This window comes from Rhodococcus sp. NPDC060084 (assembly GCF_042730335.1).
Classification (GTDB): domain Bacteria; phylum Actinomycetota; class Actinomycetes; order Mycobacteriales; family Mycobacteriaceae; genus Rhodococcus.
Genome location: NZ_JBHWWX010000008.1, coordinates 56,496 through 159,976, shown reverse-complemented (window position 1 = coordinate 159,976; position 103,481 = coordinate 56,496). Strand labels below are relative to the sequence as shown.

Below are 103,481 nucleotides of genomic sequence, written 5' to 3'. Positions count from 1 at the left end.
GTCAACGTGAACGCGAACCCGGTCGTGGGGGGGGGTGGTTGCGCAGCCCCAACCCCACCCCGGCGGGTTGGGCCGGGGGCCCCCCCCCCCCCCCCCTCTTGGTTAGTGTCAGTGTCAGCAATCCACGATTGACGAGAAGGCAGGTACCCGTGACTCATCAGAATCCGGCGACATCCATCGGTCCGACGATGACCTCGGCCACCGCTGGGCTCAATCTCAGCGACTCGGTGTACGAACGCCTGCTCCGCGAGCGGATCATCTTCCTCGGCACCCAGGTCGACGACGACATCGCCAACAAGCTCTGCGCGCAGATCCTCCTGCTGTCCGCGGAGGACCCCAACCGCGACATCTCGCTGTACATCAACTCCCCGGGTGGTTCGGTCACCGCGGGTATGGCGATCTACGACACGATGAAGTTCGTCGAGTGCGACGTCGCGACGTTCGCGATGGGTCTGGCTGCGTCGATGGGCCAGTTCCTGTTGGCTGCCGGTACCAAGGGCAAGCGTTACGCGCTTCCGCACGCGCGGATCATGATGCACCAGCCGTCCGCAGGGATCGGTGGCACCGCGAGCGACATCGCGATCATGGCGGAGCAGTTCGCGCACACCAAGCGGGAGATGGCAGAGCTGATCGCCGAGCACACCGGGCAGAGCGTCGAGCAGATCACCGCGGACTCCGACCGCGACCGGTGGTTCACGGCCAAGGAAGCACTCGAGTACGGCTTCGTCGACCACGTCGTCGCACGGGCCCAGCAGGCCGGCGGCACCGGCAACTGATCCCCGGGATCCACCGACCCGCTCCACGCCCCACGAATTCTTGGAGAAGCGATGACCAACATGTTCGATCCGCGCCAGCTCGGCGGCCAAGCTCCGGCTTCCCCGGCGAGCCGCTACATCCTGCCCTCGTTCATCGAGCACTCGAGCTACGGCGTCAAGGAATCCAACCCGTACAACAAGCTGTTCGAGGAACGCATCATCTTCCTCGGCGTGCAGGTCGACGATGCGTCGGCCAATGACGTCATGGCGCAGCTGCTGGTGCTCGAGTCGCTCGACCCGGACCGCGACATCACGATGTACATCAACTCGCCCGGTGGCTCGTTCACCTCGCTGATGGCCATCTACGACACGATGCAGTACGTCCGCGCCGACATCACCACGGTGTGCCTCGGGCAGGCCGCGTCGGCAGCAGCGGTGCTCCTCGCTGCCGGCACCCCGGGTAAGCGCCTCGCGCTGCCCAACGCGCGTGTGCTCATCCACCAGCCCTCGACCGGCGGAATCCAGGGCCAGGTCTCGGACCTCGAGATCCAGGCCGCGGAGATCGAGCGGATGCGGCGCCTCATGGAGACGACGCTCGCGCGGCACACCGGCAAGGACGCGGATCAGATCCGCAAGGACACCGATCGTGACAAGATCCTGACCGCCGCGGAGGCCGTCGAATACGGATTGATCGACAACGTCCTGGAATACCGGAAGCTCTCCGCACAGAAGTAGCCGAACGGCCCGGCCCGACCGCGTGTCTCGCGGTCCGGGTCGGGCCGATGTGCAATTGTGATCGGCACCATGTGCAGGGCATATAAATATGGCCGGAAACGCCGAGAAGCGGTCGACCCGACTGCCGGACTCCGGGTACGGTCGAGCCAACGGCCCGTTCCCAGGGCCGGCGCGCAACGAGAATCGCGGCAGCAGTTGCACGCACACGAGGAAGTAGGGACCTGACAGATGGCACGTATCGGTGACGGCGGAGATCTGCTCAAGTGCTCGTTCTGCGGAAAGAGTCAGAAGCAGGTCAAGAAGCTCATTGCGGGTCCCGGTGTCTACATCTGCGACGAGTGCATCGACCTCTGCAACGAGATCATCGAGGAAGAACTCGCCGAAACCAGTGAGGTCAAGCTCGACGAGCTACCCAAGCCTGCCGAGATCCGGGACTTCCTCGACAACTACGTCATCGGCCAGGACTCCGCCAAGCGGACGCTCGCCGTCGCGGTCTACAACCACTACAAGCGCATCCAGGCCGGCGACAAGGCCCGCGACGCTCGTGGCGAGACCGTCGAACTGGCCAAGTCCAACATTCTGCTGCTGGGGCCCACCGGCTGCGGCAAGACGTACCTCGCCCAGACCCTCGCGAAGATGCTCAACGTGCCGTTCGCGATCGCCGACGCCACCGCTCTCACCGAGGCGGGATATGTCGGCGAGGATGTCGAGAACATCCTCCTCAAGCTGATCCAGGCAGCGGACTACGACGTCAAGCGCGCCGAGACCGGCATCATCTACATCGACGAGGTCGACAAGATCGCTCGCAAGAGCGAAAACCCGTCCATCACGCGCGACGTGTCGGGTGAGGGCGTGCAGCAAGCCCTGCTGAAGATTCTCGAAGGCACCCAGGCTTCGGTGCCCCCACAGGGCGGGCGCAAGCACCCCCACCAGGAATTCATCCAGATCGACACCACGAATGTGCTGTTCATCGTCGCGGGCGCGTTCGCGGGACTCGAGCGGATCGTCTCCGACCGGATCGGCAAGCGCGGCATCGGGTTCGGTGCAGAGGTGCGCTCGAAGGCCGAGATCGACACCACCGATCACTTCGCCGACGTCATGCCCGAAGACCTCATCAAGTTCGGTCTGATCCCGGAGTTCATCGGCCGTCTGCCGATCGTGGCATCGGTGACGAATCTCGACAAGGAATCGCTCGTCGAGATCCTGTCCGAGCCGAAGAACGCACTCGTCAAGCAGTACGTCCGCCTGTTCGAGATGGACGGCGTCGAACTCGAGTTCTCGCAGGACGGCCTCGAGGCGATAGCGGACCAGGCAATCCTGCGGGGCACGGGCGCTCGCGGTCTCCGCGCCATCATGGAGGAAGTCCTCCTGCCCGTCATGTACGACATCCCCAGCCGCGACGACGTCGAGAAGGTTGTGGTCACCGCCGAGACGGTCACCGACAACGTGCTTCCGACGATCGTCCCGCGCAAGACAGATCGTGACCGTCGCGAGAAGTCGGCCTGACCGCCTTCGGGCAACGGCTCTTCGAACGACTCGGCCCCGGCAGGATTCCTGCCGGGGCCGAGGTCTGTTCGGGTGAAGGTCGCGCCGTAGCTCGGGGCGTGATCAGTCGACCGCGAGGGCAGTCTTCTCCAGTTCCGCGATGCTGTAGGCGGCGTAGTTCTCGTACTTCCCGCGTCCGGTGAAGTACGACGACAGCTGTTCGTCGAGTTCCTCCACGGTGAATGCGGAGCCTGCTGCGTCGAAACGGTTCTCGACCTTCGGGGAGTCCATGAGCGCGACCATCTTGCCGTACACCACGAACACCTGGCCGTTGATCTCGTGCGAGGCGGGGGAGGCAAGGTACGTGACGAGGGTGCCGACGCGTTCGGGCGCGAGCGGGTCGAGACCGGTGTTCGCAGCGTCGGCCTCTCCGAACGCCTCGGCGGTCATGGCCGTCCGGGCGCGCGGGCAGATGGCGTTTGCAGTGACGCCGTAGCGGGAGAGTCCCTGTGCGGTGGACAAGGTCAGGGCAGTGATGCCTGCCTTGGCGGCCGAGTAGTTGGGCTGTCCGGCAGAGCCGAAGAGGAATGCCTCCGACGAGGTGTTGATGACCCGGCCGTACACGGGACCACCGGTTTCCTTGCTGGCGGCGCGCCAATGGACGGCGGCGGCGTGAGACGTCGCGGCGTGACCCTTGAGGTGCACGCGAATCACGTCGTCCCAATCGGATTCGGTGAGGTTGAAGATCATTTTGTCGCGGAGAATGCCGGCGTTGTTGACGAGGATGTCGAACGAACCGAATGCCTTGACGGACTCTTCGACGAGGCGTCCTCCGAGCGACCAGTCGGAGACGTCGCCGGTGACGGCGATTGCCTGCCCGCCCGATGCGACGATCTCTTCCGCGACCTGGTGTGCGGCGTCGCCCATGTCGTTGACGACGACGGCGGCACCGGCGGCGGCCAGTGCGAGAGCCTCGGCCCGGCCGAGCCCGGCTCCGGCGCCTGTTACTACTGCGGTGCGACCGGCCAAACCGACTGTTTCACCCATGCGTTCGTCTCCCGTGTTCGTTTCCGTGCCGAGCTGGAGCCCGCAGGAAAAGTGATATTCATTCTAGTTTGGTCCTCGGGTGGGTCCGGACGGGTCGTACGGTCTCACTGGGCGGGAGTGCCGCGACCGCCGCTACCGGGGTCTCCGTCGCCGGTGGTGCATTGTCGCGGCGGGGATGACCTCCGCTGATGCGCGTCGCCACCCGAGTGCGGACAACGAGCGAAAAGTGTTTGCGCCCAGTGTGTTCGAATCCCCGTTCCGGTCGCTTCGCAGGAGGCGACGAGGTGCGAGATCTCACTGACCGGTACCCGAACCGCCCGGGACGGTAGGGGTGAGGATCTACGCTCTGCTTTCGTCCGAGGTGAACGAAGGGGGATGCGAGATGCCCAGGATCGGGGCGGCACGCGACGCGGCGGAGCCCAGCTCGACGGAACAGCACGCGCGATACGACCGGATCCTGACGGCTGCGGCACGACTGGCGGGGGACAAAGAACTCGAGCGCGTACAAATGCAGGACGTCGCCAAGGCGGCAGGGGTCGCGATCGGCACGCTCTATCGCTATTTCCCGTCCAAGACCCACTTGTTCGTCGCGGTGATGGTCGACCAGATCGACCGCATGGGCATCCAGTTGTCCCGGCGTCCCTCTGCCCCGGCCTCGCCGTCCGATGCCGTCTACCAGGCATTACTGCAGGCGACGCGGGCGCTGGTGCGTACGCCGCTCCTGGCGAACGCCATGATCCGGTCCGCGTCGTCGTCGAATGCCGCCACCATTCCCGATGTCTCGAAAATCGATCAGCACTTCGATCGACTGCTCCTCGCGGCGGCGGGAATCTCCGAGCCCACGGTGCGAGACGCGACGGTGGTGCGGCTGGTGGTCGCCCTGTGGTTCGGTCTCGTCCAGGGGGCACTCAACGGCCGGACCTCCATCCCGGAAGTCGAGTCCGACCTGCGCGTCGCCTGCGACCTGCTCCTCGTCGATCTATCGGTGGGCCGGCCTCGATCGAACGGGTGAGCTGCGGCGGCACCCGAGGAAGCCTCCTCTCGCACTGCAAGTCCCGCTTGCCGGGACAAGTGCGGAACTCCGGCCGGCGACAGAAATAGAATAAATTTCAGAAACGCCGACACTTCAGGAGTGGCATGAGCAACGTCGTCATCGTCGAGGCCGCACGTACGCCGATCGGCCGCCGCCGCGGACAGCTGGCCGGAGTGCACCCCGCCGTGCTTCTGGGCACCGCCCAGAAAGCACTGCTGGACCGCACCGGACTCCCCGCCGGGCAGATCGGCCAACTGGTCGGTGGCGCGGTCACGCAGGCGGGGGAGCAGTCCAACAACGTCACCCGGCAGGCGTGGCTGCACGCCGGCCTCCCGTACACGGCTGCCGCCACCACCATCGACTGCGCGTGCGGTTCGTCGCAGCAGGCGGTGCACATGGTCGCGGGACTGATCGCGTCCGGGCAGATCGACGCCGGTATCGGCTGCGGCGTCGAAGTGATGAGCCGAGTTTTCCTCGGTCAGGCCAACGCACCCGGCACGGGTAACCCGTACCCGGCGGACTGGTCGATCGACATGGGTGACCAGTTCACCTCGGCGGAGCGGATTGCCGCCAACCGTGGCATCACGCGCGCCGATGTCGACGCCTTCGGGCTGGAGTCGCAGCGTCGCGCCGCGAATGCGTGGGCCGAGGGACGGTTCGACCGTGAAATCGTGCCCGTCGACGCGCCGGTCGTGACCAAGGACGGAGAACCCACCGGTGAGATCGCCACCGTGACGCGCGACGGTGGTCTCCGCGACACCTCCGCGGACGCCCTCGCGGGGTTGAAGCCCGTGATCGAGGGTGGTATCCACACCGCCGGCAACTCCTCACAGGTCAGCGACGGTGCCGCCGCAGTCCTGCTGATGAGCGAGGACAAAGCACGGGAGGCGGGGCTGCGGCCACGCGCCCGGATCCTTGCGTCCACCCTGGTGGGCTCGGACCCGTACTACCACCTCGACGGACCGATCGACTCCACTCGGGCGGTGCTCGACCGCACCGGAATGTCGTTGTCGGACATCGATCTCGTCGAGATCAACGAAGCGTTCGCCTCGGTCGTGCTGTCCTGGGCACAGGTGCACAAGGCCGACCTGAGCAAGGTCAACGTCAACGGCGGTGCCATCGCCCTCGGGCATCCGGTGGGCTCCACCGGAGCGCGACTGATCACCAGTGCTCTGCACGAGCTCGAGCGGTCGAATCGCTCGACCGCACTGATCACGATGTGCGCAGGCGGCGCACTGTCCACAGCCACCGTCATCGAGCGCATCTGACGCCGTGATCTTCTATCAAGGGACCCGTTCATGACTTTGGGATTGAGTGACGAGGACCGCGAGCTTCGTGATTCCGTACGCGGCTGGGCGGCACGACACGCGACGCCCGAGGTGATCCGCGCGGCTGTCGATGCCGAGGCGGAGACCCGGCCGTCGTTCTGGGGTTCGTTCGCCGACCTCGGCATGCTGGGACTGCATCTGCCGGAAGACGTCGGCGGCGCCGGCTTCGGTTATCTCGAAACCGCTGTTGTCGCCGAGGAACTGGGCCGAGCCATGGTGCCCGGACCGTTCCTCCCGACGGTGATCACGTCCGCGGTTCTGAACGAGGCGGGGCGTCGAGCGGAACTCGAGGGACTGGCGAACGGTGCACTGTACGGTGCGGTGTCGCTGCAGCCGGGCCGGCTGCGCATCGTTCGCGACGGAGCCTCGGTCAGCCTGTCCGGCACATCGGGAGTCGTGCTCGGTGGCCAGGTGGCCGACGTGTTCCTGCTCGCCGCCGACGACGGGGGCGAGCGCGCATTCGTGGTGGTCGCTCGTGACCGTATCGGCGTCACGGACCTGCCGAGTTACGACGTGGTGCGGCGCAACGCCGAGATCACCGCGGACGGGCTGGCCCTCTCCGATGATGACGTGCTGACCGTGGACCCCGGCCGGGTACTCGACATCGCCGCAACGTTCTTCGCAGCCGAGGCGGCCGGCCTCGCGGACTGGGCCACCACGACCGCCGCGGACTATGCGCGGGTGCGCCGGCAGTTCGGCCGTGTCATCGGCCAGTTCCAAGGCGTCAAGCACACCGTCGCACGAATGCTCTGTCACACCGAGCAAGCCCGCGTCACGACGTGGGATGCGACTCGCGCACTGGGCGAGGACATTTCCGCCGATGAGGCCTCGCTCGCCGTAGCCGTCGCTGCGTCCGTCGCCCCGGAAGCGGCATTCCAGGTCACCAAGAGCTGCATCCAGGTTCTCGGCGGTATCGGTTACACCTGGGATCACCCCGCCCACCTCTACATGCGGCGCGCTCAATCTCTGCGAATCCTGTTGGGCTCCACGGCGTCCTGGCGTCGCCGAGTGACTGCTCTCACGCGCGCCGGTGCCCGCCGGGTGCTCACGGTCGACCTTCCACCCGAGGCGGAGCAGATCCGAGCGGACGTCCGCGCCGAACTCGAGCCGGCCACCCTGCTCGACGATGTGAAGCAGAAGGCGTATCTGGCGGAGAAGGGCTACACCACACCGCACCTTCCCGAGCCGTGGGGCAAGGCTGCCGACGCCGTCACCCAACTCGTCATCGCCGAGGAGCTGCGCGCAGCAGAGCTCACACCACACGACATGATCATCGGCAACTGGGTGGTGCCGACGCTGATCGCGCACGGCAACGCCGAGCAGATCGAACGGTTCGTCCCGCAGTCGTTGCGCGGCGATCTCGTGTGGTGCCAGCTCTTCTCCGAGCCCGGTGCCGGCTCCGACCTCGCGGCCCTGTCCACCAAGGCCGTCAAGGTCGACGGCGGCTGGAAGCTCAACGGGCAGAAGGTGTGGACGTCGATGGCGCGGGTCGCGGACTGGGGCATCTGCCTCGCCCGTACCGACGTGGACGCACCCAAGCACAAGGGTCTGTCCTACTTCCTGATCGACATCAAGAACACCGAAGGTCTCGACATCCGGCCGTTGCGGGAGATCACCGGTGAAGCTCTGTTCAACGAAGTGTTCTTCGACGATGTGTTCGTGCCCGACGAATGCCTGGTCGGTGAGCCCGGCGACGGGTGGAAGCTCGCACGCACCACCCTCTCCAACGAGCGGGTGTCCCTGTCCCACGACTCCACGTTCGGGGCCGGCGGCGAGGCCTTGCTGGCACTGGTGGAGAACGCTCCCGGGGGACCGGACGACGAGCAGCTCAGCGTCCTCGGCAAGGTGCTGAGCGACGCGCAGTCCGGTGGCCTGATGGGGCTACGCGCCGCCATCCGCTCCTTGAGCGGTGGCCAACCGGGTGCCGAGTCGTCGGTCTCCAAGCTGATGGGTGTCGAACACATCCAGCAGGTCTGGGAACTCGCGATGGACTGGGCCGGTCCCGCCTCGCTGGTCGGTGAGCAGGATCGCTCGTCCGCAACGCACATGTTCCTCAACGTGCAGTGCATGTCCATTGCCGGCGGTACGACGAACGTCCAGCTCAACATCATCGGCGAGCGGATCCTCGGTCTGCCCCGCGATCCCGAACCCGGAAAGTGAACGCACCATGCCTATCGACGTGAACGCCGCACTCACGGCCGCTCCCACGGTCCGCGAGGCCGGATGGACCGAACGGGACGTGATCCTCTACCACCTCGGTCTGGGTGCGGGTGTCGACTCGCTGAACCCGGCCGAGCTGGAATGGGTCTACGAGAAGAACCTGAAGGTCCTTCCGACATTCGCCATGGTTGCGGGACAAGGCGTCTCGGCCGGCGCGGTCACAGCCGCCGGGCTGAACCTGCCGGGAATCGACATCGACCTGCGCAAGATTCTTCACGGCGGGCAGTCCCTCACCGTGCACGCCCCCATCCCGGTCTCGGGCGCCGCCACGATTTCGTCGCGTGTCGCCGACGTGTGGGACAAGGGCAAGGCGGCGGTGATCGTGCTCGAGCAGTCCGCGCAGGACTCCGGTGGAAAGCCGTTGTGGACCACGGCGATGCAGATCTGGGCCCGAGGGGAGGGCGGCTTCGGTGGCGATGCCGGGCCCGATGGGTCGCACGCAGTGCCGGAGCGGAGCCCGGACACAGTCCTCGCGTCTCCGACGAGTACGCAGCAGGCACTGGTGTACCGGCTCAGTGCCGATATGAACCCTCTGCACGCGGACCCGGCATTCGCGAAGATGGCAGGTTTCGACCGGCCGATCCTGCACGGTCTCGCCTCGTACGGCATCGTCTGCAAGGCGGTGGTCGACGGTGTGCTCGACGGAGACCCCACCGGTGTCCGGACGTTCTCGGTGCGGTTCGCCGGATCGTTGTACCCGGGAGAAACGATCGAGACCGCGGTGTGGCACGACGGCGACACCCTCACCGTGCTCGCGACTTGCCCCGAACGCGACGGGCAACCGGTGCTGACCCACGCCACGATGGAGATCCGATGAGAGTAGATCCGAACGTCCACCCCACCGTCGGGAATGCGCCCGACGGCACGATCCTGACGTCGGCTCCGCAGGACACCGCCGTCGACCGGGCCGCAGCCGCTGCTCGGCGCGTGGTGGACGCGCTTCTGCGCACCGACCGCGACAACGCGAACCTCGAGCGGGTTGCGGAAGAACTCGACAGTATCGCCGCCCACCTCGAGGAGCACGCTCCCGAGGTACAGGAACGGCTGGTCGATATGTGGCACGGAGAGGGCGTCACCCGGCACGATCCCGTCACCGGTCCGGAGAATGCGCTGGCGCCGCCGCTGGTGCTCGCCGGTCGTGAAGACGGATCGGTGGAAGGGGTTGTGACGCTGACCTTCCCGTATCAGGGTCCGCCCGGGCACGTGCACGGCGGTGTCGCGGCACTGCTCATCGACCACACCCTCGGTGTCGCGAATGCCTGGGCAGGACGCAGCGGGGCGACCGCACAACTCAACGTCAGGTACCACCGGCCCACCCCGTTGTTCGAACCGCTGACCGTGACCGGCCGGCTGGTTCGGCAGGACGGCCGCAAGATCGAGACGGTCGGCGAGATCAAGACCGCGGACGGCGCCGTCTGTGTCTCCGTGGAGGCACTGTTCATCGACAAAACGGTTCCCCGTCCCCGCTGACGGCAGCGACAGACCGACATCACAGATCTGGGAGGAAGCGGCATGGGAAAGCTGGACGGACGGGTGGCAGTCGTCACCGGAGCGGGCATGGGCATCGGCCGCGGTGTCGCCGGTGCACTCGCCCGCGACGGGGCGAACATCCTGGTCGCCGAGGTGGACGCGGAGGCCGGTGCCGACACCGCGCGGTGGCTCACCGACCGGTGGGGCGTGCGGGCGGAGTTCGTCCACACCGACGTGACCGATCGGGAGCAGGTGCACGCGATGGTGGACACTGCCGCCCGGGAGTTCGGCCGACTCGACATCCTCGTCAACAACGCCTGGCGGTCGCTGGGGTTCGCACGGATGGAGAAGACACCGGAGGACTCGATGCGGGCAGGCTTCGACATGGCCGTGATGGCCGCGTTCTGGGCGATGCAGCGCGCGTTCCCCGAGTTGGCGCGGCACGGAACCGGGCGGGTGATCAACATGTGCAGCCTCAACGGCGTCAACGCGCACATGTACTCGGTGTCGTACAACGCTGCGAAAGAAGCGTTGCGCAGCATGACCCGCACCGCGGCCCGCGAGTGGGCGCCGAAGCAGGTGTGCTGCAACGTGATCTGTCCCGGAGCGCAGAGCGCAGCCTATCGGCGGGTGGCGGAGGCCGATCCGGAAATGGCGGCAACGCAGGCCGCAGCGAACCCGATGGGCCGGATCGGTGACCCGCTCGACGACATCGGCACCGTCGCGGCATTCCTCGCGAGTGACGACTCCCGATATCTGACCGGCAACACGCTGTTCGTCGACGGCGGCAGTCACATCAACGGGGTGCAGTGGGCGCCGAACGTGGACTGACCGCGCCTGCTCAGCCGACCTTGACGCGCTCGGTCGCTGTGTAGACGTTCATCGTGTCGCCCCGCAGGAATCCCACGAGGGTCAGTCCCGACTCGGCGGCGAGGTCCACCGCGAGGGACGACGGCGCCGAGACCGCGGCGAGCACCGGCACCCCGGCCATGACCGCCTTCTGGACGAGTTCGAACGACGCGCGCCCGCTCACCATGAGCACGCTGTTCGAGAGCGGGACGCGGCCGTCGGTGAGCGCCCAGCCGAGCACCTTGTCGACCGCGTTGTGCCGTCCGACGTCTTCGCGCACTGCGAGTAGTTCGCCGTCCGGAGTGAACAGTGCCGCCGCGTGCAGGCCGCCGGTCGAGGCGAACACCTGCTGCTTGTCGCGCAGGGTGTCGGGCATCGTCGTGAGGGTTCCGGCCGCGAGCATGGGCGAGTCCGCGTCGGTGAGGGGAAAGCGGGTACGCGTGCGCACCTGATCGAGCGATTCCTTGCCGCACACGCCGCACGCCGACGTGGTGGTGAACGAGCGCCGGCCGACGCCTTCTCCGATCGTGACGCCGGGGGCCAGGGCGACGTCGAGGACGTTGTACGTGTTGGCCCCGTTCTCGTCGACTCCGTCGCAGTAGCGGACCGCCGCGACATCCTCACGGTCGCTGATCATGCCTTCGCTCAACAGGAAGCCGTGCACCAGATCGACATCGTGACCGGGCGTCCGCATCGTGATCGTCAGCGCGTCGCCGCCGAGTCGGATTTCGAGCGGTTCCTCGACGGCGAGGGTGTCCGGTCGCCGCGACACCCGGTCCGCCGTGATGCGCAGGACAGGTCGGCGGGCGGTCACGCGTCCCATCGTTCACCTCCGGTGTGTCGTCTTCCCACGATACGGAACTCGTCGCGTGATCGCTCCCGGGGTCGGGCAGATCCGGGTGGGTCGCCCTCGGGGGGCTACTCCGGCACTGTAACGAGATCTTCACGGGGTGGGCGCGTGCGGGTTTACATGCTCGGTCCACTCTCAGGGAACGGTGATGAACAAGGAAAGACTCTCGCCGATCGATGGGCCGAAAGGTCTTCCCTCAGGACTGGACAAGGTGACCCTATGGAACAGGCACTTGCTGCCGCGGATACCGCCTGGATACTGGCGGCGTTCACGGCCGTCGCACTGATGGTCCCGGGCCTCGCGCTGTTCTACGGCGGCATGCTCGGTGTCAAGAGTGCGCTCAACATGATCATGATGGTGTTCGGCGGGTTCGCCGTAGCGGGCGTGGTGTGGGTCTTCTTCGGTCCCGCGGCGGTGCTCGGCGACAGCGTCGGCGGACTCGGCCTCATCGGCAATCCGTTCACGGACGTCGGACTCGCCTCACTTCTCGAGGAAGACCCGGCCGGCGGGATTCCGGCCGCACTCACCGCGGCCTTCCACCTCCTCTTCGCAGGAATCACGGTGGCGATCATCGCGGGCGCGGTCGCCGACCGCATGAAGTTCTCCGCCTGGCTCGTGTTCTCCGGAATCTGGCTCGTGCTCGTCTACTTCCCGGTCGCGCACTGGGTGTTCGCATTCGACGACGAGGAGGCCGGCACCAAGGGTGGGTGGATCGCCAACACGCTCGGCGCCCACGACTTCGCCGGCGGCACCGCCGTCCACATGAACGCGGGAGTCGCCGCACTCGCGGTCGCGATCGCCCTCGGTGCCCGGCGCGGCTTCCCGCACGTGGCCCGGCCGCACAGCCTGCCGCTGGTCGTACTGGGCGGCGGCATCCTGATGTTCGGCTGGTTCGGATTCAACGGCGGATCGGCGGGCGGCGCTAACCACACCGCCGGTGTCGTCGTCCTCAACACGATGGCCGCCGCGGTAGCGGGCCTTCTCGGCTGGATCCTGGTGGAACGCATCACGGAGAAGCACGCCACCACCCTCGGAGCCGTATCCGGCATGATCGCCGCCCTGGTCGGCATCACGCCCGCCGCCAGCCTCGTCTCACCGCTCGGTGCTCTCGCGATCGGTGTCGTCTCCGGTGCGGTCAGCTGCTTCGCGGTGGGATGGAAGTTCAAGATGGGTTACGACGACTCGCTCGACGTCGTCGCGATCCACCTGATGGGCGGTGTCGTCGGCACGACCCTCATCGCGTTCATCGCAACGGCCGCTGCGCCCGCGGGTGTCGACGGCTTGTTCTTCGGCGGCGGCATCGATTTCCTCGGTCGCCAGATCGTCGCGATGGCTGCGGTCTTCGCGTATTCGTTCGCGGTGACCTTCCTGATCGCCAAGGTCCTCGACAAGACCATGGGTATCCGGGTCGATGCCGAGACCGAGAAGATCGGTATCGACGTGCCGGTGCACGGTGAAACCGCCTACGTCATGGATTCGTTCGCGGCCGGTGCGCCGTCGAAGATGCGTCCTTCCGATTTCGCGGAGGATCGTGACATCGTCGTTCCCACGACCTGACGGTCACCCCACGAGATCGTGCACGGATGATGCGCCCCCGCCGGTTCTCCCGGCGGGGGCGCGTCGTCATCCCTGGTGATTGTCGGGGTATGCCGTCACCGCGAGGAACCGGATCGGCAATGTGACGAGTTCGTTCGGCCCGTGGACGCCCTCGCCGTCGAGCAGCAGTGAATCGCCGGCCGTGAGGCGGTACTCGGAATCGCCGTGGCCGTAGACCATTTCGCCTTCGAGCATGTACAGCAATTCGGTTCCGGGGTGCTGGAAGAGAGGGAAGATGTCGCTCGCGTCGGTGAGGGTCACCAGGACCGGTTCGAGACGCTGGTGCTGACCGCGGAGCGCACCGAGCAATTCGTAATGATGGCCTGCGCGGGTACCGCGGCCGACGATCTCGGCGCCGTGGCCGCTCTTGGTGAACACCGCCTCGCGGTGTGCGTCGGCACCCCGGAACAGGGAGGTGACGGGCACGTCGAGACCCGCGGCGAGGCGTGCGAGGGTGGACAGGCTGCACGAGGTCTGCGCGTTCTCGATCTTCGAGAGCATCGCCTTGGAGATGCCCACCTTCGCAGCCATGTCGCCGACCGACAGTCCACTGGCCAGGCGCAGTGCCCGCACTTGGTGTGCGATGGCCCGTTCGAGATCGACGCCCGTGGGGGTGTCCCGAGGGACCTCGCGGCCGGAGGTGTCGTGGAGGACGGCGCGATCCGGTGTGGTCATATCAGCAGACTACAACCTGTTTCCCGGCAGTAGACAGCCCGCGGCACCTCCGGCCGGAGGCTCGGAGGTGCCGTGGGGACGCGGAGTCAGAACGCTCGTCCGGGAATCCACTCGGTGCCGGCGAGGGGCACGCGGGCCATCGCCGCGGATTCGATCGTCAGGGCCACCAGGTCCTGTGGTTCGAGATTGCGCAGGTGCGACTTGCCGCACGCGCGCGCGATGGTCTGAGCCTCCATGGTGAGGACGCGCAGGTAGTTCGCGAGCCGCCGTCCACCCTCGATCGGATCGAAATTGCGCTGCAGTTCCGGGTCCTGCGTCGTGATGCCCGCGGGGTCCTTGCCGTCCTGGAAGTCGTCGTAGAAGCCCGCGGCCGAGCCCAGTTTCGCGTACTCCGCCTCGTACTTCGGATCGTTGTCGCCGAGTGCGATCAGCGCGGCGGTCCCGATCGCCACGGCGTCGGCGCCGAGTGCCATCGCCTTCGCGACGTCGGCGCCCGACCGGATACCACCGGAGACGATGAGCTGTACACCACCCGGCGTGCGGTGCATTCCCATCTCCTGCAACGCCTGCACGGCCTGGGGGATGGCAGCGAGCGTGGGGATCCCGACGTGTTCGATGAAGACATCCTGGGTCGCGGCCGTGCCGCCCTGCATGCCGTCGACGACGATCACGTCCGCGCCGGCCTTCACGGCGAGCTTGACGTCGTAGTACGTGCGGGTGGCCCCGACCTTGACGTAGATCGGCTTTTCCCAGCCGGTGATCTCCCGCAGTTCGATGATTTTGATCGCGAGGTCGTCGGGTCCGGTCCAGTCGGGGTGCCGGCATGCGCTGCGCTGGTCGATACCCACGGGCAGTGTCCGCATTCCTGCCACCCGCTCGGTGATCTTCTGGCCGAGCAGCATTCCACCGCCGCCGGGCTTGGCGCCCTGACCGAGCACGATCTCGATGGCGTCGGCCTTGCGCAGGTCGTCGGGATTCATCCCGTACCGGGACGGAAGGTATTGGTAGACCAGATATTTGGATTGTCCGCGTTCCTCCGGTGTCATGCCGCCGTCTCCGGTGGTGGTGGAGGTGCCGACCTCACTCGCGCCGCGTCCGAGGGCATCTTTCGCGCCGCCCGAGAGGGCGCCGAAACTCATTCCGGCGATGGTGACGGGGATTTCCAGGTGAAGCGGGTACTTCGCATGACGATCTCCGAGGACGACATCGGTCTCGCACTTCTCCCGGTATCCCTCCAGGGGGTACCGCGACATCGACGAACCGAGGAACAGCAAGTCGTCGAAGTGTGGGACCTTGCGTTTGGCGCCCCAGCCACGAATGTCGTAGATGCCGGTGTCGGCGGCACGCTGGATCTCGTGAACGACGTTGCGGTCGAAGGTCGCCGATTCGCGCAGACCGGGCCGGAATGTCATGGAAGTCTCCTCGCTGTCGAGCGGGTCGGGATCAGTACGCGGACGCGTTGTCCACATGGAAGTGGTAGAGGCTGCGGGCGGAGCCGTACCGGGTGAAGTCGCTGGGATCGGCGTCGAAGCCGGCCGCGTCGAGCAGTTCCCGGAGTTCCGCGAGATGTTCGGGGCGCATCGGTTTGGCGATGCAGTCTGCGCCGAGGGAGGCGACAGTGCCCCGCACGTAGATGCGCGCCTCGTACAGCGAATCGCCGAGCGCCTCACCCGCGTCGCCCAGTACGACCAGTCGTCCGGCCTGCCCCATGAACGCGCTCATGTGGCCGATGTTGCCGCCGACGACGATGTCGACGCCCTTCATCGAGATCCCGCAGCGAGCGGCGGCGTTCCCTTCGATCACGAGTAAGCCGCCGTGGGCGGTGGCTCCGGCGGATTGGGACGCGTCCCCGGTTACCCGCACCGTGCCCGACATCATGTTCTCCCCGACGCCGACGCCTGCGTTGCCGTCGATCGTCACGCGGGCATGCTGGTTCATCCCGGCCGCGTAGTAGCCGACGTGTCCGGAGATGTGCACCTCGATGGGCCGGTTCAGTCCGCACGCCAGTGCGTGCTGCCCCTGTGGATCGGTGACGTGCACGGTGGCGGGTGCCTCGGTCGCCTGGAGCGCCGTGTTGAGTTCCCGGGTGGTGGTCACGTCGAGGTCGTATGCGGCGGTGGGCAGCGTGTCGGTGGTCATGAGTTTCTCCGGCGTCGAAGTGGCAGCGGCAATGCGGGTCCGGTCAGCGGTGCCATACGTAGACCCGTTCGGGTTCGGGTTCGAAGATGTCTGCGTCCGATATCCCGGGAAGATGTGCGAGAGCGCGGAATTCGGATGCCATCGCCACGTAGGAGTCCGTTTCCGCGACGACGGCAGGTTTGCATGCGATCGGATCGCGCACCACGGCGAACGCATCGTCCGTGGAGACGAGCAGCGTGTAGAAACCGTCGAACCGCTCACCGAGCAGGCGAAGCGCCTTGTCGAGGTCTGCTCCGTCGGCGAGGTGCTTGGCCACGAAGCGTGCACCTACTTCGGTGTCGTTGTCGCTGTCGAACACCACGCCCTCGTCTTCCAGTTCCCGTTTCACGGAAAGATGGTTCGAGAACGAGCCGTTGTGCACCAGGCACTGGTCCGGCCCCACGGCGAACGGGTGGGAGCCCGCTGCGGTCACCGCGGATTCGGTGGCCATGCGGGTGTGGCCGACGCCCTGACGACCCGACGCCCGGGGAAGTCCGAACTGCTCGGCCAGCAGCAACGGGTTGCCCATTCCCTTGAGGACCGTGACTTCGTCGCCGAAACCGATCACGGTCGCGCCCGGGTCCACTCTGCGAACGGCGTCGGCCAGTGCCGCGGCGGGAATCGGTGCGTGGACCACGGTGGTGGGGGAGCGGTCGATGCCGGTGACGGAGACGCCCAGCGCATTCCTCAGGGCGCCGGCAAGATTCGCCGACGCTCCCAGGACGGAGACCGAGGAGTGTCCCGCCGGGGAGAATGTCGGATCTCCGTAGATGGCGACGCCCGCCGAGTCCGGTCCACGGTCCACCATTCGGCCGAGCATGTCTGTCAGCAGGTGGCCCAGACGTGGTTCGAGTGAGGCGTCACGGAGGTGAAGCCCGACGATTCCGCACATGTCTTCTCCTGGTCGGTGTCAGAAAGCGGTCAGGTAGTTGTCGATCTCCCACGGCGTCACGGTGTTGTGCCACTGGAAGAATTCCTCGCGTTTGAGGGAGGTGAAGTACTCCGTGACCCCGGGTCCGGCAGCATCGAGTGCTGCGGTGACGACGGGATCGTCGGTGAGGGCGTCCATGGCGTGCAGGAGCGTCATCGGTAATGCGTCGGAGGCGACGCCCGCACCCGGCGTACCCGGATCGAGTCCGCGTTCGACACCGTCGAGTCCGGCGGCCACCGTCGCAGCGATCGCAAGATACGGATTGGTGGAGCCGTCACCGCCTCGTAGTTCGACGCGGTGGGAGTCCGGAACCCGGATGTAGTGGGTGCGGTCGTTGCCTCCGTAGGTCGCACGACGCGGCGACCAGGTGGCGCCGGAGGTGGTCGCGGTCGCACCCGTGCGCTTGTACGAGTTCACCGTGGGTGCCAGCACGCCCTGCAGGGCGCACGCGTGATCGAGAATTCCGCCGATGAACGAGTAGGCGAGGTCGGACAGGCCCAACCCCCGGAGGTCCCCGGCGTCGGGGAACGCGGCACGGTCGCCGTTCCACAGGGACATGTGCATGTGCATGCCGGTACCGGTTCGGTCGGCGAAGGGCTTGGGCATGAAAGTTGCGGTCATGCCGCGTTGCTCGGCGAGGACGGAGATCAGGTACCGCAGGGTCATCACGCGGTCGGCCGTGACGAGGGCCTCGTCGTAGCGGAAGTTCTGTTCGAACTGGCCGTTGCCGTCCTCGTGGTCGTTGGCGTAGTTGCCCCAGCCGAGAGTGTTCATCGCCGACGAGATGGAGGTCAGGTGCTCGTACATGCGGGTCACGTCGCGGGCGTCGTAACAGGGCTGGCGCGAGGTGTCGAGGAGATCGGCGGTGCGCAGGGTCCCCTTCTCGTCGCGCTGGACGAGGAAGTACTCGATCTCGGCGCCGACCTTGACCGTGAGTCCCTTTTCCGCCGCGGCGGCGAGCGCCTTCTGGAGGATGATTCGCGGGGCGAAGGGCCAGGGCTTGCCTTCCACGTGGGGATCGCAGTGGACGAGCGCGAGGCCGTCGCGGATGAAGGGGATGGGGGTGAACGAAGAGAGATCGGGGATCGCGACGAGGTCGGGATCTTTCGGCACCTGGCCGATGGAACCGGCTGCGTAGCCGGCGAATCCGACACCGTCGTTCTGGAGTTCGTCGGCCGACTCGACCGGAACCAGCTTGGCACAGGGCTTTCCGGACAAGGTCGTGAAGACGGCCAGGATGAAGCGGGTGCCGGTGGCGCGTGCGAGGGAAGCGAGATCTGTGGCCTGGTCCGCGATGGTGCCGGACGCAGTGCTCGGGTGCGGGTGACCGTTCGTCGACTGCGACCGCCGGGAGATGAGGTCGGTGGCTTCGAGCGTCATGGGAACTCCTGTGGTTCGGCGGCGGGGTTTCATGATGTGAATCGCTGTCGAATGTAATGAAACATAGCACGCATGACGACGGCGTTACGGAGCGGAGAAACGTCTGTGACACTCCGCCCCGTCCCAGGCCGATATCGACGCGCTAGCTGCCCCAGTGAGCCGGCGGTGAGAGGCGGTGCGGCAGCGTGGTGTCCGCACTACCCCGGGCGGCCGCGATCTGTGGCTGCGTCACATACAGTGCGGTCGAAAGGTCTGCGCCCTCGATCCGGGCATCCCGCAGGTCGGCGCCGAGGAGATCGACACCGGCCAGGGTGCTTCCCCGCAGATCTGCCGCGATCAGACACGCGCCTCTGAGGTCGGCGCCGCACAGGCTGTGCGCGCGCAGGTCTCTGCCCGCCAGGTCGGCACCCGGATATGCGTCGGGCACGGTCGCTCGTGCGTCTGCGCGATACCCGGCGCGCACCTCTTCGCTGACCTGCCGGAGTGCCAGGGCGACGCGGGCATGCAGTGCGTTCACCTCTGTCCTCACCAGCGCATCGAGCGTCCCGCTCGCCGTGCGTGCAACGAGTTCGGCGAGATGCAGCGCCGCTCGCGCTGCGTCGGGATCGAAGGTGCGTGCCCGCGCCTCCGCGAGGTGCCAGAGCATCTCGTGTAATTGCCGCACGACCGCGAACGCGGCAAACATCGTGCGGCGCTCCTGCGAGTCCCGATCCGGCTCGGTGCCGTGGAAGAGGCGTTGGGAGACCGCTTGGCCGGCGCCGAAGCAGTCGAAGGCCGCACAACCGCGGAACCCTCTGGCGTGCAACGTCCTGTGGATTCCACACGAATGGTCGGGCTCGAGGTTCGGGCACGGTACGCCGGCAGGTTTGTCGATGGGAAAGTCCGCCGATCTCGAGAATCCGAAAGCGTTACAGCACAGCGCGAAACAGTTCGAACAGTCGGCTTCTAGTTCCGAGGAGAGGGGGATGGTGACGGGCATGGGTGCTCCAGAAGGTGATGTGGGTGCGAATCGGGGAGCGGGGAACCAACGTCCGGTTCCCGGTCGAAACACACGGAATCACCACACCGCGGAGAGGCGACGAGAAGTCGTCGCGGTGGGTTCGGCTCACAGAGACAGCATGCGTATCACTTCCGACACCGTAACAAGCGCTGAGGCGGACCATCAAGACGCGCGAGGAGTCGGTCACGCGTTCTCACTCGCACACCTCTAGCGCATTTCACCGGCGCCCGCGTAGGGGTGCAGACTCGCCAAGGGCTTGCCCTCCTCGAATCGCGAAAACCGGAAGTCGTCGCCGTTCACCTCGGGCGTGCCGGAGATGCCGTCGAGCAGTAGATCGGCGGCCAATCGCCCGACGGCGGGAGAGATCTTGTAACCGTGGCCACTGAAGCCGACGAGCAGGAACAGGCCGGGAGCGGGGGACGGGCCGATGATCGGATTGTAGTCGGGTGTGACGTCGTAACAACCGGCGTAGGACGACGCCAGTCGCGGGTCGGGCATGTGGGGGAGCAGGCGATCCAGTTTGCCGATCGCGGCGGCGACGACGTGGTCGCCGGCGCGGTTGGAGTAGGTGTCCGGATCGGCCCACTCGGGGGTCGAGTGGTCGCTGTTGCCGACGAGCAGGTCGCCGTTCGGCTCGCGCCTGAGGTACTGCAGGTTCACCAGATCCGAGAATGTGGGCACATCCGGTGTGGGGGTTCCCTGGTCGACGAGCAGAATCGACTCGCGTTGCACGCGTACGGGGACCTCGATGCCGGCGGTGGCGCCGAGCGTCGGAGACCATGCTCCCGTCGCGAGCACCACTGTGTCCGCGTGGATTTCGGATCCGTCGGCGAGAACGACACCGTAGACTTCGCCGTTCCCGCGCTGCAGAAGGGCGGTGACCTCGGCCGCCTGCCGGATTCGGACCCCGAGGCGTCGTGCCTGCGCGGCGTAGGCCATACCCGTCATATACGCGTCGCCGTGCCCTCCGAGGGGTTCGTAGGCGAACGCCGCGAAATCGTCGAGGGCGATACCGGGCCATATGTGCGCGACCTCGTCGGCGTCGAGCGACTCCACGGGTATACCCAGATCGCGGTGCATCTCGGTGTTGGCGGTCATGGGTGCGACGTTGTTCGCGCCCACTCCCACGATGTACCCGGTCTGCCGGAAGCCGATGTCCGTACCGAAGATCTCCTCGGCAGCCGAGAAGACCTGAACCCCGTGCCAGGCCATCGCCGCGAGCGATCGCACACCGTAGTGGCAGCGGACGATCCCGCTCGATTTTCCGGTCATGCCGGAACACAGCGTGTGTCGCTCGAGAACGAGGACGTCGGATTCACCGCGTTCGGCAAGTGACCAGGCTGCGGCCAGTCCCTCGAGTCCGCCACCGACGATCACTACACGGGTGCTCTTTGTCATCGGTCCTCCACAATCGTGTTTCTTAATGAGAGACAGTGTTGCATGCTAAGAAACGTAACGACCCGTCGGCGTGTGACGTGAACGTAAAATATTGGCCCGGTAGCGTCGATGCTGTGAGCGTGACTGTGCGTCCGGCGACGAAGACCGATGTCCCTGCCGGCGCAACTGTGCTGGCGGATGCGTTCTTCGACGACCCGGTGATGGCGTGGATGTGGCCCGACGAAGGGCGTCGTGAGCACGGGCTACGACGGTATTTCGCTGCCGAAGCCCGATTTCATTCCGTGCCGGTCGGCGGTGCCGACATTGCGGAGAGGGACGAAATCGTGGGCGGTGCCGCATTGTGGGCCCCCCGGTGCATGGAAGCCGACGGTATGGCAGTCGCTTCGCATGTGGCCCCGGCTCGCGGTCGCACTCGGCAGTCACCCGCGCGCCGGAATCGCCGTCAGCGCAGCACTCGAGGCAGTTCATCCCGCCGAACCGCACTGGTACCTCTCGACGCTCGGTAGCGCGTCGCACTCGCGCGGAGGAGGATTCGGTGCCGCCCTACTCCGCTCCCGACTCGACCGCTGCGACGCGACGCACGCGCCGGCCTATCTCGAATCCAGCAAGGAAGTGAACATCGGCTACTACGAACGCTTCGGATTCGAGGTCACCCGCGAGATCGTGATTCCCCGCGGCGGGCCCACCCTCTGGGCCATGTGGCGGAATCCGCGCTGAGCGACAGGGGACTCGACCGCGCTGTCACAAGCTCCACTTCCGGAGGAACTCGTCGCGACCCGTGGAGCCCGGTACGAGACGGGGGACGGGAACCGGACGTCGCTGGGAGCGCCACCACGCTGTTGTGGCGTGCGACCGCAGGACTTCGACAGTGCGAGCGATGGCTTCGGGGTCGCGCAATTCGCGACGCGCGTCGGGGTTTTCCATGTAGTGCTCGACCGCTGCGTCGATGATCTCGGGAGAGATCCTGAAAGGTCGGCGGTCGACGTGCACGAAAAACGGCAGGTCGTCTGTGAGGGAGCCGTGTTTGATGACGGTGTTGTCGAATCTTTTCCACAGGGGGATCGGCGAGGAGAACGTGGCGCGGTGGCTGGGACCGACCCAGACAGCGAGGAATTTCCAGTGCCCGTTGGGTTGGACGAGAAAGAGGCTGTCCCAAGGTATCCACGCGTCGTGGGCGTAACCGCGGAGGTGGAGTCCGTCGTGCCGGATCGCGATGTGACCGGGGCGGACACGGCCGAGCACGATCAGCACGACGATGACTGCCTGATACCCGAACGTGAAGACCAGGAGGATTGCCAACCACCAGGGCTCGATCTCCTCCTCGACCGGGGAGACATCGGTGGTGGACACACCGATTTTCAGCAGGAACCCCATGAAGACAGTGAGTCCGGGAAGCACCGCGAACATGGTCAGGTTGTAGATCAACCGTGACTGACGGAGCAGGAGAGCCGGTATGCCCTCGTCGGTGCCGACGGCGATGTCGGAACGCCGGGTGCGAGGGCTGTGCATCAGCACGAGGAAGACGGGGAGAAGCCAGATGACCACCCCGAATCCGAGTGTGAACCAGAGCCAATCGGTCGCGTAGGTCGGACCGAACTGAAACCTGTCCGGGGTGATATCCACCGTGCCGTCCCGCCACTGTCCGAAGGCGTGAACAACCAGGCCGGTGCTGAGAGCAATAAGTAGGGCAGCGGTCACGCAATGTCCGTAGACCGTGAGGGTTCCGTATACCTTCCGACGGGTCCCGCTGTCCGCCTCCATCGGCGCATTGTCAGTTGCCATCGGTGAGTACCTCTCGGACGGCGTCGCCGAGGGCGAACAACGCATCTTTTGCTTCATCCAGTTCGCGGCCTCCGGCTTCGAGGGTGCTGAGAACTGTCGCGGACGAATCCTCGTAGAGGTGGTCGGCACCGCCGGAGGCGAAGATGCCGACCGCTGTTCCTACCGCTGCGCCGCCCAGAGTGCCTAAGAAGGGAAACGCTGACCCGGCAATAGCTCCCGCGGCTATCGACGCGGCGAGCCCGGTCGAATTGGAGACCACAGCCTGCTCGAGAGGCTCACCGCCGCCGAAATAGTCGAGTCCGACGCCGGCAACGAGGCCCACGGCCCCTGTCCCCACGGCCAACCTGGTCGGAACCGGCGCCAGATCGCCGCGCTTCGCGATCGTGGAGGCGAGATCGTCGGTGGATGCTTTCGCCTGTCCGAACATGCGCCGCACCTCGTCGTACGGGGTACCCGGCGCGAGGTCGAGCACCGCCTGCATCGACCGCGCCGAACGTTCGAGACACATGGTGGCTCTTCTCGCCAACCGTTCGACGCGTTCGCGCAGTTCGGCTGTCAGGTAGTCGAACCCGGTGGTGGTAGTGAACAATGCGGCCCAGGCGGGACTCGTCCACCGATGGGTGACTCCCGCGATATCGCGTGCCCACCGGCGGTGCACATCTGTCGCGGCATCCGCCAACTCGTCATAGATTCGGAGCAGAGACTCGTCCGAATATGGACCCGGATCGCCGATGGTGTTGCACACGACCGGGAGTCCGGCACTCGCTGCGCGGTCGCGAATATCCGACATATCCGCGAGAGCCGAAGCGAGCGCAACCGACAGCGTGTCGAAATCGTCCGCAGCGGAGAGCGTCCTCGCGTGAAACTCGTCGACGACCCGCACGATCCGCGATGCCTCGCGCAGGTACCGGTCGGACGCCTCTCCCTCCCATGCGTCATCGGCGATGCGGCGGGCTTCTTCGGCATTGTCCCCGGCCGCAGCGAGGGCGGCCGCGAGGTGGCAGCGGATCAAGTGCCCGACGCGCGAGATATCGGCGGGATCGCCGTCGATGTAGGTATCGATCGGCACGGCTCACTCGCCCTGATCGGGCCATGCAGTGACGATTCGCTCGGCGGTGCCGGCGTCACTGTCGCGGTACGCCTCGGCGCAGGAGCTGAGCATGCCCGCAGCGATACCGAGCGTGTGCACGAGACCTGCGACATCCCCGACGGCCCGCCCGAGTACGCCGACAAGCGCGCCGGTGGCCGCGCCCGCCTGCACTGTGTCGGGAAGCGGGTCGACTGCGGCCGCCACAACACGGGCGGAGTCTTCGTATCGCGCTGCGGCGCGGAGTAGTTCGTTCGGATCGACGTGCAGGCTCAACGTGTCGCCTGCCGGCGCGGCGTGCTCCCGTTATGCGGTCGTCGGCCTTCGCCGCCGTACAACGCTCGGCCACATGGACTTTGCAGAAGTGGTGACACTGCATGCGACGGTAAGGTCACGACGATCCCCCCTGATCGGTCGGCGACGCCGGACCCCCCGGTCGGCGACATCGGTGACAGGGTATCAAGATCGAATCGGTTGTGCGATGCGGGCGCAGCGACTACGCCCCGTGACTACGGCGGTCAGGCACCCTGCCACACGGTGTCGAACGGCGTGTGCCCCGACACCCGGCCCTTGATGCCCTTGGTGACGAAGTCCTTCGCATTCTGCACCGCGCGAGTGACGTCGGTGCCTTTCGCGATTTCCGCGGTGATCGCGGCGGCGAGAGTGCACCCGGCGCCGGAGACCCGCTCGCCGCCGATCTTGGGTGCCGACAGCAGCGTCACCTCCCGGCCGTCGAACAGCACGTCGACCGCGTCGTCACCGGCGAGTTCGACACCGCCCTTCGCGACGACGTACTGCGGTCCGAGGTCGTGGATGCGGCGCGCGGCTTCGACCAGGTCGTCGACCGAGTCGATGCTGTCCATGCCGGACAGGGTGCGGGCCTCGAAGAGGTTGGGGGTCACCACGGTGGCGTGGGGGAGTATCTGGGTGCGCAGCGCGTTGTCGGTGTCGAGTGCCGCGCCGGGTTCCTGCCCTTTGCAGATCAGGACCGGGTCGAGCACGACGTGCCGCCAGTTCTTCTTGCCCAGCGCGTCCGCGACCACGTCGATCGTCGCCGGAGTTCCGAGCATGCCGATCTTCACGACGTCGAGGTCGTGGGCCGCCGTCGCAGCCTGAATCTGGTCGGCGATGACCTGCGGGTCGATCGGTACGAATCGGTGACCCCAGTTGTTCTCGGGGTCGAACGACACGATGCAGGTGATGGCACCGACCCCGTACACGCCGAGTTGCTGGAACGTCTTGAGGTCCACCTGCAGCCCGGCACCGCCGGTGGCTTCCGATCCGGCAATGACGAAGGCGAGATCGACCACGATGAGTTCTCCGTTCGGCTGGGATGATCGCGGATGCATCAGCGATCGTGTAGCAGGCGTCCCAGCCTAACAACCGGGACTACGGAGCCCGCAGGGGTCATCGGGCGAAACGCCCGGTGTGTACGGTCCTCGTCCGGCAGCATGGAGGCATGTGACGGCGTAGGCGAGGGACGATGACACGCTTCTTCGGAGTGATGCTGGTACTGGTGGCAGTCGTCGCTGCCGGTTTCTATTTCGCCTTGCGCGGCCTCTCCGACTCGGATTCGACGAGGACCGTCGAAGACACCCGGGTGCTCCTCGACGGCACTCCCACCACGTGCGGCGAACTGCTCGGCGCACCGTGCAGCGTGGCGCTGCAAACCACGTACAACCGGATCGCGCCCCGACTCGACGGCTTCGTGCGCGGAGCCGATCTCGGTCCGTGGGCCGCAACGCTCGACTCCGACGAGACGGCCGCCCTCGTCGTCGAAGCGTGCAGCCTGATCGGTCAGCCGGGGCAGACGCAACTCGAATTCGTCGACCTTGCCCGCGTCCGGCACCCGGAGGCGGGGAGCCCGGAGCTGTTCCCCTTCTGGAATCGTGCGCGTGAGGGTCTGTGCCCACCTCCGGCCTGACACACCCGCAGGGCGCGTCCCCGACGTTAGGGTTTCGGGCATGACCGCCTTCGACGATCTCGACGACTACCTTGCGCTGCCGCGTGCCACGAGCCTCGTGATGTCGCCCGACGGCACCCGCCTGGTACTCGCGCAATCGGTGCTCGACGAGAAGGCCACGGCGTACACCGGGGCACTGTGGGAAATCGATCCCGCAGGCCACGAACCCGCTCGCCGGCTGACGCACGGCGTGACGGGCGAATCGAACCCGACGTTCACAGCCGACGGCGACCTGCTGTTCATCGCCTCCCGGGGGGACGGCGACCCGGCGTCACTGTGGAGCCTCCCCGCAGCCGGAGGCGAAGCCACACCCGTGGCCACACGCAAGGGCGGCGTCGCGACGGTCCACGCCGCGGCATCCGCAGATCGCATCGTCGCCACCGCGAGCGTGTTCGGGCACCGGGACAGCGACGACGAACGTATTCGCACCGCACGCGACGACGCGAAGGTGACCGCGACCCTGCACACCGGATATCCCGTCCGCTACTGGGATCACGATCTCGGACCCGACCGCCCGCATCTGCTGACCGTGCGGGAACGCGGAGACCTGGTCGACCTGACACCCGGCATCCGCGGTGCTCTGCGCGACGCGCAACTCGACGTGGCCGCCACCGGGTCGTTCGCCGTGTCGACCTGGGTCGTATCCGGCCCGCGCGCATCCCGGCGGACCACTCTCGTGCGGATCGACCTCGCTACCGGACTTCGCACGCCGCTCGTCGACGATCCCACCGGGGACGCGCTCCACCCCGTCGTGTCACCGGACGAAACCCGGCTCGCCTTCCTGCACGAGACGGCGGGCGATCCCGACACGCCCCTGAAGACGACGGTGCGCGTACTCGACCTCACGGACGGCACCACCACCGTCGCGGCACCCGGATGGGACCGGTGGCCCACCTCGATCGCATGGCTACCCGACGGGTCCGGACTCGTCCTCACCGCAGACGACCACGGACGCGCCCCCATCTTCGTACTCCGCTCGGGAGCCGACCGCCCCGACGCACTCACCGGCGGGGACGAGGCCTACACCGACGTGCGTGTCGCACCCGACGGCACTGCTCTGTACGCGCTGCGCGCCTCGTATCGCATGCCGCCGCACCCCGTCCGCATCGCTCTCACCGGACCCGACGCGGGCACCGTGACCCCGTTGCGAGCCCCCGCGGACCTACCGGAGCTTCCCGGTAGGCACACCGAGATCACCACGACCGCCGCGGACGGAACCCCGCTGCGTGGATGGCTCGTGCTGCCGCACGACGCGACGGAGGGCACGCCCGTCCCACTGCTGCTGTGGATTCACGGTGGACCGCTGGGAAGTTGGAACACCTGGTCGTGGCGATGGAATCCGTGGCTGATGGTCGCGCGCGGATACGCCGTGTTGCTCCCGGATCCCGCACTGTCCACCGGGTACGGCGAAGAGTTCGTCCTGCGAGGCTGGGGCCGGTGGGGAGCCGAACCGTACACCGACCTCATGGCGATCACCGACGAGGCCGTCGCGCGACCCGACATCGACGCCGACCGCACCGCGGCGATGGGCGGATCGTTCGGCGGCTACATGGCGAACTGGGTGGCCGGGCACACCGATCGGTTCCGCGCGATCGTCACCCACGCGGGTTTGTGGGCGCTCGACCAGTTCACGCCGACCACCGACGTCGCCTGGTACTGGCAGCGGGAGATGACTCCCGAGATGGCCGTGGAGAACTCTCCGCACCTGTTCGTCGCCGACATCGTCACTCCGATGCTGGTCATCCATGGTGACAAGGACTATCGCGTGCCCATCGGAGAGGCGCTACGGCTCTGGTACGAGTTGCTCGACGAGTCGGGGCTGCCCGCGGAGGACGACGGAACCACGGTGCACCGGTTCCTGTACTTCCCGTCCGAGAACCATTGGGTCCTCAGCCCCCAGCACGCCAAGCTCTGGTACCGGGTGGTCGAGGCGTTCCTGTCCGAGCACGTTCTGGGCCGGCCGGTCGAACTACCGGAGCTGCTGGGCTGAGGGCCGTTCCCGTGCGGGCACCGGCGGCGGTCCGGGATACCGGCAGCGGCCGACAGCCCGTGTCCAGGCGGTTTGTGCTCGACGCTTACGATTGCCTGGTGACCAGTGCGCCAGAGAACCCCCAGAATCCCGCAGATGCCCTCCCCAAGAGCTGGGACCCCAGCGCTGTCGAGGCCGAGCTCTATCAGGGGTGGGTGGACGCCGGTTACTTCGAGGCGGACCCGGGAAGCGACAAGCCCGGCTACTCCATCGTGCTCCCGCCCCCGAACGTCACGGGCAGCCTGCACATGGGTCACGCGCTCGACCACACCCTGATGGACGCGCTGACCCGCCGCAAGCGCATGCAGGGCTGTGAGGTGCTCTGGCTCCCCGGTATGGACCACGCGGGCATCGCGACCCAGACCGTGGTGGAGAAGCAACTCGCCGTCGACGGCAAGACGAAGGAAGACTTCGGCCGCGAACTGTTCATCGACAAGGTGTGGGAGTGGAAGCGCGAATCCGGCGGCACCATCCAGGGGCAGATGCGACGTATCGGCGACGGCGTCGACTGGTCGCGTGATCGCTTCACGATGGACGAGGGTCTTTCCCGTGCCGTGCAGACGATCTTCAAGCGCATGTACGACGACGGCCTGATCTACCGTGCCGAGCGCCTGGTCAACTGGTCACCGGTGCTGCAGACGGCGATCTCCGACATCGAGGTCAAGTTCGAGGAGGTCGAAGGCGAACTCGTGTCGCTGCGCTACGGCTCGCTCGACGACGCCGAGCCGCACGTCATCGTCGCCACCACCCGTGTCGAGACGATGCTCGGTGACACCGCGGTCGCGGTGCATCCCGAAGACGAGCGCTACAAGCACCTTGTGGGAACCACGATCTACCACCCGATCACGGGACGCCAGATCCCGGTGATCGCCGACGCGTACGTCGATCCCGAGTTCGGCACCGGCGCTGTGAAGATCACCCCCGCGCACGATCCCAACGACTTCGAGATGGGTCTGCGGCACAACCTGCCGATGCCCACCATCATGGACAAGACCGGCAAGATCGCAGACAGCGGAACACGTTTCGACGGGATGGACCGTTTCGAAGCACGTGTGAAGATCCGTGAGGAACTCGCCGAACAGGGCCGCGTCGTCGCCGAGAAGCGGCCGTACATCCACAGCGTCGGCCATTCCGAGCGGTCCGGTGAGACCATCGAGCCGCGCCTGTCGATGCAGTGGTGGGTCAAGGTCGACAAGCTTGCCGAAACCGCCGGCGACGCAGTGCGCAACGGCGACATGGTCATTCATCCCAAGAGCCAGGAACCGCGCTGGTTCGCCTGGGTCGACAACATGCACGACTGGTGCATCTCGCGGCAGTTGTGGTGGGGTCATCGCATCCCGATCTGGTACGGCCCCGACGGCGAAGTGCAATGCTTCGGCCCGGACGAAACCGCACCCGAAGGCTGGGAGCAGGATCCCGACGTCCTCGACACCTGGTTCTCCTCCGGACTGTGGCCGTTCTCGACGATGGGCTGGCCCGACAAGACGCCCGAACTCGAAAAGTTCTATCCCACCAGCGTTCTCGTCACCGGCTACGACATCCTGTTCTTCTGGGTCGCCCGCATGATGATGTTCGGTACCTACGTCGCCGACGACGACGCGGTGAACGGCGGCAAGGTGCCGTTCAAGGATTTGTTCCTGCACGGACTGGTCCGCGACCAGTTCGGCAAGAAGATGTCGAAGTCGCGTGGCAACGGCATCGACCCGCTGGACTGGGTGGACCGCTTCGGCGCCGACGCACTGCGCTTCACCCTCGCGCGCGGCGCGAACCCGGGTGCCGACCTCTCCGTCGGCGAGGACCACGCACAGTCCTCCCGGAACTTCGCCAACAAGCTGTTCAACGCCACCAAGTTCGCGCTCATGAACGGCGCCGTGGTGAGCGAGATCCCGGCCCGCGACGACCTCACCGACGCCGACCGGTGGATCCTCGACCGGCTCGACCAGGTGCGCGCCGAGGTCGACGAGGCCTTCGAGAAGTTCGAATTCTCCAAGGCGTGCGAGGCGCTGTACCACTTCGCGTGGGACGAAGTGTGCGACTGGTACCTCGAGCTCGCCAAGGTGCAGTTCGCGGACGGTGACGTCAGGAGCGCGCACACCAAGGCCGTGCTCGGAACCGTGCTCGACCAGTTGCTGCGGATGCTGCACCCGGTCATCCCGTTCGTCACCGAAACGCTCTGGAAGGTGCTCACCGGCGGCGAGTCGCTGGTGATCGCATCCTGGCCGGTCGCGAGTGGCGTGCCCGCCGATGCGGACGCCCTGCGCCGCGTCGAGGACATGCAGAAGCTCATCACGGAGATCCGCCGGTTCCGCAGCGACCAGGGCCTCAAGCCGTCGCAGAAGGTCGCGGCCCGGCTCGAGGGGATCGACGGTGCCGACCTCGTCGCCCAGGTTCCCGCGGTGCGGTCACTGGCGCGTCTCACCGATCCCGAGGACGGATTCGCAGCGACGGCGTCCATCGAGGTCCGTCTGTCCCGCGCGACCGTCACCGTCGAGCTCGACACCTCCGGCAGTATCGATATCGGAGCCGAAATCGCACGTCTGCGTAAGGATCTCGCCGCGGCGGAGAAGGATCTCGCGGCGACCTCCGGCAAGCTGTCCAACGATGCGTTCCTGGCGAAGGCGCCCGAACCGGTCGTTGCGAAGATCCGCGCGCGCAAGCAGGTCGCCGAGGAAGAGATCGCTCGCATCGACGCGCGACTGAAGGAGTTGGGCCAGGCGTGACCACCGATAATTCCGGGGGACCGTCCCCGGTCGACGTCGCCGAACTGGCGCTGGTCGAGGCGGAACTCGACCAGCGCTGGCCCGAGACCAAGATCGAACCGTCGCTGGCGCGTATCGCGGCGCTGATGGACATTCTCGGCTCGCCGCAGAACAACTATCCGTCCATCCACGTGGCGGGCACCAACGGCAAAACCTCCGTCGCCCGGATGATCGACGCCCTGCTGACCCGGATGCATCATCGCGTGGGCCGCACCACGAGTCCGCACCTGCAACTCGCGACGGAGCGCATCAGTATCGACGGCGCGCCGGTGTCACCGCGCACCTATGTCGACACCTACCGCGACATCGAACCGTATGTGCGCATGGTCGACGAGCAATCCGAGGCGGCCGGCGGACCGAAGATGAGCAAGTTCGAGGTGACCACCGCGATGGCGTTCGCGGCGTTCGCGGACGCACCGGTCGACGTCGCAGTCGTGGAGGTGGGCCTCGGGGGACGCTGGGACGCGACCAACGTGGTCACCGGTCAGGTCGCGGTGATCACCCCGATCGGAATCGACCACACCGGATACCTCGGTGAGACGCTCACCGAGATCGCGGGGGAGAAGGCCGGAATCATCAAGAAGGCCCGGGGCGACGACCTGGTCCCGCGCGACACGGTCGCCGTCATCGCGCAACAGGAGCCCGAAGCGATGGACGTCCTGCTCCGGCAGACCGTCGAAGCGGATGCGGCCGTTGCTCGTGAAGGCTCCGAGTTCGCGGTGGCGCGGCGTGCCGTGGCCGTCGGAGGTCAGCAACTCGACCTCCAGGGGCTCGGCGGTGTCTACACCGACATCTTCCTGCCGCTCCACGGCGAGCACCAGGCGCACAACGCCGTGGTGGCCTTGGCTGCCGTCGAAGCGTTCTTCGGCGCCGGCCCGCAGAAGCAACTCGACGTCGACGCGGTGCGCGAGGCCTTCGCCTCGGTCGTCAATCCCGGACGCCTCGAGCGCGTGCGCAACGCTCCGACCGTCTTCCTCGATGCAGCCCACAACCCGCACGGCGCGAAGGCGCTCGCGGCCGCGCTCGCCGACGAGTTCGACTTCCGCAAACTCGTCGGCGTGGTCAGCGTCATGGCCGACAAGGATGTGGCAGGTCTCATCGAGGCGCTCGAACCGGTCTTCGACGAAATCGTCGTCACCCATAACGGCTCGCCCCGGGCGATGGACGTCGAGGATCTCGCGAATATCGCTGTCGCGCGGTTCGGCGACGAACGGGTCGTCACCGCGGAGACACTGCCCGACGCGATCGAGACCGCGATCGCGATTGCCGAGGAAGTCGGCGAACCCGGTGAGGCAGTATCGGGTGCGGGCGTCGTGGTGACCGGCTCGGTGGTGACCGCAGGTGCTGCCCGCAGTCTGTTCGGAAAGGAACCCGCGTGACCAACCAGAACCCGGCGGAACCGGAGTTCGGACCGCCGACCAAGGACCCCTGGAAGGGTTTCCGGGGTGTGATGGCCGGGACCCTCGTTCTCGAAGCGATCGTCGTACTGCTGGTGCTGCCGGTGATCGCGACCCTCGGCGGCGGCCTGACCGCGCTGTCGGGCGGGTACGTCGTCGGACTCGCGGTGCTCATGATCCTCGGGGCAGGGGTGCAGGGACGCTCGTGGGCGATTCCGTTCAACCTCACGCTGCAGGCTCTCGTCCTGCTCGGATTCCTCATCGACCCCGCGCTCGGCGCGGTCGGCGTGCTCTTCGGTGTGGTCTGGGCATACCTGCTCTACCTGCGGAAAGACATCAAGGATCGTGAATCGAGGGGTCTGCTACCGGGCCAGCGAGGCTGACCTCTACGCTTGTCGCGTGACTGAGCGCACCCTTGTACTGATCAAGCCCGACGGCGTTGCCCGCCGTCACGTCGGAGAAATCCTGTCGCGCATCGAGCGCAAGGGGCTGGACATCGTGGCTCTCGAGCTCCGTGTCGCCCCTGTCGAGGTCGCGGCGGCCCACTATGCGGAGCACGAGGGCAAGCCCTTCTACGACTCGCTGATCGAGTTCATCACCGGTGGCCCCCTCGTGGCCGCGGTGCTCGAGGGCCCGCGCGCGATCGCGGCGTTCCGTCAGCTCGCCGGCGGAACCGATCCGGTGGAGAAGGCCGTTCCGGGCTCGATCCGGGGCGATCTCGGCCTCGATCCGGGTGAGAACCTCGTCCACGGATCCGACTCCGCCGAGTCGGCCGAACGCGAGATCGCACTGTGGTTCCCGGCCCTCGCCGGTAACTAGTCCACCCACGGTGGCGGCCGTTCTGCTGGCGCCCCGGTGTCGTGCGGAAACCGTCCGCGACGACACGAATCAACGTTCCCGATATCGACCGACGGCGCCCCGCGGGGCGCCGTTGGCGTATCCGCGCACGCCTGTGTGGGATACTGGGGAAGGTTGCACCGTGCGAAACCCGTCCGGGGCGACCGAACGACATCACGGATCGATGCCCGACATCGCTGTGGCCGAGGACGAAGGAACCACCTCGCTCCGCGACATGCTGGATGTTCCGGCGCTCGAACCGCGATCAAGCCAGGCATCGCTCGGCCGTGCAGTGATAACGGGCACCGGACGGCCGTGTGATGCGAGACCGGATGATCTCGCGCCCCCAGGCGCGGGCATACAAGCAGCGCCCTCGCGTGGCCGCTCACATCGCACGAGTCGGTGATGGACGCGCCCGGGGGCTTAGGAGACTTACGTGGCCGATCAAGAGCCGCCGGAGAACAATTCCATCGAATCCGCGGACGTCGTCGCCGACGGCACCGAGGTACCGAACCTGCCCGCGAAAATTCGCGTGCACGCGCTCGCCAAGATGCTGGGACTCACCAGCAAGCAGGTGATCGCAAAGGCCACCGAACTCGGGACTGCGCTCAGCAGTGCGCACGCCACGCTGCACCGCGACGCCGCCCGAGAGGTGTACGCCGCACTGAGCGGCGCTTCCGAGCCGGTCGCTCCTGACGGACGCACCGAGGCTCAGGCACCTGAGGCCCAGGCACCCGAGGATCCGGCCGCCGAGGCGCCGGGCGACACGACGCTCGCGCACATCGAAGAGCCGGTGCTCTCCCCGGAGCCGAAGGTCGCGGACAAGGACGAGCCCGTCCAGGAGACGTCGATCGGTGGACCCACCGGTCTGTTCACATCCCCGGAACAGCACACCCCGTTGTTCGCGCCGCCGGAGCCGGTAGCCGACACGGTCGCCGCACCGCTGTTCCTGCAACCGGTCGCGCCCGCGCCTGCGGACGAGGACGCCGACGACGAACCGGTTCGTCCGCGCCGCCGCCGCGCCCGCCGAGGCGCAGCGGCGAAGGACATCGACGAGCAGACCGTCGAGAAGAACGCAGAGAAGACCGCAGAGAAGACTTCCGGGAAAGCATCCGAGACCACGTCCGACAAGGTCGCCGGAGCCGAGGCGCCGGCCGAGCAGGTCGACGAGGCGCCCGCCCGCGATACGGGCTCCGACGGCGGCCGGGCCCAGGGCCCGGACGATGACGATCAGGACGAGCATCCCCGTCGCCGCCGCCGTGGACGTCGTGGCCGTGGCCGTGGACGCGGTGACAGCGGCGAGAACGATCAGCACGACGACACCTCCTCCGAACACGAGGAGAAGAGCGGCAAGGACGACGACCGGACCGAGACCGGTCCCGCGGCCGACTCGGGCGACGACCGGCACGGCAAGCCGGCTGCCGCAGACGAGGAACCGTCGGACCAGACCAAGACGGACCAGAACAAGTCGGACCACGCCGACTCGGACGACGACTCCGAGGACGACGAGCACAGCGACGGCACGTCGCGTCGCCGTCGCCGCCGTCGTCGCCGCCGCGGATCGGCCGATTCCGACACCGACACGTCGGGCGACGACGATGCAGTTCCCACCGTCGTGCACGAGCGGGAGCCGCGGCCCAAGGCGCGCGTCAAGGACGAGGTGCAGGGCATCAGCGGCTCGACGCGCCTCGAAGCCAAGCGACAGCGTCGCCGGGACGGTCGGGAAGCCGGCCGTCGCCGTCCCCCGATCCTCACCGAGTCGGAGTTCCTGGCACGCCGTGAGTCCGTGGACCGGGTCATGGTGGTCCGCGAGCGCACCTCCGGTGCCCATGCGGGAATGACGCAGGTCGCCGTGCTCGAAGACGGCATCCTCGTCGAGCACTTCGTCACGACCTCCGGGTCGGCGTCGATGGTCGGCAACATCTACCTCGGTCGCGTGCAGAACGTGCTGCCGTCCATGGAAGCCGCCTTCATCGACATCGGACGCGGCCGCAACGGCGTGCTCTACGCCGGTGAGGTCAACTGGGAGGCTGCCGGCCTGGGAGGAAACTCCCGCAAGATCGAGCAGGCGCTCAAGCCGGGCGACATGGTGGTGGTCCAGGTCAGCAAGGACCCCGTCGGCCACAAGGGCGCGCGTCTGACCACCCAGATCAGCCTGGCCGGCCGATTCCTCGTCTACGTCCCGGGTGGATCGTCGACCGGGATCAGCCGGAAGCTGCCGGACACCGAGCGCAAGCGGCTCAAGGACATCCTGCGGGAGATCGTTCCGGCAGAAGCCGGGGTCATCATCCGCACCGCTGCGGAAGGCGTCAGCGAGGACGAACTGGCGCACGACGTGACCCGTCTGCAGTCGCAGTGGGACACGATCAGCGCCCAGGCCGACAAGGTGCAGGCCGAGGCCTCCGGGCAGCCGAAGGCGCTGTACGAGGAGCCCGACCTTCTTGTGAAGGTCGTCCGCGACCTGTTCAACGAGGACTTCTCGAAGCTGGTCATCGAGGGCGACAACGCCTGGAACACGGTCGAGTCCTACATCCGCACGGTCGCACCCGACCTGCTGCCGCGCGTGGAGCGGTACCGCTCCAACAACTCGGTGGACGTGTTCGGTGCTCACCGCATCGACGAACAGCTGGCGAAGGCGCTCGATCGTAAGGTGTGGTTGCCCTCGGGCGGCACGCTCGTGATCGACCGCACCGAAGCAATGACCGTCGTCGACGTCAACACGGGCAAGTTCACCGGCTCGGGCGGCAACCTCGAGGAAACCGTCACCCGCAACAACATCGAAGCGGCGGAAGAGATCGTCCGTCAGATGCGGCTGCGCGACATCGGCGGCATGATCGTGGTCGACTTCATCGACATGGTGCTCGAGTCCAACCGCGACCTGGTGCTGCGCCGTCTCACCGAAGCCCTCGGACGGGACCGCACCCGCCATCAGGTGTCGGAAGTCACCTCACTGGGCTTGGTGCAGATGACGCGCAAGCGTCTCGGTACCGGTTTGGTCGAGGCGTTTTCCACCACTTGTGAGCACTGCAACGGACGCGGCATCATCGTGCACTCGGAGCCGATCGAGTCCAAGCCGCACGAGGAGTCGACGCGTTCGCAGAGCGGCGGTTCGCGGCGCAAGCGGGGGCGCGACAAGAGTGCTCCGGAACCCGTCGCCGAGGTGGTCGTGGAAGAGACCGTCGCCCCGGCACCCTCGCAGGAGGAGCTGGCCAGGCGCGCGGCTCATCCTGTGGCGCTCGCCATGGCCTCGCACCACCCGGAGCACAGCGATTCCGACTCCGCTGATGCTGCTGTGGCCGACTCCGCTGATGCTGCTGTGGCCGACTCCACCGACGCTCCTGTCGCCGAGTCCGCGCACGCGGGAGCAGACGCTCCGGCGGCGCAGACACCGGCCGGCCAGGAGGCCGACCCGGTGAAGATCTCCGAGCCGTTGCGGGCAGCCGATCCCGGCCGGATCGCCGACGCCGCCCGGAGCGAATCCGGCACCGGAGAGGACGCGACTACGGTCACGACCCCTGCGGACGAGCCGGAGGAGGTCGCGGAGGAGATCGCTGCCGCCGAGGCTGCGGTCGCGAAGGCGGCCCCGAAGAGTGTTGAGGCGGAGAAGGTTTCCGCGCCGGAATCCGACTCGGAGCCCGCTCCCCGTCGTCGTCGCGCGCGCCGTGTGGCACGCCCGGCAGCACCTGCCGGGGACGCGGACGCCGCTGCGACGGTGTTCGTCCTGCCGGCCCCGGCCGCCGACTCGACGCCGGTGACGCCTCCGGCCACCACGCCGGTGTCGACGCCCGAGGACGCGTCTCCGCGCGCCGACGAACCTGCCGTCAAGGTGGTCCGCAGGACACGTTCACGGCGGGCTGCGGGACGCCCCGCGGGTCCGCCCGTAGACGCCGAAGCATGACGGGTCTCCCCGGACCGGCAGAGACCGGTCCGGGGAGCTCGGCCCGGTTTGACCCTGGCCGCCACTTTCCCGTAATCTTGTTCAGTCGCTACTCGGCGATACTGCCCAGCCGCGCCTGGACTCAGGATGGCGGCGGGACCGAGTAAGCACCATACAGACCAGTCGCGACCGCAAGACTGTGGCGCGAGCACGTTCGAAGAAGCAAGGGGTAGCCGTCCGATGGCAACGTACGCGATCGTCAAGACCGGCGGTAAGCAGTACAAGGTCGCTGAAGGCGACCTCGTCAAGGTCGAGAAGATCGAGGGTGAGCCCGGCGCTGCTGTCTCGCTTGCTCCGGTCCTCGTCGTCGACGGATCCGAGCTGACCACCGACGCCGACAAACTGGCGAAGGTATCGGTCACCGCCGAGATCGTCGAGCAAACCAAGGGCCCGAAGATCCACATCCACAAGTTCAAGAACAAGACCGGGTACCACAAGCGCCAGGGTCACCGTCAGAAGCTGACGGTCGTCAAGGTCACCGGCATCAAGTAACTCGAGCTTCGAGCTTCAACCCCCAGGAGGGTTCGTCATGGCACACAAGAAGGGTGCATCAAGCTCCCGTAACGGTCGCGATTCGAACGCCCAGCGCCTCGGCGTCAAGCGTTTCGGCGGCCAGTCCGTCAGCGCCGGTGAGATCCTCGTGCGTCAGCGCGGCACCCACTTCCACCCCGGTGTGAACGTGGGACGCGGCGGCGACGACACGCTGTTCGCCCTCGAAGCGGGTGCTGTCGAGTTCGGCACCAAGCGTGGACGCAAGACGGTCAACATCGTCCCGGTCGCGGCAGACGCCTGATCTGCCGTCCGAACAGGACACTGCGAGGGTTTCCTCGCGACATACTCCCAATAGGGGCGGGCCAGGGTCGCACACACCCTGTCCCGCCCTTGTTGGTTTTCCACACAGCACGTTTCGCCAGTACATATCGGGAAGCTTCGCCAGTTCTCGCACGGAAAGAGGTCCATCCATGTCCCGCTTCATCGACCGGGTTGTGCTGCACGTCAGCGCCGGTAAGGGTGGCAACGGTTGCGCCTCCGTCCATCGCGAGAAGTTCAAGCCCCTCGGCGGCCCCGACGGCGGCAACGGAGGAAACGGCGGTGACGTCGTCCTCGAGGTGAGCGGCAACGTCCACACGCTGCTCGACTTCCACTTCCACCAGCACGCGAAGGCAACCAACGGCACGCAGGGTGCCGGTGGCAACCGCAGCGGTGCCAACGGCAACGACCTGGTGCTCGAGGTCCCGGACGGAACCGTCGTGCTCGACACCGACGGCAACGTCCTCGCCGACCTCGTCGGCGTCGGCAGCCGGTTCATCGCTGCGCAGGGCGGCCGAGGCGGCCTCGGCAACGCGTCCCTCGCCTCCAAGGCGCGCAAGGCCCCCGGCTTCGCGCTGCTCGGCGAGGAGGGCGAAGAACGTGAACTCGTCCTGGAACTGAAATCCGTCGCGGATGTCGGTCTGGTCGGGTTCCCGTCGGCCGGCAAGTCGTCGCTCGTGTCCGTGCTGTCCGCGGCCAAACCCAAGATCGCCGACTACCCGTTCACCACGCTCGTTCCGAACCTCGGTGTGGTCCAGTCCGGCGACACCACCTTCACCGTCGCCGATGTGCCCGGACTGATCCCGGGCGCAAGCCAGGGCCGCGGTCTCGGCCTCGATTTCCTGCGGCACATCGAGCGCTGCGCGGTGCTCGCGCACGTCGTGGACTGCGCGACCATGGACCCGGGTCGCGACCCGATCTCCGACGTCGACGCCCTCGAAGCCGAACTCGCGGCATACCAGCCCGCGCTGTCCGGCGACAACAGCCTCGGTGACCTCGCGGACCGGCCCCGCATCGTCGTCCTCAACAAGGCGGATGTTCCCGACGCCGCCGAACTCGCCGAGTTCGTCCTGCCCGAGTTCGAGAAGCGCGGCTGGCCGGTGTTCACCGTGTCCGCGGTGACCCACGAAGGTCTGCGGCCCCTCACGTTCGCGCTGGCGAAGATGGTCGAGGAGTACCGCGAGGCGCATCCGCCCGCGGAGCCCACCCGTCCGGTGATCCGCCCGATCGCGCGCAACGAGACCGGCTTCACCGTCGTTCCCGATCCCGAAGTTCCCGGTGGATTCATCGTGCGCGGCGAGCGCCCGGAGCGCTGGGTCCGCCAGACGGCGTTCGACAACGACGAAGCCGTCGGCTACCTCGCCGACCGGCTGGCACGGCTCGGCGTCGAGGCCAAGCTGGTCAAGATGGGCGCGCAGCCCGGCGCCTCGGTCACCATCGGCGACGTCAGCTTCGACTGGGAGCCGCAGACCGCAGCCGGCGTCGACGTCGTGCGCACCGGCCGAGGCACCGACGCCCGCCTGGACCAGGTCGATCGCGTCGGCGCCGAAGAACGCCGCCATGCCAAGAAGGTCCGTCGGGGGCTCGCTTCCGACGACGACGACTTCTGATCTTTTCGAGGAGAGTTGTGAGCGACACGCGAGAGGTCATCTCCGACGCACGCAGCGTGGTGGTCAAGATCGGCTCGTCGGCGATCACCAGTCTGGTGGGCGGCCTCGATCGTGGCAGGCTCGACCGGCTCGCAGACGCGATCGAGTCGCGGATGCGGTCGGGTTCGAGCGTCGTGGTGGTGTCGTCGGGCGCTGTCGGTGCCGGACTCGCGCCGCTGGGACTCACCACGCGGCCCCGCGATCTGGCCACGAAGCAGGCGGCGGCCAGCGTGGGGCAACTCGCCCTCGCTCACGCCTGGGGCACCTCGTTCGCCCGGTACGACCGGACCGTCGGGCAGGTGCTGCTCACCGCGGACGACATCGCCCGCCGCACCCAGCACCGGAACGCCCAGCGCACCCTCGATCGTCTGCGCGCCCTCGGGGCCGTGCCGATCGTGAACGAGAACGACACCGTCGCGACGGCGGAACTGCGGTTCGGTGACAACGACCGGCTCGCGGCTCTCGTCGCGCATCTCGTCGGTGCGGAGGCGCTGATCCTGCTGTCCGACGTCGACGGACTGTACGACGGTGATCCACGGAAGGGCGGGGCTCACTTCATTCCGGAGGTCACCAGTCCGGAAGACCTCGACGGTGTCGTCGCCGGGTCGGGCGGCGCACTCGGCACCGGGGGAATGGCCTCCAAGCTGTCCGCCGCGCGGCTCGCCGCGGACTCCGGTGTGCCGGTGCTGCTTGCCGCGGCGTCGGACGCCGCACGGGCACTGACCACCGCGGACGTCGGGACGGCGTTCTCGGCGCGTCCCGATCGTCTGTCTGCCCGGCTGTTCTGGGTGCGGCACGCCGCCGATACGCACGGCGCGCTGCATCTCGACGAGGGTGCCGTCCGCGCGGTCGTCGATCGCCGCCGGTCGTTGCTGCCCGCCGGAATCACCGGTACCAGTGGCAATTTCCACGCCGGCGATGTTGTTTCCCTTGTTGCTCCTGACGGCCGCATCGTGGCCCGCGGCGTGGTTGCCTACGACGTGGCCGAACTCGACTTCATGATCGGTTTCTCCACCCGGAACCTGCCGGCCGATCTGCATCGTCCCGTGGTGCACGCGGACGATCTGGTGCGAATCTAGCTGTTACGCAGTCGGTGTCGGCTCGGCGACGCGGGATGTCAACGCCGCGAGCGATTCCGACGTTCCTGCCTCGATCTTGAGTGCGGCGAGAGAGTCACCGCGCGTCGGTCCCCGATTGATGATCGCCACCGGAATGTCGCGTGCCACGGCGTGCCGCACGAACCGCAACCCGGACTGCACGGTCAGCGAACTCCCGGCGACGACGAGTGCGTCGGCCTCGTCTATCACCTGGAAGGCGTCGTCCACACGCGGCCGGGGCACGATCTCACCGAAGTACACGATGTCCGGTTTCAGCATCCCGCCACATCGTTCGCAGTCGACCACGACGAAGCCGTCGGTATCGGCCACGACCGCGTCCGCGTCGGGCGCCACCTCGAGTCCCGTGATCGCGCGGGCGCGTTCGGCAAACCCCGGGTTGGCGCCGGTGAGGCGTTCGTGGAGGGTGAATCGGGAGATCCTATGCTGACAGGCCAGGCAGCGAACCTGCGCGTACGTGCCGTGCAGATCGATGACGCGGCGACTGCCCGCCTTGGTGTGCAGGAGATCGACATTCTGGGTGATCACGCCGGTGACGCACCCGGCGCGCTCGAGCGCGGCCAGGGCGCGATGACCGACGTTGGGGCGGGCAGCGTCCATATGCCTCCAGCCCACGTGGTTGCGTGCCCAGTAGCGGCGCCGGAACACCGGGTCTCCGACGAACTGCTGGATCGTCATCGGGTTACGCGGCGGAGAATCCGGTCCGCGGTAGTCCGGAATGCCGGAGTCGGTGGAGACGCCGGCGCCGGTGAGCACGGCGACCCGTCTGCCGTCCACCAGGGACCACAGGGAGTCGAGGGAAGGTCGAACGTCGATCACCCCTTCTACGGTAGGCCGTCGTTGCCGACCGGCGAGCGGGGGAGCAGTGCGCGCACCGCGTCGATCGTGTCCGCCTCTGCCGGTGATTTGTCCGGGCGGTAGCGCAGTACCCGCGCGAATCTGAGCGCCACCCCGCCCGGATAGCGCGTGCTGACCTGGGCACCGTCGAGTTCGATCTCCACTACCAGGCGCGGTTCGAGATAGACGGTGTGCTCGTCCCGGTGCGACTCGTGTAGCGGGAATTCGGCTGTCTGCCACCGCAGCAACTCGTCGGTGAGGCCCTTGAACGTCTTTCCCACCATGATCGGCGGGCCGCCGTCGGGATCGCGCGCGCCCAGATGCAGGTTCGACAGATATCCGGTCCGGCGCCCATAACCCCACTCGGCGGCCAGCACCACCAGATCGAGTGTGTGCTCGGGTTTGACCTTCTGCCACGCGCGTCCGCGCCGACCCGCGTTGTAGGGGGACGTGAGGGATTTCACCATGACGCCTTCGTGCCCGTGATCGAGCGACGCCGCGAGGTGCGCCTGCGCACGCTCCGGGCCGGGCGCCGTCACCGCAGGTATCCGGTGTCGCGCGGCCACACGTTCGAGGGCGGCCAGTCGTTCGGACAGGGGAGCGTCGAGGAGGTCGTCTCCGTCGAGGTGCAGGCAGTCGAAGAAGTACGGATGCAGCAGCAGTTCGCGCTCGCTGCGTGCGCCGAATCGGCTCATGGTCTCCTGGAAGGGGCGGGGACGGCCGGAATCGGTCAAGGCGAGCGTCTCCCCGTCGAGCACCACACTGGTGCACGGCAGGCCGGCGACGAGGTCGACCAGTTCCGGTACGGACCCGGTGATGTCGCGCAACGTACGCGTGAAGATCCGTACCTCGTCTCCCGCACGATGAACCTGGATGCGTGCGCCGTCGAGTTTGTACTCCACACTCACCTCGCCGCCGAGTTCGGTGAGCGCGGAGGTGAGGGACTCGGCCGGCGAGGCAAGCATGGGCCGTACCGGCCGGCCCACCTCGATCCGGAACGCGGCCAGGGCGTCGAGCCCGCCCTCGAAGGCCGCCGCTGCCGTGCCGCTGAGCCGTCCGGAGAGCATGAAGGCGCGCCGCACCGCGTCGAGGGGAAGGTCTGCTGCCGCGGCCACGGCATCGGTCATCACCCCTTCGAGCGCCCCTTGACGTAGATCGCCGCCGAGCAGACGAACGAGGAAATGCTGTTCGCCGGCGGTTGCGCGTGAGAACAATTCGTCGAGCTGTGCTCGACGTGTCGCAGCAGAACCCGGGCCCGACGTCGTCGCGAGGGAGTCGAGGATCGAGGCCACCTCGGAGACCTCGAGCGTCGCCGTGCCGGCCGGCGACAGATCGAGGCCCGCGAGCGTGCGGAAACCGACTCCGATCCGTCCCTGGGCCAGCTCCCCGGACAGCCACGACACCACCGATTCGACTTCGGCCGGATCGGCGCGCACGAGCAATGCGCGCAACGCGTCGGTCTTCGCGCGCCGTGAGCGGGTCCCCGCCACCGCGTTCGACGTATCCACCACGCTCTCGAGCAACACAGCTCGACGGTAACGCGCGCCAGGGATCACGGCACCGGAAAGTGCTGCGGTGTGGTGTCCGGCGCGCGAGGATGGGTGCACGCCGGCGGGCCGCACGCGGTGGCCCGTGGGTACACGAGGAGGGACCGCATGGGGAAGGACTCGTCGGAGGCCGTCGAACTCGAAGCCGACGGCCGTACGGTTCGGCTGTCGCATCCCGAGCGTGTGTACTTCCCCGAAGTCGGTGTCACCAAGCTCGACATCGCGAACTATTACCTGGCCGTGGGCGACGGCATCGTCCGCGCCTTGCGGGAACGGCCGTGCATGCTGCACCGGTTTCCCTCCGGCATCGAGGGGGAAAAGGTGCACCAGAAGCGGCTTCCCCGTGGCGCGCCGGACTGGGTCGACACCGTCCGGGTCCACTTTCCGCGCTACAACCGCGACGCGGACGAGTTGTGCGTCACCCGCGTCGCCGACGTCGTGTGGGCCGTCCAGATGTCCACGGTCGAGTTCCATCCCTGGAACTCGCGCCGCGCCGACGTCGAACGTCCCGACGAGTGGCGCATCGACCTGGACCCGATGCCCGACTGCGGATTCGATCGCGTGGTGCGCGTGGCGGGAGTGGTACAGGAAGTCCTCGCCGAACTGGGCGCGGTCGGCTGGCCGAAGACGTCGGGTGGCCGGGGACTGCACGTCTACGTCCGGATCGAGCCCCGATGGGGGTTCGACGACGTACGCCGGGCCGCATGGGCATTCGCGCGGGAAGTCGAACGACGAGCGCCCCGGGATGTGACGACCACCTGGTGGCGTAAGGACCGCGACCAGTCGGCCGTGTTCGTCGACTACAACCAGAACGCGCGCGACCACACCCTCGCGAGCGCGTACTCGATTCGCGGGGTGGCCGACGCCCGTGTCTCGACGCCGGTCCGCTGGGAGGAAGTGCCCGATGTCGACCCGCGGGAATTCACCGTCGCGACCGTCCCGGACCGGTTCGCGAAATACGGGGACCTGCACGCGGGGATCGACGACGCCGTCTTCTCGCTCGACGCTCTTCTCGAATGGGCCGACCGGGACGAGGCGGAGAACGGGGATATCGGTCGCGCCGGTTCGTGACCCCCCGCACCAAGGCGCGCTCAGTACCCGGCGCTCGGGTCGATCACAGCGACGGGATCGAGCCCGGACCCGAACCGGGTGACGTTCTCCGTGACGTGCTCGAGGTAGGCGGGGATGCGTACCGCCGGGGGGTTGGAGTCGTGGGGTGTGATCATCGCATTCGGCATCGACCAGAGGGGGTGACCGTCGGGGAGAGGTTCCGGGTCGGTGACGTCCAGACCCACTCCCGCGATGGTGCCCTGTCGTAGCGCCTCCACCAGTGCCTCGGTATCGATGAGGCGTCCCCGGGCAACGTTGATCACCCACGCGGTGGGTTTCATGGCGGCAAGTTCCGGGGCGCCGACGAGTTGTTCGGTCTCGGTGGTCGAGGGTGCGGCGACGACGAAATGGTCTGCGAGGTGCCAGATCTCGTCGATCCTCTCGACGGGGTAGGTTTCGACAGCGCCGGGTACGGGACGGCCGCTGCGGGTCACGGCCAGGGCGCGTGCGCCCAGTGCCGCGAGCATGGGGATCAGTGCCCGGCCGATGCCACCGGCGCCGATGATGCCGATGGTGGATCCTCGCAACGTCCCGAGGGTGGGAAAGAAGGCCTCGGGCTCCCAGGAGGTTGCCTCGAGGTGGGCCGGCAGTGCCCGCACCCCGGCGAGCAGCAGCATGAGCGCGTGCTCGGCAACGGTCGCCGAGTACGCACCCGCGGCGGAGGTCCACATCACTTGCGGATGAGCCCGGACGATTCCTTCGGACAGCCAGCGCTCGACCCCGGCCGCCGGAAGCTGAACCCAGCGCACGGACCGGGGGAGCGACTCGGGAAACGAGTCGGGTCCGTCGGTCCAGACCAGCGCGTCGGGCGCGTCGTCGAGGTCGCACACCACCCCACCGCCACTGGTGACGGCTCGGACGAAGCGCTCGTCCGGCGCCGGACCGACAGCAATGCGGGGCGAGCGCTCGAAAGTCATGATTCGACTCTAAGCGCCCGCCCCGCAATTGGTCACGTGCTCGCGTCGCGCGCGGCGACCACCCGGGTGGGTATCAGGCAGGTTCTTCGACGAGCGGGTAGACACCGTTCTCGTCGTGGACCTCGCGACCCGTCACCGGAGGATTGAACACGCACATCATCCGCATCGTCGTGCGCGGCAGGACGCGGTGGCGTTCGTGGCCGTTGAGCAGGTACATCGAACCCGGACCCAGCTCGTACTCCACGTCGTTGTCCAGGTCCTGGAGGGTGCCCTCGCCTTCCACCAGCCACACCGCCTCGATGTGGTTCGCGTAGTGGAACTCGTTGACGGTGCCCGCCTTGATGGTCGTCTCGTGGAACGAGAAACCGACCTTGTCGCCGGCGAGCACGATCCGCTTGCTGGTCCAGTTGCCGTCTTCGGACGTGACGTCGCGATCGGTACCGGTGATCTCTTCAGTCGTACGAACGATCATGGGTGTCGAAAATCCTTAGGGGTGAGGGTTTCTCGGGAAAGGGGGAGCGGACTTCGCTCAGGCCTGCACCTTCGCGGTGGCCTCGGCGAGGATATTGAGTCCGAACTCCAGCTCGTCGTCACTGATGGTCAGCGGCGGAAGGAGCTTGACCACCTCGTCGGACGGCCCTGAGGTCTCCGCGAGAAGACCCTCCTCGAAGGCGAGCTCGCAGACCTTCTGTGCGTTCTCGTGCTTCTCGAACACCAGTCCCTGGACGAGACCGCGACCGCGCGTCGAGACGCCGTCGAACATGTCGGACAGGTTCATGAAGGTCTGGCGGATGCGCTCGCCCTTGCGCAGCGTTTCGCGCTCGAGCTTGTCGTCGGCCCAGTAGTGCTCGAGGGCGGCGGTAGCGGTGACGAACGCCGGATTGTTCCCACGGAAGGTGCCGTTGTGCTCGCCCGGACCCCAGACGTCGAGTTCGCGCTTGAACAGCGTCAGTGCCAACGGCAGACCGTAGCCACCGATCGACTTCGACAGCGTGACGATGTCGGGGGTGATCCCGGCGACCTCGAAGGAGAAGAACGGGCCGGTGCGGCCGCATCCCATCTGCACGTCGTCGACGATCAGCAGGATGTCGCGTTCCTGGCACAGATCCGCCAGCGCGCGAAGCCATTCGGGGCGGGCGATATTGACGCCGCCTTCACCCTGAACGGTCTCGACGATGACCGCGGCGGGGCGGTTGAGGCCGCTGCCGGCGTCGTCGAGCACGCGGGAGAACCACTGGAAGTCCTCTGTGACTCCGTTGAAGTAGTTGTCGAACGGCATCGGGGTCGCGTGCACCAGCGGGACGCCGGCACCCGCGCGCTTCATGGAGTTGCCCGTGACCGACAGAGCGCCGAGCGTCATACCGTGGAAGGCGTTGGTGAAGTTGATGACCGACTCGCGCCCGGTGACCTTGCGGGCAAGCTTGAGTGCGGCCTCGACCGAGTTCGTGCCGGTAGGACCGGGGAACTGGACCTTGTAATCGAGCCCGCGGGGCTTGAGCACGAGCTGTTCGAACGTCTCGAGCAGGCGCCGCTTCGCGACGGTGTTCATGTCGAGGCCGTGGGTGATGCCGTCGCTCATGATGTAGTCCACGAGCGCGGACTTGAGGATCGGGTTGTTGTGCCCGTAATTGAGGGCGCCGGCGCCCGCGAAGAAGTCGAGGTAGTCCTTGCCGCTCTCACTGCGGAGCCAGGATCCGGACGCTTTTTCGAATACGGTGGGCCAGCTGCGGCTGTAGCTGCGCACTTCCGACTCGAGATGCGTGAAGATATCCATGTCGCCCGTCGTGCCGGGCTTGTGTTCCAGGATGGTCATGTGGTGGTCCTCCTGCGATATTTAAGAAACTCGAAGTGATCGATATCCGAATCTCGGGTGATCACTCTCCGATCGTGTAAAGATCCTCAGCCAGATGAGAATCCGGAAAATCGTCGGGCGCGAACAAATCGCTCCGGGTGATATGGGTTCCGCGGCGGCGAGCCAATGCGGTGAACATCGCGATCGACGCTGCGTTGTCGGGACTCACCGTGGTCTCGAGGCGGGTGACGCCGAGGGGGGCGAGCCTGTCGAGCAGAGTGTCCAGCATGCGGCCTGCGACGCCACGACCGCGCTGGTCGGCGTCGACGGCGACCTGCCATACGAACAACGTCTGTGGCGACTCGGGTCGCAGGTATCCGGTCACGAAACCGACGGCGCGGTCGTGCTCGTCGGTGGCGACCACGGAAGACTCGGCGAAATCACGGCACCACAACACATACGCGTAACCGGAATTGACATCGAGTACCTGGGAGTCGCGGGCGATCTGCCACAGCCGTTTTCCGTCGGCGATGCGCGGACTCCGGAAACTCAATTCAGCCGGCTCTACAGATGGGGTACTACTTTCCGTAACGGGCTTCATAAGTCCTCGTAACTTAACAAGATTTGATGTCGAATTCACCCGTTTCGCCTGGCTCGGGTGCTAAAGTCCGCGCTTCGTGCAGGTAGGACATGTGGTGTGATACCGGTCACGAACATGTAGCGTCTGGTCTCCTCGTAGCGATTACTTCGGGCTCGCGAGCGCGAACGGCAGCACCGCGTCGGCTCCGGCGGCGACGAGAGTCCTCGCCGCCATCGTGAGCGTCCAGCCGGTGTCGGTCACCGCATCGACGAGAAGGATCGGACCGCGCACTCCGCTGAGATCGGGCGTCTCCCACGCATCGACGAGCGCGGCGATCCGGTATGCCGAATTCGCGGCCGTCGCAGGGGGATGCCCCGTTCGGCGACGTAATACACCTAAATCCTGAAGTCGGCCCAGTTGTGACAGACGCGACGCGAGCGAGGCGGTGAGCACCGGGTGGTCCGGGGACTCGACGGCCATCACCGCGGTGGGTCGTTGCGCCCAATCCCAGGACGCGAGCACTGCCACCGACGCCTGCACCACCGCGTCGGGAACGGGACCGTCCGGAGCGTCGAGAAGCGCACGCAGGCGGGGACCCCAGCCCAGATCCGACAGTCTTCCCAGAACGCGCCCGGGCTCGGGGCCGTCGGTGATGCGGCCCGAGAGCTTCACACCGAGCGTCGCCATGCCCGTCGGCCACTGCCGTCGCGGGGGGAGGTCGACGCCGGGGCGCTCGAGGCGAGCCTTCGTCCTGGCCACCTCCGCCTCGTCCACGACGTCGGACCATCGCGACCCCGTGCAGTTGTCGCACCGGCCGCATCCCGGGGTGTCCGCGGTGAGTTCCGGATCGTCGAGCTGGCGGCGAAGGAAGACCATGCGGCACTCGGTGGTGCGCTCGTACTCGATCATCGCGTTCTGTTCGGCGGTGCGGGCTTCTTCGAGGCGGGCATACCGCTCGGCGTCGTACACCCACGGTTGTCCCGTCGCGATCCAACCGCCCTTCACCCGGCGGACCGCTCCGTCCACGTCCAGCACCTTGAGCACCATCTCGAGCCGTGACCGGTTGAGGTCGACACGCGGCTCCAATGCCTGGGTCGACAGCGGCCGTTCCGGGTCGAGCGCCTCGATGACCCGGCGCACCAGCGACTCTTCCGGGAACGCCACGGAGGCGAACCACTGCCAGATCTGCCGGTCCTCGGGGCCGGGGAGAAGCACGACTTCCGCGCGGTCCGTCGAACGGCCGGCCCGGCCGACCTGCTGGTAATAGGAGATAGGAGAGGACGGCGCCCCGAGATGGACGACGAAGCCCAGATCGGGCTTGTCGAACCCCATGCCCAGCGCCGACGTGGCGACCAGCGCCTTGACGCGGTTGGCCAGAAGGTCCGACTCGAGCTGCTCCCGTTCGGCCGGGTCGGTCTGACCGGTGTACGCGGCGACGGCGTAGCCGTGGTCCGACAGCAGTGCCGCGAGATCGCGTGCGGCCGACACCGTCAGCGTGTACACGATGCCCGAACCCGGAAGCTCGTCCAGATGCTGGGCCAGCCAGGCCGCACGACGAGCCGGTTCGTCGATGCGGACCACCGACAGGTGCAGTGAGGGGCGGTCCAGTCCGCCGCGCAGAACGAGTGTTCCGTCGGACGACGACGCCGGCTCTCCGGGCACACCCGACCGGACCTGAGCGCCGACTCCCAGTTGCGCGGCGACGTCGGCGACCACCCGATCGTTGGCGGTCGCGGTGGTGGCCAGAACCGGCACTCCGTCGCCGAGGTCGGCGACGAGCGTGCGGATACGCCGGTAGTCGGGACGGAAATCGTGGCCCCAGTCCGATACACAGTGCGCTTCGTCCACGACGACGAGACCCGCGTCGCGTGCGAGAGCCGGGAGCACCTGATCGCGGAAGTCGGGGTTGTTGAGCCGTTCCGGACTGACGAGCAGGACGTCGACATCACCGGACCGGATCCGTTCGTGGATCTCGTCCCACTCCGTCATGTTGCCGGAGTTGATGGTCGCGGCCCGCACACCTGCTCGTTCGGCGGCGGCGACCTGGTTGCGCATCAGTGCCAGCAGTGGGGACACGATCACCGTCGGGCCGTGTCCGTGCGCCCGCAGCAGTTTGGCGGAGATGAAATAGACGGCGGATTTTCCCCAACCGGTGCGCTGGACCACGAGTGCCCGGCGGCGCTGGACGACGAGCGCCTCGATCGCGGTCCACTGGTCGTCGCGCAAGCGGGCGTCCGGTCCGGCAAGCTCTCGGAGGAGGTGTTCGGCGTCGTCGCGCAGACCGTCGGTGGGGATGCTCATTGCCCCATCGTGCCCGACATCACCGACTCGTACGGTGGCACTGCGAATCGGAGCGGCCCACCGTCGGCGGGTCGGGTACGCGTTTTTTCACGACGAGTGGCGCGTTCGTTCGGTGAGCGGTGCCGAGTGAGCGACGAACGCATCCAACGGTTGTCCTCCGTCCGCCTGCCCTGCGCCACCGTCCGCGCGACGCGCGGCGCCCGGGAACCTTGTGCGCAGAGCCGAAAGTATCTGTCACACAAGATGTTTGCCCGACAAGGTGGCGTATACGATACGACGCCGGACGCCGGCCGCAAGGTGATCGGGATCGCGCCCGTTCGGCGAGTGTGATCGGCGAGTCTCTCGGCCCCTCTATCCTCATCGCCATGCACGCACCCACCCTTTCCTCTGCGCCGTCGAAGGCGGAGACAGTCGCCGGAGTCACCTCCGCGGGCCGCATCCGCAACGAATCCTTCAGGCGCAAGATCGTTTCCGCAGAGGAGGCGGTGCGGCACATTCGCTCCGGCGACACCGTCGCGATCAGTGGCTTCGCGAGCGCGGGTACCCCCAAGCGGGTCACTCCGGCACTGGCCGAGCACATTCGCCGTGCTCGGGCGGGCGGTGACGACTTCACGATCAATCTTCTCACCGGAGCCTCGGTGTCGACGGAGACCGAACGGTTGCTCGCCGAGGCGGACGGCATCGCTCTGCGCATGCCGTACCAAGCCGAGCCGACCGCGCGCGGACGTATCAACGACGGCCGCATGGATTACGTCGACATCCACCTGTCGCACGTGGCGCAGCAGGTGTGGGAGGGCTACTACGGGCACGTCGACGTCGCGGTCGTCGAAGTCTCCGGCATCACCGAGTCCGGTGAACTGATCCCCGCCACCTCCGTGGGAAACAACAAGACGTGGCTCGATGTCGCCGAGAAGATCGTGCTCGAGGTCAATTCCTGGATCCCCGATGCCATGGCCGGTGTCCACGACATCTACTACGGCACCGCGCTCCCGCCGCACCGCACCCCGATCCACCTCACCGATGTCGAGGACCGGATCGGGCAGCAGACCTTCCGGGTCGACCCGGCGCGCGTGGTCGCGGTGGTCGAGACCGATGTGTCGGACAGCGCGAACCCGCTGACGGCGCCGGACGCGACCAGTCAGGCCATCGCCGGGCATGTGCTCGACTTCTTCGCGCACGAGGTGGCCGCCGGGCGCCTCCCCGCCGACACTCTGCTGCCGCTGCAGTCCGGTGTCGGCAACGTTGCCAACGCGGTGCTCGCCGGGCTCTCCAGCGGGCCGTACCGCGGGCTGACGTGCTACTCGGAGGTCATCCAGGACGGCATGCTGGAACTCATCGCGAACGGGACGGTGCGCTACGCGTCGTCCACCGCGCTCGCGCTGTCCGAGGCGGGCCTCGACGAGTTCGTGCGCAACATCGACTTCTACCGCAACCATATCGTGCTGCGCCCCCAGGAGATCAGCAACCATCCCGAGATCGTGCGCAGGCTCGGGATCATCGCCATGAACGGGATGCTCGAGGCCGACATCTACGGCAACGTCAATTCCACCCATGTCATGGGCACGCGCATCATGAACGGCATCGGTGGCTCGGGTGACTTCACCCGCAACGGTTACCTGTCGATGTTCCTCAGCCCGTCGACCGCGCGCAACGGCGCGATCTCCTCGATCGTGCCGATGGTGCCGCACGTCGACCACACGGAACACGACGTCCAGGTGATCGTCACCGAACAGGGCCTCGCCGACGTGCGCGGCCTGTCGCCGCGCCGGCGGTCCCGGGTGGTCATCGAGCGTTGTGCCCATCCCGATTTCCGGGCGGAACTACACGACTACGTCGATCGGGCCGAGGCGCTGCCCGGGGCCGGTCAGACGCCACACCTTCTCGACGAGGCGTTCTCGTTCCACAGCCGGTTCCAGCGCACCGGCACGATGCGCGCGGCCGCCGGGCAGTAACGGCACAGCCGCATCGGCAGCGGGTGACGGTTCAGGGCCCGCCGATCGGGGCGGGATCGATCTCCTGCTGGGGGAGCGTCTCGGCAATGGATGCCGAAACGTCCTGCAGCGGTGTCGGTCCCGACCCGTTGGGTACCGTCAGCGCGATGTAGACGGGACGGTCGACGGCGAACCACGTGCTCGCGTCGATGCCCTGCTGTGCGCCCGAGATCTCGAACCACTGGACCTGGTCGATGACCGTCAGCGCCGCGGCCTGATCGAATTCGGCGGGCCGCTCGAGTCCGCATCGCAACACGACCTCCCCGCCGTCTGCGGACTGCCACGCCGCGGCGCCGGCCGGTGCGGGATCGGCGAGTTCGGCGCGCGTGTAGTCGCCGAGATCCTCGGGCAGCGCGCCGACCAGTGAGGTGCAGGATTCCGACTCGGCGTCGGGGGCGGGCACCGGACCCAGCCCGACCGGAGAGTTGACCGGGGTGCGCGCGACGAACACGGCGGCAACCACCACGCCCACCAGCAGTGCCACCGGCAGCGCGATCGCAGTCGCGATCAGTGCGGGATGGCGACGCGGTTCGGAGGGTGTCGTCTGCTCGGACCCGGCGGTGTCAGCGGGTTCCTGCTCGTCAGGACCCTGGTCGCCGGGTTCCTGCTCGGAAGAATGTGTGTTGTTCATGGTGTCCAGCGTCGGAGGGATGATGTCGGCAACGGTAGCGTGGAACGAACGTAGCAGGGGGCGTACCGGCCCGTATCCGCTGCCGACCGAGAAAGAGGCGCCCATCACCGTGGCAGATCAGACCGGCCCCACCGTCTCCGACATCGGCGAGTTTCCCGCCATCGCCCGTGCGATCGCGGGACGACGGCAACCCCGCACGACCCTGGTAGGACCGGGGCACGACTCTGCGGTCGTCGCCGCGGCCGACGGGAGAATCGCGGTATCCACCGACATGCTGGTCGAGGGCCGGCACTTTCGCTTCGACTGGTCGAGCCCGCACGAGGTCGGACGCAAAGCCGTCGCGCAGAACGGTGCCGATGTCGCCGCGATCGGGGCCCGGCCGGTCGCGTTCGTCGTGGGACTCGGCTGCCCGCCGGAGACGCCCGCCGCCGTGCTCGACGAGATCTCCGCAGGCATCGGTGAAGCAGCCGAAGCGCTCGGAGCAGGAGTTGTCGGCGGCGATCTCGTCCAGGCGCGCGAGGTGATCGTGTCGGTCACGGTCCTCGGTGACCTGGAGGGTCGTGCGCCGCTGCTGCGCTCGGGTGCCCGCCCCGGGGACGTCGTGGCTCTCGCCGGGAATGTGGGGCGGTCGGCAGCAGGTCTCGCCGTGCTCGTCGCCGGCCTCGACGGTTATCGGGATCTCGTCGACGCGCACCGCGTGCCCTCACCCCCGTACGACGCCGGCCCCGCCGCCGCCGATGCCGGTGCCCGCGCCGGAACCGACATCTCCGACGGTCTCGTCGCCGACCTCGGGCACATCGCCACCGCGTCGGACGTTGCGATCGATGTGGATCGCGCCGCGATCACACCCGACGAGCGTCTCGTCGCCGCCGGGGCGGAGTTGGGCGCGGACCCGTGGGAATGGGTGCTCGCAGGCGGCGAGGATCACGCGCTGGCAGCGTGCTTCCCACCGGGCGTGATGCTGCCCAGCGGGTGGCGGCGCATCGGAACAGTGCGGCAGGGGCGCGGGGTGACCGTCGACGGCAGGCCTCCGGCCGGTCCCGGAGGGTGGCACAGCTTTTCGCCCGGTACCTCGAGATAGGTTGGGCGACATGGCTCTCTATGCACTCGGTGATCGCGTTCCCGATATCCACCCCGATGCCTGGATTCATCCCGATGCGGTCGTGATCGGAAACGTCACACTCGGTGCCCGCGCGTCGGTATGGCCCACGGCGGTCCTGCGCGCGGACTACGGGACGATCACCATCGGTGAGGAAACCAACATCCAGGACGGAACGATCGTCCACTGCACCGCGATCGAGCCCACCGTCATCGGCGCGCGGTGTGTGGTGGGGCACAACGTGCACATCGAGGGCGCGACGATCGGCGACGGCGCTCTCATCGGATCCGGATCGCTCGTCCTCAACGGATCGACCATCGGCGCCGGCGCCCAGGTTGCCGCCGGAGCGCTGATCCCGCCGCGATTCGAGTTGCCGGCCCGCCGGATGGCGATGGGCGTGCCCGCAAAGGTTCGCGACGGAGTCGAGGTCCCGGAAGGCCACTTCGACGCGAACGCGAAGATGTATGCGGCCAACGCCGAGTACTACCGCACCGCACTGCGTCGCCTCGACTGACCGGGCCACCATCGTGTCGGGGGAAACCAGTGCACGACCCGCGACAACAAGCACGAATCAGGAGCAGGAGAACGTGACAGAGCAGGCCGCCCGAGTGAGCAAGCCGTTGTCCGAGATCATCGAGCCCGGCTGGGCGCAGGCGCTCGCTCCGGTCGCCGACGACATCGCCTCGATGGGACAGTTCCTGCGGGCGGAACTGGCAGCGGGGCGTTCCTACCTTCCGGCCGGGGCCGATGTCTTGCGGGCATTCGCGCAACCCTTCGACGAGGTGCGGGTGCTCATCGTCGGACAGGATCCGTATCCGACTCCGGGACATGCTGTGGGGCTGAGCTTTTCGGTGGATCCGGCGGTACGGCCCATTCCCCGCAGCCTGACCAATATCTATCGCGAGTACACCGAGGATCTCGGATTGCCGCTGCCCCCGAACGGTGATCTCTCACCGTGGACCGAACGCGGCGTGCTGCTGCTCAACCGGGTTCTCACCGTAGCTCCGGGACAGGCCGCCTCACATCGGGGCAAGGGCTGGGAGAAAGTCACCGAGCAAGCGATCCGCGCGCTGGTTGCCCGTCGGGCACCGCTCGTCGCCATCCTGTGGGGTCGCGACGCCGGGACTCTCGTACCGATGCTCGGTGATGTGCCCACGGTGCAGTCGGCGCATCCGTCGCCGTTGTCGGCGTCGCGCGGATTCTTCGGGTCGCGGCCCTTCAGCCGGGCGAACGCGCTGCTCGTCGAACAGGGCGCGGAGCCGGTGGACTGGCGACTGGCCTGACCACCGGCACCGCACCGCACGTCGTCAGGAGCGAGCGCGCACAGCAGACCAGTCGGGGCGGCGCTTCTCGACGAACGAGTCGACGCCTTCGATGCCCGTGGGTGTGGTCGCGGCTGCCGAGATGGCAGCGGCTTCGGCGTCGAGATGATCGGAGAGCGACCGGGAATCGGACTCGGCGACGAGTTTCCGGATGGACGCGTACGACTGGGTCGGACCGTGAGCGAGCGTCCGGGCGATACGCAGCGCCTCGCTCCCGATCTCGTCGTCGGCCACCAACCTGCTGAGCAGTCCGAGCCGGACGCCTTCGTCGGCGTTGATCACCGCGTCGGTCATGATGATCTCCCGCGCGCGTGCAGGACCGACGATCCGGGGCAAGGTCCACGACATGCCGCCGTCGGGGGAAAATCCGATCGACGGGTAGGCGGCACGCATCTTGGTGCCGGGACCGGCGAGCGCGATGTCGGCATGCAGAACGATGCTCATGCCGGCGCCGGCGGCCCAGCCGTGCACAGCGGCGACGACCGGAACGCCGATCGCGTCGATCTCCCGGATGAAATCGTGGAACAGGTTCGCGATGTCGAACAGGTGCGCGCCCCGGTCCTCGGCACCCGCGAAGCCTCGGACGTTGCCGCCCGCGCAGAAATTGCTGCCCTCGCCGACGAGCAGGACCGCACCGATCTCGGGACCGGCGGCCCGGAGTGCCGCGGTGCCCTGTTCCATCCCCGCGGGGGACAGGGAAGTGCCGTGCTCGGCGGTGGCCACGGCGATCTGCAGCACGCCGTCCTCGATCTGCACGAGGGACTTATTGTTTTCGCTCATTCCGGCACACTATCCGGCACCCGACGCGAACGACGAAGGCCCCCTGCGCTTTCGCGCCGGGGGCCTTCGTCTGCAGCTCGACCTAGGTCAGCGCGTAACCTTGCCTGCCTTCAGGCAGGAGGTGCACACGTTGATCTTGCGGGTGTTGCCCGGGGCAACCTGAGCGCGGACGCTCTGGATGTTCGGGTTCCAGCGACGATTGGTACGCCGGTGCGAGTGCGAGACCGACTTCCCGAAGCCGGGGCCCTTGGCGCATACGTCGCAGACGGCAGCCATGTCGCGAACTCCTTGTGTGTCTAGTGGATAATGCATCTTCTCTGGTCTTGCTTCGCGTCCTACAAACACGGGGAACAGGGTCACCCGTGCGAGGCAACCCAATCAGCTTAGCGAACTCCACGGCGGATGACCAAACCGGACGTATGCACGACCCCCGGCTACTCTTTCGGGCAGAGGATGAACAGCGACGTAGAGGGGTGTGAGCTGGTGCTCGAGGTCGGGGACACGGTCGGCGGGCGCGCGCTGCGGCGATGGGCCGAGATCGCGCTCGAAGCCCTCGAAGAGCGCCGCCACGAGATCAACACCCTCAACGTCTTCCCTGTTCCGGACGGCGATACCGGCACCAACCTCGTGCTCACTCTCCACTCCGCCGTCGAGAACATCGGTGGCCCCGTCGACGGTGCGCTCACCGCGTGGGACGTGTCGGAGCGCCTGGCACGCGGCGCGTTCCTGGGCGCCCGGGGGAACTCGGGAGTCATCGTCGCCCAGGCCTTGCGAGGAGTCGCCGACGCCATGTCCGGGCACACCACCGTCGACGGCCGCGGACTCGCGGACGCACTGGCGCGGGCGTCGACACTGGTGATGAAAGCGCTGAGCACGCCCGCCGAAGGCACCATCGTCAGTGTCCTCGACGCCGCGGCGGACGGTGCGGAACGTGCGGCCCGTGACCCCGGTGCCACGGTCTGCGACGTCACGGTGGCCGCCGCCGACGCTGCAGCGGACGCCCTGCAGCGAACCCCTGCGCAACTCGACGTACTGGCCGAAGCGGGAGTCGTCGATGCCGGCGGCCTCGGACTCGTGATACTCCTCGACTGCCTGGTCGAAGTCACCACCGGGCAACGGCCCCGCCGTCGCATCCAGGTCACCGGACCACCCGTCCCGGCGGCGGCGAGTTCCGCGTCCGAACCCTCCCGTGCACCGCGGACCGAGACGCAGCAGGACTACGAAGTGATGTACGTCGTCGAGCGCGCCGAGATCGAGGACATCGACGTCCTCCGGGTCCGGCTCGACGCGCTGGGCGACTCGGTGGCGGTCGTCGGGGACGGCGCCGGGTCCTGGTCGGTCCATGTGCACTGCTGCGATCCCGGCGCTGCGGTGGAAGCCGGACTCGCCGCCGGTTCCCTGATCCGCATCGACATCACGTGCTTCGCGCTGGACGCCGCGACAGGCGACGCGTGCTCGGCGCAGCCCGGTATTCCCGCCACGGTGGTGCCGCTCACGGCAGTCGGTACCGCGCCGCGGGCTGTACTCGCTGTGGTGGCAGGCCACGGCACGAGGGAGTTGTTCGAATCCGAAGGTGCCGCCGTGTTGCACGCGGACACGGACTTCGGTCCGCACCTCCTCCTCGAGGCGATTCGCGCCCTGCCCAGCGGTGACGTGCTGGTCCTGCCGAACGGTTCACTGTCGGCGCAGGACGTCGTCGCCGTGGGTGTGCAGGCTCGGTCCGAGAACCGGAACGTGATGTTCCTGCCGAGTTCGTCGATGGTGCAGGGGCTGGCGGCGCTGGCCGTCCACGATCCCGGCCGCGCGACGGTCGACGACGCGTTCGCGATGTCCGAAGCCGCGGCCGCCGTCCGGTGGGGTTCGTTGCGCATAGCAGAGGAACGGGCTCTGACCTGGGTGGGAACGTGCGAGCCGGGCGACAGCCTCGGCTTGTCGGGACATGATGTCGTAGTCATCGAGCATGATCTGGTGGCAGCGGGAGTGTCTCTGCTCGACAAGATCCTCGCCGCGGGCGGAGAGCTCGTGACGATGCTGGTCGGCTCCGACGCTCCCGACGGACTTGCCGAGCAGCTGACCGAGCACCTCGATCGCCGTCATCCCGCGCTGGAGGTTGTGGTGTACCGGGGCGGCCAGTGCAGCGACCTGCTGCAGCTCGGCGTCGAGTAGTCGGTGCGCCGCGAGGGCCACCACACGGAATGCGGAAGGGACGGCAGTGGCGACACTCGCGGACCGGCTCGATCATCTCCTCGGGCACAAGACGGCGGATGCCCTGTCCGACGCGTTCGGGATGACCACGGTCGAGGACCTGCTGCGGCACTACCCGCACCGTTACGCGACGCAAGGAGCGGAACTCGGCGAGAGCCGCCCCGTCGAAGGCCAGCACATCACGATCATCGCGCGTGTCGAATCCGCCCAGGAAGTGCCGATGAAATCGCGCGCGGGCAAGCGACTCGCGGTCCGGCTGCGATCCGACCGGCACACCATCGACGTCACGTTCTTCAACCCGCACAAGGTCAAGCACAACATCAAACCGGGCGTCCGGGCGATGTTCTCCGGCACCGTCAAGTACTTCCGCGACAAGTGGAGCCTGACCCACCCCAGCTACGTGGTTCTGCCCGAACCTCGCACCGCCGACGACCTCGTCTCCGCAGCCCCCGCGCGCGTCCGAGGTGCGGGTGCGCTCGCCGGCCTCGCACGTACCGCGCAGGACGCGGCGGGTGTCGACATGTCGGTGTTCGACCGCGCGTTGATCCCGATGTACCCCGCGACCCGCGACGTCGAGTCGTGGACGGTGATGCGCTGTGTGCGCCAAGTCCTCGACCAGCTCGATCCCGTGGAAGACCCGCTGCCCGACTGGGTGCTGGCCGACCGGGGTTTCATCGGCCTCGACGAGGCGCTGCGCTCGGTCCATCTCCCCGACACCAAGGAGGAGGTGGACCGCGCCCGCGACCGGCTCAAGTTCGACGAAGCCGCGGCCGTGCAGCTCGTGCTGGCGCAACGGCGCCACGACGTGGAGGTGCGCTCGGCACCGGCGTGCGCGCGCCGCGACGGGGGACTGGCCGAGGAGTTCGATCGGCGTCTGCCCTTCGAGCTGACCGCGGGCCAGCTCGCCGTCGCCGAAGAGATCTCCGCCGACGTGTCGCGTCCGCACCCGATGAACCGGTTGCTGCAGGGTGAGGTGGGTTCCGGTAAGACGATCGTGGCGTTGCGGGCGATGCTGCAGGTGATCGACGCGGGACACCAGTGTGCGCTGCTCGCACCCACCGAGGTGCTCGCGGCGCAGCACGCCCGGTCATTGACCGCGATGCTCGGCGATCTGGCGTCGGCCGGAGAACTCGGAGCTCATGAACTCGCGACCCGCGTGACTCTGCTCACCGGCTCGATGAGTACGGCCCGGAAGCGGAAGGCGCTCAACGAGGCGGTCACCGGCGACGCCGGGATCGTCATCGGCACGCACGCGCTGATCCAGGACGGTGTGAACTTCTTCGACCTGGGACTGGTCGTCGTCGACGAGCAACACCGCTTCGGCGTCGAACAGCGTGATTCGCTGCGTTCCCGCGGCCGCGACGGCGCGTCCCCGCACGTGCTCGTGATGACCGCGACACCGATCCCGCGCACCATCGCGATGACGGTGCTCGGCGACCTCGAGGTCTCCACCCTCCGGGAGCTGCCGCGTGGTCGTTCGCCGATCGTGAGCCGGGTGGTGCCGGCGAAAGTGCATCCGACGTGGGTCGACCGCGCCTGGGAACGCATCCGGGAAGAGGTCGCGGACGGCAGGCAGGCCTATGTGGTGTGCTCGAGGATCGGCGACGGAGATACCGACGAGGACCTCCCCGTCGACCCGGGCGAGCAGGGCGCCGCACCGGCCGGCAAGTCACGCGCACGCGCGTCCGGTGCGCAGGAGCCCCCCGAGACGACCTCCGTGCTCGAACTTCACGAGATGCTCGCCTCCGGCCCTCTCCGCGATCTGAACGTCGGACTCCTCCACGGCCGGTTGCCCGCCGACGACAAGGACGCGGTCATGCGCGAGTTCAACGACGGTGCCGTCGACGTGCTCGTCTGCACCACCGTGGTCGAGGTCGGCGTCGACGTGCCGAACGCGACCGTGATGGTGATCGTCGATGCCGACCGATTCGGTGTGAGCCAGTTGCACCAGTTGCGCGGGCGCGTCGGCCGAGGCGGTCACCAGGGCTTGTGCCTGCTGGTGACCGACACGAAGCCGGGATCCCCGACGATGACCCGCCTCCAGGCGGTCGCGGGAACGACCGACGGGTTCGAACTCGCGCAACTCGACCTGCAGTTGCGCCGCGAGGGCGATGTTCTGGGCAAGGCGCAGTCGGGCACGGTGACCACGCTGCGTCTGCTTTCGCTCGTCGACGACGGGGACGTCATCGAAGCCGCCCGGGCGTTCGCGCGGACCGTCACCGATCAGGACCCGGGACTACGGGAGCACCCGGGTCTGGCGAGCATGGTGACGGCTGCGCTCGACACCGAGAGCATCGAGTATCTGGACAAGTCCTGAGCCGCGATCCCGGTGTTACGTTTCGCGCACCGTCTCCGGGAGCGGGCCGAGAGGTTACGGCGAGAGGGCTGAGGGGATTGCCGGCGTGTTACCTCTGAGACGTCTGAATTGTTCCAGTCGTCACAGGTAGCCACACTTTCCCAGGATATGGAACCGGGGCAGCGATTCGATTGTTACGTCGCGGTACCGTCGTCCAATGTTCTCCAAAGTGCTTGTCGCCAACCGTGGCGAGATCGCGATCCGGGCGTTCCGTGCCGCCTACGAACTGGGCGCCGGAACTGTCGCGGTGTTCCCGTACGAAGACCGCAACTCGCTCCACCGCCTGAAAGCGGACGAGGCGTACCAGATCGGTGAGGAAGGTCATCCCGTCCGGACGTACCTGTCCGTGGACCGGATCGTCGACGCCGCCGTGTCCGCCGGGGCCGACGCGATCTATCCCGGTTACGGCTTCCTCTCGGAGAACCCCGAACTGGCAGCGGCATGCGCGAACGCCGGCATCACCTTCGTCGGCCCGCCCGCCGAGATCCTCGAGCTGACCGGAAACAAGGCGCGCGCGATCGCAGCGGCGAAAGCCGCCGGTCTGCCGGTGCTGGCGTCGTCGGAACCCTCCGCCGACGTCGACGCTCTGGTGGCCGCGTCCGAGAACATGCATTTCCCGATCTTCGTCAAGGCCGTCGCCGGCGGTGGCGGACGAGGCATGCGCCGCGTCGCCGAGCCCGATCAGTTGCGGGAGTCCATCGAAGCCGCGTCGCGTGAAGCCGACGCCGCCTTCGGCGATCCGACCGTGTTCCTCGAGCAGGCCGTGGTCAACCCCCGGCACATCGAGGTGCAGATCCTCGCCGACAACTACGGCAACGTCATCCATCTCTACGAGCGCGACTGCTCGCTTCAGCGCCGCCACCAGAAGGTGATCGAGTTGGCGCCCGCGCCGAACCTCGACCCCGCCCTCCGCGATCGCATCTGCGCGGACGCGGTCGCGTTCGCACGGGAGATCGGTTACCAGTGCGCCGGCACGGTCGAATTCCTCGTCGACGAGCGCGGCAACCACGTGTTCATCGAGATGAACCCGCGCATCCAGGTCGAGCACACGGTCACCGAGGAGATCACCGACGTCGACCTCGTCCAGGCACAGCTGCGCATCGCAGCCGGCGAATCGCTCGAGGACCTGGGGCTGAGCCAGGACAAGATCACCATCCGCGGTGCCGCGCTGCAGTGCCGCATCACGACGGAGGATCCCGCCAACGGGTTCCGGCCCGATACCGGACGCATCACCGGCTACCGGACTCCCGGCGGTGCAGGTATCCGCCTCGACGGTGGCACCTCGGTGGGTGCCGAGATCTCGGCGCACTTCGACTCCATGCTCGTCAAGCTCACCTGCCGCGGCCGCGACTTCGACGCGGCGGTGGCGCGTGCACGCCGCGCGGTCGCCGAGTTCCGTATCCGCGGAGTCTCCACCAACATCCCGTTCCTCCAGGCCGTCCTCGTCGACGAGGACTTCCGGGCCGGGCGCGTCAACACCTCGTTCATCGAGCAGCGCCCGCAGCTTCTGACGCTGCGCTCGTCGGCGGACCGCGGAACGAAAATCCTCACCTACCTGGCCGACGTCACGGTCAACAAACCGCACGGCGAGCGGCCGACGACGGTTTACCCGCACGACAAGCTGCCGGACATCGATCTGAGCACCCCGCCGCCGGCAGGCTCGCGGCAACGGCTTCTCGAACTCGGCCCCGAGGGGTTCGCACGCGCCCTGCGCGAGCAGAAGGCGGTCGGCGTCACCGACACCACCTTCCGCGATGCGCACCAGTCGCTGCTCGCGACGCGGGTCCGCAGCAAGGACCTGCTCACCGTCGCCGGGCACGTCGCCCGCATGACGCCCGAACTGCTCTCGATCGAGGCCTGGGGCGGCGCGACCTACGACGTGGCACTGCGCTTCCTGCACGAGGATCCGTGGGAACGGCTCGCCGCACTGCGCGAAGCGATCCCGAACATCAATCTCCAGATGCTCCTGCGGGGCCGCAACACCGTCGGCTACACCCCGTACCCCGAGGCCGTGACCCGTGCCTTCGTGCAGGAAGCCGCGGCCACGGGCATCGACATCTTCCGCATCTTCGACGCACTCAACAATGTCGATCAGATGCGGCCCGCGATCGACGCGGTCCGGGAGACCGGCACGACGATCGCCGAGGTCGCCCTCTCATACACCGGTGATCTGTCGAACCCGAACGAGACGATCTACACCCTCGACTACTACCTGAAGCTGGCCGAGCAGATCGTCGAGGCCGGCGCGCATGTGCTCGCCATCAAGGACATGGCCGGACTTCTGCGCGCACCCGCCGCGGCCACTCTCGTGTCGGCATTGCGCAAGAATTTCGACCTCCCGGTGCATGTGCACACCCACGACACCCCGGGTGGCCAGCTGGCGACCTACCTCGCGGCGTGGCACGCGGGTGCCGACGCGGTCGACGGTGCGTCGGCGGCGTTGGCCGGAACGACGAGCCAGCCGGCGTTGTCGGCGATCGTGGCCGCAGCGGCGAACAGCGAGTTCGACACAGGCCTGGATCTGCAGGCCGTGTGCGACCTCGAGCCGTACTGGGAGGCGCTGCGCAAGGTCTACAAGCCGTTCGAGTCGGGCCTTCCGGCTCCGACCGGTCGCGTCTACACCCACGAGATTCCGGGTGGTCAGCTGTCGAACCTGCGTCAGCAGGCCATCGCACTGGGTCTCGGCGACCGCTTCGAAGACGTCGAGGCGGCGTACGCCGGAGCCGACCGCCTGCTCGGGCGGCTCATCAAGGTCACACCGTCGTCGAAGGTGGTCGGCGACCTCGCGCTGCACCTCGTCGGTGCGGGCGTGTCGGTCGACGAGTTCGCGGCGGACCCGGGCAAGTTCGACATCCCGGATTCGGTGATCGGATTCCTGCGCGGCGACCTGGGCACGCCGGCGGGCGGATGGCCCGAGCCGTTCCGCAGCAAGGCGCTGGCCGGCCGTGCCGACGCGAAGCCGGAAAAGCAGCTGACCGCGGACGAAGAAAAAGGCCTGGTCGCGTCGTCGTCCGAACGCCGGCGCACGCTCAACCGGCTGCTGTTCCCCGGCCCCGCCAAGGACTTCGAGAACCACCGCGAGCAGTACGGGGACACCACAGAGCTGTCCGCCAACCAGTTCTTCTACGGGCTCCGGCAGAGTGACGAACACCGGGTGCGCCTGGACAAGGGCGTCGAACTGCTCATCGGCCTCGAGGCGATCTCGGACGCCGACGAGCGCGGTTTCCGCACGGTGATGTGCATTCTCAACGGGCAGTTGCGCCCGGTGGCGGTGCGTGACCGCTCCGTCGCGTCCGAGGTGCCCGCGGCGGAGAAGGCCGACCGGAACCACCCGGGCCACGTCGCGGCGCCGTTCGCCGGAATGGTGACCCTGGTGGTCTCCGAAGGCCAGACCGTCTCGGCCGGCGACACCGTCGCGACCATCGAGGCGATGAAGATGGAAGCGGCGATCACCGCTCCTCGCGGAGGCCGCGTCGCGCGGGTCGCGATCGGTCCTGTGCAGCAGGTCGAAGGCGGCGACCTCCTCGTGGAGGTGTCCACCGCGGACAGCGCCGAGTGACACGCATCGTTGCCGGGACGGCCGGGGGGCGGCGCCTGAAGGTGCCGCCCCGCGGGACCCGGCCTACCTCGGAGCGGGTGCGCGAGGCGCTCTTCAGTTCGCTCGAAGCACGAATGGACCTCGACGGCGCCGCGGTCCTGGACCTGTTTGCCGGGTCGGGCGCACTCGGCCTCGAAGCACTGTCGAGGGGCGCTGCTCATGCCCTGCTCGTCGAATCGGATGCGAAAGCGGCCGCGGTGATCCGGGAGAACATCGCGACCGTGCGGGTGCCGGGAGCCGTCTTGCGCACGGCACCGGTGGCGGCGGTGCTCGCCGCTCCCGCCGACCGGGTGTACGACCTCGTGCTCGCCGACCCGCCCTACGCCGTGGACGAGCAGCAGATCGCGGCGATACTGGACGCGCTCCTTGCCGGCGGCTGGGTAGGGGAGGACTCCGTCGTGGTGCTCGAGCGGTCGTCACGATCACCGGAAACGGTGTGGCCGGACGCATTCGAGCCGGGACGTACACGTAGATATGGGGAGAGCAGGATCGAAATCGCTACCTGCTACGGTGCTGGGTCATGAGCCGCGCGGTCTGCCCAGGATCCTTCGACCCGGTGACCAACGGGCACCTCGACGTCATCGGACGGACTTCCCTCCAGTTCGACGAGGTCGTGGTGACGGTGGTGATCAACCCGAACAAGCAGGGGATGTTCACCGTTCCGGAGCGACTCGACATGCTCGCCGAAGCGACATCGCATCTGGGGAACGTGACCGTCGATTCGTGGCAGGGCCTTCTCGTCGACTACGCGAAGGCGAACGACATCTCCGCGATCGTCAAAGGCCTGCGCGGCGCCAACGACTTCGACTACGAGTTGCAGATGGCCCAGATGAACCACAAGCTCACCGGTGTCGACACCCTGTTCGTAGCGACCAATCCCGCATTCGGTTACCTCTCCAGTTCACTGGTCAAAGAGGTCGCGACGTACGGGGGAGACGTGCACGACATGCTGCCCGCGGCCGTCCACGAACGGCTGCTCGCCCGCATCGCGGAACGGGCCGCTGCCCGCAACGGCGGCCGCTGAGCGAGACTTCTCACACTCTCTCCGGTTTCTCGCGGTTTCTCGACACACCGGCGCGGGGAACACCTGCTGGGGCCGCGCTGCGGCAGACTGGATGCGGCACGGTCGCAGCGGCCGGGTGAAGCGAGTGATTGGGGTAGAACGTGTACCGGGTATTCGAGGCACTCGACGAACTGGTCGCGATCGTCGAAGAGGCGCGCAGCGTCCCGATGACCGCGAGCTGTGTGGTTCCCCGCGGTGACGTACTCGAGCTTCTCGACGACGTCCGCGACGCACTGCCGCCCGAACTCGACGACGCACAGGACGTCCTCGACCATCGCGACAAGCTGATCGACGACGCGCGTGCGCAAGCCGACAAGACCGTCGGAGACGCCGACGAGGAGGCCCGCGCGCTCCTCGAGAACGCGCGCGCCGACGCCGACCGGATGCTCGCGGACGCGAAGGCGCAGGCCGATCGCATGGTCGGGGAGGCGCGTGCGCACGCCGACGAACTGGTGCAGGACGCGCGGGTCGAAGCGGACGATCTCATCACCGACGGCAAGCAGCAGTACGAACTTCTCACCGGCAGGGCACGCGCCGACGCCGAACGTCTGGCCGAGGCCGGGCAGGCCTCGTACGAGCGGTCGGTGGCCGACGGTGAGGCGGAGAAGGCACGCCTGGTGTCGCAGACCGAAGTGGTGCAGGCCGCGCACGCGGAGTCGGCCCGGGTCATCGACTCCGCCCACGCCGAGTCGGACCGGTTGCGCACCGAATGCGACGAATACATCGACAGCAAGCTCGCGGAGTTCGAGGAACTCCTCGGAGGCACGCTGCGGTCGGTAGGCCGCGGACGTCAGCAGTTGCGTACCTCCGGCGTTCCCGACTACGCGGAAGCCGATCATCGCGCTGTACGCCGGCGCTGACCGACGCAGCGAGCCGGAGTATCCGACGGTTTCCTGCCGGGGGCGTGATCGCGTATTATAGAACGGTTGCCCAATCACTTGGCAGTGCCGTCTATCCGAAAGTGAGTTTTCGTGTCCTCCCGCCATACCAACGCGTCTCGTCGCGATCGAGAGGGCGGTCTGGTTCTGGATACGCTCTCCCTGGGCAGGCGCCCAGGCTCCATGCGTACGGTAGAGCGCGTCGTTCCGTCTCCCTCTCGGATCGGGCTCGATCTGATCGCGATCGAGCCAGGAACCGATATCGCACTCGATCTTCGGATGGAGGCGGTGTCCGAAGGTGTTCTGGTCACGGGTACAGTTCGATCCGAGGCTGTCGGTGAGTGCTCGCGTTGTCTCGAGCAGTTCACCGAACCTGTCGATCTGTTTCTCACCGAGTTGTTCGCCTACCCGAACAGCGTCACGGATCAGACTTCCGCCGAAGATGAGGTCTACCGGGTCGAAGACGACCTGATCGACCTCGAACCCGTCCTCGTCGATGCCGTGGGTCTGGAGCTTCCGCTCCAGCCGCTGTGCAGCGACGACTGTGCGGGCTTGTGTCCCGAATGCGGCATTCGCCTGGCGATTGCGGAATCCGGGCACGGGCATGAGATAATGGATCCTCGCTGGGCTGGGTTGGCAGCCAAGTTCGGTGCAGGCTCCGAAAAATCCAGCAGTGAAATCGTCAGCATGAACAACGAGGAGAAGTAGACGTGGCCGTCCCCAAGCGCAGAATGTCGCGTTCCAATACCCGGTCGCGGCGCAGCCAGTGGAACACCACTGCGCCGACGCTCGTTACCTGCCCGAACCGTGGCTGCGGCGAGAAGAAGCTGCCCCACGTGGCGTGCCCGTCGTGCGGTACGTACAACGGCCGTCAGGTGACCGCGCCCGTCTAGTAACGGTATTCACGTGACGAGCAAGTCGACCAATACACCACCCGTGGGCGACGAGGAGCAGTACACACCTCTCCTCGTCGCCCTCGGCGTGACTTTGGAACCCGAATTATTGATCCTGGCGTTGACGCACCGCTCGTACGCGTACGAGAACGGCGGTCTTCCCACCAACGAACGTCTCGAGTTTCTCGGCGACGCGGTCCTCGGACTCGCCGTCACGGAAAAGCTCTATCTGACCCACCCGGACAAGTCCGAGGGTGAGCTCGCGAAGATCCGTGCGAGCGTCGTCAACATGCACGCTCTCGCGGAGGTCGCGCGCAAGCTCGGCCCCGGCGGACTCGGCGCACACCTGCTTCTCGGTAAGGGTGAAGAACTCACCGGAGGCAAGGACAAGGCCAGCATTCTTGCCGACGGCATGGAATCCCTGCTCGGCGCCGTGCATCTGCAGCACGGCATCGACGTGGCCCGCGAGGTGGTACTGCGTCTGTTCAGTGATCTCCTCGAGCGCGGCCCGCGCCTGGGCGCCGGTCTCGACTGGAAGACGAGCCTGCAGGAACTCACTGCGGAGCGGGGCCTCGGTGTTCCGGTGTACGAGATCACCGCGACCGGGCCCGATCACGACAAGGAATTCACCGCCACCGCGATCATCGGCGGTACTCCACTCGGTGTCGGCATAGGCCGGACCAAGAAGGAAGCAGAGCAGAAGGCGGCAGCCACGGCGTGGCAGGCGCTCTCCGATCAGTCCGCCGGCGAGACCGCAGAGACGGACGCTTCTTCCGAGGACGCCTGAGCACGTGCCCGAACTCCCCGAGGTGGAAGTGGTCCGTCGGGGTCTCGAGGCGCACATCCTCGGCGCGACCATCGAGTCCGTTCAGGTTCTGCATCCGCGCGCGGTGCGCCGGCACGAACCGGGACCGCGTGATCTCGCGCTGCAACTGACCGGGCAGCACATCACCGCAGCGGAGCGGCGCGGCAAGTACATGTGGCTCGTGCTCGAGCCCGGTGACATGGCACTCGTCGTACACCTCGGGATGAGCGGTCAGATGCTCGTGCAACCCCCGACGGTGCCCCAGGAGAAGCATTTACGCATCCGGGCTGTCCTCGACAACGGGGCAGAACTGCGCTTCGTCGACCAGCGGACGTTCGGGGGATGGGCGCTCGCGCCGCTCCTCGACGTCGACGGAGCACGCCTCCCGCTGCCGGTCGCGCACATCGCGCGCGACCCCATGGATCCGCGGTTCGACCCTGATGCGGTCGTAAAGGTGTTGCGCGGCAAGCACACCGAGATCAAACGAGCACTGCTCGACCAAACGGTGGTGTCCGGCATCGGGAACATCTACGCCGACGAAGCGCTGTGGCGCGCCAAGATCCATGGCAACCGCCTCACCGACAGCCTGTCCGGACCGAAACTGAAAGCGGTCCTCGCGGCGGCGCGAGAGGTGATGGGGGAGGCGCTCGATCAAGGTGGAACGTCCTTCGACGCTCTGTACGTGAATGTCAACGGCGAGTCCGGCTACTTCGAGCGGGCGCTTGACGTGTACGGCCGGGAAGGGATGCCGTGCCGCCGTTGTGGCACCCCCATCGAACGGGAATCGTTCATGAACCGATCGAGCCATTTCTGCCCCTCCTGCCAGCGTAAGCCGCTCGTTCGGCAGTACGGGAGACGCTGACCGCGCTCGACTGCTGCGGCGATATGGGCACCTGGTAACGACCGGCAAGCGCCGAGGTGTGGTCAGGAAGTGCTCGCAGCGGGCGCTGGCGTCAGCACCTCGGCGTCCGTACGGAATTGCCACCCGGTCCTGCTCGCGTGCCGCACGTTCGTCGAACATCGGGGGGGCAACGAACCCAACCCGTCGGCCTCCGGAAGATCGGGCGGTCGCGGACCTGCGAGGCATCGTCACAGTCCGCAAGCATGCGCATGAGCTGAGCCGACGAAGGCTCGCACCGGCGAGTCGCGAAACGACGGGCGGCAGACTCCATACCGCGGGGCCCGTGTTCGTCGCGCGGCACGCCACCGTGACCCGCTGCCCCTGTCTCGAGCGTGGCGCGGCGTGCCGGGTGTTCGCCGACGCCGAGCAGCAATATGTCGTCGAAATGATCTGTGGATGGACCGTCTGCCAGTACGCCCGAAAACCACCCGCTAGTCGGTGGATCAATGAGGCCCGTCGCTCGAGCTATGATCTAGTTCACGGTACCGCCGCTGAGCCTCTCGCCACAGTCATCCCTTGTCCTGTTCGAAGCGTCGATACGCGAAATCGCTCGATCTTCAGGATCCGTCCCGGGTCCTCGGCGGGTGGACACTTCGGGGCAATGGATCTTGGCCATGCGCGGATGCGCCTGCCTCCACACGCGTCCTCCGGATCAGACGAAGTGAAACACGGTCGCGACCGGCGCGTGGGATGCGTGATATCGCCCGGGTGGTTACGACTTCGTGAAATCCCGCGGGGAGGGGCGCTGTCGCGATTGACAGCTGAACTAGGACTGGAGATGCTATCTCGTAATACGACACTCCGATCCGACATATGAGATGAGGATGAGAGATGGCCTACGTCATCACCGAGAGCTGCATCGACGAGACCGACAAGTCGTGTATGGAAGAGTGCCCTGTCGATTGCATCTATGAAGGCGACAGGATGATGTACATCCATCCTGACGAATGCGTTGACTGCGGGCGTTGCGAGCCCGCATGCCCGGTCATGTCGATCTTCCACGAAGAGGACGTCCCTGAGGAACGTCAGGGGTTCGTGGCAGTCAACGCAGAGTTCTTCGCCTCGCTCGGATCTCCCGGCGGCGCAAGGAAGGTCGGCGCTACCGGCGTCGACCACCCGGCTGTCACCGCGTGGGATCGGTCAGGAGACGTCCGGGAAGCCGGGAAATGACAGGTACCACGGTAGTCGACCTGCTCGTCCTCGGCGCCGGCCCCGCCGGGCTCTACGCAACCTACTACGCGGGCTTCAGGGGAATGCGTGTGGCGCTGGTAGATTCACTCCCTCAAGTGGGGGGGCAGGTAGCCGCGCTGTATCCCGAGAAGCTCGTGTACGACATAGCCGGGTTTACCGCGGTCAAGGGCCAGGAGCTCGTCGACGGGTTGCGCGAGCAGGCACTGCAAGCACAACCCGTACTCATGCTCGGGCACACCGCCGCAAAACTCGAAACCCGTGACTGTGGGATCACCGTCGAGACCGACCTCGGCGCCCGCATCGAGGCCGCCGCACTCCTGATCACCGGTGGCGTCGGAAGCTTCGTTCCCCGTGAGCTTCCCGTGGGTAACGATTACCTCGGACGCGGCCTGCGCTACTTCGTTCCCAGGCTCGACGAACTTGCGGGCGAGGATGTGGTCGTAGTGGGCGGCGGTGACTCGGCGGTCGATTGGGCTCTTGCCCTCGAGCAGGTGGCCGCATCGGTGACTCTGGTGCACCGTCGCCCGGTGTTCCGCGCACACGAGCGTTCGGTTGCGGCACTGGGGAATTCGGGTGTGAGAGTTCTGACACCCCACGAGGTGGTCGCAATCGGCGGAGAGAACCGTGTCGAGTCGGTGACCGTACGTGCCCGCGGGGACGAGCCGGTCACGCTCGCCGCCGGCGCTGTCGTGGCCGCGCTCGGCTTCATCGCCGATCTCGGACCCCTCGACTCGTGGGGTCTCGAACAGGACAAACGACGGATCGTCGTCAATCGATATCAGCAGACCTCCCTGCCCCGCGTCTATGCCGCGGGCGACATCAGCGAATATCCAGGGAAGGTGCGGTTGATGAGCGTCGGTTTCGGAGAAGCGGCCGCGGCAGTGAACAATCTTGCTCCGCTGGTGAACCCGGCTCTGTCGACGACTCCCGGGCATTCCTCCGACCGGTGAGGCACGCCGGACTCGGGCGGCCTCACCGGAAGGTGCTCAGACCCGCCCGAGTTCGGCCGACAGGTTCTCCGCCGACTTGACGAGGGCATTCGCCTGTTGCTCGGTATCGGACTCTCCGGGGGCAGCAATGGACAGTACTGCGAGCGTGGCAACGACGCGACCGCCCTGGAACACGGGCGCCGCGAGAGTTCGGATGCCGTTGACAACAGGAGATTTCACCGACACGCGAGTCTCCCGAATCGACTCGAGTTCGCTGGCGAAGTCGGGATTGGTACGGATCTCCCGGCGCAGCATGGGGACCTCGTCCGACGGCAAGAATGCGCAGAAAACCCGGCCCTGGGCCGACGCCGTCGGCGACAGGCGCGCCCCTACGCTGACGGTGATGCGCGCGACCGCGTCGGTGCGGTCGGTGGCCGCCACGACGATCGGGCTTTCCCCGTCCCACACCGACAAGACAACGGTTTCCTGGACTTCGCGCAGGAGCGATTCCATGAACGGTTCGGCGATGCGGACCACCGGCAACCCCGAGCGTGCCGCCGCGGCAAGCGCGAGGACCTGTGGGCCGAGGGTATAGACGCTTTCGGCGGGATCGAAGCGCAGCAGGTTCGCCGCGCGCAGCGCCTTGGTGTACCGATGTGCGGTCGCCTTGCTCGTGCCGAGCACCGCCGTGATCTCGTTGAGCGTCAACCGTGGGCGCGCCCCGGTGAACGAACCGAGGATTGTCGCTGCGCGTTCGACCGCCTGGATAGCAGGCGCGCCCTTGTCGTCCTCAGCCACCGCTACTGTCCCTCCGTGTTGTGGCCGGTGAGCCATTCGGCACCGGCGTGGGCGTAGATCTGCGCGTAACGCAGCAACTCGGTCACCTTCACCGCGTCGACGTCCGGGTCGTCTCCGGTCGCGATTGCGGTCGGTCCGGTGCGCACAGTGTCGACGCCGTATTCCCGGAACACCGTACCGTCTGTCGACCCGGTCCATCCCGCTATGTGCGGTGGCGGCGAGCCTGTGTGGATTGTCCATGCCCGGCCCACCAGGCCGACGACGGGCGCTCCCGCCGACGTGCAGCCGCCCGGTTGGTGCGGTCCCCGGTCGATCGCGATCCGGCACGACGCGAGGGGCCCGTCGGCCAGGTCGAGGCGAAGGATCCCGCGGAGCGCGTCGGTCAGTCGTGTCGGATCGTCACCGGGCACGGTGACCAGGTAGATGTGGACATCCAGGACGGCGGGCAGCAGGTCGGGTTTGTCGACTGCCCCGCAGCGGACGCTGCCGACGCCGGCTTCCCGTGCGGTCTGCCCGACCCGGCTGTCCGGCGCGAGCACGACCTCGGTTCGCCACCGTTCGACAGCGGCGAGTACCACGCCGGCGTGTATCGCGAGTCCGCCTGGGGGCGTCGCCCGGTCACGGGACAGTACTGCGCCGCGTGTCGTGCTCACCCGGACCCGCAGGTAAACCGCGCCGGGCTCGTCGTGAAGTACTCCCTCGGCACCCCCTTTCGCGATGATCGCGGCTTCGGGAATGCCGTGCCGTGCCAGATAACTGCGGACTCCTCCGCCGTGCTCACCGGTACCGTCCCGGTGGGTGCCGCCCCGGGCGAGTAGAAGGGTGAGGCGCCCCGTATCGGAAGCGTGCTTCGCCGCGGCAGCGAAACCCACGATTGCGGCCGCGGCGGGGGCCCGTGCGACCGACAGACCGAATCCTCGGAACTCGTTTCCGTCGTCGGTCAGACCCGTGGGCGCCGGCCGGTCGTGGCCGGTGACCGGGGAGTCGCGTGCCGGGTCACCGGTGAGCGACGTGTCGAGGTGGGAGTAGAGGACCAGGGTCGGTCCGGTGCCCACACTGCACACGATGTTGCCGTCGTCGATCGTGAACGCGAGCGATGGCCAACGCGCGCGGGCCCATGTGGCGACCGCGTGGGCCGAACCGGATTCGCCGCCGTGTGGTGCGTGCTTGTCGGTGAGCGCCCTGAGCGCACCGGCGAGGTCAGTGCGCCCAGGTGCGGTCATCAGAAGTGGCTCTCCACACGTCGATGTTGCGGGGATCCCTCTTGAGACGCCGAGGGCGGTGCGTCTCGTGCTCCTCGGGTGTGAAGATGCGATGCCCGTCGCACAGTTCGTAACGGGGGCCGTGCCTTTCGTCGTACAGGTAGAAGGCGATGGAGGTTGACGCCGAGTGGTTTACTACGTCGCCGAGGATACGTACCTTGCGGTGCTGGGCGCGTGCGCGCCGTCGCATGACGCCGTCGAGGTTGCCCATGATGAAGCACAGATGCTCGAGCGCATACCGGTCGGCGCGTCGCACAGCGAGGCTGTGGTGGTACCGGTCTTCGCAGCGCAGGAAGGCCGTGTAGTCCTCGACGTAGTCGGATGCCAGAAATCCGAGCACGCCCATATAGAACGCGAGCGTTTCGTCGTACCGGTCGGTGACGACGAACGGATGGACGAGTTGCTTCGGGCGCAGGTCGGGCCAAGGCTCCTCAGCGTACTCCAGGAAACCTGTGAACAGTTCGACGAGCGTACCGTTCGGGTCGGCGACCGCGAACCCTTTCTGGCACAGCCCTTTCATGCTGTCGCTCAGTGGAAGAACCGTATGCCCGGCGGTGCGGACGCGTTGTTCGATCGCCTCGAGGGTGCTGTCGTCGTCCACGTGGTACCCGACGCCGTCGTATCGGAATGCCGTCAATGTCGGGTCGTGGACGAGTTCGACGCAGTGGTGCTCGGTGCCGGCACGGAGGTACGCGTGCGATTCATCGTGCTCTTCCAGGGCGAGACCCACTTGATAGCCGAGGAAGTCGACGGTCGCGGTCAGGTCCGGTACTGCGAGCCGGACGTATGCGACGCCGGACGGTCCGAGGGGGCGGGGCTGTGAGACCTGATTCAACGAAATCACCTTCCTGATCGGGGGCGTTCGACGCCCTACCGAAATCTTCGAACCGATTCGGACTCCCGTCAAGCTATGCGAGACAACGTTTCATAATTCAACACGTTTGTAACGAAAGCGGAACCACCGTTCTTTAGCGTCGGCATCGACAAGTTTCGTCGTTGTCGAAGCGAAAGGGCATATGCGCGTGACTATTCTGCAACCACACACCGGGCCGATCCCCGGACAGCACTATCTTCCGGCCGAGGGCGCCGCGTTGACGTGGGGCAGGCTTCCCACGCCCGATCGCAAACCGGCGCTCACCGTGACCTCGGGACAAACCGTCACGATCGACACCATCTCGCACGAGGGCCTGATGGAGGACCAGGGCCGCGACCCGCGGGCCTACTTCGCCGAGCACGGTGTTTCGGCGTCCGACGTGCTCACCGACCTCGTCGACCTCGCAGCATCCGACGTCGTGCACACCCGCGGACCCGACGGTCCGCATGTTGTGACAGGCCCGATCCGCGTCGACGGTGCACGTCCCGGCGACATCCTCAAGGTCGAGTACCTCGACCTGCAGCCCCGAGTGCCGTACGGCGTGGTTTCGAGTCGGCATGGGCTCGGTGCGCTCGCCGGCGAACTCCCGGTGGATGACGAGACCGGAACACCGGTTCCGCGAATCAGCCAGTACTGCAGTGTCGACCTCGGAGCGCGGGCCGCGACAATGCGGTGGGCCACCGGCAGTGCGACGTTTCCGATCGACCCGTTCATGGGTCTTGCGGGAGTCACCCCCGACACCACCGAAGCGCTCAACACCATTCCGCCTGGCGTGCACGGCGGGAACATGGATGTGCGGGATCTCTCCGGGGGGTCGACCCTCTACCTGCCCGTCCAGGTCGACGGTGCGGGTTTCTACACCGGCGACCCGCACTTCGCCCAGGGCAACGGCGAGGTCTCGCTCACGGCGCTCGAGGCCTCGTTGCGTACCACCGTGCGGTTGACGGTTCTCCGGCCCGACGCCGCTTTCGCCTCGGTCGGCGCGTTGACCGGGCCGTTCGGTGAGACAGACGAACACTGGATTGCGATCGGCATGGATCGCGATCTGGACGAGGCCGCGAAAAAGTGTGTCCGCGAAGCGATCAGGATTCTCGGTGAGGTCGCGGAGGTGCCCCAGTCCGTCGCATACCTGTACCTCAGCGCCGCGGCGGATCTCGTTGTCAGCCAAGTGGTCGATGATGTGAAAGGCGTGCACTGCCTCATCCGGAAGAAGGACTTCCCGGCCTGGGCTTGATGCGAACGGCGCCCGGATCGATCGTCCGGGCGCCGTCTGTCGGTCGGGAGGTCACCATGAGCTCAAGCGCATGCTGACCGCCTTCTCGCTCGTGTACTCGCGCATCGCGGTATAGCCGCCACCGCTGTTGAACCCGCTGGCTTTCGTGACGTTGAACGGCAGTCCGATGACACCCACATTCGAGGACTCGTTGACCGAAACCTGGCCACTGCGTACCTCACGGACCACCCTCATCGCCCGAGACACGTCGCGCGTCCAGATGCCCGTCTGTAACCCGAACTGGGTCGAGTTGGCGAGGTCCACGGCCTCTGCGGTGTCGTGGAACGACTGCACGGTCAGGACCGGCCCGAAGACCTCGTTCTGGACGATCGCCATGTCGGAGGTGACACGATCGAGAAGTACAGGTGTGACGAAGAATCCGCGCTCGTAGTGTCCGCCGTCCGGGCGGCCGCCCCCGGTGACGAGACGAGCTCCGTGAGCGAGAGCCTGTTCCACATGGCGTTCGATCTTGAGGCGTTGCGCCGCCGTAGCGACAGGCCCCAGGTCGAGGTCCTCGTGCCAGTGCCCTATCTTCACCGAGTCGAACTGCGCCGCGAGGCGGGCGGTCACCTCTTCGGCGATGTCGGCGTGCACGAGCAATCGCGATCCGGCATTGCAGTTCTGACCGGAGTTCTCGAGGATCGAGTCGGCCAGCAACGGAACGGCGTTGTCGAGATCGGCATCGGCGAACACGATGTTGGGCGACTTGCCCCCGAGTTCGAGTTTGACGGGCACGAGGGACTCTGCGGCGTCGCGCATCACCGCGCGGCCGGTCGCAGTGGAGCCGACGAAACTGACGTGGTCCACCATCGGGTGCCGCACAAGCGGGCTGCCGGCTTCGGCACCGTACCCGGTGAGCACGCTGATCAGCCCACCCGGAAGCCCCGCTTCGACGGCGAGTGCCGCGAGGGCAAGCACGACCAGTGGCGCAGTCTCGCTCGGTTTGATGACCAGTGCGTTCCCCGCGGCCAGAGCGGGTGCAGCCTCCGCCATCATGAGCAATGCCGGCACGTTCCACGCGGTGACGAGTGCGCACACACCGTGTGGTTCGGCAAGGGTGAAGCCGAAGCTGCTCTCGAGGCGTGACGGCAGCGTCGAGCCGGTGACCTTGTCGGCCATTCCCGCGAAGTAGACGAGCATGTCGTGGGCGATCCACACGTTACGTCGCGCGTCGGACAACGGCTTACCGACGTCGCGGGCTTCGGTCTCCGCGAGGGTTTCGCTGTCCCGGGCCACGAGTGCGGCCCACTCGCGCAGTACTCGTCCACGGTCGGACGGGGACGTGCGAGCCCACTCGTATTGGGCGGCAGCAGCTTCACGGACGGCGCGGTCGACGTCTTCGGGGCCTGCAGACCCGACGGAGGCGATCCGTTCGGAGGTGGCCGGATCGTAGACGTCCAGTGTGGCGCCGGTGGAGGAGGCGACCCAGCGGCCGCCGACCAGGATGTGAGATTCGGGGAGGGACAACATGGTTGGACGATGGCATACTTCATCTCGCCCCTCAAGATGGCGTCTCGCATGTTTACACCGTTGTTTCCTGCGTCGGCGTCCGGTGCCCACCTTCGTCACATTCCATCCCCATCCGCCGAATCCAGGAGAATCCCGTGACCCGTGAGATCCTCACCGCCGTTGTCACCGCACCCGGAGAACCGCCGGTCCTGCGTCCCGCTCTGCTCGCCGACCCTGCTCCCGACGAGGTGATTGTGCGACTCGCGGCTACCGGACTGTGTGCGACCGACCTGCACTTCGCCCACGAGCTGCCCGGACCGTCCGTACTCGGTCACGAAGGGGCCGGGTACGTCGAGGACGTCGGTTCTGCGGTCCGCGGGTTCGCGCCCGGAGACAAAGTTCTGGCGACCTTCGCGCACTGCGGAACCTGCCGTACCTGCGCATCGGGAGAACCGGCATACTGCAACGACTTCGACCGATTGAACTTCGGTGGCGCCCGGCTGGACGGCACAAGTGCCCTGAGCATCGATGGGGCGCATCCGTACGGGCACTTTCTCGGCCAGTCGGCGTTCGCCACGCACATGGCGGTGCGGGCTTCGAGCCTCGTCCGACTTCCCGATCACGTCGACCCTGTTGTCGTCGCTCCGTACGGATGTGGCCTCATGACCGGTGCGGGAGCTGTGTTCAACGTCCTCCGGCCCGGGCCGACCGACGCTGTCGCGGTATTCGGTGCCGGTGCGGTAGGTCTCGCCGCAACCATGGCGGCCGTGGCCGCGGGAGCAAGGGAAGTAATCGTGGTCGACCTCAACGACGAAAGGCTCGTGCTTGCAGCCGAGCTCGGTGCGACCCGCACGGTGAATCCGTCGCACCATGACCTCGCTGCGTTGCTCGCGGACGTCGCACCCGACGGCGTGGACAGATCCGTCGACACCACCGGCGTGGCGTCGGTCCTGCGCACCGCCGTGGATTGTCTCGGGCGACGCGGCACGTGTGCGGTCGTGGGTGTTGCGGGGGAGGACACAATTTCACTGGATTGGCGATCGGTGCTGAACGGTCGCACCGTCACCGGTGTGATCTCGGGATCCAGCCGACCGGCCACGATGATCCCGGATCTCATCCGACTGCACGATGCCGGCAGATTCCGTGCGGAGAAGTTCGTTCGCACCTACGAGTTCACCGATATCGCCCAGGCATGGAACGACACCCGCTCCGGGGCGGTCGTGAAAGCGGTCCTCACGTTCTGACGTCCGCCCAGTGCTGCACCGGGTCGACACGTGGCAACCATGGGGAGAGGGGGTTGTGATCGAGAATTCAGAAACCTCGGTCACAACCCCCCTCTCGGTGGGAGCGCCTACAGATCGACTACGACCCGCCCACCGGCACAGCGGCTCACGCACAAGATCATCGATTTCGACGCCACGCGTTCGGCATCGGTGAGAACGCTGTCACGGTGCTCGGGTGTTCCGGCGAGTACCCGGACCTCACACGATCCGCAGTACCCTTCCTCGCAGTCCGACGCGATACCGGGGACAGCGTCGCGGACGACGGCGAGCGCAGTCCGGTGGGCGGGGACCGCGAGCGTGAGGCCCGTGCGTGCCAGTTCGAGTTCGAAGGGCTGGGCGTCGGAACCGAGCACGTCGACGTGGTCGCCCGCGCCGAATACTTCCGAATGAACGGGCCTGCCTCCTGCTGCGTCGCGCACAGCGTGCATCAGCCGATCCGGGCCGCACACGATCACCGCTGCTTCGGCGGGCAGCGTAGCCAGGAGCGCGGGAATGTCCGCTCGACGGCCTTCGTCGGCCACGTACAACTCCGTCCCGCCCAGTGCGCCGACCTCCTCGAGCAACGCCATCGAGGATCGGGATCGCCCGCAGTACACGAGATTCCAGTTCCGATCACCCTGTGCGACGAGTTGCCGGATCATCGTGACGATCGGTGTGATCCCGATCCCTCCCGCGACGAACGTGCGCCACGGCGCCTCCGTGAGCGGAAAGCGGTTGTGTGGCAGAGACACAGTCACTGCATCGTGCAGACCGAGGCTGTCATGGATCTCACGGGACCCACCTCGGCCGTCGGCACACCGCAGGACCGCCACGGTGTATGCCGTGAGGTCGGAAGGGTCACCGCACAGCGAATAGCGGCGCACTCTCCCGGAGGGAAGCGTCAGCGTGACGTGCGCACCAGGCGTCCACGCGGGGAGCATGCCGCCTCGCGGGTCGGCAAGGCGCAACGCGACCGTGCCCTCCGCCCACTGCGTGCGTCCGACCACGGAAAGCCGCAGAGGTGATGCCGATGCGGCACCGTTTCCTCCGATGCGCACACCGGGTGTGAACCGCGCGGGGACCGAATCCCATCCGGTCTGGCTACCGCAGGATTCGTACCGGACGAGCAGGTCGGGATCGATGTGGAAGTCGGGCAGACGATCGAGCACTCGGGTGATCATCGACCGGAACATCGCACGTGCGAGATGCGCACCCGCACAACGATGGCTGCCGATCCCGAAACTCAGATGCTCGCGGGGATTGCGGTCGAGGCGGATGTCGTCGGGGGAGTCGAAGACGTCGGGGTCGAAGTTCGCCGCCACCCATGGGATGAGCACGCGGTCGCCACGTGAGACGGGGCATCCACCGATGCGAGTGTCGGCGGTCGCGGTCCGGGCCATCGACTGCGACGGCGCGAACACCCGGAGAAACTCCTCGGTCGCGACCTCGAGCAGGCCGGGTTCGGTTCGCAGTCGTTCCCGGTCCTCCGGATTCGTGGACAGGTGTACCAGCGTCGATCCGGTCAGGGACGTCGTGGTGTCCACACCGCCGGCGACAAGCAGGAACACAACCGAGACGAGTTCGTCGTCGTCGAACGGACGACCATCGGGGTGCTGCTGTGCGACGAGGTAACCGAGTACGTCGTTCGCCGGTTCGCGGCGGCGATCGGCAAGCAGTTCCCGGATGCGTTGCTCCATCCACCCGAGTGCTGCTCCTCCGCGCGCGGCGCGGGCGCTGCCCGGTGCCGCCGCGAATATGTCATGGACGGGCCCGGCGAGGCGTTTCCAGTCCTCCCGGGGGAAGCCGAGCCAGTCCAGAGTCACGGCAGTAGGGAGCGGATTGGTCAGTTGCGCGACGAAATCGACGTGTCCGTCCTCGATGAAGGCGTCGATGACCTCGTCGGTGTGGCGCGCGATCATCGGCACGAGTCCTGCGACAGCGTCGCGGGTGAGCAGCGGATTGATCAGGTCGCGGTACGGCGCTGCGTCGGGCGGATCGAGTTCGATGGGGTACTGGACGAGCCCGGGCCCGCGAGGAATCACGATGGCGGTGCCATGGTCGGCGTTCTCGCCCCGAGCGGACGAGAACGTCTCGTCGTCACGAGCGATGCGCGCGATGTCCTCGTAACGCGTCGTGACCCAGTGCCCTCCGTAGGACTCGGTCCACGACACGGGGCAGCGGGACCTCAGGTCGGCGTACACATCGGTGGCCTTCTCGCCGAAGTCCGCTGTGTGGTGATCGAATTCGACAACCGGGCGCCGTGTCGTCATGACGTATGTCTCCTTCTCGGTCGTTCGGTTACAGGCCCCAGGTTTCTTCGGGGATCACCGCGTCTGCGATGTGGAACGACCCGCCGGGCTTCAGAGGGGCGTCGTCGGAACTCACGGGTTTCCCGAACGGTTGGGTGATCGGGCGCGGGTCATGGCGTCGCAGCCACAGCCGGAGTAGATGGCGCCGCCGCTGGATGGAGGGATGGTCGTCGTATTCGCGACGGGAGTGGAGCGCGGCATAGTTGAGCAGCCACTGCATATCGCCCGGCTGGAACTCCATGTCGAGCGGCAGCGCGTCGTCCTCGGTGATCTCCGTGATCAATGAGAGGAGTTCGAGTTGCGGATCGGTCAGGCGGGGTGTTTCCAGGTAGTCCTGGGCGGACAGGATGATGGACCCGCCCGCGTACAGGCTGAAGACCCCGTCGACGACGCTGATCATGGGGGAGACATACGTGGAGGCCGGTGCATCGTGGTCCTGCTTGTACCAGTCCCAGTGCCAATCCTCGAACATGAGCGGGGCGAGATCGGGGCGCAGCTCGAGCACCCGGTTGTACAGCGCTGCCGCGCTGATCAACCGGCTCTCTCCGCCTCGGGCGGCTCCGCGCAGACACATCAGGCCGACGACATCGGAGGAATCCGAATGGAATTCGAGTTTCGACCGCACCCGGGACGGCAATGCTTCCGGGTCGTCGAGGGTCCTTCCGGACGTTGCGACGACGTGATCGAGGAGGTTTCCGAGCTGGTTCTGCGGCATCGGAGTGCCGATGTGCAGGCCGACGAGGAAGAAGATCGCGCCGGAAAGTGCATCGGAGTACAGGTCGGTGCGGAGGCCGCGGACGAGGACGAAGCCCCGCCCACCGTCCATGTCCGCGATCCAGCGCTCGAGTGCGGGGCTGCACACCGGCAGCGGATAGTCGTCTCGGGTGACGGTACGGAGGTCGGGGTTCTCCGTGACGAACCGCCGGCCCGCGGCCTCGAGCTCGGCGATCTCGGCCTCGTCGAGGTAATGGATCCAGTCCTTGCGGGTGGCCAGCTCGGCGCCGGTCCAGGCGGTCGGGCCCGTGACGGGCACGAAGGCGGTGTGGGTGGTCATGGACGGTGACTCCTTGTGAATTCGGGATCCGGCTTCGAAGCACGTGTATTCGGGGGCCGGATCGGATCAGGTGAGGCCACGTTCGAACGGTCTACCCAGCGCCCGAGGTTCTCGGGCTGCACTGCTCATGACGACCATGGCCGCCAGGGCCAGCACATACGGCGCCGCAACGAGCATCTGGGAATTCAGCTGCATTCCGAGGGCTGGGAGAGCGAGGCGCAGCGCGTCGGCGAATCCGAAGACGAAGCAGCCGATCAGGGTTCCCTTGAGGCGCCAGCATCCGAAGATGACCGCAGCGAGCACGAGAAACCCGCGACCGCCCGTCATGTTCGCGTTGAAGCTCCCGACCTCACCGACCGCAAGGTACGCACCGCCTAGTCCGGCGAGCAGGCCGCAGTACAACAGGGCCTGTCGTCGCCGGCGGTTCACGTCGATGCCTGTGGCATCGCACGCCTGCGGGTTGTCACCCACTGCGCGCAATTCGAGTCCCCAGCGGCTGCGTTCGACGAGCCACCACGTGAGCGGCACGATCAGAAGCAGCAGGTACAGCGGCCAGCGGTGCTGGAACAGGACCGGCCCGAGGACCGGCAGGTCGGACAGTCCCGGCAGCGATACCTTCGCTACCTGGTTGCTGTCGAAGTCGGCGAGCATGATCAGGTAGCTTGTGAGCCCGAGCACGAGCATGTTGAGCACGAGCCCGATGACGAACGTGTTGATCTGCAACCGATGCGAGAGATTGCCATGGATCAGACCGACGACGAGTCCGATCAGAGCGCCGGCGACGAGTCCGACGGTCGCGCTGCCCGTGTAGCTCGCGACTGCGATGGACGAGAATGCTCCCGACAACATCATCGACTCGATCGAAATATTTTGTGTTCCGGCACGTTCGGCGAGGTACTCGCCGCACGCGGCGAAGGCGAGGGGGGCCGTCAGGCGCATCGCGCTCGAGAGCACCACTTCCAGTTGGTCGATCATCGTGGCCCTTCCGATACAGCACGGCGCTCGACGATCGTCGTGATCGCCGGCGCGATCACGAACGCGAGCACGAGCAAGGCCTGGACGACGTTGACCAGGAAGAGTGGGACACCGGTGGATGCCAGGAAGTTTGCTCCGGTGCGTAGCGCTCCGAAGGCGACCGCCACAGGAACAGCAGCGAGCGGCCTTTGGCGTGCGATCAGCGCAACCAGCAGGCCGTCCCACCCGAAGTTGTTGGACACCGCGGGCTGAAGACGCGGCGACATCGTTTCGACGATGACCGCGCCCGCGAGGCCCGCGAATGCTCCCGACGCGATGAGAGTGGTGGCGGCGACGACACCGACCCGGACACCGGCGTGCCGTGCGGACTTCGGGTTGAGGCCGAGCATGCGGATGCGGAATCCCCAGCGCGTCCGATCGAGGAGCAACGAAGTGCCGATCGCGAGGGCCACCGCGAGTACCAGACCGAGGCCGACGACGAGCCCCGGATACTCCCCGAATGCCGGTAACCGGTATTCGGCGGGGATCGGCGCAGACTGCGGTGATGCGGTGGCACCAGCAGTTGTGACGGGTTCCTGCAGGAGCCACGGAGTGTTGACTGCAAACGTGACGAACTGGATCGCGACGAACGACAGCAGGAGAGTGCTGACGACGACGTTGACTCCACGCCAGCGGTGTAGCAGCGAGCTCACTCCGGCGAGCCCTCCGCCGAGGAGTGCACCCGCGAGGAGCCCCACGGGGACGACGAGAAGGGGAGGTCCAGCCATGAACAGCGCGACGAACGTGCCGCCCAGCGCGCCGAGCAGAACCTGCCCTTCCTGCCCGATATTGAACACACCAGCCCTTCCTGCCACCGCCGCGCCCAGCGCAACGAGTAGCAGTGGAGCGGTGTTGAGCAGGGTTTGGGACCACGCGACGGAGTCGCCCACACTGCCTATGTAGAGGGCCCGGACGACGGCCGCAGGTGATCCGCCGGTGACGGTCACGAGAATCATCGACAGAACGATCGCGATGGTGACGGCGAGTGCCGTCACACCCCAGCGCTGACGTGTTCCCGGTGCGAGCGTCGGTCGGGTGATCCGTCGGGTCGTGGTCTTTCCCCCGCCGGGAGGCGGTGCGGCAGGGTGGAGTTCGGTGGTGGTCATGCGGCCACCTCGGCGCCGCCGAGCATCATCCCGAGACGCTCGTCGGTCGCTTCGTCCGGTGTGAGGACCCCTGAGACACGGCCCGAGGAGAGGACCGCGATGCGATCGCTCAAGGCGAGGATCTCGTCGATCTCGGTGCTGATGAGAAGGATCGCGACGCCACCGGCGGCGGCGGCTCGCAACTGGGTGTACATGTGCTCGATGGCACCGACGTCCAGGCCGTGGGTGGGTTGGGCCGCGATGACGACAGTGGGCTCGGCGGACAACTCGCGGGCAAGGACGACTTTCTGCTGATTACCGCCCGACAGGCTGCGGATCGGGGTATCGACCCCGGGCGCGGCGATGTTGAACTCGCGGACCAGTGATTCGCTGTGGGTGCGGATGCGCCGCCGGTCGAGGCGTCCGCGCCGCGACCACCTGCGGAGATCCTTCATGGCGAGGTTCTCGGCAATGGACATGTCGAGCACGATCCCGCTTCGATGACGATCTTCTGGGATCACACCGACCTTCGCGTCGGTGAGGGCGCCCGGATCGGTGGGGTCCACCGCGACACCGTCGACCGCAATGGTGCCCGCGACGTTGTCGACGAGGCCGGAGAGGACGTCCCCGAGTTCGGCCTGTCCGTTTCCTTCGACGCCGTACAGACCGAGGATCTCACCTGCCCGGACCGTCAGGGACAATTCGTCGAGGCGTGCGGTGCCATCGGTGTCGCGCACCGTGACCCCGGCGAGGGTCAGTGCGGGCGGTGCATCCGCGGTCGGTGGGTGGGGGCGCAGGGCGGGCGCACCGAGGGAATGGACGGCGAGGGCGGGGTCGCCCAGGAGAGTGCTGCCGAGCTGGACCGGACGTCCCACCATCTGCCGTGCCAGTTCGGGCATGGTCGTGTCCGCGGTGTCGCCTCGGTACACCACACGGCCACGACGCAGAACCGTCACCCGGTCGGTCGCGGCTGCGATCTCTCCGAGCTTGTGGCTGATCAGGATGACGGACCGGCCCTCTGCCGCAACCGAATTCCGGAGCACGCCGAACAACTCGGCGGATTCGGCGCCGGTGAGCACCGACGTCGGCTCGTCGAGGATCAGCAACCGCGGATCGCGTCGGAGGCATTTGATCAGTTCGACCCGCTGACGTTGGCCGGCCGAGAGAGTCCCCACCACCGCGTACGGATCGATGGGCAGTCCGTATCGTGCCCCGACACGCTCGATGTCGGTGCATGCAGCATCGCGATCGACGGTGCCGCGCTCGCCGAGTACCACATTCTCCCACACGGTGAGTGCCTCGATCAGGCTGAAGTGCTGATGCACCATGCCGATTCCGAGATTCAGCGCGGTGAAGGGGCTGTCGATCCGTACGCGTTCGCCGTTGCGGAGTATGGTGCCGTCGTCGGGAAGGACCAGCCCGAGAAGCATTTTCATGAGCGTCGACTTTCCGGCGCCGTTCTCGCCGAGCAGTCCGTGGATCTCACCCTCGTGGACGGTCATGTCCACTGCATCGCACGCAGTGACCCTGCCGTATCGTTTGGTGACCCCGCGCAGCACCAGCGGTGGTGTGGCCCCACCGATCTCCGGCGGCTCCGATACTGGATTCGCTGACGGGCCGGGACGCATGATCATTGCTCGGTGGCGGCGGCGATCATGTCCTCCGGGACGATCTCACCGCTGCCGATCTTGGTCATGAATTCGTCGAGCTGTGCCTGCTGTTCTTCGGTGCCGTTGCACAGGGTTACGTAGGGGACAGGGTCGACGCCGATATGCCATTCGGTGGTGGTCCCCATCTCGAGTTCTCCCTGGTCGAAGAGTTCGAGTGCCGCCGCAAAGTACTCGCCCGTGTCGAAGACCGTGGACACGGCCCAGTCGAGTCCGGGCTCGTCGCACCGGTTGGTTCCTGGAGTGGAGAGGAGAACACCGCGTTCGGTGCCCACCTGGGCCACCGCGTCGGTTGCGCCACCCAGGTACGGGTAGAGCACCTCGATGCCCTGACTCAGTTGCGCTTCTGCCGCCTCGCGTGCCTTGGCGGAGTCGTTGAAGTCGCCCGTGAAGGTCGATATGACGGTTGCTTCGGGTACGAGTTGCTTGATGCCCGCCTCGAACGCGGTCGCTGCCATCACCGAGAAGTTGAGCTCGGGGCCGGAAATGTAGCCCGCCTTCGTGTGGCCGGCTTCCTTCATGAGGATCCCATTGGCGTATCCGGCGGCTAGCATGGACTCGTTGACGAAGTCGCGGGAGATCGTGATGTACGGGGTGGGTTCGAGATCGGTGCTCGACGGCGAGTACCACACGGTGTTCGCGCAGACGGCCTCCTCGGCTACAGGAATGGCGTCGCGCATCTCCGATGCGGCGAGTGCGACCATATCGACTCCCTGGCGGCAGAGGTTTCGTGCCTGCTCGGCGGCATTGGCCGGGTTGACCGACCCCATTTTGATCAGCTCCCAGCCTTTTTCGTCGACCACCGCCTGGGCACCCGTGACGAATCCCTCGTAGTAGCCGTTGTCGTCGAGGTCGCCGGGGCTGAGGACACCGATCAGGACCTTGCCGTCGCCGTTGACGTCGGGCATCGACGCGGCGGTCGCGGGGCCGCTCGACGCGGAGTCACCCCCGGTATCCGACGAACGGTCGGCGCAGCCGGTGAGAACTAGTGCACCTGCACACGCGCCGGCGACAAGGGAGACTGCTCGCATTCGTTTCATGGTTTCCTCCGGGAACTGTTCTGCAGTGCGGGATCTGGGTGTGTGCGCTCAGCGCTCGGCGGCGGCGCGAACCTCGGGCAGGTCCGCGTAAGCGATGCGTTCCTGTTCGAACAGCGTGTTCTCGTCGGCCAATACGAACTGGGGGAACCCCATGCGGCCGACGGGAGAGACCCGGGTGGGATCGATTCGGCCGGTGTCGCTGAGAACACCGTCGGACGCGACGATGCACACGACTTCGGCGAGTACGAGGTGGTAGCCCGCGAAGGGGGTGGTCATGTCGCCGCGGTCGATCACTTCCAGGACCCGGCACTCGAGGTGAGCGGGGCTTTCCTTCAGGGACGGGGGTGCAACGAGTTGCGAGGGAACGGACGTCCATCCAGTCACATCGGCTTCGGACGTTCCAGTGGGATATTCGCGGGCTGCGACCTCGATCTGGTCGGCCATGAGGTGGCCGGTGACGTTGACGACGAACTCGCCCGTGCGTTCGATGTTCGCCCAGGTGTCCTTGGGGCCGGAGTCGGCTTCACGTCGGCCGCCGATGGTGACGGCGATGGTGGGCGGTTCACCACAGACGGGCATGTAGTAGCTGTAGGGCGCGACGTTGAGAGAGCCGTTCGCGTCGAGGGTCGAGATCATCGCGATGGGGCGTGGCACGACGAGTTGAGAGAGCAGCCCTTGTCGTTGTGCCGAAGTCTTGTTTTCGAGGTCGAGGACGGTGCGTGTCCCGGTCATGGAGCGCTCCCTACGGGTTGAATTCATCCCTTTATGCGGGACGTCATATCGACACATGAGATGATTCTGGCCGAGTCGGGTCGTGTCAACGGCCGGGCAGCCCCTGTGGGGGAATGAAACACACTGTTAAGCAAGGAAATCCATCGGAAACCGGACGCGGTCAGGTCCTGGGTCCTCCGAGGGCACTGCCCGACTGTCTATCCGCCCTCGTCCCGCACCGCCGCCATCGCTTCCGTGCCCGTAGCCGGCCGGGCGGCGTTGGCCGTCATCATTCGCACCGCGGCGACATGGTCTGAGTCGTCGTACGACGCGCTGGCATCCGTGACGAGGGTGACCCGGAACCCGTGTTGCACGGCGTCGTACACGGTTGCGAGGATGCAGCACTCGGTGGTCAGCCCCGCGACAGCGAGGTCGGATACCCCGAGAGTCTCGAGGACATCCCGTAGGCGGGTTTCGAGGAATCCGCTGTAGAAGCGCTTGTCCACGATCTGCTCCCCGGGTTCGGGGTGGAGTCGGTACCAGTCCATGCCGTCGGTGCCGGCCACGCACGGCTCCTCGTCGGGCCAGGGCACGTCGTTCCCCAGCCCTCGCAACCAGCGTGACGCCGCCCACGGCCGTTGCGGGGTCTGCACGAGACGGATCCAGATGACAGGATGACCCGTGCGTCGGTATGCGCCCACGAGTTCGGCTGCATTGTCGATCGCGCGTTCGAGGCGGGCGCGGTCGGCGGCAGCGAGCCACGGTGTGTGCTCGGGTGCGGCGAACGAACTTTGGATGTCGACGACGAGAAGCGCTCGGGGCGGTGCCACACGGGGGGCCGCCTCTCCGGGGTCCGTCACGACGGAATTCCCGTCAGTCCCGGCAGCACCGACTCACCGAACGCCGCGAGGTCGCTGCGGTAGTCGGGAAACACGAGCATGAGACCATCGAGTTCCGCGTAGTCGACGAGGTGGCCGATCTGTTCTGTGACCGATTCAGGGGATCCGGCCACCACTTCGGTCTGGAAACCCTTCTGCCGTTGGGCTTTCGCGCTGGGCGTCGCGTTGGGGTCGGTCTGCATACCGTAGGCTGCCGCCATGTTGGCGAGAGCGACCTCGTCGACACCCTCGGTGAGTTGCGCACGCCGGCGTTCGGCGCCGGCGTCGGTCTCGTCCATGACGACAGTGACCATCGTGTAGGTCTCGATACTGCGGCCGTACCTCTCCGCCGCGGCTTTCGCCTCGCGGCTCACGTACCGGAGACCCGGCAGTTCGTCGGCAGACAGAAAGGCCGCGTCGCAGTATTTCCCTTGGAAGTCGAGCCCCGTTGCGGACCGTCCCGCGCAGATCAGCGTCGGACGGGGCGTCGGCTGAGGGAGCGACCGGCAGTCGTCCAAGGAGAAGAACTCGCCGTCGAGCGTCACGGATTCCTCCTCCCACAGCCGAAGGAGGGCTTGAACCCACTCTTCGGAGTAGCGGTACCGGTCGGCATGATCGAGGTCTTTGGGCCACATGCCCATCTGCGCGAATTCCTGTGCGTACGAGCCGACCACGATGTTCATGCCGGCGCGGCCACCGCTGATCTGATCGAGGGTAGCGAACATCTTGGCTGCGATCGCGGGGTTGAACAGGATCGTATGAGTGGTGGCCCAGATCTGCACACGTTCGGTGGCCTCGGCGAGGCCGGCCATCATCGTCATCGACTCGAGTGTGCGTCCCCAATGATCGGTACGTCCGCCGTAGCCGCGCCATTTGGCCTGTGACATCACGAAATCGAATCCGAGTCGGTCGGCCGCTACCGCCGCGTCTCGGTTGTACCCGTACGAACCGTCGATGACCGGCGCCGTGTCGGACACGATCCAGCCACCGCTCGAGATGGGAAGAAAGATGCCGTACTTGCTCATTGGCCGTGCCTTTCGGGTGTGCCACACCCGCGCTCTCCCGGACCGCGATGATCCGGAAGAGCGGGCGGAAGCTGACACGTCGACGGCCCGTCGGGTGTGGATATGTTGTGGTGGAGGTTCGATCGATTCAGTTCAGACGATGAAGCTCAGTCGTGCACCCGGAGTCATCGCCTCGTTCGTGAGGATCGCGCGGCGGAGCAGGAAGCGGAGTTCGTTCTGTTCCACGCGAAGCGTGTGTTCGTATCGTCCGGCGTACTGAAAAGCATGGCCGTCGCGGAAGCGGTGGATCACGAAGTTCGCGGCGACCTTCAGGACCCCGCCATCCTGGTCGAGGACCCGGACGTTGCCGACCAGCCTCACGGTGCGTGAGTGGGGGTTCTCGGCGTGGGCCTTGCGGCTCTGGAGTCGCTTGACGCGGGCACGGATGAGGTCCCAGTCGTCGGCGACGAAGTATCCGGCGGCGTCAGGGCCGAGTTCCCACTGGTCCGTGGTAGGGACCTGCATCGACGCGCCCGGGACGAACAACTCCAGCCATGAGCCGAGCTTCCACTCGTCGAGCAGTGCTGCTTCGGTGATGAGGAAGTCCTCGACCTCGGGGCGTCCGACCGTGCGGGTGGTACTCGACGGGGTCCGCATAGATTCTTCCGCTGCCGCGGTGTCCATTGTCGTCACGCCTGCGCTCCTTCGGTGTCTGCGACGGATCCGATACGGCGGCTCCAGTGCCGCCAGAAACTGCGCATCGCACCCTCGTCGACGGAGCGACCACGCGGACCGGCGAGGTCGTCCGCCATGCCGCGTGACATGTCGCTGTAATCGAGATCTTCGACGCCGAACTCGGCGTACGGGGCGACGTCGGCGGTCGCGACGATGCCGCGCTGTACAGCTTCGTATGCCTCGATGTCGTCAGGGGTGGCGAGCCCGCCTGGCCCGACGAAGCTGGCCATGGTTTTGAGCCGCAGTGCCCGCACATCCTCGGGTTCGCCCACTTCCACCAACTGCCAGGCTCGGACGTCCGTGTGATCGGGAGCGACCGGTTCGAGTTGGCGGATTGTCAGGGCCTCCAGGTCGAACAGTAGAAGGTTGGGAAAGATGAAGAGAATCTTCGAGGCGTCGGCGACTTCCGCCGCGCGCTCGGCGCCGAGGCGCTGCTCCATTTCGGCTCGCTTCTCGACGATGCGATCCTTTTCCTTCTCGCCGAACCTCGGTTCCCACACCATGCCGATGCGCCCGTTGTGTCCGGTGAGGACGAGCAGTCCGTGGCCCTGACCAAGATCGTGCGCGTACTGGTCGTGGTCGGTGACGGCGAATCCGGTCTCGCGCAGGTAACCTACGAAGGTGTTGTGGGTGGGCGCGAAATGGTATCCGTCCATGGCATTTTCGACGGCGAGTTTCCAGTTTCCCTTGACGCTGTACTTTTGTACGCCGGGAAGAGTGGTCATGCCGTCTGCGCCGATGGAGGCGGTCATCGACAGGAAGTCGGCAGCCTTGCCGAGATGGTCGAGCAGGTCGGGGACCTGATCGTCGAACGCCACGAATACGAATCCCTCGTGAATCGCGAGTCGAGGTACGCGCCGTAGTGAAAGCGAACCGATGAAGGCGCTGTCGTCGGGGTAGGCAGAACTGTCGGGGAGAGCGGCCAGTTCACCGGAGTTCCGGAAGGTCCAGGCGTGGTAGAAGCATTGGAAAAGCTTTGTCCTGCCTTCGGTTTCGCGGCACAGAATGGTGCCCCGGTGGGGGCATGCGTTGAGGTAGGCCTGCACGGTGCCGTGCTGGTCGCGGCAGAAGATGAGTGGGCGTCCGCCGAGGTTGCGGGTCTTGAAATCGCCGTTCTCCGAAATCTCGGTTTCGTGGCCCAAATACAGCCAGCTGTGTCTCCAGATCTTCTCGCGCTCCTGCGCGAAGATGACATCGTCGCGGTAGGCACGGCGATTCACCTTGAAGGTTTTTGCCTCCCAGTCCTGTACGACGAGGGAATTTCCCACCTCGAGTCTGTCTCCGGTATCAGGGGCAGGGGCAGGGGCAGGGGCTGCGCCGGGCAGCGTTGCAGTCATGCGGGACTCCCAATCACAAGTGGCGTGCTACGAGTGTTTCTAATGCAAGACAACATCTCGTACTACGAGATATTGAACAAAGGGGTGCAAGTGGTGTCAAGAGGTGGACAGCCGGTTTAACGGAGTCGCATCACTTGCGTAACGTACGGGCGGATTCGAGACGTGCGATGTTCACGATCAGCGCGGCGGCCAACGCGGCCCCACCCGCGGCAAGCGCGAACGAGACTCCCCATGCGGTGCGATCGACGACGGCGCCGAGTATCGGCGGGGTCAGAACCATCCCTGCCGCCACCGCTGTGTTCTGGATGCCGAGCACGAGTCCGAGGCGCGATGGTTCCGCCGCCTCGCCTACCGCGGTGAAAGCGAGTCCGTTCCAACTCACGGCGACGAATCCGGCCGCGATGAGCATGACGACGGCCAGTGTTCCCCCGAGGGTGGTACTGGCAGCAAGGGCGAGAAACAGCAGCGAGATGACCACGGCGACTTGGAGTAGCGGCCGGATGCGCTTTCCGATTCGATCCGATCGGATACCGAACGCAATCCGGAGGAGTCCTCCACCCAACTGGACCACCGCCAGGAGCGCCGCCGCTGTTGCCGGATTCATGTCGTGTTCGTCTACCAGGTAGACCACCATGAACCCGACCACGGCCAGTTGGGGGATGACGAGAAGAATCGACACCGCGCACAATCGGCGCACGACGCGAGGGCTGCGGGTGCTCGCGAGCGTGGTGGATGCGGACGGCGTGAGAGGCGTGTGTTCGCGTACGAACACCGCCACGACCACCGCGCCGGCGGCGGTTGCGACTGCTGCACCGTAGAACGCGCCGGCGAGTCCCCACGTCTGTTCGGCCGCAGGTAGCCCCAATGCTGCGAGGGCGGCACCGGCCGGGATAGCGGTCTGGCGGGCACCCATGGCGAATCCTCGTTCGTTCGCGGGGAACCACAGAAGGACGGCACGTCCGCTGGCGGCGTTGACGCTCGCGCACGCTGCGCCCGCCGCGACGAGCGCCAGTACGAGTGCTGTTGCAGTAGTTGCGAGTCCGGCGCAGACCAGTGCACCAGTGCACCCGATCAAACCGATCGACATGACGAGACGCTCACCGATGCGGTCGGCAAGCGCTCCCCACGGAACCAGCGTCAGCAGCAAACCGATCGTGCCGGCCGCGAGCACGAGGCCGAGTTGAGGTAGTGACAACGAAAAGCGTTCACGCAGTGCGGGTGCCACGCTCGGCATGCCTTGCAGCACCGTTGCGGCCGACGCTTGTGCGAAAACACCGGCGCCCAGCACCACCCACCGATAACGAGGCGGATCCTGGGCGGGCCGGGAGACTGGCAGAGGGGTCTGCACCATGACGGCATCTTGGGATGCGAGACGACGTCATGTCAATTGGAATGGTGTCAATGACTCGCAGAGTTAACGTAAGTGCCTCATGTGGAAGCAGACCGGCCCGGGCGGGATGCGATTCGTCGAATGCGCCGTCTCGTACGAGTCGCGCTCGGACCAAGGCGACCAGGGCGCCGGCGGGATGCCACCGAAACGCCGGGAAGATGTCGGTCCAAGGCAAGTCCGCGCACTATGTGGAGTTCGTGTCGGTCGCGCATGGGAAGATTCCCGGTATGGCTGATCCGACTCCTGATACCCCGCCCACCGAGTTGTGGGTGGAGCGCACCGGTACCCGTCGCTACACCGGCCGCAGTTCACGCGGCGCCGAAGTGTCCATCGGTTCCGAGGGCGTCGAAGGGGTGTTCACCCCCGGAGAACTGCTCAAGATCGCACTCGCCGCATGCTCGGGAATGAGCTCGGACTTTCCGCTCTCCCGCCGGCTCGGCGACGACTACGACGCGACGATCCGCGTCGCGGGTGCCGCCGATCGTGAGAACGAGGTCTACCCGCACCTGGCCGAGAACCTCGAGGTCGACATGTCCGAACTCGACGCCGATGCGCAGCAACGCCTCATCGCACTCGTCGAGCGTTCCATCGCCAAGGTGTGCACGGTGGGACGCACTCTCGAGCGCGGCACCCAGGTGACGCTGACCATCACCCCGGACGCGTAGGGACATCGTGACCGAGACACCGCAGCGCCTGACCGCGTGGGTGCACGGACGCGTGCAAGGCGTCGGATTCCGCTGGTGGACGCGGGCGCGCGCACTCGAACTCGGTCTGGTCGGTCACGCCACCAACCACCCCGACGGGCGGGTCCTCGTCATCGCCGAGGGTCCGCTCGCCGACCTGGAACGGCTCCTCGACCTGCTCCGCTCGCCGGGGACGCCGGGCGAGGTCCGGCTCGTCGTCGAGAGCTGGGAACCTGCACGGGGCGGGCTGACCGGGTTCGTCGAGCGCTGAGTCGCCGGTAAGGTTCTCTCCCATGCACTTGAAGAGTCTGACGCTGAAGGGCTTCAAGTCTTTCGCGTCGTCGACGACTCTGCGCTTCGAGCCCGGTATCACCTGCGTCGTCGGACCGAACGGCTCCGGCAAATCCAACGTCGTCGATGCCCTCACCTGGGTCATGGGGGAGCAGGGCGCCAAAGCGCTGCGCGGCGGCAAGATGCAGGACGTCATCTTCGCGGGGACCGCGGGCAGGCAGGCACTCGGCCGCGCCGAAGTGACCCTCACGATCGACAACGCCGACGGCGCACTGCCCATCGAATACTCCGAAGTCTCCATCACCCGGCGCATGTTCCGCGACGGCGCCGGCGAGTACGAGATCAACGGCAGTTCGTGCCGGCTCATGGACGTGCAGGAACTGCTCTCCGACTCCGGTATCGGCCGTGAGATGCACGTCATCGTCGGCCAGGGACGCCTCGCCGCGATCCTCGAGTCGCGCCCGGAAGATCGCCGCGCCTTCATCGAAGAGGCTGCCGGGGTTCTCAAACACCGCCGCCGCAAGGAAAAGGCCGTCCGCAAGCTCGATTCGATGCAGGCCAACCTCGCCCGGCTCACCGACCTCACCGCGGAACTGCGCCGCCAGCTCAAGCCGCTGGGCCGGCAGGCGGAGGTCGCGCGCCGTGCACAGAGCATCCAGGCCGACCTGCGCGACGCGCGGCTGCGGCTCGCCGCCGACGACCTCGTCACCCGCCGCGCCGAACTCGCCGGTCAGGACGAGCAGGAACGCACCATCCGGGAGCGCCTCGACCACATCCTGTCCGCGCTCGACGACGCCAACATCGAACTCGCCCATTACGAGCAGTCGCTCGCCCAGCTCACCCCGGGCGCGGAGGCCGCGTCGCAGGCCTGGTTCCGGCTGTCCGCGCTCGCCGAACGGGTGTCGGCGACAGTGCGGGTCGCGCAGGAGCGCGCCCGCCACCTGCACAGTGAACCCGAGGACCGCTCCGGGCAGGACCCCGACGAGATGGAGGCCCGCGCCGACCGGATCGCCGCCGAGGAAGCCGAACTCGTCGAAGCCGTCGAGATCGCGCACGGAACGCTCGAGGCCGCACGGGAACAACTCGCCGCGCAGGAAGAACTCGCAGTTGCCGCCGAACGGGCACACATGGCGGCGGTGCGTGCCATCGCCGACCGACGCGAGGGGCTCGCACGCCTCGCCGGGCAGGTCGACACGTTCCGCACCCGCGCCGACTCCGTCGACTCGGAGATCGCGCGCCTGACCGTCGCGATCGAAGAAGCGCGCCTGCGCGGCGTCGAGGCCCAGGCGGAGTTCGAAACCGCGCAACGCAGCATCGCCGACCTCGACGCCGGGGAGATCGACGCGGACGCGCAACACGAACGGGCGGTCGCTGCGCAGCGCCTCGCCGACGCGCGGGTCACCGAACTGCAGGAAGCCGAACGTGCGGCCGGCAAGGAGGTGGCCTCGCTCGAGGCCCGCATCGACGCACTGTCGATGGGACTCGAACGTAAGGACGGCGCTGCCTGGTTGCTCGGCAACGACACCGGAGGAGCACTGCTCGGATCCCTCGCCGAGCGCTTGCGGGTGACACCCGGGTACGAGGCCACGGTCGCGGCCGCGCTCGGACCCGCCGCCGATGCCCTCGCGGTGGCGTCGGTGCGGTCCGCGAACGACGCGGTGGCAGCCCTCGCGGCAGCCGACCAAGGGCGGGTCGCGTTCGTCGCCGCCGACGCGTCCGGCCCCGGCGACGCGGGCGATCCACCGAGCGGCGCGCGCTGGGTCCGGGACGTCGTCGACTGCCCCCCGGACCTACGTGGAGCGCTCGACGCACTGCTTGCCCGCACCGTCGTCGTCGACGATCTCGACGCGGCGGCACACGTGTGTGCCCAGCGCCCCGACCTGCGTGCGGTGACCCGTGGGGGAGATCTCGCCGGTTCCGGCTGGGTGATCGGCGGATCGGATCGTGCACCGAGCACCCTCGAGATCCAGGCCGCGATCGATACGTCGCGCGACGGTCTCGACCGCGCGGTCCGGCGGTCCGAAGAGCTCGCGGCGGCGCTCGCCGGCGCGCTCACCGAACAGAAGGATCGCGCCGAGCACGTCGAGCAGACCCTCGCCGCTCTCAACGAGTCGGATGCCGCGATGTCGGCGGTGTACGAGCAGCTGGGGCGGCTCGGGCAGGTGGCGCGCAACGCGCACGCCGAATCGGAACGGCTCGCCGCTCAGCGTTCGGCGGCAGAGAAGGAACGCGACACCGCGCGGGAGAAGCTCGTCGAGCTCGAAGAGCGGCTGCGGCTCGCGGAAGACGAGCAGTCCGGCACCGGAGACGGCAGCGGCACCGACTCGACCGCGGCCGAGCGGGAGATGACCGCAGCGGCCCTCGCCGAAGTGCGCGCAGTCGAGGTCGAAGCCAGGCTCGCGGCCCGTACGGCAGAGGAACGCGCGGAATCCCTTCGCGGTAAAGCAGATTCTCTGCGGCGCGCCGCCCAGGCCGAGCGGGAGGCCCGCGCCCGGGCCGAGCGTGCCCGCCGCAGCCGGCGACAGGCCGCTGCGGTCGCCGCGGCGGTCGCGGAAGCAGGAGGCCGGGTCTCGGCGCATCTCGAAACGGTTGTCGCAGAGGCACTCGCCCACCGCGAGGAACTCACGCGCCTGCGCACCGAATGCACCGAGAAACTGGAACACGCGCGTGCACTCGTGCGGGAACTCACCACGCAGCGCGACCAGCTCACCGACTCCGTTCACCGCGACGAGGTGGCCCGTGCTCAGGCGGCGCTGCGAATCGAGCAGCTCGAGCAGACGATTCTCGAGCAGTACGGCATCGCGCTCGAGGATCTGGTCGCGGAATACGGACCCGATGTGCCGCTGCCTCCGAGCGACGTCGAGATCGCGGAGTACGAGCAAGCTCGTGAGCGGGGGGAGCAGGTGGTCGCGCCTCAACCCATGCCCTACGACCGGACGACCCAGGAGCGGCGAGCCAAGCGCGCCGAGAAGGATCTCACCACGCTGGGCAAGGTCAATCCCCTCGCACTCGAAGAGTTCGCAGCCCTCGAAGAGCGGTACAACTTCCTGGCCACGCAGCTCGAGGACGTCAAGAATGCCCGCAAGGACCTCCTGGCCGTCGTCGACGAAGTGGACGCCCGGATCCTGCAGATCTTCACCGAGGCGTGGGTCGACGTCGAACGCGAGTTCGAGCAGGTGTTCGCGAAGCTGTTTCCCGGCGGTGAAGGCCGGCTGGTGCTCACCGAGCCCGGCAACATGCTCACCACAGGCATCGAGGTCGAGGCCCGGCCCCCGGGCAAGAAGGTCAAGCGGTTGTCGTTGCTGTCCGGTGGCGAGAAGTCGCTGACCGCAGTGGCGATGCTCGTCGCGATCTTCCGGGCCCGGCCGTCCCCGTTCTACGTCATGGACGAGGTCGAGGCCGCACTGGACGACACCAATCTCCGGCGGTTGATCGGACTGTTCGAGCAGTTGCGGGAAAAATCCCAGCTGATCGTGATCACGCACCAGAAGGCCACGATGGAAGTGGCCGACGCGCTCTACGGGGTCAGCATGCGCGGCGACGGCATCACCCGTGTCATCTCCCAGCGCATGCGCGGCCAGAACGTCCCGACACCCGTCCCCGGGCCGGAGGAAGAGGCGCAAGCCTGACAGTATGGGGGCGTGAGTACCGGAGCTTGGATAATCATCGCGGCCGCCCTGGCGGTTGTTCTCGTTGCGCTCGTCGTCGGTCTGACGCTGTACCGGCGCCGACAGGTGTCGCTCCAGGTGAAGGACACGCCTGAGCTCGACGCCGCCGACACCAAGGACCGCTCCGGCGGTTACACGGCGCAGAGCGGGTTCAGTTTCACCCAGGGGCCCACCGCCACGGCGCCGCCGCAGCCTGTCGAGCGGCCGGTGCCCGACAAGGCGCCCGCACCGCCCACGGTGCCGTTGCCGGAGGAGGTCACGGAGGCTCCGGCGCCGCCGACCACGCCGACCCCGCCGAAAACCGGTCCGGCCGAGCCCGCAGCAGCTCCCGAGACCGCTCCCGCACCTGAGACCGCTCCCGAGACCGCTCCCGAGACCGCTCCTGCACCCGAGACGGCGCCGGAGACCGTCGAACCCGAGGCAGTTCCCGAGACCACGGAGCCCGTCGAGCCCGTCGTCGTGACGCAGCCGACGACCGAGACGACCGTCGAGACGGAATTGGCGCCGGCACCGGTCGAGCCTGCCGCACCGGCCGCGCCCGACCTGGACGAGATCGACCCCACAGCCGGCCGGCTCGTGCGCCTGCGCGGGCGCCTCGCCCGCTCGCAGTCCGCGGTCGGCAAGAGCCTGCTCGGGCTGCTCGGCGGCGGCGACCTCGACGAGGACTCGTGGGAGGAGATCGAGGACACGCTGCTCGTCGCAGACCTCGGTGCCGCGACCACGACCAAGATCGTCGATCGTCTGCGTGAGCAGATCGCACTGAACACGGTCCGTACCGAGGCGGAGGCGCGCGCCCTGCTGCGCAGCGTCCTCGTCGACGAGTTGCGACCCGAACTCGACCGTTCGATCCGCGCATTGCCGCACAAGGACCATCCGGCCGTGCTGCTCGTGGTGGGCGTCAACGGCACCGGAAAGACGACCACCACCGGCAAGCTCGCCCGCGTGCTCGTCGCCGACGGCCGCCGGGTGCTCCTCGGCGCCGCAGACACCTTCCGTGCCGCTGCGGCAGATCAGTTGCAGACCTGGGCGGAACGCGTGGGCGCCGAAGTGGTGCGCGGCAAGGATTCCGCCGACCCGGCCGCCGTCGCATTCGATGCGGTGGCGAAGGGGATCGAGAACGGTGTCGACGCGGTCCTGATCGACACCGCGGGGCGCCTGCACACCAAGATCGGCTTGATGGACGAACTCGGCAAGGTCAAGCGCGTCGTGGAGAAGAAGGCCGCGGTCGACGAGGTACTGCTCGTGCTCGACGCGACCATCGGCCAGAACGGTCTCATGCAGGCCCGGGTGTTCGCCGACGTCGTCGACATCACCGGTGTCGTCCTCACCAAGCTCGACGGCACCGCCAAGGGTGGCATCGTGTTCCAGGTTCAGCACGAGCTCGGTGTGCCGGTCAAGCTCGTCGGTCTCGGAGAGGGCGCGGACGACCTCGCGCCGTTCGAGCCGGAGGCATTCGTGGACGCTCTGCTCGGCTGACGGTCCCGCTGCGACACGCTCGATGTGGCCGCTTCCCTCGACAGAGGGGAGCGGCCACTCGCATGTCGGGCCTCGCATGAATCGGGCGAAATCGGCGAATACGCCGTGCGCGCGCCGTTGTTCTCCACAGGCGAAACACAGACGAAACACAGTCCGGTTCGTCGTTCACACCTCCGAAACAGTGCGGCGCTTCCGATGAAACATGACGCCGCCAAGCTTTCCCTCGATGACGACGCGCCGTCCGGCGCGACCAACAGGGAGGTTGCAAGTGGAGGAAGTGGTGAACACCGGGGACGCAGCATGGATGCTGATGGCAGCGTCGCTCGTGCTGTTGATGACACCGGGCCTGGCGTTCTTCTACGGCGGAATGTCCCGGGCGAAATCCGTCCTGAACATGATGATGATGTCGTTCGGGGCGATGGCCGTGATCGGCGTCGTCTACGTCCTGTGGGGCTGGTCGATGTCCTACGGCTCGCAAGACATCGCCGGCATCTTCGCGAACCCGTTCCAGCACTTCGGTCTGCAGGGTGCGATCTACGACGAGAGCGGCGAGTTCCTGCCCGGTCTCGGAAACTACCCGCAGATCATCGACATCGGCTTCCAGGTGACCTTCGCGATCATCACCACCGCGCTGATCAGCGGTGCTCTGTCGGAGCGCGTCAAGTTCGGAACCTGGATGGCGTTCGCGGCGATCTGGGTCACCTGCGCCTACTTCCCGCTCGCCCACATGGTGTGGGGTGGCGGCCTGCTCTCCGGTTCGGAAGACGGCCTCGCGGCCAAGCTGTTCGGCACGTCGGACGACGGTGAAGGTGGGCTCGTTGCCACGGTCTCACCGATCGACTTCGCCGGTGGCACCGTGGTCCACATCAACGCCGGTGTCGCAGCCCTCGTGCTGGCGCTGGTGGTCGGTAAGCGCGCCGGCTTCGGACGCACCGCGTTCCGCCCGCACAACCTCCCGTTCGTCATGCTCGGCGCCGCCCTGCTGTGGTTCGGCTGGTTCGGCTTCAACGCCGGTTCGGCATTCGCCGCAGACGGAACCGCGGGTCTCGCCTGGGTCAACACCACCACCGCAACCGCCGCCGCGATCCTCGGCTGGCTCCTCACCGAACGACTGCGTGACGGCAAGGCCACCAGCCTCGGTGCCGCGTCGGGTGCCGTCGCCGGCCTGGTCGCCATCACTCCGGCAGCCGGCTCGCTGAGCCCGGTCGGCTCGATCGCCCTCGGTGTCATCGCCGGTGTGCTGTCCGCCCTGGCCGTCGGCCTGAAGTACAAGTTCGGCTACGACGACTCGCTCGACGTCGTCGGCGTGCACCTCGTCTCCGGCCTGTGGGGCACCGTCGCCATCGGGTTCCTGGGAACCGAGACCGGCCTGTTCTACGGCGGCGACTACAAGCAGCTCGTGGTCCAGATCGTCATCGCGGTCGTCGCCCTGGTGTTCACCGGTGTCGTCACGCTCGTGATCGCATACGCCCTCAAGCCGCTCGGCTGGCGTGTGACGGACGAGGAAGAAGCCCGCGGAATCGACGAAGCCGAGCATGCGGAATCCGCATACGACTTCGCCACCGCGTTGAAGTGAACGACTTCTCCAACGCACCGAAGTGATAAGAAGACCAAGACAGCGGGCAGTGATCGCAGTAGCCAGTGGGCACTGGGAAGGATGAGGATATGAAGCTGATCACGGCAATCATCAAGCCGTTCACGCTCGAGGATGTCAAAGCGGGTCTCGAACAGGCGGGCGTGCTCGGCATGACCGTCAGCGAGGTGCAGGGCTACGGGCGCCAGAAGGGTCACACCGAGGTGTACCGCGGCGCCGAGTACTCCGTCGATTTCGTGCCCAAGGTGCGCGTCGAGGTCGTCGTGGACGACTCGGCGGTCGAGAAGGTCGTCGAGACCATCGTCGAGGCTTCCCGCACCGGCAAGATCGGCGACGGCAAGGTGTGGATCACCCCCGTCGAGTCGGTGGTCCGAGTTCGTACCGGAGAACGAGGAACGGATGCACTCTGACCCCCACGGGTCCGGAACTCGAGGCCCTGGCCCCGCCGCTTCGGCGGCGGGACCGGGGCCCTCGGTGTCTTCGGGCCACAACACCGCACACTCCGGAGCGGCCGACCTCGCCGCCGCCCGCGATGCCCTCCTGGCCGGCACCTCCCGGAACCGGCGCCTCGATACGCCCGCACTCCGGCACGCACTGGTCGACCTGCACGAATTCTGGTTGACCACGAAGGGTGCCGAGCTCGGCATCAAGCACGACTGTGGATTCGCGATCGTCGCGGTGGGTGGTCTGGGCCGTCGCGAGATGCTGCCGTACTCGGATCTGGACCTGATCCTCCTTCACGACGACATGGACAGCGCCGTGGTGTCCCAGGTCGCCGACAAGCTCTGGTACCCGCTGTGGGACGCCCACATCAAACTCGACCACAGTGTGCGCACGGTCCCGCAGGCGCTGCAGGTGTTCTCCTCGGACCTCACGGCGGCGCTGGGGATGCTCGAAGCCCGGCACATCGCCGGTGACGTGGAGCTGAGCAACCTGCTGATCGGCGGGGTGCGGCGCCAGTGGCGTACCGGGATCCGCTCCCGCTTCGACGAACTGCTCGAGATGACAGAGACCCGATGGCGGCGCAGCGGGCAGATCGCGCACCGCGCCGAACCCGACCTCAAGAGCGGCCGCGGAGGGCTGCGGGACGTACAGCTGCTCAATGCCCTGTCCGTCGCGCAGCTCACCGACGGCATGCCGGGACTCGGTCCGGACGTGCCCGGTGGCGGTCTCGCCGCCGCGCACCGCCGGCTCCTCGACGTGCGTACCGAACTCCACCGCGTCGCGGCACGCGGCCGCGACCAGCTCCGTGCGCAGGACGCCGACGAGATCGGGGCGGCGCTCCGCATCGGCGACCGCTTCGACCTCGCGCGCGTGCTCACCGAATCCGCGCGCACCGTGAGCTATTCGGTGGACGTCGGGCTCCGGACCGCCGCGAACTCGCTTCCACGCAAGGGCCTGTCGAGGTTGCGGCGCGGACCGGTGCGCAGGCCACTCGACGAGGGCGTCGTCGAGCACGGGGGAGAGGTCGCTCTCGCGCGGGACGCACATCCGCGTCGCGACCCGGGACTGATCACGCGGGTCGCTGCCGCCGCAGCGCAGTCCGGCCTGCCGATCTCCGCGGCCACCCTGACCAGGCTCGCGGACAACGCACCCGAACTCCGGGAACCGTGGCCGCGGGAAGCGCTCAACGACCTGCTCGTGCTGCTCGGTTCCGGGCGACGCGCAGTGGACGTGATCGAGTCGCTCGACCGGACGGGCCTGTGGGGCCGACTGCTCCCCGAATGGGGCGCGGTGCGCGACCTGCCGCCGCGCGACGCGATCCACACGTGGACCGTCGACCGGCACCTCGTCGAGACCGCGGTGTATGCGAGCGAACTGACGACGCGCGTCGCGCGTCCCGACCTGCTCGTGCTCGGCGCTCTCCTGCACGACATCGGCAAGGGAAGGGGCGGAGACCACAGCGTCGTCGGGGCCGAACTGGCCCAGCAGATCGGCAGGCGCATGGGACTGTGGCCGTCGGATCTCGGCATGCTCACCGCGATGGTGCGCCACCACCTGCTGCTGCCGCACACCGCGACCCGGCGCGACCTCGACGACCCGGAGACGGTGGCGTCGGTGGTCGAGGCGCTCGACGGTGACCCCGTCCTGCTCGAACTGCTCCACGCGCTCGCGGAAGCCGATTCACAGGCCACCGGACCCGGGGTGTGGGGTGACTGGAAGGCGTCGCTGATGCGGGAACTGGTGCGGCGGTGCCGCATGATGATGGCCGGTGAGGAGCTTCCCGTTCCCGACCCCATCGATCCGGAACTGGCGGCGCTGGCCGCGGAGGGCACCACGCATGTCGCGCTCGATCCCCGCGAGGACGGCCGCAGCTACTCGGCCACCTTCATCGCTCCCGACGAACGAGGCGTGTTGTCGGACGAGGCGGGTGTCCTTGCCCTGCACGGACTCCGGGTGCTGTCCGCGTCGATCGGCAGCCATGCCGGCAGCACGGTCAACACCTTTGTGGTGGTGCCCCGATTCGGTGCACCACCGGAGGCGAGCCTGCTCCGGCAGGAACTCGGCCGAGCTCGATCCGGAGACCTGGACCTGCTCTCCGAACTCGACGCGAAAGACCGCGCCGCGCGGGAAGGCCGGACTCCGGAGCGGGCCGAGCACGCCGTGCCCGGCATGTACGCGCAGGCGCCACCGCGCCTGATCTGGTTCGACGCGTCCGAGCCCGGACAGGTGGTGCTCGAACTGCGCGCGGAGGACCGCCTCGGACTGTTGTGCCGGCTGGCCGATGTGTTCGAACGGGTCGGCGCCGATGTGCGCTGGGCGCGGGTGACCACGCTCGGCACGACCGTGGTCGACGCCTTCGGAGTGGACCTGACCGGGCTCGACACACGAGCGTCGCGTGAGCGCCTCGAGCGTGAGCTCCTCGCCGTCCTGCCTACGGCCGAGCCGAAGAAGCCCGCAACGGAGTCCTGAACGACCGTGATCCTGCCGGCTGGGTGGCCGCACTCGATGCTTGTGGATCGGGAGCGGCTACCCTGGTTCGCAGAATTGTCCGCATCTTCGTCATAGCCCAGGAGCGCATTCGGTGTTCGAATCCCTTTCCGACAGGTTGACAGGGGTCCTGAAGGACCTGCGGGGCAAGGGACGCCTGTCCGACGCAGACATCGACGCCACGTGCCGCGAGATCCGCCTCGCGCTTCTCGAGGCCGACGTCGCCCTTCCCGTTGTGCGCGAGTTCATCAAGAAGATCAAGGAACGCGCCAAGGGTGCCGAGGTGCACGGCGCGCTCAACCCCGCGCAGCAGGTCGTCAAGATCGTCAACGAGGAACTCGTCACGATCCTCGGCGGTGAGACGCGCCGGCTGCGCTTCGCGAAGACCCCTCCGACGGTCATCATGCTCGCCGGTCTGCAGGGTGCCGGTAAGACGACCCTCGCCGGCAAGCTGGCGAAGTGGCTGAAGGATCAGGGCCACACGCCACTGCTCGTCGCGTGCGACCTGCAGCGGCCCGGTGCCGTGACGCAGCTTCAGGTGGTCGGTGAACGCGCCGGGGTCTCGGTGTTCGCGCCCCACCCCGGAACGTCCATCGGCGGCGGCGAGAACGCTCTGGGCATCACGGCGGCAGACCCCGTCGCGGTGGCCGAGCAGGGCATCGCCGAGGCGAAGAGCAAGCAGTACGACGTCGTGATCGTCGACACCGCCGGTCGTCTCGGCATCGACGAGGAACTGATGGCTCAGGCCGCCGGGATCCGCGATGCGGTCGATCCCGACGAGGTGCTGTTCGTCCTCGACGCGATGATCGGCCAGGATGCCGTCAGCACCGCCGAGGCCTTCCGTGCCGGCGTCGGATTCAGTGGCGTCGTGCTGACCAAGCTGGACGGCGATGCCCGCGGTGGCGCCGCCCTGAGCGTCCGCGAACTGACCGGTCAGCCGATCATGTTCGCGTCGACCGGTGAGAAGCTCGAAGACTTCGACGTCTTCCACCCCGAGCGCATGGCGAGCCGGATCCTCGGCATGGGCGACGTGCTCACCCTCATCGAGCAGGCCGAGCAGGTCTTCGACGCCGAGCAGGCCGAAGCCACGGCCAACCGGATCGGTTCGGGAGAGCTCACGCTCGAGGACTTCCTCGACCAGATGATGGCCGTCCGCAAGATGGGGCCGATCGCAAACCTCCTGGGCATGCTGCCCGGCGCGGGCCAGATGAAGGACGCGCTGGCCAACGTCGACGAGAAGCAGCTCGACCGCATCCAGGCGATCATCCGCGGCATGACCCCGGCCGAGCGGGCGAACCCGAAGATCATCAACGGTTCGCGTCGTCTCCGTATCGCCAACGGTTCCGGCGTGAAGGTCTCCGACGTGAACCAGCTCGTCGACCGCTTCTTCGAAGCCCGCAAGATGATGACGGCGATGGCCGGCCAGATGGGCATGGGCTCTCGCAAGAACCAGCGGTCCAAGAAGGGCAAGAAGGGCAAGAAGGGCGGCCGCGGGCCCACTCCGCCGAAGGTGCGGGGCGGCTTGCCCGGCGGCTTCCCGGGCCTGCCCGGCGGACTTCCGGGTGGCATGCCGGATCTGTCGAAGATGCCGAAGGGTCTCGACGAGTTGCCGCCCGGCCTCGAGGGATTCGACCTCTCGCAGTTCAAGCTGCCGAAGAAGTAGCGACCGGTGGCA

89 protein-coding genes and 1 pseudogene (1 of these 90 only partly in view) are annotated in these 103,481 nt (G+C 67.1%); 51 read left to right on the top strand and 39 right to left on the bottom strand.

Going from position 1 to position 103,481, the window contains the following annotated elements:
* The first annotated feature begins 149 nt into the window (after positions 1-149).
* The 3 genes from ACFWBU_RS07435 to clpX all read left to right on the top strand — a co-directional run bounded on the left by ACFWBU_RS07435 (position 150) and on the right by clpX (position 2,996).
* The gene (locus tag ACFWBU_RS07435) at positions 150-776 is read left to right on the top strand and encodes an ATP-dependent Clp protease proteolytic subunit (RefSeq protein WP_169620475.1); all 627 of its coding nucleotides are present in this window, start codon (positions 150-152) and stop codon (positions 774-776) included.
* Positions 777-827: 51 nt separating this feature from the next.
* Entirely contained in the window at positions 828-1,490 is a 663-nt protein-coding gene (locus ACFWBU_RS07430) for an ATP-dependent Clp protease proteolytic subunit (RefSeq protein WP_169620476.1), read from the top strand.
* A gap of 228 nt (positions 1,491-1,718) precedes the next feature.
* The gene (clpX, locus tag ACFWBU_RS07425) at positions 1,719-2,996 is read left to right on the top strand and encodes an ATP-dependent Clp protease ATP-binding subunit ClpX (RefSeq protein ID WP_169620477.1); all 1,278 of its coding nucleotides are present in this window, start codon (positions 1,719-1,721) and stop codon (positions 2,994-2,996) included.
* A 102-nt stretch (positions 2,997-3,098) separates the two neighbouring features.
* Here the strand turns inward: clpX and ACFWBU_RS07420 are convergent, their stop codons facing one another.
* Positions 3,099-4,022, bottom strand: a complete 924-nt coding sequence (locus ACFWBU_RS07420) for a 3-oxoacyl-ACP reductase (RefSeq protein ID WP_169620478.1) — start codon at positions 4,020-4,022, stop codon at positions 3,099-3,101.
* A 382-nt stretch (positions 4,023-4,404) separates the two neighbouring features.
* On the opposite strand from ACFWBU_RS07420, the gene ACFWBU_RS07415 reads away from it, so the two are divergent.
* The 6 genes from ACFWBU_RS07415 to ACFWBU_RS07390 all read left to right on the top strand — a co-directional run bounded on the left by ACFWBU_RS07415 (position 4,405) and on the right by ACFWBU_RS07390 (position 10,904).
* Positions 4,405-5,034 (top strand): TetR family transcriptional regulator, encoded by a 630-nt coding sequence (locus ACFWBU_RS07415; protein ID WP_169620479.1) that lies wholly within the window; start codon positions 4,405-4,407, stop codon positions 5,032-5,034.
* A gap of 125 nt (positions 5,035-5,159) precedes the next feature.
* Positions 5,160-6,323 (top strand): steroid 3-ketoacyl-CoA thiolase, encoded by a 1,164-nt coding sequence (locus ACFWBU_RS07410; protein WP_169620480.1) that lies wholly within the window; start codon positions 5,160-5,162, stop codon positions 6,321-6,323.
* Positions 6,324-6,353: 30 nt separating this feature from the next.
* Entirely contained in the window at positions 6,354-8,543 is a 2,190-nt protein-coding gene (locus ACFWBU_RS07405; protein WP_296550926.1) for an acyl-CoA dehydrogenase, read from the top strand.
* A gap of 7 nt (positions 8,544-8,550) precedes the next feature.
* Positions 8,551-9,420: a MaoC/PaaZ C-terminal domain-containing protein gene (locus ACFWBU_RS07400; RefSeq protein WP_378527932.1), complete on the top strand. Its 870-nt coding sequence runs from the start codon at positions 8,551-8,553 to the stop codon at positions 9,418-9,420.
* Positions 9,417-10,073 carry a PaaI family thioesterase gene (locus tag ACFWBU_RS07395; protein WP_378527931.1) on the top strand — a complete coding sequence of 219 codons (657 nt, stop codon included), beginning with the start codon at positions 9,417-9,419 and terminating at the stop codon, positions 10,071-10,073. The genes ACFWBU_RS07400 and ACFWBU_RS07395 overlap by 4 nt, the downstream gene beginning before the upstream one ends.
* A 42-nt stretch (positions 10,074-10,115) precedes the next feature.
* Positions 10,116-10,904 carry an SDR family NAD(P)-dependent oxidoreductase gene (locus ACFWBU_RS07390; protein WP_378527930.1) on the top strand — a complete coding sequence of 263 codons (789 nt, stop codon included), beginning with the start codon at positions 10,116-10,118 and terminating at the stop codon, positions 10,902-10,904.
* A 10-nt stretch (positions 10,905-10,914) separates the two neighbouring features.
* Here the strand turns inward: ACFWBU_RS07390 and fdhD are convergent, their stop codons facing one another.
* Positions 10,915-11,745, bottom strand: coding sequence for a formate dehydrogenase accessory sulfurtransferase FdhD (gene fdhD / locus ACFWBU_RS07385; RefSeq protein WP_169620485.1), 831 nt, complete (start codon positions 11,743-11,745; stop codon positions 10,915-10,917).
* Between the two features lie 246 nt (positions 11,746-11,991).
* Between fdhD and ACFWBU_RS07380 the strand changes: the two genes are divergently transcribed.
* The gene (locus ACFWBU_RS07380) at positions 11,992-13,329 is read left to right on the top strand and encodes an ammonium transporter (protein ID WP_378527929.1); all 1,338 of its coding nucleotides are present in this window, start codon (positions 11,992-11,994) and stop codon (positions 13,327-13,329) included.
* A 66-nt stretch (positions 13,330-13,395) separates the two neighbouring features.
* On the opposite strand, the gene ACFWBU_RS07375 is transcribed toward ACFWBU_RS07380, so the two are convergent.
* The 7 genes from ACFWBU_RS07375 to ACFWBU_RS07345 form a co-directional block, all read right to left on the bottom strand.
* Positions 13,396-14,043 carry an XRE family transcriptional regulator gene (locus tag ACFWBU_RS07375; RefSeq protein WP_169620487.1) on the bottom strand — a complete coding sequence of 216 codons (648 nt, stop codon included), beginning with the start codon at positions 14,041-14,043 and terminating at the stop codon, positions 13,396-13,398.
* Between the two features lie 86 nt (positions 14,044-14,129).
* Entirely contained in the window at positions 14,130-15,455 is a 1,326-nt protein-coding gene (locus tag ACFWBU_RS07370) for an FMN-binding glutamate synthase family protein (protein ID WP_169620488.1), read from the bottom strand.
* A gap of 31 nt (positions 15,456-15,486) precedes the next feature.
* On the bottom strand, positions 15,487-16,182 hold the full coding sequence (locus ACFWBU_RS07365; RefSeq protein ID WP_296550932.1) for a protein glxC: 696 nt from the start codon (positions 16,180-16,182) through the stop codon (positions 15,487-15,489).
* 43 nt (positions 16,183-16,225) lie between these two features.
* Positions 16,226-17,113, bottom strand: coding sequence for a glutamine amidotransferase (locus ACFWBU_RS07360; RefSeq protein ID WP_378527928.1), 888 nt, complete (start codon positions 17,111-17,113; stop codon positions 16,226-16,228).
* 18 nt (positions 17,114-17,131) lie between these two features.
* The gene (gene glnT, locus ACFWBU_RS07355; RefSeq protein WP_378527927.1) at positions 17,132-18,532 is read right to left on the bottom strand and encodes a type III glutamate--ammonia ligase; all 1,401 of its coding nucleotides are present in this window, start codon (positions 18,530-18,532) and stop codon (positions 17,132-17,134) included.
* Positions 18,533-18,674: 142 nt separating this feature from the next.
* Positions 18,675-19,217: a pentapeptide repeat-containing protein gene (locus ACFWBU_RS07350; RefSeq protein WP_296550935.1), complete on the bottom strand. Its 543-nt coding sequence runs from the start codon at positions 19,215-19,217 to the stop codon at positions 18,675-18,677.
* A gap of 522 nt (positions 19,218-19,739) precedes the next feature.
* The gene (locus ACFWBU_RS07345) at positions 19,740-20,930 is read right to left on the bottom strand and encodes an NAD(P)/FAD-dependent oxidoreductase (protein ID WP_378527926.1); all 1,191 of its coding nucleotides are present in this window, start codon (positions 20,928-20,930) and stop codon (positions 19,740-19,742) included.
* A gap of 113 nt (positions 20,931-21,043) precedes the next feature.
* On the opposite strand from ACFWBU_RS07345, the pseudogene ACFWBU_RS07340 reads away from it, so the two are divergent.
* Positions 21,044-21,647 (top strand): annotated as a pseudogene (locus ACFWBU_RS07340) (GNAT family N-acetyltransferase).
* 24 nt (positions 21,648-21,671) lie between these two features.
* On the opposite strand, the gene ACFWBU_RS07335 reads toward ACFWBU_RS07340, so the two are convergent.
* The 4 genes from ACFWBU_RS07335 to thiD all read right to left on the bottom strand — a co-directional run bounded on the left by ACFWBU_RS07335 (position 21,672) and on the right by thiD (position 25,109).
* On the bottom strand, positions 21,672-22,712 hold the full coding sequence (locus ACFWBU_RS07335; RefSeq protein ID WP_169652454.1) for a hypothetical protein: 1,041 nt from the start codon (positions 22,710-22,712) through the stop codon (positions 21,672-21,674).
* Entirely contained in the window at positions 22,702-23,781 is a 1,080-nt protein-coding gene (locus ACFWBU_RS07330; RefSeq protein WP_378527925.1) for a hypothetical protein, read from the bottom strand. Before ACFWBU_RS07330 ends, ACFWBU_RS07335 begins: the two co-directional genes overlap by 11 nt.
* A gap of 3 nt (positions 23,782-23,784) precedes the next feature.
* A complete protein-coding gene (locus tag ACFWBU_RS07325; protein WP_169620496.1) occupies positions 23,785-24,075 on the bottom strand; it encodes a hypothetical protein in 291 nt (96 codons plus the stop codon).
* Between the two features lie 242 nt (positions 24,076-24,317).
* Positions 24,318-25,109, bottom strand: a complete 792-nt coding sequence (thiD, locus tag ACFWBU_RS07320) for a bifunctional hydroxymethylpyrimidine kinase/phosphomethylpyrimidine kinase (RefSeq protein WP_378527939.1) — start codon at positions 25,107-25,109, stop codon at positions 24,318-24,320.
* A gap of 173 nt (positions 25,110-25,282) precedes the next feature.
* On the opposite strand from thiD, the gene ACFWBU_RS07315 reads away from it, so the two are divergent.
* The 11 genes from ACFWBU_RS07315 to proB all read left to right on the top strand — a co-directional run bounded on the left by ACFWBU_RS07315 (position 25,283) and on the right by proB (position 40,259).
* Entirely contained in the window at positions 25,283-25,723 is a 441-nt protein-coding gene (locus tag ACFWBU_RS07315; RefSeq protein ID WP_378527924.1) for a hypothetical protein, read from the top strand.
* 40 nt (positions 25,724-25,763) lie between these two features.
* A complete protein-coding gene (locus tag ACFWBU_RS07310) occupies positions 25,764-27,752 on the top strand; it encodes a S9 family peptidase (RefSeq protein ID WP_296550940.1) in 1,989 nt (662 codons plus the stop codon).
* A 95-nt stretch (positions 27,753-27,847) separates the two neighbouring features.
* Complete coding sequence (locus tag ACFWBU_RS07305; RefSeq protein WP_378527938.1) at positions 27,848-30,511, top strand: valine--tRNA ligase; 2,664 nt, start codon at positions 27,848-27,850, stop codon at positions 30,509-30,511.
* The gene (locus ACFWBU_RS07300; protein ID WP_169620500.1) at positions 30,508-31,929 is read left to right on the top strand and encodes a folylpolyglutamate synthase/dihydrofolate synthase family protein; all 1,422 of its coding nucleotides are present in this window, start codon (positions 30,508-30,510) and stop codon (positions 31,927-31,929) included. The genes ACFWBU_RS07305 and ACFWBU_RS07300 overlap by 4 nt, the downstream gene beginning before the upstream one ends.
* A gap of 71 nt (positions 31,930-32,000) precedes the next feature.
* Positions 32,001-32,330: a DUF4233 domain-containing protein gene (locus ACFWBU_RS07295; protein WP_169620712.1), complete on the top strand. Its 330-nt coding sequence runs from the start codon at positions 32,001-32,003 to the stop codon at positions 32,328-32,330.
* 16 nt (positions 32,331-32,346) lie between these two features.
* A complete protein-coding gene (gene ndk, locus ACFWBU_RS07290; RefSeq protein WP_169620501.1) occupies positions 32,347-32,766 on the top strand; it encodes a nucleoside-diphosphate kinase in 420 nt (139 codons plus the stop codon).
* A 454-nt stretch (positions 32,767-33,220) separates the two neighbouring features.
* Positions 33,221-36,682: a translation initiation factor IF-2 N-terminal domain-containing protein gene (locus tag ACFWBU_RS07285; protein ID WP_378527923.1), complete on the top strand. Its 3,462-nt coding sequence runs from the start codon at positions 33,221-33,223 to the stop codon at positions 36,680-36,682.
* 219 nt (positions 36,683-36,901) lie between these two features.
* A complete protein-coding gene (gene rplU, locus ACFWBU_RS07280) occupies positions 36,902-37,213 on the top strand; it encodes a 50S ribosomal protein L21 (protein WP_072698676.1) in 312 nt (103 codons plus the stop codon).
* Positions 37,214-37,250: 37 nt separating this feature from the next.
* Positions 37,251-37,514 (top strand): 50S ribosomal protein L27, encoded by a 264-nt coding sequence (gene rpmA / locus ACFWBU_RS07275; protein ID WP_169620503.1) that lies wholly within the window; start codon positions 37,251-37,253, stop codon positions 37,512-37,514.
* A 169-nt stretch (positions 37,515-37,683) separates the two neighbouring features.
* A complete protein-coding gene (gene obgE / locus ACFWBU_RS07270; protein WP_169620504.1) occupies positions 37,684-39,141 on the top strand; it encodes a GTPase ObgE in 1,458 nt (485 codons plus the stop codon).
* A gap of 17 nt (positions 39,142-39,158) precedes the next feature.
* Positions 39,159-40,259 (top strand): glutamate 5-kinase, encoded by a 1,101-nt coding sequence (gene proB, locus ACFWBU_RS07265; RefSeq protein WP_378527922.1) that lies wholly within the window; start codon positions 39,159-39,161, stop codon positions 40,257-40,259.
* Positions 40,260-40,262: 3 nt separating this feature from the next.
* On the opposite strand, the gene ACFWBU_RS07260 is transcribed toward proB, so the two are convergent.
* Positions 40,263-41,111: an NAD-dependent protein deacetylase gene (locus ACFWBU_RS07260; RefSeq protein WP_378527937.1), complete on the bottom strand. Its 849-nt coding sequence runs from the start codon at positions 41,109-41,111 to the stop codon at positions 40,263-40,265.
* An 8-nt stretch (positions 41,112-41,119) separates the two neighbouring features.
* The gene (locus tag ACFWBU_RS07255; RefSeq protein ID WP_378527921.1) at positions 41,120-42,658 is read right to left on the bottom strand and encodes an ATP-dependent DNA ligase; all 1,539 of its coding nucleotides are present in this window, start codon (positions 42,656-42,658) and stop codon (positions 41,120-41,122) included.
* Between the two features lie 129 nt (positions 42,659-42,787).
* Between ACFWBU_RS07255 and ligD the strand changes: the two genes are divergently transcribed.
* Positions 42,788-43,750 (top strand): non-homologous end-joining DNA ligase, encoded by a 963-nt coding sequence (gene ligD, locus ACFWBU_RS07250; protein WP_378527920.1) that lies wholly within the window; start codon positions 42,788-42,790, stop codon positions 43,748-43,750.
* A gap of 20 nt (positions 43,751-43,770) precedes the next feature.
* Here ligD and ACFWBU_RS07245 read toward each other — a convergent pair whose 3' ends face one another.
* From ACFWBU_RS07245 to ACFWBU_RS07225, 5 genes are all read right to left on the bottom strand, one after another.
* Positions 43,771-44,706, bottom strand: a complete 936-nt coding sequence (locus ACFWBU_RS07245; protein ID WP_378527919.1) for a D-isomer specific 2-hydroxyacid dehydrogenase family protein — start codon at positions 44,704-44,706, stop codon at positions 43,771-43,773.
* Between the two features lie 73 nt (positions 44,707-44,779).
* Positions 44,780-45,178: an ectoine synthase gene (locus ACFWBU_RS07240; protein ID WP_169620510.1), complete on the bottom strand. Its 399-nt coding sequence runs from the start codon at positions 45,176-45,178 to the stop codon at positions 44,780-44,782.
* Between the two features lie 57 nt (positions 45,179-45,235).
* Positions 45,236-46,519 (bottom strand): diaminobutyrate--2-oxoglutarate transaminase, encoded by a 1,284-nt coding sequence (gene ectB / locus ACFWBU_RS07235; RefSeq protein WP_169620511.1) that lies wholly within the window; start codon positions 46,517-46,519, stop codon positions 45,236-45,238.
* A gap of 61 nt (positions 46,520-46,580) precedes the next feature.
* Positions 46,581-47,099, bottom strand: coding sequence for a diaminobutyrate acetyltransferase (gene ectA, locus ACFWBU_RS07230; RefSeq protein WP_169620512.1), 519 nt, complete (start codon positions 47,097-47,099; stop codon positions 46,581-46,583).
* A 141-nt stretch (positions 47,100-47,240) separates the two neighbouring features.
* Complete coding sequence (locus tag ACFWBU_RS07225; RefSeq protein WP_169620513.1) at positions 47,241-49,379, bottom strand: ATP-dependent DNA helicase RecQ; 2,139 nt, start codon at positions 49,377-49,379, stop codon at positions 47,241-47,243.
* 365 nt (positions 49,380-49,744) lie between these two features.
* Between ACFWBU_RS07225 and ACFWBU_RS07220 the strand changes: the two genes are divergently transcribed.
* Positions 49,745-51,331: an acetyl-CoA hydrolase/transferase family protein gene (locus ACFWBU_RS07220; RefSeq protein ID WP_169620514.1), complete on the top strand. Its 1,587-nt coding sequence runs from the start codon at positions 49,745-49,747 to the stop codon at positions 51,329-51,331.
* 31 nt (positions 51,332-51,362) lie between these two features.
* Here ACFWBU_RS07220 and ACFWBU_RS07215 read toward each other — a convergent pair whose 3' ends face one another.
* Positions 51,363-52,001 carry a DUF3515 domain-containing protein gene (locus tag ACFWBU_RS07215; protein ID WP_378527918.1) on the bottom strand — a complete coding sequence of 213 codons (639 nt, stop codon included), beginning with the start codon at positions 51,999-52,001 and terminating at the stop codon, positions 51,363-51,365.
* Positions 52,002-52,110: 109 nt separating this feature from the next.
* Between ACFWBU_RS07215 and ACFWBU_RS07210 the strand changes: the two genes are divergently transcribed.
* The 3 genes from ACFWBU_RS07210 to ACFWBU_RS07200 all read left to right on the top strand — a co-directional run bounded on the left by ACFWBU_RS07210 (position 52,111) and on the right by ACFWBU_RS07200 (position 54,383).
* Positions 52,111-53,082 carry a thiamine-phosphate kinase gene (locus tag ACFWBU_RS07210; RefSeq protein ID WP_296550968.1) on the top strand — a complete coding sequence of 324 codons (972 nt, stop codon included), beginning with the start codon at positions 52,111-52,113 and terminating at the stop codon, positions 53,080-53,082.
* Between the two features lie 10 nt (positions 53,083-53,092).
* Entirely contained in the window at positions 53,093-53,614 is a 522-nt protein-coding gene (locus ACFWBU_RS07205) for a gamma carbonic anhydrase family protein (RefSeq protein WP_378527917.1), read from the top strand.
* 73 nt (positions 53,615-53,687) lie between these two features.
* Positions 53,688-54,383, top strand: a complete 696-nt coding sequence (locus ACFWBU_RS07200; protein ID WP_346765086.1) for a uracil-DNA glycosylase — start codon at positions 53,688-53,690, stop codon at positions 54,381-54,383.
* Between the two features lie 24 nt (positions 54,384-54,407).
* On the opposite strand, the gene ACFWBU_RS07195 is transcribed toward ACFWBU_RS07200, so the two are convergent.
* Together ACFWBU_RS07195 and rpmB are read right to left on the bottom strand one after the other, a co-directional pair.
* On the bottom strand, positions 54,408-55,202 hold the full coding sequence (locus ACFWBU_RS07195; protein WP_169620517.1) for an enoyl-CoA hydratase/isomerase family protein: 795 nt from the start codon (positions 55,200-55,202) through the stop codon (positions 54,408-54,410).
* A gap of 87 nt (positions 55,203-55,289) precedes the next feature.
* Complete coding sequence (gene rpmB / locus ACFWBU_RS07190) at positions 55,290-55,478, bottom strand: 50S ribosomal protein L28 (protein WP_072698660.1); 189 nt, start codon at positions 55,476-55,478, stop codon at positions 55,290-55,292.
* 177 nt (positions 55,479-55,655) lie between these two features.
* On the opposite strand from rpmB, the gene ACFWBU_RS07185 reads away from it, so the two are divergent.
* The 13 genes from ACFWBU_RS07185 (at position 55,656) to ACFWBU_RS07125 (ending at position 70,042) form a co-directional block, all read left to right on the top strand.
* Positions 55,656-57,368, top strand: a complete 1,713-nt coding sequence (locus ACFWBU_RS07185; RefSeq protein WP_378527916.1) for a DAK2 domain-containing protein — start codon at positions 55,656-55,658, stop codon at positions 57,366-57,368.
* A gap of 46 nt (positions 57,369-57,414) precedes the next feature.
* The gene (gene recG / locus ACFWBU_RS07180) at positions 57,415-59,724 is read left to right on the top strand and encodes an ATP-dependent DNA helicase RecG (protein ID WP_169652440.1); all 2,310 of its coding nucleotides are present in this window, start codon (positions 57,415-57,417) and stop codon (positions 59,722-59,724) included.
* A 196-nt stretch (positions 59,725-59,920) separates the two neighbouring features.
* Positions 59,921-63,322 (top strand): pyruvate carboxylase, encoded by a 3,402-nt coding sequence (locus ACFWBU_RS07175; RefSeq protein WP_296550951.1) that lies wholly within the window; start codon positions 59,921-59,923, stop codon positions 63,320-63,322.
* The gene (gene rsmD, locus ACFWBU_RS07170; RefSeq protein WP_378527915.1) at positions 63,319-63,885 is read left to right on the top strand and encodes a 16S rRNA (guanine(966)-N(2))-methyltransferase RsmD; all 567 of its coding nucleotides are present in this window, start codon (positions 63,319-63,321) and stop codon (positions 63,883-63,885) included. Before ACFWBU_RS07175 ends, rsmD begins: the two co-directional genes overlap by 4 nt.
* Positions 63,882-64,385 (top strand): pantetheine-phosphate adenylyltransferase, encoded by a 504-nt coding sequence (coaD, locus tag ACFWBU_RS07165; protein ID WP_169620522.1) that lies wholly within the window; start codon positions 63,882-63,884, stop codon positions 64,383-64,385. The genes rsmD and coaD overlap by 4 nt, the downstream gene beginning before the upstream one ends.
* Positions 64,386-64,525: 140 nt before the next feature.
* Positions 64,526-65,284 carry a DivIVA domain-containing protein gene (locus tag ACFWBU_RS07160; protein WP_169620523.1) on the top strand — a complete coding sequence of 253 codons (759 nt, stop codon included), beginning with the start codon at positions 64,526-64,528 and terminating at the stop codon, positions 65,282-65,284.
* A gap of 201 nt (positions 65,285-65,485) precedes the next feature.
* Positions 65,486-66,010, top strand: coding sequence for a DUF177 domain-containing protein (locus tag ACFWBU_RS07155; protein WP_240952119.1), 525 nt, complete (start codon positions 65,486-65,488; stop codon positions 66,008-66,010).
* A gap of 2 nt (positions 66,011-66,012) precedes the next feature.
* Complete coding sequence (gene rpmF, locus ACFWBU_RS07150; protein ID WP_006551208.1) at positions 66,013-66,195, top strand: 50S ribosomal protein L32; 183 nt, start codon at positions 66,013-66,015, stop codon at positions 66,193-66,195.
* Positions 66,196-66,208: 13 nt separating this feature from the next.
* Positions 66,209-66,982, top strand: a complete 774-nt coding sequence (gene rnc / locus ACFWBU_RS07145) for a ribonuclease III (RefSeq protein ID WP_169620525.1) — start codon at positions 66,209-66,211, stop codon at positions 66,980-66,982.
* 4 nt (positions 66,983-66,986) lie between these two features.
* On the top strand, positions 66,987-67,862 hold the full coding sequence (gene mutM / locus ACFWBU_RS07140; RefSeq protein ID WP_378527914.1) for a bifunctional DNA-formamidopyrimidine glycosylase/DNA-(apurinic or apyrimidinic site) lyase: 876 nt from the start codon (positions 66,987-66,989) through the stop codon (positions 67,860-67,862).
* A 58-nt stretch (positions 67,863-67,920) separates the two neighbouring features.
* Positions 67,921-68,718 (top strand): DUF4186 family protein, encoded by a 798-nt coding sequence (locus tag ACFWBU_RS07135; RefSeq protein ID WP_378527913.1) that lies wholly within the window; start codon positions 67,921-67,923, stop codon positions 68,716-68,718.
* 14 nt (positions 68,719-68,732) lie between these two features.
* The gene (fdxA, locus tag ACFWBU_RS07130) at positions 68,733-69,071 is read left to right on the top strand and encodes a ferredoxin (RefSeq protein ID WP_378527912.1); all 339 of its coding nucleotides are present in this window, start codon (positions 68,733-68,735) and stop codon (positions 69,069-69,071) included.
* Positions 69,068-70,042: an NAD(P)/FAD-dependent oxidoreductase gene (locus ACFWBU_RS07125; protein WP_378527911.1), complete on the top strand. Its 975-nt coding sequence runs from the start codon at positions 69,068-69,070 to the stop codon at positions 70,040-70,042. The genes fdxA and ACFWBU_RS07125 overlap by 4 nt, the downstream gene beginning before the upstream one ends.
* 36 nt (positions 70,043-70,078) lie before the next feature.
* Here ACFWBU_RS07125 and ACFWBU_RS07120 read toward each other — a convergent pair whose 3' ends face one another.
* Genes ACFWBU_RS07120 through ACFWBU_RS07110 form a run of 3 tightly spaced genes read right to left on the bottom strand, consistent with a single transcriptional unit; the run spans position 70,079 to position 72,916 of the window.
* Positions 70,079-70,819, bottom strand: a complete 741-nt coding sequence (locus ACFWBU_RS07120) for an IclR family transcriptional regulator (protein ID WP_378527910.1) — start codon at positions 70,817-70,819, stop codon at positions 70,079-70,081.
* A gap of 2 nt (positions 70,820-70,821) precedes the next feature.
* Complete coding sequence (locus ACFWBU_RS07115; protein ID WP_378527909.1) at positions 70,822-72,042, bottom strand: hypothetical protein; 1,221 nt, start codon at positions 72,040-72,042, stop codon at positions 70,822-70,824.
* Complete coding sequence (locus ACFWBU_RS07110; protein ID WP_378527908.1) at positions 72,020-72,916, bottom strand: VOC family protein; 897 nt, start codon at positions 72,914-72,916, stop codon at positions 72,020-72,022. The genes ACFWBU_RS07115 and ACFWBU_RS07110 overlap by 23 nt, the downstream gene beginning before the upstream one ends.
* A 181-nt stretch (positions 72,917-73,097) precedes the next feature.
* On the opposite strand from ACFWBU_RS07110, the gene ACFWBU_RS07105 reads away from it, so the two are divergent.
* Complete coding sequence (locus tag ACFWBU_RS07105) at positions 73,098-74,189, top strand: acetamidase/formamidase family protein (protein ID WP_378527907.1); 1,092 nt, start codon at positions 73,098-73,100, stop codon at positions 74,187-74,189.
* Positions 74,190-74,240: 51 nt separating this feature from the next.
* Here ACFWBU_RS07105 and ACFWBU_RS07100 read toward each other — a convergent pair whose 3' ends face one another.
* Entirely contained in the window at positions 74,241-75,698 is a 1,458-nt protein-coding gene (locus ACFWBU_RS07100) for an aldehyde dehydrogenase family protein (protein ID WP_378527906.1), read from the bottom strand.
* 134 nt (positions 75,699-75,832) lie between these two features.
* Here ACFWBU_RS07100 and ACFWBU_RS07095 point away from each other — a divergent pair, with 134 nt between their 5' ends.
* Entirely contained in the window at positions 75,833-76,921 is a 1,089-nt protein-coding gene (locus tag ACFWBU_RS07095; protein ID WP_378527905.1) for an NAD(P)-dependent alcohol dehydrogenase, read from the top strand.
* A 107-nt stretch (positions 76,922-77,028) separates the two neighbouring features.
* Here ACFWBU_RS07095 and ACFWBU_RS07090 read toward each other — a convergent pair whose 3' ends face one another.
* From ACFWBU_RS07090 to ACFWBU_RS07035, 12 genes are all read right to left on the bottom strand, one after another.
* A complete protein-coding gene (locus ACFWBU_RS07090) occupies positions 77,029-79,209 on the bottom strand; it encodes a cytochrome P450 (RefSeq protein ID WP_378527904.1) in 2,181 nt (726 codons plus the stop codon).
* A gap of 28 nt (positions 79,210-79,237) precedes the next feature.
* Complete coding sequence (locus ACFWBU_RS07085) at positions 79,238-80,302, bottom strand: TauD/TfdA family dioxygenase (RefSeq protein WP_378527903.1); 1,065 nt, start codon at positions 80,300-80,302, stop codon at positions 79,238-79,240.
* A gap of 66 nt (positions 80,303-80,368) precedes the next feature.
* Positions 80,369-81,277: an ABC transporter permease gene (locus tag ACFWBU_RS07080; RefSeq protein ID WP_378527902.1), complete on the bottom strand. Its 909-nt coding sequence runs from the start codon at positions 81,275-81,277 to the stop codon at positions 80,369-80,371.
* Positions 81,274-82,422 carry an ABC transporter permease gene (locus ACFWBU_RS07075; protein WP_378527901.1) on the bottom strand — a complete coding sequence of 383 codons (1,149 nt, stop codon included), beginning with the start codon at positions 82,420-82,422 and terminating at the stop codon, positions 81,274-81,276. The genes ACFWBU_RS07080 and ACFWBU_RS07075 overlap by 4 nt, the downstream gene beginning before the upstream one ends.
* Entirely contained in the window at positions 82,419-83,903 is a 1,485-nt protein-coding gene (locus tag ACFWBU_RS07070) for an ABC transporter ATP-binding protein (protein ID WP_378527900.1), read from the bottom strand. The genes ACFWBU_RS07075 and ACFWBU_RS07070 overlap by 4 nt, the downstream gene beginning before the upstream one ends.
* A 128-nt stretch (positions 83,904-84,031) precedes the next feature.
* Positions 84,032-85,108 carry a BMP family ABC transporter substrate-binding protein gene (locus ACFWBU_RS07065; protein WP_378527899.1) on the bottom strand — a complete coding sequence of 359 codons (1,077 nt, stop codon included), beginning with the start codon at positions 85,106-85,108 and terminating at the stop codon, positions 84,032-84,034.
* Positions 85,109-85,156: 48 nt separating this feature from the next.
* The gene (locus tag ACFWBU_RS07060) at positions 85,157-85,840 is read right to left on the bottom strand and encodes a flavin reductase family protein (RefSeq protein WP_378527898.1); all 684 of its coding nucleotides are present in this window, start codon (positions 85,838-85,840) and stop codon (positions 85,157-85,159) included.
* A 197-nt stretch (positions 85,841-86,037) separates the two neighbouring features.
* A complete protein-coding gene (locus ACFWBU_RS07055; protein ID WP_378527897.1) occupies positions 86,038-86,679 on the bottom strand; it encodes a cysteine hydrolase family protein in 642 nt (213 codons plus the stop codon).
* Positions 86,676-87,722, bottom strand: a complete 1,047-nt coding sequence (locus ACFWBU_RS07050) for an LLM class flavin-dependent oxidoreductase (protein WP_378527895.1) — start codon at positions 87,720-87,722, stop codon at positions 86,676-86,678. Before ACFWBU_RS07050 ends, ACFWBU_RS07055 begins: the two co-directional genes overlap by 4 nt.
* A gap of 132 nt (positions 87,723-87,854) precedes the next feature.
* Complete coding sequence (locus tag ACFWBU_RS07045) at positions 87,855-88,385, bottom strand: aromatic-ring-hydroxylating dioxygenase subunit beta (RefSeq protein ID WP_378527936.1); 531 nt, start codon at positions 88,383-88,385, stop codon at positions 87,855-87,857.
* A 5-nt stretch (positions 88,386-88,390) separates the two neighbouring features.
* Positions 88,391-89,773 (bottom strand): aromatic ring-hydroxylating dioxygenase subunit alpha, encoded by a 1,383-nt coding sequence (locus tag ACFWBU_RS07040; RefSeq protein WP_378527893.1) that lies wholly within the window; start codon positions 89,771-89,773, stop codon positions 88,391-88,393.
* Between the two features lie 130 nt (positions 89,774-89,903).
* Entirely contained in the window at positions 89,904-91,124 is a 1,221-nt protein-coding gene (locus tag ACFWBU_RS07035) for an MFS transporter (RefSeq protein ID WP_378527891.1), read from the bottom strand.
* Positions 91,125-91,390: 266 nt separating this feature from the next.
* Between ACFWBU_RS07035 and ACFWBU_RS07030 the strand changes: the two genes are divergently transcribed.
* The 9 genes from ACFWBU_RS07030 to ACFWBU_RS06990 form a co-directional block, all read left to right on the top strand.
* A complete protein-coding gene (locus ACFWBU_RS07030) occupies positions 91,391-91,828 on the top strand; it encodes an OsmC family protein (protein WP_378527889.1) in 438 nt (145 codons plus the stop codon).
* Positions 91,829-91,835: 7 nt separating this feature from the next.
* Complete coding sequence (locus ACFWBU_RS07025; RefSeq protein WP_169620528.1) at positions 91,836-92,117, top strand: acylphosphatase; 282 nt, start codon at positions 91,836-91,838, stop codon at positions 92,115-92,117.
* Positions 92,118-92,139: 22 nt separating this feature from the next.
* Positions 92,140-95,766: a chromosome segregation protein SMC gene (gene smc / locus ACFWBU_RS07020; protein ID WP_378527887.1), complete on the top strand. Its 3,627-nt coding sequence runs from the start codon at positions 92,140-92,142 to the stop codon at positions 95,764-95,766.
* Between the two features lie 12 nt (positions 95,767-95,778).
* Positions 95,779-97,281: a signal recognition particle-docking protein FtsY gene (ftsY, locus tag ACFWBU_RS07015; protein ID WP_378527885.1), complete on the top strand. Its 1,503-nt coding sequence runs from the start codon at positions 95,779-95,781 to the stop codon at positions 97,279-97,281.
* A 268-nt stretch (positions 97,282-97,549) separates the two neighbouring features.
* Positions 97,550-98,857 carry an ammonium transporter gene (locus ACFWBU_RS07010; protein WP_169620531.1) on the top strand — a complete coding sequence of 436 codons (1,308 nt, stop codon included), beginning with the start codon at positions 97,550-97,552 and terminating at the stop codon, positions 98,855-98,857.
* A gap of 89 nt (positions 98,858-98,946) precedes the next feature.
* Positions 98,947-99,285: a P-II family nitrogen regulator gene (locus ACFWBU_RS07005; protein ID WP_169620532.1), complete on the top strand. Its 339-nt coding sequence runs from the start codon at positions 98,947-98,949 to the stop codon at positions 99,283-99,285.
* Positions 99,275-101,788, top strand: coding sequence for a [protein-PII] uridylyltransferase (locus tag ACFWBU_RS07000; RefSeq protein WP_296550956.1), 2,514 nt, complete (start codon positions 99,275-99,277; stop codon positions 101,786-101,788). The genes ACFWBU_RS07005 and ACFWBU_RS07000 overlap by 11 nt, the downstream gene beginning before the upstream one ends.
* A 112-nt stretch (positions 101,789-101,900) precedes the next feature.
* Complete coding sequence (gene ffh / locus ACFWBU_RS06995) at positions 101,901-103,469, top strand: signal recognition particle protein (RefSeq protein WP_169652434.1); 1,569 nt, start codon at positions 101,901-101,903, stop codon at positions 103,467-103,469.
* A 6-nt stretch (positions 103,470-103,475) separates the two neighbouring features.
* Positions 103,476-103,481, top strand: partial view of an amidohydrolase family protein gene (locus ACFWBU_RS06990; protein ID WP_378527883.1) — the beginning only. Its footprint extends 1,101 nt past the window's final position; the window shows 6 of its 1,107 coding nt (coding positions 1-6); its start codon is at positions 103,476-103,478; its stop codon lies off the right edge, out of view.

Coding starts and splice junctions, on each gene's coding strand:
- ACFWBU_RS07155 (WP_240952119.1), top strand. CDS start 65,486: ATGCGTACGGTAGAGCGCGTCGTTCCGTCTCCCTCTCGGATCGGGCTC.
- ACFWBU_RS07125 (WP_378527911.1), top strand. CDS start 69,068: ATGACAGGTACCACGGTAGTCGACCTGCTCGTCCTCGGCGCCGGCCCC.
- ACFWBU_RS07410 (WP_169620480.1), top strand. CDS start 5,160: ATGAGCAACGTCGTCATCGTCGAGGCCGCACGTACGCCGATCGGCCGC.
- ACFWBU_RS07035 (WP_378527891.1), bottom strand. CDS start 91,124: ATGGTGCAGACCCCTCTGCCAGTCTCCCGGCCCGCCCAGGATCCGCCT.
- ACFWBU_RS07415 (WP_169620479.1), top strand. CDS start 4,405: ATGCCCAGGATCGGGGCGGCACGCGACGCGGCGGAGCCCAGCTCGACG.
- ACFWBU_RS07405 (WP_296550926.1), top strand. CDS start 6,354: ATGACTTTGGGATTGAGTGACGAGGACCGCGAGCTTCGTGATTCCGTA.
- ACFWBU_RS07115 (WP_378527909.1), bottom strand. CDS start 72,042: ATGACCGCACCTGGGCGCACTGACCTCGCCGGTGCGCTCAGGGCGCTC.
- ACFWBU_RS07205 (WP_378527917.1), top strand. CDS start 53,093: ATGGCTCTCTATGCACTCGGTGATCGCGTTCCCGATATCCACCCCGAT.
- ACFWBU_RS07090 (WP_378527904.1), bottom strand. CDS start 79,209: ATGACGACACGGCGCCCGGTTGTCGAATTCGATCACCACACAGCGGAC.
- ACFWBU_RS07215 (WP_378527918.1), bottom strand. CDS start 52,001: ATGAACAACACACATTCTTCCGAGCAGGAACCCGGCGACCAGGGTCCT.
- ACFWBU_RS07395 (WP_378527931.1), top strand. CDS start 9,417: ATGAGAGTAGATCCGAACGTCCACCCCACCGTCGGGAATGCGCCCGAC.
- ACFWBU_RS07360 (WP_378527928.1), bottom strand. CDS start 17,113: ATGTGCGGAATCGTCGGGCTTCACCTCCGTGACGCCTCACTCGAACCA.
- rpmB (WP_072698660.1), bottom strand. CDS start 55,478: ATGGCTGCCGTCTGCGACGTATGCGCCAAGGGCCCCGGCTTCGGGAAG.
- ACFWBU_RS07100 (WP_378527906.1), bottom strand. CDS start 75,698: ATGTTGTCCCTCCCCGAATCTCACATCCTGGTCGGCGGCCGCTGGGTC.
- smc (WP_378527887.1), top strand. CDS start 92,140: ATGCACTTGAAGAGTCTGACGCTGAAGGGCTTCAAGTCTTTCGCGTCG.
- ACFWBU_RS07240 (WP_169620510.1), bottom strand. CDS start 45,178: ATGATCGTTCGTACGACTGAAGAGATCACCGGTACCGATCGCGACGTC.
- ligD (WP_378527920.1), top strand. CDS start 42,788: ATGGGGAAGGACTCGTCGGAGGCCGTCGAACTCGAAGCCGACGGCCGT.
- ACFWBU_RS07000 (WP_296550956.1), top strand. CDS start 99,275: ATGCACTCTGACCCCCACGGGTCCGGAACTCGAGGCCCTGGCCCCGCC.
- ACFWBU_RS07195 (WP_169620517.1), bottom strand. CDS start 55,202: ATGAGCGAAAACAATAAGTCCCTCGTGCAGATCGAGGACGGCGTGCTG.
- ACFWBU_RS07075 (WP_378527901.1), bottom strand. CDS start 82,422: ATGACCACCACCGAACTCCACCCTGCCGCACCGCCTCCCGGCGGGGGA.
- rplU (WP_072698676.1), top strand. CDS start 36,902: ATGGCAACGTACGCGATCGTCAAGACCGGCGGTAAGCAGTACAAGGTC.
- ACFWBU_RS07105 (WP_378527907.1), top strand. CDS start 73,098: ATGCGCGTGACTATTCTGCAACCACACACCGGGCCGATCCCCGGACAG.
- ectB (WP_169620511.1), bottom strand. CDS start 46,519: ATGACCATCCTGGAACACAAGCCCGGCACGACGGGCGACATGGATATC.
- obgE (WP_169620504.1), top strand. CDS start 37,684: ATGTCCCGCTTCATCGACCGGGTTGTGCTGCACGTCAGCGCCGGTAAG.
- ectA (WP_169620512.1), bottom strand. CDS start 47,099: ATGAAGCCCGTTACGGAAAGTAGTACCCCATCTGTAGAGCCGGCTGAA.
- ACFWBU_RS07400 (WP_378527932.1), top strand. CDS start 8,551: ATGCCTATCGACGTGAACGCCGCACTCACGGCCGCTCCCACGGTCCGC.
- ACFWBU_RS07065 (WP_378527899.1), bottom strand. CDS start 85,108: ATGAAACGAATGCGAGCAGTCTCCCTTGTCGCCGGCGCGTGTGCAGGT.
- ACFWBU_RS07370 (WP_169620488.1), bottom strand. CDS start 15,455: ATGACATTCCGGCCCGGTCTGCGCGAATCGGCGACCTTCGACCGCAAC.
- ACFWBU_RS07080 (WP_378527902.1), bottom strand. CDS start 81,277: ATGATCGACCAACTGGAAGTGGTGCTCTCGAGCGCGATGCGCCTGACG.
- ACFWBU_RS07350 (WP_296550935.1), bottom strand. CDS start 19,217: ATGTTTGCCGCGTTCGCGGTCGTGCGGCAATTACACGAGATGCTCTGG.
- ACFWBU_RS07050 (WP_378527895.1), bottom strand. CDS start 87,722: ATGAGCAAGTACGGCATCTTTCTTCCCATCTCGAGCGGTGGCTGGATC.
- ACFWBU_RS07365 (WP_296550932.1), bottom strand. CDS start 16,182: ATGACCACCGACACGCTGCCCACCGCCGCATACGACCTCGACGTGACC.
- ACFWBU_RS07345 (WP_378527926.1), bottom strand. CDS start 20,930: ATGACAAAGAGCACCCGTGTAGTGATCGTCGGTGGCGGACTCGAGGGA.
- fdhD (WP_169620485.1), bottom strand. CDS start 11,745: ATGGGACGCGTGACCGCCCGCCGACCTGTCCTGCGCATCACGGCGGAC.
- ACFWBU_RS07175 (WP_296550951.1), top strand. CDS start 59,921: ATGTTCTCCAAAGTGCTTGTCGCCAACCGTGGCGAGATCGCGATCCGG.
- ACFWBU_RS07060 (WP_378527898.1), bottom strand. CDS start 85,840: ATGACCGGGACACGCACCGTCCTCGACCTCGAAAACAAGACTTCGGCA.
- ACFWBU_RS07245 (WP_378527919.1), bottom strand. CDS start 44,706: ATGACTTTCGAGCGCTCGCCCCGCATTGCTGTCGGTCCGGCGCCGGAC.
- ACFWBU_RS07085 (WP_378527903.1), bottom strand. CDS start 80,302: ATGACCACCCACACCGCCTTCGTGCCCGTCACGGGCCCGACCGCCTGG.
- ACFWBU_RS07390 (WP_378527930.1), top strand. CDS start 10,116: ATGGGAAAGCTGGACGGACGGGTGGCAGTCGTCACCGGAGCGGGCATG.
- glnT (WP_378527927.1), bottom strand. CDS start 18,532: ATGACGCTCGAAGCCACCGACCTCATCTCCCGGCGGTCGCAGTCGACG.
- fdxA (WP_378527912.1), top strand. CDS start 68,733: ATGGCCTACGTCATCACCGAGAGCTGCATCGACGAGACCGACAAGTCG.
- ACFWBU_RS07295 (WP_169620712.1), top strand. CDS start 32,001: ATGGCCGGGACCCTCGTTCTCGAAGCGATCGTCGTACTGCTGGTGCTG.
- ACFWBU_RS07185 (WP_378527916.1), top strand. CDS start 55,656: ATGAACAGCGACGTAGAGGGGTGTGAGCTGGTGCTCGAGGTCGGGGAC.
- ACFWBU_RS07335 (WP_169652454.1), bottom strand. CDS start 22,712: ATGGCAACTGACAATGCGCCGATGGAGGCGGACAGCGGGACCCGTCGG.
- ACFWBU_RS07005 (WP_169620532.1), top strand. CDS start 98,947: ATGAAGCTGATCACGGCAATCATCAAGCCGTTCACGCTCGAGGATGTC.
- ACFWBU_RS07380 (WP_378527929.1), top strand. CDS start 11,992: ATGGAACAGGCACTTGCTGCCGCGGATACCGCCTGGATACTGGCGGCG.
- ACFWBU_RS07430 (WP_169620476.1), top strand. CDS start 828: ATGACCAACATGTTCGATCCGCGCCAGCTCGGCGGCCAAGCTCCGGCT.
- ACFWBU_RS07220 (WP_169620514.1), top strand. CDS start 49,745: ATGCACGCACCCACCCTTTCCTCTGCGCCGTCGAAGGCGGAGACAGTC.
- ACFWBU_RS07420 (WP_169620478.1), bottom strand. CDS start 4,022: ATGGGTGAAACAGTCGGTTTGGCCGGTCGCACCGCAGTAGTAACAGGC.
- rpmA (WP_169620503.1), top strand. CDS start 37,251: ATGGCACACAAGAAGGGTGCATCAAGCTCCCGTAACGGTCGCGATTCG.
- ACFWBU_RS07310 (WP_296550940.1), top strand. CDS start 25,764: ATGACCGCCTTCGACGATCTCGACGACTACCTTGCGCTGCCGCGTGCC.
- coaD (WP_169620522.1), top strand. CDS start 63,882: ATGAGCCGCGCGGTCTGCCCAGGATCCTTCGACCCGGTGACCAACGGG.
- ACFWBU_RS07030 (WP_378527889.1), top strand. CDS start 91,391: ATGGCTGATCCGACTCCTGATACCCCGCCCACCGAGTTGTGGGTGGAG.
- ACFWBU_RS07070 (WP_378527900.1), bottom strand. CDS start 83,903: ATGACCGTCCACGAGGGTGAGATCCACGGACTGCTCGGCGAGAACGGC.
- ACFWBU_RS07225 (WP_169620513.1), bottom strand. CDS start 49,379: ATGAGCATCCCCACCGACGGTCTGCGCGACGACGCCGAACACCTCCTC.
- ACFWBU_RS07315 (WP_378527924.1), top strand. CDS start 25,283: ATGACACGCTTCTTCGGAGTGATGCTGGTACTGGTGGCAGTCGTCGCT.
- clpX (WP_169620477.1), top strand. CDS start 1,719: ATGGCACGTATCGGTGACGGCGGAGATCTGCTCAAGTGCTCGTTCTGC.
- ACFWBU_RS07375 (WP_169620487.1), bottom strand. CDS start 14,043: ATGACCACACCGGATCGCGCCGTCCTCCACGACACCTCCGGCCGCGAG.
- ACFWBU_RS07045 (WP_378527936.1), bottom strand. CDS start 88,385: ATGGACACCGCGGCAGCGGAAGAATCTATGCGGACCCCGTCGAGTACC.
- ACFWBU_RS07040 (WP_378527893.1), bottom strand. CDS start 89,773: ATGACTGCAACGCTGCCCGGCGCAGCCCCTGCCCCTGCCCCTGCCCCT.